The organism is Streptomyces sp. NPDC052701 (assembly GCF_040678355.1).
Classification (GTDB): Bacteria; Actinomycetota; Actinomycetes; order Streptomycetales; family Streptomycetaceae; genus Streptomyces.
Window position 1 is genome coordinate 353,212 of sequence record NZ_JBFATO010000001.1, and the last position, 115,077, is coordinate 468,288.

A 115,077-nucleotide genomic window follows, 5' to 3' on the forward strand; every position below is an offset into this window, starting at 1 on the left:
TAACCCCCGGGCCCCCGGTCACGCCACGCGGTTCGCGGACCGCGCGCGACGGACGCCCGCGTCCGAGCCGGCCGTCAGGCGCCGAGGGCGTCGCCGACGGTGGGGTAGCACTCGATGACCTCGTCGAGGCCGACGAGCTGCATCGTGCGCAGCACGGACGTGGTCGGGCCGGCCAGCCGGAGCCAGCCCTGCGCGTCGCGGACGGCGTTGTGGGCGGCGATGAGGATGTTGATGCCGCTGGAGTCCATGAACGTCACACCGCTGAGGTCCACCACGATCCGCGGCGCGCCCGCGCCGTCGTGCGGGGTGAGCGCCCGGTGCAGGGGGTCGCCGGTGTGGTGGTCGATCTCGCCGTGCACGGCGATGACGCTGATGCCGTCCGCGGGTGTGCGGGTGATCGTCAGTCTGTCCTGCCCTGCGGTGCCGCTGGTCTCTGCCACACGTTCCTCAACAACGCTCGGTGAATCTCTGGCCAATGCATGTGTCCGGAAGACTGCCCCGGATCTTACGGGTGATCCACCTGAATGGTCTCGGGAACCCGGAGCACAGGAGGCGTGCACTGGGCAAAGAGGGGTATGCGCGGGCGTATGAACGGGGTAGTCAAGGAGATCCGGATGAAGCCGGTTCCCTCGGAGGAGGGCGGCATGGTGCCGGATCCCGATCCTGCGCGGATGACGGTCGCTCTCGACGGTGACGGGGGGTGCATCGCCCGCGCCCGTCATCTCGGAGCCGAGTTCCTCGGCCGGGTGCAGGCCGAACTCGGGATTCCCGTGTCGGCGCGGGCGATGGACGTCACACAGCTGGTGGTCAGCGAACTGGTCACCAACGCCCGAAAGTACGCTCCGGGCCCGGTGACGCTCGACCTGCGCGTCGTGGGCGTGACGGTGGAGGTGACGGTCTGGGACAGCGACCCGGTGCTGCCGGTGGCCCGCGCCGCAGACCCGGGCCGGGTGGGCCAGCACGGGCTGGAGATCGTGATGGCCGTCGCGCAGGGCTTCGAGGCGCGGCGGGAACCGGTCGGCAAGAGCATCACCGTCCGCATCGCCCTCCTGGACGACCCCGACGGCGGCATGGCGGGCCTGCACACCGGCTGAACCCCGGCGCTCCCCGGCCCCGTACCCGGCGTGCGCCGGGCGCCACGGCCGGGCGCTGCGGGCGGGTGCCCCCGTGCGCGTCCGCTCGCCGTCCGTCCGGACGCCGGCCCGTTTGACCGGCGGGGGAGAGGGCACTCCGCGGTGACGGGCAGACGGAAAGCGGAAGGCGGGAGACGGGTATGGCAGTGCGCCACTGTCTGATCAAGACCAGTCCGCGGACGGTGTGGGCCGTCCTCGCCGACGGCAGCCGTTACGCGGACTGGGTGGTGGGCACCGCGAAGTCGCGTCCCGTGCGCGGGCAGTGGCCGCAGACGGGCGCGGCGATCAGCTACGAGGTCCGGCTGGGGCCCGCCCGGCTCACCAACGAGACGGTCGTACGCCGCTGCGAAGAGGGGAGCGCGCTGGAGCTCGAGGCGAAGGCCGGCCCGCTGGGCACCGCGCGGATCGCCCTCGAACTGCGCCCCTGGGGCGACCACTGCCTGGTGCTCGTGGACGAGCACCCCCTGCAGGGAACGGGCAGCCGGCTGCACAACGTGGGCACGGAGGTCCTCATCCAGCTGCGGCACCGCGCCATGCTCGCCCGCCTCACCCGGGTCTGCGAGGCCGAGGCCGAAGCGCAGTCCGGGACACGGCCCGGCGAGTCCGCCGGCGGAGCGCACACGGGGGTGGGCACGCCGGGGGCCCGGCATGCCTGACGCCGTGGTGATCGGGGCCGGACCCAACGGACTCGTGGCCGCGAACCTGCTGTCGGACGCCGGCTGGAGCGTGACGGTCCTGGAGGAACAGCAGGAGCCCGGCGGAGCCGTACGCCACGACAGGGGCGTCGACCCCGCGTTCGTCAACGACCTCTTCAGCTCCTTCTACCCGCTCGCCGCCGCCTCCCCGGTCCTGGCCGGACTGCGCCTGCAGGACCACGGGCTGCGGTGGAGCCACGCCCCCCACGTCCTGGCCCATCCGCTGGGCGACGGCAGGTGCGCCGTCCTGGACCGCAGGATCGACGCGACGGCGGACTCCCTGGACGCCTTCGCGCCCGGGGACGGCGCGGCCTGGCGCCGCCTGCACGACGTCTGGCAGCGCCTGCGCCCCGATCTACTGGACGCCCTGTTCACCCCTTTCCCACCGGTGCGGGCCGGGGCCCGCCTCGCCGTCCGCCTGCGGGCCGCGGGAGGGCTGCGCCTGGCCCGCAGCCTGCTGCTGCCGGTGCGGCGGATGGGGGAGGAGGAGTTCCGGGGCGAGGGCGGCAGGCTCCTGCTCGCCGGGAACGCGCTCCACGCCGACCTGGCCCCGGAGGCCGCGGGCAGCGGAGGCTTCGGCTGGCTGATGTCGATGCTCGGCCAGACGTACGGTTTTCCCGTGCCGGTCGGCGGCTCCGGTGCCCTCACCGAGGCCCTCACGCGCCGGCTGCTGGCCCGCGGCGGCACGCTGCGCTGCGGACAGCGGGCCGGCCGGATCATCGTCCGCGGCGGCCGGGCCGTGGGCGTGCGCACCGCCGACGGCGAAGCGGTCGAGGCCCGGCGGGCGGTGCTCGCGGACGTGTCCGTGCCCGCGCTGTACGGCGAGCTCGTCCCCGCGGAGCACCTCCCCGGCCAGTTGCTGGAGGACCTGCGGCGCTTCCAGTGGGACTTCGCCACGTTCAAGGTGGACTGGGCCCTGGACGGGCCGGTGCCCTGGCGGGCCGAGCAGGCCGCGCGAGCCGGCACCGTGCACCTCGCGGACGGCGTCGACGAGCTCACCCGGTTCGCGGCCCAGATCGCCATGGGCCGGGTCCCCGACCGTCCCTTCGCGCTGTTCGGCCAGATGACGACCGCCGACCCTTCCCGCTCCCCGGCGGGCACCGAGTCCGCCTGGGCCTACACGCACCTGCCCCTCGACGTCCGCTCCGACGCGGGGGAGGAGGGTCTGACGGGCACCTGGGACACCAAGGAACAGGAGATCATGGCCGACCGCGTGGAGCGCCAGGTCGAACGGTTCGCCCCCGGCTTCCGTTCCCTGATCCGCGCCCGGCGCGTCCTCGCCCCGCCGACCCTGGAGTCGCTCGACGCGAATCTGCACCAAGGCGCCATCAACGGCGGCACCACCGCCCTCCACCAGCAGCTCCTCTTCCGCCCGGTACCCGGCACCGGGCGCCCGGAGACACCCGTCGCCGGGCTGTACCTGGCGTCGGCCGGCGCGCACCCGGGCGGCGGCGTGCACGGCGCCCCGGGCGCCAACGCCGCACACGCCGCGCTGCGCCGGCGTCTGCCACCGGGCGGGGCCCGGGCGCAGCGCCTGCTGGCCCGCCGCGACCGCACCGGCAGGAAGCGCTGACCGGACCGCCGGCGCCGGCCCGCCCTCGCCGGGCCCCCGCCGGCCCCCTCACCGGCGCAGGCGCGCGGACCGTCCGCCCGTGCCCGGCGCGCGCCGGGCGACCCGCATCCCCACAGCCGGAGGCAAGACGATGGATTCCCACGACGGCGGCCCCGACCGGGCCCATCAGCGGCCCGAGGGCGTCAGTGACAAGACGGTCGAGGCCCTCGGATCGCTGTCGAAGGCGATGGAGACGACCGAGCGGGCCCGGGGCCACCTCTACAGCTTCCACCAGCTGACCGGAACCGCGGACCTCGAACTGGACCGGGCGGCGGCCCTGCTGCGCGAGGCCGGGCACCCGGAGTGGGCCGAGAGGGTGCAAACCCAGGTCACGGGCCGCAACGTCATCCCCGGCCACTGGACGTTCCAGATCGTCGAGGCCTACGACGACACCTACTACCACCCCTTCAAGGAGCTGGAACGCGCCGCCGTCGCGGAACTCGCCGGAGGACGCGGCCACCTGTACGAGGCGGAGCTGAAGGAAGCCCGCCGCACGGCCGGCCACCCCGACCACACCGCGCGTCCCGACGTCACCCCCGCGCGCGGCACCGGCGCGCCGGGGCACGGCGACCGGCCCGCGGCCCGCGCCCGGCCCGGGACGCCGCCGTCCTGACCCGCATCCGGGCCCGGGCCGCGAGGGAACCCGCAGGAGGGGGGAACCCGGACGGGAGCCCGCCCGGCACCGGGACGAGGGGAACCGCCCATGACCGACGGCCCGCTTGTGAACCGCACCGTCGTGGTGACCGGAGCCGCCCGCGGGGTGGGCGCCGCCCTGGCCCGCGACCTGGCACGCCGCGGCACCCGGCTGGCCCTGCTCGGCCACGAGGGGGCCCGCCTGGAGGAGGTGGCGCGCTCCTTGCCGGCCCCGTCGCTGACGTACGAGGTCGACATCACCGACGAGGAGGGACTGCGCCGGGCCGCGCGGGCGGTCCGCGCGCGGCTGGGCCCCGCCTCGGCCGTCGTGGCGAACGCGGGGATCGCGGAGGGCGGCCCCTTCGCCCTGACGGCCGCGGACCGCTGGCGCCGCGTGATCGACGTCAACCTGACCGGGAGCGCCCAGACGGCCCGGGTCTTCCTGCCGGACCTGAGGGAGACGGCCGGGTACTACCTCCAGATCGCCTCGCTGGCGTCCCTGGGCGCCTCCCCCATGATGAGCGCCTACTGCGCCTCCAAGGCGGGCGTGGAGGCCTTCGCCCACGCGCTGCGGGCCGAGGAGGCCCACCACCGGGTGGCCGTGGGCATCGCCTACCTGAACTGGGTGGACACCGACATGATCCGCGACGCCGACCGGCACGCGGTCCTGCGGGAACTGCGCGCCCACATGCCGCTTCCCGCCCGGCGCGTGCATCCGGCGGACCTGGTCGCCGCCCGGCTGGCACGGGCGGTGGAGCACCGCCGCACCGCCGTGTACGTGCCCGCCTGGCTGCGCCTGGTGCAGGTGACGCGCGCGGCGCTGCCGCCCGTGGTGCTGCGGGTGTCGCGCCGCAGACTGCCCCTGCTGGAGGCGGGGGAGCCGTTCCGGGCCACCGGCCTGCTCGGCGCCGGCGGACAGGCCGACCAAGTCGCCGCGCGGGCGCCGCGGCCGGGCGCCTGAGCGGGCGCCCGGCCCGGCTCAGCGTCCGGCCCGGCTCAGCGCCCGGCCGGGCCGCCGGTTCCCGCGGCCGTCCCCCAGAACTCGCGCAGTGCGGCGGCGAGGGCCTCGGGCGCCTCCTCGGCCATGTGGTGGCCCGACTCGACAGGACCGCCGACCAGCCGGCCGCCCGCCCAGTCGCGCCACACGCCCAGCACGTCGCCGTACAGGTCGGCCATGTCGTCCCGCGTGGCCCACAGCACCTGCAGGGGACAGCCGAAGCGCCGGCCGGCCCGCCGGTCGGCGTCGTCGTGCTCCCGGTCGACGCCCAGGCCGGCCCGGTAGTCCTCGCACATGGCGTGCACGGTGTCCGGGTCGTGGATGGCGCGCCGGTAGTCCTCGTACGCCTCGGCACCCATCTGCTCGGGCGTCGCCCGGTACCAGGCGTCGGGGTCCGCGCTGATGATCCTCTCGGCGGGCTTGTCGGTCTGCCCCAGGAAGAACCAGTGCCACCAGCTCGCGGCGAACCGCGCGTCGCAGCGGCGCAGCGCCTCCCCGATGGGGACGGCGTCCAGCACGCTCAGGGCCGAGACCGCCGCCGGGTGGTCCAGGGCCAGACGGGCGGCCACGTACGCGCCCCGGTCGTGGCCGACGACGGCGAACCGCTCGTGCCCCAGGCCGTGCATCACCGCCAGGCAGTCCGCGGCCATGGCCCGCTTGGAGTACGGGCGGTGCGCGGGGTCGGTCGGCGGTTTCGAGGAGCGGCCGTACCCCCGCAGGTCGGGGCAGACGACCGTGTGGCCGGCGGCGACCAGCAGCGGGGCGACGCGGTGCCAGGTCGCGTGCGTGCGCGGATGGCCGTGCAGCAGCAGCACCGCCGGACCGCCGCCGCCGTGGCGCACGCGGAGCCGGGCCCCGTCCCCCTCGCGGTACGTCAGCTCGAAGCCCTCGAACATGCAACCCCCTGCGTCTCGGTGTCGTCGCCCGCCTGCCCCCGATCACCCCGCCCATGCGGCCGCCCCTCGTCCGGCCCGTCCGGCCCGTCCGGCCCGTCCGGCCCGTCCGGCGCGGCGTGCGTCAGCCCGTCAGATGGCGCTGGATCCAGTCGGCGGCGGTCCGGCGGAACAGGCGGCGGTTGTCGGCGCGCTGGAAGTCGTGGCCCTCGTGGCGCAGGACGAGGAGTTCCGCCTCCAGACCGCGCTCCCTGGCCGCGCGCACGAACTGTTCGGACTCGCCCGGCGGCACATTGGTGTCGTGCTCGCCGTGCACGGCCAGCACCGGGGCGCGCAGGGCGTCGATCCGGCTCATCGGCGACAGCGCGCGCAGCAGGTCCCGGTCCTGTTCCGGGTGCCCGTACTTGTGGGCCGCCGACTGGGCGATCCACGGCTCGGTGCCGGCGAAGAAGGTCGTCAGGTCCGACATGCCGCAGACCGCCACACCGGTGCGGAAGAGGTCCGGGTGCCACACCAGGGAGGCCATCGTCAGGTAACCGCCGTACGAGCGGCCCATGACGGCCAGCCGCTGGGGGTCGGCCAGCCCGGCGAGGATCGCGTGGGCCGCGCAGTCGGCGACGTCGTCGATGGCGGCGAACCGTCCCTTGCCGAGGTCCGCGTCGACGAAGGAGCGGCCGTGGCCGGACGAGCCGCGCACGTCGGGGGCGAAGACGTCCAGTCCCCGGCCCAGCAGTTCGTGGTACAGGGGGTCGAAGACCGGGCGTTCCTGCTCCTCCGGGCCGCCGTGCAGGTGGATGACGCAGGGCGCGGGTTCGCCGGGCGAGCGGCCCGGCGCGCGGTAGTACCAGCCCCCGAGAGCGAGCCCGTCCCGGGCGACGGGGCGCATCGGCACGGGCCGTACGGGCGGGCGGCCCCCGGGGGTCGCGTCCTCGTCGCGGGAGGACCACGGGGTGCGCAGGGCCGTGCCCCGGGGCAGCCACCACACGCCGGGCCGGCGCTGCGACCCGGACAGGGCCACGACCGGGCTGTCGGGGTCGGCGGTGGGGACGACGCGGGTGGCCACCTCGTGGGGGAGCGGCACGGCGCGGGGGGAGCGGAACGCGGCGGAGGGCGGCGCGGGCTCCGCCGCAGCCTCGTCCGGCGCGGAACCGGCCGCGGGGGCGGTGTCCAGCGCGGCGATCTGCAGTTCGCTGACGCCGCGGACGTTCCAGACCAGGACGGCGCCGCGTCCGGCGCGGTCCAGGGCCAGCAGCTCCAGCCCGCAGTCCGCGCGTTCGGCGGCGACGGTGAGCCCCGTCCGACGTCCCCGCGGGTCGAGCCGGACCGCGTACAGGGCGGCGTACTCCCGGTCGTGGTCGCTGCGCAGCCACAGCGTCCGCCCGTCCGGCGCGAATCCGCCGATCCAGGGGTCGCCGTCGGCGACCGGCACCGAGCAGGTGGTCCGCAGGTCCCGGGTGCGCACGACGAGGGCCTCGCGGCGGCCGCGCGGTCCCCTGCGCAGCAGGGCGAGACGGCCGTCGTGGCTGAGGTCGCACACCCGCAGCGTGGCGGCTCCGCGCTCACCGGCCAGGAACACCGGCGCGGACACGCCCTCGGGGTCGACGAGATAGGCGGACAGCGTCAGGGGCACCGGCTCGTCGAGGGCCCCCCGGTCGCCGCCCGCGGCGGCGAGGGCGTCCCCGGCGCCGGTGTACGGCCGCGGCACCGCGCCGGGCGGCGGACCGCCCAGCAGCACGGCCCGGCCGTCCCGCGCGGCCCAGCCGGGCGGGTGGACCGCGGCGGGCATCCCGGCGTCGGCGCGTACGGGCGCGGCCTGCGGATCGCCCTGCTCGGGGCCGGCGGACGGCTCGGCGACGGTCACCGCCAGGGCCGATCCGTCGTGCCGCCAGCACCCCAGGTGGGCGGAGCTGCCCGGCTCGGCACCGGCCAGGATGCGCCGCCCGGTGCCGTCGGGGCGCACGCACAGGACCCGGGTGAGCTCCCCGCCGCCCGGGGCGGTGGTGTAGGCGATCCACCGGCCGTCCGGCGACCAGGACACCTCGGTGACCGGGTCCGGGTCGGAGTCCAGCAGCTGCGCGCCGCCGCCGTCGACCGGCCCCGTCCACAGCTGGGGCACGCCGCCCCGGTCGCAGATGAAGGCGACGTGCCGGCCGCTGGGGTCCACGGAGGGGTACCAGCAGCCGTGGGCGGTCAGGACGTGGGGCGTGTCGGGGTGGGCCGCCGCGGTGTCCGGCAGCGGCCACAGGGCGGGCGCGGGCAGCGGGGCCCGGGACGGGGGGCCCGCCGCCCCGGTGTCCTCGGCCCGGCTCGCCGTGTCCCACGCGAGGGCGGTGATCCCCGGGGCGCCGGGGCGCGGGAGCGGCACGGAGTCCGCCCCCGCGGCCCCGGGCGCCACGGGCGGCCGTTCGTCCGCGAGGGGCGCCGGCGAGGGCGCCCGGGCGTCCGCGGTGTCCGGTCGGAAGGGCGCGGGCGGGCGCGGGGCCCGCCCGTCGGTCAGCTGATCCCGTGCGTCTGCAGCCATATCTCCAGCAAAGCTACCTGCCACAGGGTGTTCGCTCCCCGGTGGGTGCGATGCGTGTTGGGCGCCGAGAGCAGCTCGGTGACGTACTCCTGGCGGAAGACGCCGCGGCCCTTCGCCTCGGGCGCGGTGAGCGCGTCGCGGACCCGCTCCAGCACCGGGCCGGCCATGTGCTTGATCGCCGGAACCGGGAAGTAGCCCTTGGGTCGGTCGACGACCTCCCGCGGCAGCACCTTGCGCCCGGCGGCCTTCAGCACGCCCTTGCCGCCGTCGGCGAGCTTGAGCTCGGGCGGGCAGGCGGCGGCCAGTTCGACCAGCTCGTGGTCGAGGAAGGGCACCCGGGCCTCCAGGCCCCAGTCCATGGTCATGTTGTCCACGCGCTTGACCGGGTCGTCGACCATCATCACGTGCGTGTCCAGCCGCAGCTCGGCGTCGAGCGCGGTGTCGGCGCCCGGGGCCGCCAGGTGCGCGCGCACGAAGTCGCCGGACGCGTCGTGGCCGGGCAGCAGCCCCGGCTCCAGGATGCGGGCGAGGTCGGCGTGCGACCGGTCGAAGTAGGTGTCGATGTACGCCTCGGCGGCGCGCCGGCGCGGCACGTTCGCCATGGCCGGGTACCAGTGGTAGCCCGCGAACACCTCGTCGGCGCCCTGGCCGCTCTGGACGACCTTGACCTCCTTGGCGACCTGCTCGGACAGCAGGTGGAAGGCGACCACGTCGTGGCTCATCATGGGCTCGCTCATGGCCGCGACCGCCCCGTCCAGCGCGCGCGAGACCCGGTCGGAGGGCACCATCAGCTGGTGGTGGTCGGTGTCGAAGTGCCGCGCCACCAGGTCGGAGTAGCGGAACTCGTCCCCCTCCTCGTCGCCTTCCGACTCGAAGCCGACGCTGAACGTGGCCAGGTCCTGCTGCCCCTCCTGGGCCAGCAGGGCCACGATGAGGCTGGAGTCCAGACCGCCCGACAGCAGCACGCCGACCGGCACGTCGGCGACCATGCGGCGGCGCACCGCGGTGCGCAGCGCCTCCAGCACGGCGTCCGTCCAGTCCTCGGCGCCCAGACCGGCGTACTCGGGCCGCCGGGTGTAGGAGGGCTGCCAGTAGCAGTGGTCGCGGTGGGTGCCGTCCGGTTCGATCACGCGGACCGTGGCCGGCGGGAGCTTGCGCACGCCGTTGAGGACGGTCCGCGGCGCGGCCACGGTGGCGTGCCAGCTGAAGTACTGGTGCAGCGCGACCGGGTCCAGCGAGGTGTCCACGCCGCCGGCCGCCAGCAGCGCCGGCAGCGACGAGGCGAACCGGAGCCGTCCAGGCGACTCGGCCAGGTACAGCGGCTTGATGCCGAGCCGGTCGCGGGCCATGACCACCCGCCCGGTGTCCTGCTCGACGACGACGAAGGCGAACATGCCGTAGAAGCGGTCGACGCAGGCCGTGCCCCACTCCTGGTAGGCCTTGAGCACCACCTCGGTGTCGGAGTCCGAGAAGAAGTGGTGTCCGAGTCCGCGCAGCTCCTCGCGCAGTTCCCGGTAGTTGTAGACGCAGCCGTTGAAGACGCCGGCCACGCGGCCGCGGGGGTCGGCCATCGGCTGGGCGCCGCTGTCCGACAGGTCGATGATCTTCAGCCGGCGGTGGCCGAGCGCGACCGGGCCCTGGGACCACAGCCCGCGGCCGTCGGGGCCCCTGGGCGCGAGCCGGTCGGTCATGCGCTCGACCGCCGCCATGTCCGGCCGACCGCCGTCGAAGCGGATCTCGCCGCTGAGGCCGCACATCAGAGGGCCCTCCTTCCGGCGGTGTCCTCCAGGGACGTGGACCGGCGCCGGGCGGTGGCCCCGCGGGGATCGAGGGGGGACGGGGAGGTGGGAGACATGATGGTGGACTCTCCTTGTTCTGGTTCACGATGCCGGGCGTCGGCCCGTCCGGCCGGGCCCGGGGCGTCCGGGGCCGCGGGCCGCTCGGCCGGGGTGCCGCCGACGCGGGAGGGGGCGAAAGGGCGGGCAGCCATCGCGGTCAGCCGACCGCGCCCCCGGCCGCTGCGCTGCGCAGGTACGACAGGGGCCCGCCGGAGGCCACCGGGGCGGCGGCCGGCCGGGTGGCCGGGGTCCTGCGGCGTACGGCCCGCCCGCCGCGCGTCTCGGCCACCATCAGGTCGACGCTGGCGAGCAGGTCCTCGGCCGCCGCCGCGCGCCGCAGCCGGTGGGCGGCGCTCCCGGCGGACAGGGCCTGCTCCAGCAGCCCGTGCACGGTGTCCCAGTCGCCGGACGCCTCCAGGGCCGGACGCAGCCGGTCCCGCATCCCGCGCAGCACCTCGGCGGCCGGCGCGGCCCGCCGGGTCCCCGGGTCCACCAGGTGCCCCTCCAGGCCGGAGCGGGCGGCGCGCCAGGTGGCGGCGCGCAGCCAGTCGTGACGGCCGTCGCACACCGGGCCGTCCCGGTCCGCCAGCCGTTCGCACGCCTCGCGCACCAGCGCCCGGAAGAGGCCGGCGACCAGCACCACCGTCTCCACCCGGGGGCAGGCGTCGCAGATGCGCAGCTCCAGGGTGCGCTGGTGGGCCGACGGCCGTACGTCGTGGTAGACCATGCCGGCGTCGCTGATGACGCCCGAGCCGATCAGCTCCTCGACGGCCGCGTCGTACTCCGCCGCGCCGGCGTGGCAGCCGGCCGGGCCGGCGGTGGGCCAGCGCTGCCACAGCATGGTGCGCCAGCTGGCGTACCCGGTGTCCGCGCCCAGCCAGAACGGCGAGCTGGCCGACAGGGCCAGCAGCGGCGGCAGCCAGGGGGAGACGAGGCACATCGCGCGCACCGCGGTGTCCCGGTCGGGCACGTCGACGTGCACCTGGGCGCTGCAGATGAGCTGCTCGTCGGCGACCTTGCGGTACTCGTCGGCCATGTGCCGGTAGCGGGCGTCGGCGGTGACGTCCCGCGGGGTGAGGCGGGCCAGCGGTACGGTGCCGGCCGCCACGACGGCCAGCCCCAGCGAGGACGCCGCGGTGTCCAGCCGGCGCCGGGCCCCGGCCAGGTCGGCGTAGAGATCGTCGAGGCTGTCGTGCACCTGGCTGTTGCTCTCCACGACCGACTGCTGGAGCTCGGTCGTGAAACCGGGTCTGTCCAGCCGGTCGAGCACGGCGCGGGCCCTTGGCACCAGACGCCCGCTCTCCACGTCCAGCACATGGAATTCTTCCTCTGCCCCGATACGCACCGTCACGGTTTCTCCCCTTGCCGTGTCATCCGGCCGGCCGCCGTCACCCACGGCCCCTGTGGCCGGAGCGGAGGCCGATCCGCGCATGTCGAGTGCCCTGATCCGGCCCGGACAAGCCCGTGAACTGCATCATGTGCCGCAGGGGTCTCATGTGAGCGGTCGTCGTCCGTGTCTCCGGAGGGTTCTCGAAGGCGCTTTCCCGCTCGTTCAGCCGCGGACCGGGCCACCCGGGCCCTCGCACGGTGCCCGCCGGCCGGGCACAGCCAGTGACACGGCGGAACGCCGGTGACCCCCTGCCGCCCGTCCGCTCGGCGGGCCGGGCGCCCTGGACGCGCGTCACCCGGGACGCTCGCCGTCGGCCGCGCGGACGCTCCTGCGAGCCGCCCGCGCGGCCGGACCGCGCGGTGGTGCGCGGGCGGCGTGGCACGGCCGGGCCGGCCGCGCGGAAACCGCGACGGCCCGACCGGTAGGCCGCACGCGCGGCGGGTACTCGGCGAGCTCCCCGCGGTGCACGCCGAGGGAGCCGGGCCGCCGCCGCAGCCCGGGGTGACGCAGCTCCGGGCGGGCCGTCGGCCGGCGCGCACCCTCGGGAGCGACGGGCCGGCCCGGCCCGTCGCGCGAAGAACGAGCAGCCCCACCCGTCAGGAGCACGAAATGTCCGACCACGACGAGCAGGACATGAGCCACCCGCTGGAACAGGTCACCGGGGAGCGGGACGTCCACCCGGAGGAGGACGACAGCCGGCAGCAGGACGAGCAGGCCGCGACGAGCGGTGACGACAACGGGCCCCAGGCCGACGACACCACGTCCGGGGAGACGCCGTGACACTGTCCATCGCCGAGCAGAGCACCGCCGACCTCGGAGGCGAGGGCAGCATCCTGCTGCGGCAACGCCGCGACCACGCCGAACTCGACCGGCTGATGAACGCCTACCTCGCCGCCGACGCCTCCGACCCGTACCGCGAGCGGCTGTGGCAGGACATCGTCCAGCTGGTCTTCAGCCATGCCTTCGCCGAGGAGACCGTGCTGTGGCCCGTGCTGCGGCGCGTCTCCCCGGCGGGTGAGGAACTCACCACCCAGGTGGAGCAGGAGCACCAGGCCATCAACGAGCTGATCGCCAAGGTGGAGAAGGCGGACCGGGACGATCCCCGGCGAGCGGAGTGGGTGGACGAGGCCTTCGGCCTCATCCGCGAGGACATCCGCGATGAGGAGGACGAACTGCTGCCCCGCCTCCGCGACGCCCTGGGCGACCGGCAGCTGCGCCGGATCGGTGCCACCTGGGAGGCCGTACGCCGTACCGCCCCCACCCATCCCCACCCGGCCGTGCCCCGCCGTCCTCCCGGCAACGCGGTGCTGGGCATCCCGCTGAGCGGGTTCGACCGGCTGCGCGACCTGTCACCGGTGCGCAGTCCGTCCGCCCGCCGCGCCGGGGTGGCCGCGGGCGCGCTGGCACTCGCGGCGGGCGCCGTCGCCCTCCTGTGGCGCGCTCTGCGGCGCGCCTTCCGGAGCTGACGGGCGGCCGGGCCGCCGCGCCTCCCACGGCCGGGCCGCCCGGCGCCCGGCCGAACGCGCCGGGACGGCTGGCGCGGTTGCCCGCGTCCGCTCCGGCAGCGCGGCGGTGACGGCCGGGTGCGCACGCGGAAACGCGCACGCACCCGGCACCGTCGCCGGCCGACCGCTCCGTCCGGCCGGGCCGTGCCCGGGCCGCCGACCGACGTCGGCCCGGCGTGGTCACGGCTGACGTACCGGCGTGGTCACGGCTGACGTATCGGCGCGGTGACATGGCTGGCGGGTACCCGGCCGGCCGCGGTCCACGACGGCGCCAGACCCAGGCCCGGCCCGACAGGCACCTTCACGGTCACGGCCGCCGATACGCGCACGGCCCCGCGGGTACCCAGGGAGCGCCGCGGGCGCGGCCTCCCGCGCGCCCGCACCGAGTACGCGAGTGTCGAAGGAGCCGGCCATGGGGCACAAGGGGTCAGAACCGGAGCGGAGCCGGGCGACGCGCCTGCGCGACATCGCCGCGGACGTCTTCGGCTGGGACACCCTCCTGCCCGAGCAGCTCACCGCCATGGAATGGGTGCTGGAGGGCGAGGACACCCTCGTCGTGATGCCGACCGGGTCCGGCAAGTCCGCCGTCTACCAGGTGCCGGCCCTGATGCTGCCCGGGCCGGTCGTGGTGGTGTCCCCGCTGCTGGCGCTCCAGCGCGACCAGATCGCCGGGCTGCCGGACGGCGACCGCGCGCCGGGTGCCGTGGCGGTCAACTCCGACCTCGGCGCGGCGAAGACGGAGGAGGCCTGGGAGGCGGTGCGCCGGGGCGAGGCCCGTCTGCTGTACCTGTCGCCGGAGCAACTGGCCAAGGACGAGGTGGTGGAGCGGCTCGCCGATGCGCGTCCGGCACTGTTCGTGGTGGACGAGGCGCAGTGCGTGTCCTCCTGGGGCCACGACTTCCGGCCCGACTACCTGCGCCTGGAGCAGGCCGTGCGCCGGGTGGGCAGGCCACCGGTCCTGGCCCTGACGGCGACGGCCGCCTCACCGGTGCGCAGGGAGATCGCCGAGCGGCTGGGCATGAACGGGCCGCGGCTGATGGTGACCGGCTTCGACCGGCCCAACATCAGGCTGGAGGTGCGCCGCTTCCTGGACGAGGACGACCGGCGCCGAGCGGTGGTCGAGCGGGCCGCCGCCGAGCCCAAGCCCGGCATCGTCTACGCCGCGACCCGCAAGGACAGCGAGTACTACGCCGGGGAACTGGCCTCGCTGGGACTGGCCGCCGAGTGCTACCACGCCGGACTGCGGGCCGCCGAGCGCGCCCGCGTCCACGACGCGTTCCTCTCGGGCGCTGCGGACGTGGTGGTGGCGACCTCGGCGTTCGGCATGGGCATCGACAAGGAGGACGTACGGTTCGTCCTGCACGCCTCGCTGCCGGGTTCCCTGGACGCCTACCACCAGGAGACGGGCCGCTGCGGCCGGGACGGGCGTCCGGCCCTGGCCGTACTGCACTACCGGTCCGAGGACACCGGGATGCAGACCTACTTCGCCGGCCGTGCCCCCGGCCGCGACGTCCTGTCCGACGTGGCCCGCGCCGTCCACGACCGCCGCGAGGACCCGGCCGACCTGGAGGAGCTGCGCCGGGACACGGGCCTGTCCAGGAACCGGGTCACCGCCGCGGTGAACCTCCTGGAGGAGGCCGACGCCGTGGCGACGGGGGAGGAGGGCGAGGTGCGCCCGGCCGCCGGCGTCTCCCCCGGCCGGGCGGCCGAACAGGCCGCGCAGGAGGCGGAGGCGCACCGCCGGGCCGACCGGACGCGGGTGGAGATGGCGCGGGCCTACGCCGAGGCGACCGGCTGCCGGCGGCGCTTCCTGCTCGGCTATTTCGGCGAGGACCACCCGGCACCGTGCGGGAACTGCGACGTGTGCGACGAGGAGTCCGCCGGGAGCGGGCACGAGTCCGCCGGGAGCGGGCACGACGAGCGGCCCGCCCACCCCGCGGCGGCCGACTACCCCGTCGGGACCGAGGTCCGGCACGAACAGTGGGGCGAGGGCACGGTCCTGAGCGAGGACGCGGACCGCATCACCGTGTTCTTCGGCCGGGCCGGCTACCGCACGCTGGCCCTGGAGGCGGTGGCCGAACGCGACGACCTGCTCACGGTGCTGCACAGGCCGGGCGAGGACCGGCCGATTCCCTGAGGGGCCCCGCCCGCCCCGCCCCGCGGCGAGGCGCGGTACCGGCCCGCTCGAGGGACGCGGGTGCGTGCGGAGGGTGCCGTCGGGCCGTGTGACGACGCGCGGACGTACCGGCCGGCGAGGAGCGAAGGGGCGGGCGCCGGTGCGAGGCCGGCCCGCCGGTCGCGGTGCCGGATCCGGGACGGGTGGGGTGGCCGGACGGTTCGGCGCCGACCGCGCGGCCACCGGCCCGGGAGGCGGTCCCGAGGCCGGTCCGTACGACCGGAGAACCCCGGCGGACACGCGCGTGCGGCGAGGCGGCGAAGCGGGCTGCGGGACCGCCACGCGGCCGTGAGCGGCGGCGGGGCCGGTCCGGCCCCGGCCCGGTGCCGGGACGGCCCGTGGCCGCCGCGCGGTCCCGCGCCGCACCCGGTCGCCGTGCAGGGGCCGACGGTCAGCCGGCCGGCGACAGGGGCAGCTCGGCGGTCACCCGCTTGCCGCCGTCCACGGGAGCGACCAGTATCCGCTCGCACAGGGCGGCGACCAGCAGCAGTCCGTGACCGCCGACCCGGCGGACGTCCCTCGGCTGCGGCTGCGGGAGCCGGGCGGAGGTGTCCCAGACCGTGACACGCAGCAGGTCGGCGGCGGACGGCAGCTCCAGCAGCAGCCCGCACGGGCCGGGAGCGTGCCGCACCGCGTTGGTGATCAGTTCGCTGACCACCATCTGCGCGTCCTGGCTGACCTGCTGTCCGGGCGGGTGCCCGGCGCGGTCCAGGAACGCGCACACCGCGTGGCGCGCGTCGGCGATGCGGAGCGCGCCGGCGTCCCAGCTGGCGCTGTAGCGCAGTGCCGTACCGCCGGGGGGCCGGTCCTCCTCCATCGCCTGGGTCGAGGGCGAGATGACCATGTGGTGGGGGCCTTTACGTGTGAGGGGTGGTGTGTCTGCTCGCGCACACGGAGCGTCGTGCCGCTTCCTGGTCGGTTACCGGTTACCGGTTACCCGTTGTCGCCCGGGACATGGGAGCGACGGCGGGGTCCACGGCGTTCGGCCCGGGCCGGTCGCGCCGTTCACCCCGTGCGCCGTTCGAACGCCGCGGCGCGGGAGTCGGTGATCGTGAAGTGCTCCAGAGTGCCGCTGAGCGTGAGGAGACGGACGACACCGCGTTGCAGAGGCCCCAGCAGCACGAAGGCGCGGGCGCTGTCGCGATGGCGCCGCTCCGCGTCGAGCAGGGCGTTGAGCAGCCCGCTGTCCCCGAACGTCACCCCCGACAGATCCACCACGGTGGTGGGCAGGGCGACCTCGTCGGCCTGCTCCCAGGCAGCCCGCAGCAGGTCGCACTCGTCGTAGTCGACGTCACCACGGACCGTGATCTCCAGGACACGGTCGTGGTGCGTGACCCGTACGGTCGTCTCGGAACCCGATTGCATGCCGTCATCCTGACATTGCGTGTGCGGCGCGGGTGAGGCGCTCCCCCGGTCGGTGCGCGGCGGCCCGGGCGGGAGGGGCGGCCGTTTCCGTCCCGGGGCGGTGCCGTCACCGCGTCAGGTGACCCCGGCGCCGGTGACGTCCTCGTCCTGGTCCTGGTCCTGGTCCTGGTCCGCCGCGCGGTCGTCGCCGGCGGCGGTGAGATGGTCCAGGACGTCGGTCAGGCGCAGTACGCGCTCCAGCACCTCGGGCCGGTTGTCCAGGTGCAGGACGGCCCGGGCGGCGCTGGTGCGGCGGTGGACCATCAGCAGGGCGGACAGGCCCATGGAGTCGATCCGCACCAGCTCGCGGAAGTCCAGCCGCACGTGCCGCGGCCGCGGCTCGCAGGCGAGGTGCCCGGTGACGGTGTCGACCAGGTCGCCGCTGGTGTCGTAGTCCAGGTCGCCCGCCACGCGCACGGTCAGCACGGGCGGCTCGAGGGCGACGGTCAGACGGAATTCGGTGGAGGGATGCTCGGTCATTCCTGGGTGTCGGGTCCGGGGACGGGGGAGAGGGGCCGGCCACCGAGGACGGCGATGCCCTGGTGGAGGAAGGCCAGGCTGCGCGGGAAGTCGCGCAGCTGCCCGGCGAGGATGTCCAGGCCGGTCGTCAGGGAGTGCGGGGGGACCTCCCGGGCTTCGAGGATGCCGGCGGTCCAGGTCACGAACGAGGTGAACACCTCGCAGTCGTCGACGTACAGCGCCGTGGCGAGGAAGTCGACGATGTGGGCGAGGTCCTCCGCCGTGCGTTCCCGCTGGGCGGGGCGGTAGGCGCGCAGGGGCGGGAAACGGTTCTCCAGGTCCGCCAGGGTCTGCTTGACCAACTGGCCGCGCGACTGCACGGCCATCGTGTACTCCTGGTCGGCCAGGTGCGGCAGGTCGTCCACCACCTGCCGGGCCGTGGTGGCCGGCCGCGGCAGACCGGCGTCCAGTACGGCGGCGGCCCCGCGCGCGTCCGGTGCCCACCGGTCGGCGCCCAGGGCGAACGCGAAGCGGCCGTCCCGGCCGAAGGCCCCGCCTCCGGCCAGGACGGGGACACCGACGGCCTGGCAGGCGGTGATGGCCGCGTGCGCGGCCGGCAGATGGGTGGGCAGGGAGGCGGACAGCAGGACCGCGTCGGGGTTCGTGCGGTGCAGGTGCGCGATCAGGTGCGGGGTGGGCGTCTGGGCACCGAGGTAGTCGACCTGGTGGCCCCGCAGCCGCAGCACCTCGGCGACCAGCCGGGCGGGGAAGGCGTGCCACTCGCCGTCGACGCAGCTCACCGTGGCCCGTCCCCGTCCCCGTCCCCGGCGCGGGCGCAGGCGCCCGTCCGTCCCGGGGCGGTGGACCAGGGTGGTGACGATCCGCTCGTTGACGGCGGTGGCCGCGTGTTCCTGGGCGACGGTGATCCGGGCGGCCGCCCACTCGGTGCCGACCTTCCGCTGCACGGCCGCGACGACGTCGACCAGCAGGTCCTCCTCGTCCCAGCCGGCGCGCAGACCGTCGTGGAGGACGTCGGCGGCGGCGAGTTCGTCGCCGTCGGCCACTGCCGCCCAGAGCCTGTCGCGCAGCGCGGACGCCGACGCGGGCGGGTCGCTCACCCGTTCCTCCTCCTCGTGTGCTTTCCGGGGAAGCCGTCGCCGGCCTGCCCGCGGACGACGGTCAGCGGACCGCTCCTGGGCGAGCTGATGGCGACGGTGGCCATGTCGTCGTGGGCGCCCGGGCCCAGCCACTGCGCGGCCAGCATCTGCACGCGTTCCACGACCGCCTCGGCGGGCAGGCCCGCGCACTCCGTCAGGGCCTGCCGCAGCCGGTGCTCGCCGAACAGCTCGTCGCCCAGCGGGCCGCCGCGGGCCTCGGTGATGCCGTCGGTGTACAGCAGGCACGTCTCGCCGGCCGACAGCACCGTCTGCGAGGTGTGGACCTTCACCGTCGGCAGCGCGCCGATCAGGGTGCCGCGGGTGGGGGACTCCTCCACCCCGCCGTCGTTGCGGACGATGAGCGGCGGCAGGTGCCCGGCGCTGGTCAGCCTGAGCTGCACGCGTCCGCCGCGGCGTCGTACGGAGGCCAGCACCAGGGTGGCGAAGCGGGTGTGGTGGGAGGACAGCAGCGCGCCGTTGAGCAGGCGCAGCACCCGGCCGTGGTCGGCGGCCAGCGGCAGCAGGGCCTGCAGCGTGTTGCGGATCTTCCCGGTGAGGACGGCCGCCTCCAGCCCCTTGCCCGCCACGTCGCCCAGGACGACGAGCGTCTCCTGGGAGGGGTCCGGTCCCGGGTGGACGTCGTAGAAGTCGCCGCCGACCCGCTCGTGGTCCTTGGCCGGGCGGTAGCCGCCGGCGAACTCGACCCCGTGCACGCTGTGCAGCGCGGGCGGCAGCAGTTCCTGCATGAGCGTGGTGGTGATCGCGGACTGCTCGCTGTAGAGGCGGGCCGCGGACAGGGCGGCCCCCGCGCGGGCGGCGAACAGCCGGGCGAACACCTCCTCGCCCGGGGTGAACGCCTGCTCGGTGCCGGACCGCAGCAGGACCAGCGCGCCGGCGGGCACGCCGTGCCCGGGCAGCGGTGTGACGGTCACGGACCCCACCGGCTGGGTGAAGCCCGGGGGGACCACCCAGTCCGGGATGTCCGCGGGGTTGATCCACCGGGCCGGTACGGGCGGGAACCCCTGCAGGGCCTCGGCGAGCCCCGGGACCGTACGGGGATCGACCTGGCGGATCTCCTGGACGACGGGTCCGCCGCGCCGCGCGTAGGTCAACGGGTGGCGCCGCCCCTGTGGCGGGGCGACGAGCACGGCGGCTTCGGCGAGGTGCTCGGCGGCCATCCGGGCGGCCACCTCCGTGCAGCGCGGCACGTTCAACGAGGACAGCAGGGTGCCGGAGATCTCGGAGAGGATCTCCGACCGTTCCCGGACGCTGCGCAGGGCCGTCTCGGCCAGGCGCCGGCCGGTGTCGTCGACGAGCCACCACACCACGTCACCCCCGGCGGACGGGGTGGGGTGCGCTTCGAAGAAGCGCTCGCCGATCGTCCCGGCGAGCGGCTCGGCGGACGTCTCGTACGTCCCTTCCCCGATGCGCCGGTGGGCGTCGGCGAGCCAGGACGGGACCCGGTCGCGCAGCCGGTCACCGCCGGAGGTCTCCGGCAGCACCAGTCTGGCGGCGCGGTTGAGGTGGACGACGGATCCGTCCCGGCCGGCCACCAGGACGGGCTGGGGAGCGTCGAGCCATGTCGTGCCGATGCCGGCGTCGGCTTCGGTTCCGGGGGGATCGGTGGAGGAGCCTCGGGTAGAGATCACAAGCGGGGGCACGCGGGATGCGCACCCCACCACCTCTCTGCTGTGGGCAACAGTTGCACTTCGGCAACAGTCCCGCATCCGTGTCGGCGAAGCAACCCGTCAGGGCGGCGGGTTCCCGCGGGCACCGGGTGGAGGGGCCCTCCGCGGCCTGCGGGCGGACGCGTGGGCCCTGTGAGGCGGCGGCGCCCGGCCCGCACGGGGCGGGCCCCTCGTACGGGGCGGACCGGACGGGCACGGCACGGAACTCGACCGGCACGGCACAGAAGCTGACCGGTACGACACAGGGCCTGACCGGCACGGGAGCGGGGTTCGGCCGGCGTGCGGCGGGGCGGCGCCTGTCCGTCTCCGCGATCGGTCACCGCCACGCCCACCCCACCGCCACGACGATCCGGGCAGCCCCGTCCGGCGCCCGCGGAGCTCTTCCCCGGCCCGGGCGCCTGCCCCGGAACCGGGCGGGCAAGCCCCCGTCCGCCTCCGGAAGAAGTGAGATACGCCATGCGGTCGGACCGGCGCCGCGGCCTCCCCTTCCGCGCCGGTGCGCCCGGGTGGGCCGCAGGAGGGGGTGCGTCAGGCCGGCCCCGGTCGAGGCGGGCTCCGCCGGCCCACGCGCTCGGCCTCCGACGGCGGTGCGTACGGTCCCGAGTCACCGCGCCGGATGTCCCGGCGGTCGGCGGTCACCGGTCCCGGTCGACGTGCCGGTGCCCGGAGTCCGCTGTCCCGGCGGCCGGCGGTCACCGGTTTCCGTCGAGGTGCCGGTGCCCGTGGTCCGCCGAGTGCTCCGGCGTGCCGGGCCCGCGGAAGCAGGCGATGACGGTCTTGCCGTGGGGGCAGGGCCGGGACTCCCACGTGTCGGCCAGGGCGTCGACGAGGAACATGCCGCGCCCGCCGACGCGTTCCGTGCTGGGGGCGCGCGGCGCGGGCAGGTCGGGGGAGCCGTCGTGCACGGCGATGTGCAGGCAGCGGTTGTCCCACGCCATGATGAGCTGGGCGCTGCTGTGGGCGTGGGTGTGCGCGTTGGTGACCAGTTCCGAGACGGTCAGCAGGACGGCGTCCACCGTCTCCGGGGCGGTGGTGGTCCAGCCCAGCGACGCCAGGTGCTCGCGTGCCCAGTCCCGTGCCGCTTTGACTTCGCTGTCGAGCGGCAGCGAACGCGCCCAGCCCACGGCGCGCAGTGACGATCGTTCCACGGTGGTCCTCCCTGTTCCGGCTGGCGGTTCCGTGCGCCTACCCGCGGGCGGCGGGCGGACGCGGCGGTTCACACGAACCGGGTAGCCGACAAGGGCGGCGTATATCCCCCGATTTCGTGCGCGGTGGGCGGACCCGCACTGCGGCGGTCCGCTCCCGCGCGCCGCCGTCGTCGTCGGGACACGAGCGGGACCGTGGCCGTGGCCGGCTGCAACTCCCCCGCGCGGGAGGTGCGTTCATCTCCCCGCCGGGGGCATCCGCATGGCGCGGACACCGCACGAACCGACCCGACCGAAAGGAGTCACACCGTGTTGGCCATCGTCTCCGCGGTCCTGTTCTTCATCGCGTTCCTCATCAACGCGGCGGAGATCTCGACCAACGACACCTTCACGTCCACGAACATCATGCTGATCGGCCTGGCCGTCCTCGCGCTGCACCTCGCGGGCGTCGGCGGCGGCTGGTCGCCGCGCGGCCGCAGACGCTGAGGCCGGCCGCACGCCGGGGTGCGCGCGGCGGCGGGCGCACCCCGGCGGGCCGGCGGGCCGGGACGACCCGGCCGGAGGGGGTTCCGACGGCGGACCGGGCCGCGGGGCGGGACACCCCGGCCGGCCTCCGCCGGTTCGCACCGGTCGCGCACCGTCGTCACGACGGGCAGGGCAGGCCCTCCCGGAGGCGGCGGCCGAGGCGGTGCAGCCCGCGTCGAGCGTGGCTCTTGACCGTCCCGAGGGGCCAGCCGGTCACCTGGGATATCTGCGTCTGGGTGAGGTCGTCGTAGAAGGCGAGGCTGACGACCCGGCGCTGCGCCTCGGGCAGCTTCTCCAACTCGCGTCCGACGAACACCCGGTCGAGCACGGCGTTCGGCTCCGACGTCTGCCGCCGGGTGTCCAGTACGAGCAGGGACCCGGCCTCCGCGACGAGTTCCCCGCGGCGCGTGCGGGCGGCCAGCGCGTCGACGACCTTGCGCCGGGTGATGCCCATGAGCCAGGCGGACAGCGTGCCGCGTCCGGGGTCGTAGCGGGCCCTGCCCCGCCAGGCGGCCAGGAAGACGTTCTGGGTGACGTCCTCGGCCTCGCCGGCGTCGCCCAGCGAGCGGCGCGCGACGGTGTGGACCAGGGGACTCCACGCCCGGTAGACGTCGGCCAGGGCCGCCTCGTCGCCGGCGGCGAAACGGGCGGCCAGGTCGGCGGCCGCCTCGGCGGCCGGGTCACCGGTGCCGCGGGCCGGCTCCGGCGGCGGGGCCGTCGGACGGCCGGCACCGGAGCGGATGGTCTGCCGTACGGTCATGGCGGCCACTCCTCGGTCGGGACGAGCTCTGCGCGGGGGACCGCCGTGACGGTCCGTGCCGCGGTTCCCCTCACCGTCCGGCGAATCGATGCAGCAGGGCAACTCGCATCGACATTGCATCGTTTCCCTCCGGAGGCCGTCGTCCTCCACCCCGTGTGCCGGTCACGGCGCGGGGTGCGGAACGCGGTGCCCGAGAGGGCGGGAGCCGCAATTCCTTTGCGGAAATTGCGTTAGTCTTGCGCTTATGACGCGACGACTTGCTCAGGTGGCTAAGAAGGTGGGGGTCAGCGAGGCGACGGTCAGCCGTGTCCTCAACGGCAAGCCCGGTGTCTCCGAGGCGACCCGGCAGTCCGTCCTCACCGCTCTGGACGTCCTGGGCTACGAGCGGCCCACCCAGCTGCGCGGGGAGCGCGCCCGGCTCGTCGGCCTGGTGCTGCCTGAGCTGCAGAACCCGATCTTCCCGGCGTTCGCGGAGGTCATCGGGAGCACGCTCGCCCAGCAGGGGCTGACGCCCGTCCTGTGCACCCAGACCAAGGGCGGCGTCTCCGAGGCCGACTACGTGGAGCTGCTGCTGCAGCAGCAGGTCTCCGGCGTCGTCTTCGCCGGCGGCCTGTTCGCGCAGGCCGACGCGCCGCACGACCACTACCGGCGGCTGGCCGAGCGGAACATCCCCGTCGTGCTCATCAACGCGTCCATCGACGGGCTGGACTTCCCCTGCGTCTCCTGCGACGACGCCGTCGCCGTCGAACAGGCGTGGCGCCACCTCGCCTCCCTGGGGCACGAGCGGATCGGGCTGGTCCTGGGCCCGGGCGACCACGTCCCCTCGCGCCGCAAGCTGGAGGCCGCCCGGGCGGTGGCGGAGGCCGAGGGCGGCGGGCTGCCGGAAGAGTTCGTCGCGCGCTCGATCTTCTCGCTCGAAGGAGGGCAGGCCGCGGCCGCCCGCCTCCTGGAGCGCGGGGTCACCGGCATCGTGTGCGCGAGCGACCCGCTGGCCCTCGGCGTCATCCGGGCCGCCCGCAGGCGCGGGCTCTCCGTCCCCTCGGACGTGTCGGTCGTCGGGTTCGACGACTCCGCCTTCATGAACTGCACCGAGCCGCCGCTGTCCACCGTCCGCCAGCCCATCGAGGCGATGGGCCGCGCCGCGGTCGAGCTGCTGTGCGCCCAGATCCAGGGCACGCGGTCCCACCACGGCGAGCTCCTGTTCGAGCCCGAACTCGTCCTGCGCGGCTCGACCGCGCCGCCGTCGGCCGGCTGATCCCGCCCGCCCCCGCGTCCCGCCTTCACCACTTCCTCCCGAGCCGGCACCGGTACCGAGGACACCGCCCCGGGCGGTGCCGGTGCCGTTACCGGCCTTTTCGCCGACGGCTCCCGGTGCCGCTTCCCGGCTTCCGGGGCACGGGACCCGTCCGCGTCCGCGTCCCCGCCCCCGCGTCCTTGGCCCCGCGTCCTTGGCCCGCGCGGACCTGCGGCGCACCGGGCGAGCCTGCCCGGCCCGTTGACAAAGCAGTGGTCCGGTAGAAACCTGTGACGTCGGTGACGCAAAAGATTGACTGAATAGCTCAAAAGTTCAGACAGGGTCGCCGTCCATTGCCGAAGTCATGCCGGGTTCCCGGCGAGTGTCCTTCCCGTCCGCTCCGTGCACCGGCCGCCGACACGCTCCGCCCACCTGTCCGCCGCCGGGCTCCGGAAGACCGGGGACGGGGCGCCCGCCGTGCCCGGATCGTGGAAAGGGCACCATGAGAGGGACACGTCGGAGCCGGTGGCTGCCGGTCGCCATGTTGATATCCGGGCTGATCGCCCTCGGGCCGCCGCCCGCCGCCGCGCACGCGGCGGAAGAACCCGCCCGGGGCGCCGCCGCGGCGGAGGATCCCGACCTTGCTCTCGGCCGGCCGGCGAGAGCCGGCGGCGCGCACAGCGCCTACCCGGCCGGCAACGTCACCGACGGGAGCCAGCAGTCGTACTGGGAAGGCCCCGCGGGACAGTTTCCCCAGTGGGTCCAGGTCGACCTCGGGGCCGGGGTCCGCGTCGACCGCGTGGTGCTGAAGCTGCCCACCACCTGGGAGGCGCGCACGCAGAAGCTGAGCGTGCTGGGCAGTGCCGACGGCGACGCCTTCGGCACGCTGGCCGCCCCGGCCGACCTGAGCTTCACCCCGTCCCGGGCGAACACCGTGAGCATCGGTCTCGCCGGGGCCGCGGCCCGCTACGTCCGCGTGCAGGTGAGCTCCAACTCCGGCTGGAACGCGGCCCAGTTGTCCGGGCTCGAGGTCTACGGCGCGGGCGGCACGGCCGACCCGCCCGTCGAGGGCGCCGACCTGGCGCGCAACAAGCCGATCGAGGCCACGTCGACGACGCAGAACTACGTCGCCGGCAACGCCAACGACGACGACGTCGGCACCTACTGGGAGTCCTCGGGATTCCCGGCGAGCCTGACGGTCGGACTCGGCGCCAACGCCGACGTCGAGGCCGTGGTGGTGAAGCTGAACCCCGACCGGGCGTGGGGGCCGCGCACCCAGTCCCTGCAGGTGCTCGGCCGTGAGCAGTCCGCGACGGGCTTCACCTCGGTCAAGGCGCGCGCCGACCACGCCTTCAGCCCGTCCGCCGGACAGAACACCGTCAGGATCCCCGTCACGGGCCGCTACGCGGACATCCGGCTGACCTTCTTCTCCAACACCGGCGCGCCCGGCGCCCAGGTCGCCGAACTCCAGGTCCTCGGCACGGCCGCACCCAACCCCGACCTCACCGTCACCGGCCTGACCTGGTCACCGGCCGACCCGTCGGAGACGGACACCGTGACGGTCGACGCCACGGTCCGCAACGCCGGCACCGCGGCCGCGCCCGCCACCACGGTGAACGTCAGCGTCGAGGGAACCGTGGCCGGCTCCGCCCCCGTCGGCGCCCTGCAGGCCGGAGCGTCCGCGACCGTCCCCGTCACCGTGGGCAAGCGTCCGACGGGCTCGTACACCGTCTCGGCCGTCGTCGACCCGGCCGGCACCGTCACCGAACAGGACGACAGCAACAACAGCCGTACGGCCTCGGCGAAGCTGGTCGTCCGCCAGAGCCCGGGGCCCGACCTGCGCGTCACCGCCATCACCGCCGACCCGGCCGCTCCCGCCGTCGGCGCGCCGGTGTCCTTCACGGTCACCGTGCACAACCGCGGCACCACCGGCGTCCCCGCGGGGACGGTCACCCGCCTCGCCGTGGGGGACACCACCCTCGACGGCACCACCGGCGCGCTCGCCGCCGGCGGGAGCGCCGCCGTCGCCGTCCCCGGCACCTGGAAGGCCACCGGCGGCGGCGCCACCCTCACCGCCACGGCCGACGCCACCGGCACGGTCACCGAGACCGACGAGAACAACAACGTCTTCGCGCGCTCCCTCGTCGTGGGACGCGGCGCGGCGGTGCCCTACACCGAGTACGAGGCGGAGGACGCCCGCTACCAGGGCGACCTGCTCACCGCCGACCGCAAGCGCACCTTCGGCCACACCAACTTCGCCACCGAGTCCTCCGGACGCCGGTCCGTGCGCCTGGACTCCACCGGCGACCACGTCGAGTTCACCTCCACCCACGCCGCCAACAGCATCGTCGTGCGCAACTCCGTCCCGGACGCGCCGGGCGGCGGCGGCATCGAGACGACCCTCAGCCTCTACGTCGACGGCACCTTCCGCCAGAAGCTGACGCTGTCCTCCAGGCACAGCTGGCTGTACGGCAACACCGACAGCCCCGAAGGGCTCACCAACTCCCCGCAGGCCGACGCCCGGCGGCTGTTCGACGAGTCCCACGCGCTGCTGCCGCGGACGTACCCGCCGGGTACGAGGTTCAGGCTCCAGCGCGACGACGACGACAGGGCGGCCTTCCACATCGTCGACCTGATCGACCTGGAGCAGGTGGCGCCGCCGTCGGACAAGCCGGCCGGGTGCGTCTCGATCACCGAGTACGGCGCGGTGCCCAACGACGGCATCGACGACACGGACGCGATCCAGCGCGCCGTCACCGCCGACCAGAAGGGCGACATCCCGTGCGTCTGGATCCCCGCGGGCCGGTGGCGGCAGGAGCAGAAGATCCTGACGGACGATCCGCTGAACCGGGGCGAGTTCAACCAGGTGGGCATCCGTGACGTGACCGTCCGCGGCGCGGGCATGTGGCACTCCCAGCTGTACACCCTGACCCCGCCGCACCAGGCGGGCGGCATCAACCACCCGCACGAGGGCAACTTCGGCTTCGACATCGACGACAACACCCGGATCTCCGACATCGCGATCTTCGGATCCGGCACCATCCGCGGCGGCGACGGCAACGCCGAGGGCGGCGTCGGCCTCAACGGGCGGTTCGGCAAGGGCACGAAGATCAGCAACGTCTGGATCGAGCACGCCAACGTCGGCGTCTGGGTCGGGCGCGATCACTCGAACATCCCGGAGCTGTGGAACCCCGGCGACGGCCTGGAGTTCACCGGGATGCGCGTCCGCAACACCTACGCCGACGGCATCAACTTCGCCAACGGCACCCGCAACTCGACCGTGTTCGACTCCTCGTTCCGCAACACCGGTGACGACGCGCTCGCGGTCTGGGCGAGCCGCTACGTCAAGGACCCCTCGGTGGACGTCGGCCACGACAACCACTTCCGCAACAACACGGTGCAACTGCCCTGGCGCGCCAACGGCATCGCGATCTACGGCGGGTACGGCAACACCGTCGAGAGCAACATCGTCTCCGACACCATGAACTACCCGGGCATCATGCTGGCCACCGACCACGACCCGCTGCCCTTCTCCGGGCAGACCCTGATCGCCGACAACGCCCTCCACCGCACCGGCGGGGCGTTCTGGGGGGAGGCGCAGGAGTTCGGCGCCATCACCCTGTTCGCCGCCGGGGCCGACATCCCCGGCGTCACGATCAGGGACACCGACATCCACGACTCCACCTACGACGGCATCCAGTTCAAGGGCGGTGGCGGCGCGGTGCCGGGGGCCCAGATCGAGGACGTCCGCATCGAGGGGTCCGTCAACGGCTCCGGCATCCTCGCCCAGGGCGGAGCGCGCGGCAGCGCCACGCTCACGAACGTGACGATCTCCGGCTCCGCCGAGGGCGACGTCGTGATCGAACCCGGTTCGCCGTTCGTCGTCCACAGAGCGGGCTGACGCCCTCCGCGCCACGGCGGCCCACCCACCGGGTGGGCCGCCCGCGTCCGCGCAGGTGCGGACCCGGTTCGCCGGCCCCGATCCCTCCTGCCGGGACCAGGGACGGCCCGACCGTCCCCGGCGGGTCCCTGCGGCCGGGCCTCCTCGGGCCTCCGGCTCGAGGAGGCCCGTGCAAGCCGCTTGCGACGGCTTGCACCGGCCTTGCGTCACTTCCCTCCGGCCCACCGACGGCCCTCCGGGCTTCCGACGCCCTCCGCACCGGCCTCCGCCACGGCCGAACGCCCCCCGGCCCTCACCGACCCGCTGCCGCGGCCCGGTGCGTCCGTCCTCTCGGCCTGTCCCTTCCCTGCGCGGTGGTACGCAGGGCGCCCGCTCCGCACTGTCAAACAATTACGAAATCAGCGCGATATATTGCGCTGACTTGTTGGTGGTGGTTGAGTGTGCGGCGCCCCACACCGCACCGGCGGTGGGATCACTTCCACGTTCATGCCCGAAGGGGACCACCCATGAGAAGAGCCCGGTTCCGCCGTACCCGCCGCACCGGCGCGGTCGCCCTCGCCTCCGCCCTCACGCTGACCGTGCTCGCCGCCTGCGGCACGAGCAGCAGCGACGACGGCAGCGGCGGTTCCGAGGGCGGCGGGTCCTCCGACCCGGCCGCGCCGCTGGACCGGGCGACGAAGGTGACCATCACCATCGACTGCATGCCCCCCGCGGCGAAGGCGGCCGAACTCAGGCAGTGGAAGGAGGACGTCGCCGAGTTCAACAAGACCTACCCGAACGTCACCGTCGAGGGCCGCTCCACGCCCGGCCAGTGCCTGGAGCCGCCGCGGTTCACCGCGATGCTGAAGGCCAAGTCGCAACCCGACGTCTTCTACACGTACTTCACCGACCTGCCCCAGGTGCTCGACCACGACGGCGCCGAGGACATCACGGCCTACGTCAACGACAGGACCGTGCCGCTGCTGAAGGACATCGACCCGAACGTCCTCGCCTCGCTCAAGCACGACGGCAGGCTCTACGGCCTGCCCACCAGCAACTACACGATGGGCCTGCTCATCAACCGCAGGCTCTTCGAGCGGGCCGGCCTCGACCCCGACGCGCCGCCGCGCACCTGGGAGGAGGTCCGCGCCGCGGCCGAGAAGATCGCCGGTCTCGGCAAGGGCATCGCCGGATTCGGCGAGTACAGCGCGGGCAACACCGGCGGCTGGCACTTCACCGCGCACCTGTACAGCATCGGCGGCGACGTGGTGGACGCCGGCGGCAGGAAGGCGGCGTTCGACGACGAGCTCGGCAGGAAGGTCGCGCGCACCCTCCACGCCATGCGCTGGGAGGACGACAGCATGGGCAGGACCCAACTGCTCAAGTGGGGCGACCTGCAGAAGCAGATCGCCACCGACAAGCTCGGGATGTTCCTCGCCGCCCCCGACGACATCGCCTACATGGTCCAGCAACTGGGCGCCGAGTACGAGAACTTCGGCATGGGCCCGATACCCGGGGAGAAGAACACCCTGGCCGGCGGCAACAACTACATGATCAAGAAGGGCATCTCACCGGACAAGATCAAGGCCGCCGTCGCCTGGCTGAACTTCAAGAACCTCACCGTCGGCAAGGGCCAGTTCGACTGGGCCCGCGCCAAGGCGGACAAGCTCCCGGTCGGTGTCCCGCAGCCCAACTTCTGGCTCGGCGAGTCGAAGAAGAGGGACGACGCGGCCCGCGTGAAGCACGCCACCATGCCGGTCGCCAACTTCAAGACGTTCATGGACAACCCGGTGCCGGGCAAGGCCGAGCCGCCGAAGGCCCAGGAGGTCTACAAGGTCCTCGACAACGTGATGTCCGCCCTCCTCACCAACGAGGACGCCGACATCGACAAGCTGCTCGCCACGGCCGCGGCACAGGTCGACCAGGTCCTCGCCAACCGGTGACCGGCCCCGGGCGGGGACGGGCCCACCGGTCCGCCCCGCCCTGAGCGCCGCGCCCGCACGGAACGGACCGCGAGCACCCGCGGGCCCGCGGCACAGCAACCCGGCAGACCAGTTCAAGGAGCCACGATGTCGGCCCCCAGCCTGACCCCGAGCACGGCGGACCCCGTCCGCCCCTCCCCGCCGCGCGAAGCCGGTCCCGTACCGCCCGGTGGCCGGTTCGCCAGGAGCCTGCGGCGCAACCTCACCGCACACGGCTTCCTCATCGGCGCGGTCGTCTGCTTCGCGCTGTTCTCCTGGTATCCGATGATCAGGGAGTTCCTCCTCGCCTTCCAGAAGACCGAGGGAGGGGAGGTCACCTGGGTCGGCCTGGACAACCTGACCACCGTCATCGACGACCCGGCGTTCTGGCAGGCGTGGCGCAACACGCTCCTGTACACCGTGCTGGCGCTGCTCCTGGGCTTCGCGGTGCCGTTCGTCGTCGCGCTCGTCATCAACGAGTTCCGCCACGGCCGGGGATACCTCCGGCTGCTGGTCTACCTGCCGGTGATGCTGCCCCCGGTCGCCTCGGTCCTGCTCTTCAAATACCTCTACGACCCCGGGTACGGCCTGCTCAACGAGGTGTTCCGCTTCCTGCACCTGCCCGAACAGCAGTGGCTGCAGGACCCGGACCTGTCGATGCTCTCCATCGTCATCGCCTCGACGTGGATGAACATGGGCGGCGCCACCCTCATCTACCTCGCCGCGCTGCAGGGCATCCCCGGCGAGCTGTACGAGGCGGCCGAACTCGACGGCGCCGGACTGTTCCGCAAGATCTGGCACGTCACCGTCCCGCAGACCCGGCTGATCCTGTCGCTGATGCTGCTCATGCAGATCATCGCGACCATGCAGGTCTTCGTCGAGCCGTTCCTGCTCACCGGCGGCGCCGGCCCGGAGGGGTCCACGACCACGGTCGTGTACCTCATCTACCAGTACGCCTTCAACTTCAACAACTACGGCGCCGCGGCGGCGCTCGGCCTGCTCCTGCTCGTACTGCTCGCCGGGTTCTCGGCGGCGTACGTCAGGCTCAGCCGCGCCGGCCACGAGTAGACGGGGGAGACCGGCATGTCCACACGCACACTCATCTCACCGGCCCAGCTCGCCAGGCCCCGCGGCAAGGCCCTGTACCGGACCGTCCTCGCCGTGGTCGTCGGGGGGTTCACCCTGGTGTTCCTCGGCCCGCTGTACTGGATGGTCTCCAGCGGCTTCAAGGACGCCCAGGAAGTGATCCGGACGCCCCCGACACCGGTGCCGGAATCCTTCGCACCGGGCAACTACTCCCGGGCCTGGGAGGTCATGGACCTGTCCACCCTGCTGTTCAACACCCTGTACTACGCGCTCGGCGCGCTCGCCTTCCAGCTCGTCCTGGACGTCGCCGCCGCCTACTCGCTGTCCAAGCTGCGCCCGGTGCTCGGCAGGGCGATCCTCGGCATGATGCTCGCGACCCTCATGATCCCCGCGACGGTGCTGCTCGTACCCCAGTACCTGACCGTGCTGGACGTGCCGATCGTGGAGCGCAACCTGCTGAACACGCCCTGGGCGATCTGGCTGCCCTCCGTCACCAACGCCTTCAACATCTTCCTGCTGAAGCGGTTCTTCGACTCCATCCCGAAGGAGCTCCTCGACGCCGCGGCGATCGACGGCGCCTCACCGCTGCGGATTCTGTGGTCGATCGTGCTGCCGGTCTCCCGGCCGATCCTCGGCGTGGTGTCGATCTTCGCGGTCGTCGGGGTCTGGAAGGACTTCCTCTGGCCGATGCTCACCCTGCCCGACCCGGCGAAGCAGACCCTCAACGTCGGCATCTACTCCCTGTCCAACGGCGTCCCCGTGAACGTCCTGATCGCGGCGCTGACGATCGCCTCGCTGCCGACGCTGGTGATCTTCCTGATCTTCCAGCGGAACATCATGAGCGGCCTCACCGCCGGCGGCCTCAAGGGCTGACCGGGCACCCCGCCCACCCGCCCGCCCCGCCACCCGCCCCGCCTCCCCGCAAGCCCTCGCCGCCGGCCCGTCCGACGCCCCGCGTCCGGACCGGACCGGCGGCGGGGGATCCACCCTGCCCGCGAAAGGACCGTTACGTGGCAGCCCCTCACGCACCCCGCACCGACGACTGGTGGCGCGACGCCGTCATCTACCAGGTGTACCCGCGCAGCTTCGCCGACGGCGACGGCGACGGCACCGGGGACCTCGCGGGAGCCCGGGCGAGACTGCCCTACCTCGCCGAACTCGGCGTCGACGCCGTGTGGTTCACCCCCTGGTACGCCTCCCCGATGATCGACGGCGGCTACGACGTGGCCGACTACCGCACCGTCGACCCCGCCTTCGGCACGCTCGCCGAGGCCGAGAAGCTCATCGCGGAGGCCGCCGGGCTCGGCATCCGGGTCATCGTCGACATCGTCCCCAACCACGTCTCCGACCAGCACCCCTGGTTCCGCGCCGCGCTCGCGGCCGGCCCCGGCAGCCCCGAGCGGGAGCTGTTCCACTTCCGCCCCGGCCGCGGCGAGCACGGCGAACTCCCTCCCAACAACTGGCCGTCGCAGTTCTCCGGGGAGACCTGGACCCGGGTGCCCGACGGCGAGTGGTACCTGCACCTGTTCACCCCCCAGCAGCCCGACCTGAACTGGGCGCACCCGGCCGTCCGGCAGGAACACGAGGACATCCTCCGGTTCTGGTTCGAACGCGGGGTGGCGGGCGTGCGGATCGACTCCGCCGCCCTGCTCGTCAAGGACCCCGAGCTCGCCGACTTCGAGGAGGGCGCCGGCCCGCACCCGTACATCGACCAGGACGGACTGCACGACATCTACCGCTCCTGGCGGACGGTCGCCGACGAGTACGGGGCCGTGTTCGTGGGGGAGGTGTGGCTGCCGGACGCCGAGCGCTTCGCCCGCTACCTCCGCCCCGACGAACTGCACACGGCGTTCAACTTCACCTTCCTGACCTGCCCCTGGGACGCGGACCGGCTGCGCCGCGCCATCGACGACACCCTCGCCGAACACGCCCCCGTCGAAGCCCCGGCCACCTGGGTGCTGTGCAACCACGACGTGACCCGCACCGTGACCCGGTACGGTCGCGAGGACACCGGCTTCGACTTCGCCACCAAGGCCTTCGGCACCCCCACCGACCTGGAACTGGGCACCCGCCGGGCCCGCGCCGCCGCCCTGCTCACCCTCGCCCTGCCCGGCTCGGTCTACCTGTACCAGGGCGAGGAACTGGGCCTGCCGGAAGCCGAGGTGCCCCGCGACCGCATCCAGGACCCCATGCACTTCCGCTCCGGCGGCACCGACCCCGGACGCGACGGCTGCCGCGTCCCCCTGCCCTGGAACGCCGACGCCCCGTGGTGCGGCTTCGGTTCGGTGACCGAGCCCTGGCTGCCCCAGCCGGAGGGCTGGAGCGGCTACGCCGCCGACCGGCAGAGCACCGACCCGGGGTCGATGCTCCGCCTGTACCGGGAGGCCCTGACGCTGCGCCGCCGCGAGCCGGGCTTCGGCGACGGGCCCCTGACCTGGCTGCCGGCCGCGGACGGCGTCCTCGCCTTCGCCCGCGCCCACGGCCTGGTCTGCGTCGTCAACCTCTCCGGCCGTCCCGCCGCCCTTCCCCCGTACGAACGGCTGCTGCTGGCCAGCGGCCCGCTCGGCGCCGGAGGGCGGCTGCCGCAGGACACGGCGGTGTGGCTGCGCACCTGACCGCGCACCCCTCCCGCGCAGCCCCGGCCACGCCTCGCCGGGGCGACCGGGGCGACCGGGGCGACGAGGAGGAACCCGGGGACGGGCGGGGTCCGCCCGGGAGGCTCAGGGGGCGATCGGCAGCTGCCGCTTGTGCGCGGTGAGCCGGTAGCGCTGGACGATGGCGGTGAAGGCCCGCTCGTCGACCGGCTCGCCCTCCAGGAAGTCGTCGATCTCGTCGTAGGTGACGCCGAGCGCCTCCTCGTCGGGCCTGCCCGGGTTGAGGGTCTCCAGGTCGGCGGTCGGGGTCTTGTGCACCAGCGCGTCCGGCGCGCCCAGTTCCCGGGCCACGGCCCGGACGCGCCGCTTGGTCAGGCCGGTGAGCGGCACCACGTCGGCCGCGCCGTCGCCGAACTTGGTGAAGAAGCCGGAGACCGCCTCGGCGGCGTGGTCGGTGCCCACCACCAGACCGTCGTGCGCGCCCGCCACCGCGTACTGCGCGACCATGCGCTGCCGGGCCTTGATGTTGCCGTGCACGAAGTCCTGGTGGTGCGCGTCGCGGAACACCGTGCCGCCCGCCAGCACCGCCTCCAGCGCGGCGTCGCTCGCGGCCTTCACGTCCACGGTCAGAATCCGGTCGGGGCGGATGAACTCCAGCGCCAGCCGCGCGTCCTTCTCGTCGGCCTGGGCGCCGTAGGGCAGCCGCATCGCGAAGAACGTCGCCTCCCGCCCCGCGGCACGCACCCGCTCGACGGCGAGCTGGCACAGCCGGCCGGCGGTCGTGGAGTCCACCCCGCCGCTGATGCCCAGCACCAGCGAGCGCAGCCCCGTGGAGGTCAGCTGCCCGGCGAGGAAGGCCACCCGGCGCTCGATCTCCTGCCGTACGTCGAAGGACGTGCTCACCCGCAGGTCCCGGGCGATCTCGCGCTGCACGGCTATGGGCGTCAGGTCGGTCACGGTTGCTCTCCAGAGGGTTCGGGGGAGTGAGGGTCGAGCGTGTGCCGCCGGCAGCGGTGGCGTGCCGGTGACGGACATGACCAGAGAGTAGAGCGCGGTGCCGGCGGTGCCTCCGCCCGGGCCCGTCCGGGCGGGTCGCCGTCAAAAGGAGGGGAGGCGCGCGGCGGCGCACCACAGCCGCCGGCCCGCGGCGGCGGGGGCGGCCGAGACGGGGGGACCGGACGGGGGAGAGGGGGCGCCGGGCCCTCGATCCACCGTGTCCACGGTCCGCCGTGTCCACGGTCCGCGGTGTCCACGATCCGGGACACGGCGGACGCACTCGCGGCCGGAGCCGGAGCCGGAGCTAGAGCCGGAGCCGGCGTCGGCGTCGCCGGGAGCGGGGCGGCGCGGCCCGGTCCGGTCACCGGCTGTCCGGCGACCGGCGGGCGGTGACCGTGGGAGCCACGGGAGCGCGCCGCCCGTCCGGTCCGCCGGGAAGGGCCTCAAGGAGGTGCCTCAGAGGGTGTCTCAGGGAGTGAGGAGCCGGTGCAGGGCCACGCGCGCCAGCGGGGCGTAGGCGGCCAGGGCGAGCGCCGGGCCCTGCATCCTGAGCCGGGTCTCGGTCCCGTCCCCGTGCGGCAGGACGTCGTGGGTCAGCCGCATCCGCAGCGGTCCCCACCGCACCCGCCACGTCCAGCTGCGCCGTTCCTCGTCGACCGACTCGACGAGGAACGCGGCGGTCACCCCGAAGAAGGACCGGATCGTGCCCCGCGTCCCGGGCGCGATGCGCTCGGTCCGTGCCCGCACCCGGACGATCTGCGGCGACCAGGTGGGCCACTCGCGACAGGAGGTGTAGCGGAACCACACGGTGTCGGGGCGGGCGCGGCCGACGGCCCGCAGCGTCAGCTCGGCCACAGCCGGGATCCGTGCGGCCGTACGGGCACGCCGTACCGCCTGATCACCGGACCTGGTCCCGCAGGAACTCGGTCAGGGCCTTGCCCGGGCGGAAGGAGGCCGTGCCGTCGGCGGTGTGGAAGCTTCCGAAGCTGCCCAGGACGACCGCCTCGCCGCTGCGCAGCGCCCGGGCGATCGCCCCGGGGTGTTCCACGGTGCCGAAGACGGCGTCCAGTACCCGCTCGGCGGCTTCCGGCGAGAGCCGTCCCTCCCCGTCCCCGCCCGCTTCGCCGGCGATCGTCTCGATCAACTGCGCCTTGTCCATGAGCCGTCCCCGTTCCCGTTCGGTCGGAAGGAACCCGTGGCACCAGGATCATGGGGCTCCGCCCCCGGCGCACGTCGGAGGGGCCCGGTCCCCCGTCTCCCGCCGGGACCCGTCCCCCTGGGGACGGGTCCCGGCGGTCGGCCGGCCGCTAGCCGGTGCCGGTGCCGGTGCCGGTGCCGGTGCCGCCCGTCGGGCTCCCCGTGGGGGAGGAGCGCAGGTCGTCGAACGTCTGGGTCTTCAGCGCGAGGTTCTCGTCCTGGGCGCTGCCCCAGGCGTACACGACCGTGTGGGTGCCCTCGGCGAGGTTCAGGTCGGCGGGGCCGACGGCCACGGTGTCCGTGCCCGCCAGGACCACGTCGGCCCGCACGGTCCCGGCCGTCACCTCGCCCTTGGCCTCGTCGGGGTTGGTCAGGTCCTTGAACACCGGGGTGCCGCCCGCCCGTACGTCGACCGGGGGCGCCGCGGCGACGTGACGGACGGTCAGCCGGGCCTTGCCCGCCGCCGGCTTCGACAGGTCGTTGACGTAGGCGTCCAGCGTGGGCGTGCCGTTCTCGTCGAGGTGGGCCACCACGGTGGCGTCGGCACCCGCGGGCACCTCGACCTTCTTCTGGACGGCCGGTTCGCCGTCGGGTCCCTCGCCGTCCTCGAAGACCTGGATGTCGTACGAGCCGGCGTCCAGCTGCCGGGGATCGGTCAGGTCGCCCGGCTTGAAGTCGGGTACCAGTTCCCGGCCGTCGGCGTAGACGTCGACCGTGAGCCCCGGCACCGCGTGCAGCACGCTGACCGTGGCCGTGTCGGAGTCCGCGGCCGGGGGCCGGGCGAGAGCCGGGGTCGCACCGGCGACCGCCAGAGCGGTGACCGCGCCCACGCCGGCCGTGATCAGAGCAGTCCGTGACGTCATGACGATTGCCTCCTGCATGCGTTTCCGTGGAGCTGTGGGAAGGCATTCGACCGGGAAGGCCAAGACGGTTTCACTTTTAACCAAAAAGTTCGTCATATCGTCAGATACAGGGTATCGAACATCGGGTGCCCGTGGTCGGGTTCCGGCTGTCGGCCGCCGGGGGGGGGGAGCGGTCGGCCGGGCCGAGGGGACGCGCGTCCGCCTCCGCCGCCGCCTCATCACGGCCCGTCCGCGTCGCCCGGCTCCTCCAGGGCCCGGTCCAGGGGCGCCACCATTCCGGCCGCCTCGCGCAGCCCGCGCGGGCGCAGCAGGCCCGGCTCGGTGCGGACGCCCCAGCCGGGGCCGCCGAGCAGCACCGGACTGTGCCTGCGGGCACCGCGGACGCCCCACCGGATGTCCGCGACGTGACGGGCCAGGGGCAGCCCGGCGGTCGACCGGGTCTGCGACCACAGCACCACCGCGACGGGCCCGGTGCGCTGCACCGTGGCGATCAGGGCCTCGGCGGGAACGGCGCCGCCCAGCATGACGACGGGCAGGCCGCGGTCCGCCAGGACCGCGCTCAACGCCTCCAGGGGCAGGGTGTGCTGCTCGCCGGGCAGACAGGACACCACGACGGGGGAGGCGTGCGCCGTCCGGCCGCGCAGGACCGAGCCGACGTAGGAGTGCCGCAGCGCCGCGGAGACGTGCCAGGACAGGAGGTGCTCGACCTCCACGTACCGGTCTCCCGCCGACTCCCACTTGCGGCCGACCGCGCGCAGCGTGGGCACCAGCACCTCCTCCCAGGCGGTGGTCAGACCGTGCGTGGTGATGGCGGCGGTCAGCAGCTCCTGCACGGCGACGGCGTCCATCCGCACCGCCGCGCGAGCCAGGCCCCGGCACTCCCGCCGGACGTCCCCGAGGGGCAGACCGCTCCCGGAGTGCGAGGCCCGGGCCGGTGACGGCCCGACGGGCGCGGCGGGCGGCGGACCGTGGTGCCGGGCGGCCGGCGCGGCCCCGGCGGCGGGGCCGCGGCCCGCGGCGTTCTCCCGCGCGGCCCGGGCGGCCTCGGCCGGCGGGACGCCCGCCGCCGTCAGACGGCACATCTCCCGCACCATCGCGACATCGTCCGGCGTCCAGCGCCGGTGGCGCCCCCGGGTCCGCGTCGCCGGGCCCAGCCCGTAGCGGCGGTCCCAGGAACGCAGCGTCGTGGGAGAGATTCCGAGCTTGCGGGCCAGGAGACCGGTCGTCACCCCCGCCTCGGCCGAGGACTCCCGGGCCACGTCCATCACGCGTTTCGTACGAACGCGTCAGGCGCAAGGGGCGCGGTGCGGCGGGGGCCCGGCGAGGGCGCCGCGGGGTCGACGGCGGGTCGGGTCATGGCACGGGGCCGTCCTGTTCGTGGTGGTACGGGGGCGGCCGGGCGGGCCCGGGCGCATCCTCTCTTCGCCGGCGGGACGGGCCGCGGATGCGGCGGGCGCCGACCGGATGCGGTGACCGGCGTGACCCCGCACCCCCTCGGGCCCGATCGGCCGGCGCGCCCGGCCTGCCGGAGGCCGTCTTCCGGGCCGGCGCCGGCGTCGGGGCCGCACCCGGCGGAGGCGTCGGCGACGCCGGGCGCGGGACCGGTGCTCCCGGCCGGTGTCCCCGGTCGCTCACAGACGCTCGTTCGCGACGTCGTCCTCGTCCGGTTCGGGCCCGGTGCGCGGGTTGTGCTTCGCCCGGAGTCTGCGGAGCCGGTCCAGGCGGGAGATGACGGGCGAGGCGGTGACCCCGTGCAGGACGACGGAGGCGAGGACGGTGAAGGCCACCACGGCCCACAGCTCCTCGGCCGGGACGTGGAACGCTTCGGTGCCGAGCGCGTAGGACAGGTAGAACAGCGAGCCGATGCCGCGGATGCCGAAGAAGGCGGTCACCAGGCGTTCGCGGGGGCCGGCCGCCGAGCCGAGCTGGGCGGCCCAGCCGGTCAGGGGACGGATGACGGTCAGCAGGAGCAGGCCGACGAGCGCCCCCTGCCAGGTCAGGGCGGACAGGGAGCCCTGCGCGAGGTAGGCGCCGAGCAGGAAGAGCAACCCGGCGGTGAGGAGCCGCTCCACCTGTTCGACGAAGTCGTGCAGCACCGTGTGGTAGCCGTGGGCGCGTTCGGCGGCGCGGATCCGGCAGGCGGTGACGAACACGGCCAGGAAACCGTAGCCGTGGACGAGTTCGGTCAGACCGTAGGAGAGGAACGTGGCGCCCAGCGCCACGAAGCCCTCCCCGTGTTCGGACAGCCTCATGGCCTGCCACCCGGCGCGGAAGAACAGCCAGCCGAGCAGCGCGCCCACGGCGAGGCCGCCGGCCACGCCGACGGCGCACTTGTAGAGCAGGTCGACCAGCAGCCAGTGCCCGATCCAGCTGCCGGACAGGCCCGTGCCCGCCGCCGCGGCCAGTGCCACCGCCGCGGCGACCAGGGGGAAGGCCAGCCCGTCGTTGAGCCCGGCCTCGCTGGTCAGCGCGAACCGCACCTCGTCCTCGTCGTGCTCGGAGTCGGTCGGCGCCCCGACCCGGACCTCCGAGGCGAGGACCGGGTCGGTGGGCGCCAGCACGGCCGCGAGCAGCAGCGCGGCGGCCGGCGGCCAGTCCAGCACCCCCCAGGCGAGGAGGGCCGTCACCGCGACGGTCAGCGGCATGGTGATGCCGATCAGCCGCCAGGAGGCACCCCACCGGCGACGGCCGAACGGCCGGTTCAGGGCGAGTCCCGCGCCCATCAGCGAGATGACGACGCAGATCTCCGTGAGGTGCTCGACCCACACGCGGTCGCCGACCGGGTCGATGTTCGGCACCGGTGTGGGCAGCAGCTGGAAGGCGCCACCGCAGGCCAGGAAGACGAGCGGCACCGACAGCGGCCGTCCGGCCACCAGACGGGGCACCACCGCCGCCGCGAGCGCGCCCGCCCCGAGCAGAGCGAAGAGAAAATCAGCCGAAATCATCGCTGACGTGTGCCCACCGCCGCTCGACAGTACGCAGGCCGTCCGGCGGGGAACGGCGCCGACCGCCGAGGACGCCCGCCCGGGCGTCCGCCGGGGGACCGGCGCCGCCGAGCCCGGACCGGGAAGACCGCGCCGTGCCCCCTCCCGGCCGGGCGGCCCCGTCCCGGCCGGCACCGGCCGCCGCTCCTGGCCCTGTGGCAGGATTTCCCCGTGACCAGCACACCCGCCGCGGACCAGCGCCTGCGCGACCTGGCACGGCTGCGGCGGGTCCGGGACCGGATCGACCGCGAGTACGCGCAGCCGCTGGACGTGGAGGCGCTGGCGCGCGCCGTGCACATGTCCGCCGGGCACCTCAGCCGTCAGTTCCGGCTGGCCTACGGGGAGTCGCCGTACAGCTACCTGATGACGCGGCGCATCGAGCGCGCGGCGGCGCTGCTGCGCCGGGGCGACCTCAGCGTCACCGAGGTCTGCTTCGCGGTCGGCTGCTCGTCGCTGGGCACCTTCAGCACCCGTTTCACCGAGCTGATCGGTGTGCCTCCCAGCGTCTACCGCAGCCGGGCTGCGCACGCGACGGCGGGGATGCCGCCGTGCGTGGCGAAACAGGTCACCAGACCGGTCAGGAATCGAGAAGCGCCGGGCGACGGAGCGCGGCTAGCGTGACCGCCATGGATCTGACCATTCACACGAGTGTTCTCCCGCACGACGATCCGGACGCGTCGCTGGCCTTCTACCGGGACGTGCTGGGTTTTGAAGTGCGCGGTGACGTCGGGCAGGGCCGGATGCGCTGGATCACGGTGGGGCCGGCCGGCCAGCCCGACACCTCCCTGCTGCTGGCGCCGCCGGCCGCCGATCCGGGGATCACCGAGGAGGAGCGCCGTACCGTCGCCGAGATGATGGCCAAGGGCACCTACGGGTGGATCCTGCTGGCCACCCGGGACCTGGACGGCACGTTCGAGCGGGTGCAGGCCGCCGACGCGGAGGTCGTCCAGGAGCCGGTCGAGCAGCCGTACGGCATCCGGGACTGCGCCTTCCGCGACCCGGCGGGCAACCTGGTCCGCATCCGGGAACTGCGCTGAACCGCCCGGCGATCACCGCCCCGCCCCGCGCGGCCGGCTCCGGCCGAGGGGACCGGGGAGACCGAGGAGACCGAGGAGATGGAGAGACGATGAGCCCGGCCCCGAGGACGGACACGAGGCCGCCCGCCCCGCACGTCGCCGACAGCCACGACCTGATCCGCGTGCACGGCGCCCGCGAGAACAACCTCAAGGACGTCAGCATCGAGATCCCGAAGCGCCGGCTGACGGTGTTCACCGGCGTCTCCGGCTCGGGCAAGAGCTCACTGGTGTTCGACACGATCGCCGCGGAGTCGCAGCGGCTGATCAACGAGACCTACAGCGCCTTCGTACAGGGCTTCATGCCGACCCTGGCGCGGCCCGAGGTCGACGTCCTCGAAGGACTCACGACCGCGATCGTCGTCGACCAGCAGCGGATGGGGACCGACCCCCGCTCCACGGTCGGCACCGCCACCGACGCCAACGCGATGCTGCGCATCCTCTTCAGCCGGCTCGGCGAGCCGCACATCGGTCCGCCCAGCGCCTACGCCTTCAACGTCCCCTCGGTCCGGGCGAGCGGCGCGATCACCGTCGAGCGCGGTGCCAAGAAGGCGGTGAAGGCGACCTACACCCGCACCGGCGGCATGTGCACACGCTGCGAAGGCCGCGGCTCGGTCTCCGACATCGACCTGTCCCAGCTGTACGACGACAGCAAGTCGCTCGACGAGGGCGCGCTCACCGTCCCCGGCTACAGCATGGACGGCTGGTACGGCCGCATCTTCCGCGGCTGCGGCTTCTTCGACCCGGGCAAGCCGATCCGCGAATACACCGACAAGGAGCTGCACGACCTGCTCCACAAGGAGCCGACCAAGATCAGGATCGACGGGATCAACCTGACGTACGAGGGCCTGATCCCGAAGATCCGCAAGTCGTTCCTGTCCAAGGAGGTCGACGCGCTGCAGCCGCACGTCCGCGCCTTCGTGGAGCGGGCGATGACGTTCACCACCTGCCCCGAGTGCGAGGGCACCCGGCTCAGCGAGGCGGCCCGGTCGTCGAAGATCAAGGGCCTGAGCATCGCCGACGCCTGCGCGATGCAGATCAGCGACCTGGCCAAGTGGGTCCGGGGACTGGACGAGCCGTCGGTGGCGCCGCTGCTCACCGCGCTGCAGCACACCCTCGACTCGTTCGTGGAGATCGGCCTCGGCTACCTGTCGCTGGAGAGGCCGTCGGGCACGCTGTCGGGCGGCGAGGCGCAGCGCGTCAAGATGATCCGCCACCTTGGCTCCTCGCTCACCGACACCACCTACGTCTTCGACGAGCCCACCACCGGCCTGCACCCCCACGACGTCCAGCGGATGAACGACCTGCTGCTGCGGCTGCGGGACAAGGGCAACACGGTGCTCGTCGTGGAGCACAAGCCGGAGACGATCGCGATCGCCGACCACGTCGTCGACCTCGGGCCCGGCGCCGGCGCGGCGGGCGGCACCGTCTGCTTCGAGGGCACCGTCGAGGGGCTGCGGACCAGCGGCACCGTCACCGGCCGCCATCTCGGGGACCGGGCCGCCCTCAAGGAGACGGTGCGCAAGCCCACCGGCACGCTGGAGATCCGCGGCGCCAGGACGAACAACCTGCGCGACGTGGACGTCGACATCCCGCTCGGGGTGCTCGTCGTCGTCACCGGCGTCGCCGGGTCCGGCAAGAGCTCGCTCGTGCACGGGTCGCTGCCCGCCGGCGCGGACGTGGTGTCGATCGACCAGGGCGCGATCCGCGGCTCACGGCGCAGCAACCCGGCGACGTACACCGGACTGCTCGACCCGATCCGCAAGGCGTTCGCGAAGGCGGGCGGCGTGAAGCCGTCGCTGTTCAGCGCCAACTCCGAGGGCGCCTGCCCCACCTGCAAGGGCGCCGGCGTCATCTACACCGACCTGGCGATGATGGCCGGCGTCGCCACCACCTGTGAGGACTGCCAGGGGAAGCGGTTCGAGGCATCGGTGCTGGACCACCGCCTCGGCGGGCGCGACATCAGTGAGGTGCTGGCGATGTCGGTGACCGAGGCCGAGGAGTTCTTCGGCGCCGGCGAGGCGCACACGCCGGCCGCGCACCGCATCCTCGGCCGGCTCGCCGACGTCGGGCTCGGCTACCTCACCCTCGGCCAGCCGCTCACCACGCTGTCCGGCGGCGAGCGGCAGCGGCTCAAACTGGCCACGCACATGACCGGGAAGGGCGGCGACCGGCTGGTCTACGTGCTCGACGAGCCAACCGCCGGCCTGCATCTCGCCGACGTCGAGCAGTTGCTCGGCCTGCTCGACCGGCTCGTCGACTCCGGCAGGTCGGTCATCGTCGTCGAGCACCACCAGGCCGTCATGGCACACGCCGACTGGATCGTCGATCTCGGCCCCGGCGCCGGACACGACGGCGGCCGGATCGTCTTCGAGGGCACGCCCGCCGACCTCGTCGCCGCCCGCTCCACCCTCACCGGCGAGCACCTCGCGGCCTACGTCGGTGCCTGAGCGGGACCCACGCGGACACCGTGGGACGAGTCCCCGGCCCGTTCGGACCCCTCCCGCCCACCCGCGGTCCGCGACCGGCCGGCCCGCGGTCCGGGCGGGCCGGCGGCAGGCCGGTGGTCCCGGCGACGAGCACGCCGTACGGTCCGCGGGCACGTACCACCCGGGCACGGGAACCGTGGGCGCCGGAGGCGGCCGGCGCCCCCACGTGCCCGGTGCGACGGAGGCCCGGGGCACCGGCGGCGCCCCGCCGATGGCGCCGGACCGTCAGGAGGGGAACCACCACCGGGCCCCGCGCCGGCCCTCCCACCCCGCTCGGCGAGCCCTCGCCGGACGCGCCGCGGGACGCACCGCCGACAGCGACAGCACGGCCTTCGACAGCTCCGGAACCGGCCCGCAGGACCCGCACCCGGGCCCGGCCCCTCCCAGGAAGACGGACATCCCCCTGTGAACACCCCCGACAGCGCCGCCCCGCCGGCCGCCGCCCCCACGCCCCGCACCCGGACCCTGGCCGACCCGGACACCCCGTTCGCCGTCGTCGACCTCCACCGGACGCGGCGCAACATCGAACGCCTGCGGGCCAGGGCCGACCGGCTCGGCGTCACCCTGCGCCCCCACGTCAAGACGGCCAAGAGCCTGGACGTCGCCGCCCTCCTGCACGACGGCGCGCCGCCCTGCCCCGTCACCGTCTCCACGCTCGCCGAGGCCGAGGCGTTCGCCGACGGCGGCTACACCGACATCACCTACGCCGTCGGCATCGACCCCCACAAGCTCCCGCGCGTCATCGCGCTGCTGCGCCGCGGCGTCACCGTGCGCCTCCTGCTGGACAGCGCCGAGCAGGCGGCTTCCGTCGCGGAGGCCTCCCGCCGGGCCGGCCTCCCCCTTCCCACCCAGATCGAGATCGACTGCGACGGCCACCGCGGGGGCATCAGGCCCGACGCCCCCGCGCTCACCGGGATCGGCCGCGTCCTGCACGACGCGGGCTGCCTGGACGGCGTGCTGACCCACGCCGGCGAGTCCTACTTCGCCTACTCCGCGCAGGAGCGGCGCCTGGCGGCGGAGAACGAGCGCGACGCCGCCGTCACCGCGGCCGGACGGCTGCGCGCGGCCGGCCTGCCCGCGCACACCGTCAGCGTGGGCTCCACCCCCACCGCCCACGCCGCCGAGGACCTCACCGGGGTCACCGAACTGCGCGCCGGGAACTACGTCTTCTTTGACCTGGTGATGGCCGGCCTCGGCGTCTGCCGGGTCGAGGACCTCGCCCTGTCGGTCGTCGTCACCGTCATCGGCCACCGCCCCGAGCACGGGTGGATCGTCACCGACGGCGGCTGGATGGCCCTGTCCCGCGACCGCGGCACCGCCGTCCAGGCCCAGGACCAGGGCTACGGCCTGGTCACCGACCTGGACGGCGAGCTCATCCCGGGGCTGGTGATGACGGCCGCGAGCCAGGAGCACGGCACCCTCACCGCCCGCGACGGCGCCGGCCTGCCCGACCTGCCCGTCGGCACCCGGCTGCGCGTCCTGCCCAACCACGCGTGCGCCACCGCGGCCCAGCACCGCGGCTACCACGTCGTCGACGGCGCCCGCGCCCCCCGTGCCGCCCCCCGCACGGCCCCGGTGATCCAGGACCACTGGGAGCGCGTCACCGGCTGGTGACCGGCCGGAGGGAAGCGGGGCGGGTCACCGTGCGGAGCGCGGAGCGCGGCACCCGCTCAGCCCTCGGCCGCCTTCACGACGGCCAGGTCCTCACCGGTGAGCTCCGCGATGCGGTGCGCCGGCACACCGGCGGCGAGCGCGCGCGTGAGCAGGGCGTCCCGGCCGTCCGCACAGGAGCGGTAGGCCAGCAGTTGCTCCTCCATCTCGGCGATGCTCGGGGGCGCCGTCCGGTTGCGTACCCGGCTCAGTTCCTCGTCGCCGAGGGGAACGGGCAGGCGCTCGGCGTCCTCCGGGATCGCCGGCGTCTCCTCGGGCGGCAGCAGGCGCAGCCGCGGAGAGGTCGCCGTCACGTCCTGCGCGGCGAGCCAGGCCTGGACGGCCGGCGTCTCCATGCACGCCAGTTCGCCCACGGCCGCCGGGGGCACACCCAGCACCGCGGTTTCGCTGTCCATCAGGACCAGGTAGGCGTCGTCGGTCATTCTCGGTTCCTCACAGTGGAGCGAAAGCGCTGTTGGCGGCCTTGTACCCCGTACAAGCGGACTCACCGCCACGGACGGGTGGACTCACCGCCACGGACGGGTGGACTCACCGTCACGGGTGGGTGGACTCACCGTCACGGGTGGGCGGACTCACCGCCACGGGTGGGCACAAGGCCGCCGGCCCGGTCGGCCGGGCGGACGCGGCCGGCTCCCGGGCCGGCCCGCCCGTTCGCCCGCACCCGTCGGCCGAGGGGGCACCGCACCGCGTCGACCCCCCCGTGCAGGCCGTGCCCGAGGACCGCACCGGGGCGTGCGAGACGGCCGCACGCCTCGGGCGACGGCGGGGACCGAGACCGGTTCGCGGCCCGCAGCGGAAAGCGGACGGCCGGCTCCGAGCACACCGTCCCGGCGCGGCACGCCGGCGCGGCACGCCGGCGCCGCCCGCGCCCCGCCCGCGCGCCGGACCGGCGGGCAGGCCGGCGTCCCGACCCGGGTACCGGCGCCGGTGTTCCACGGCCGCCGGGCCGGTGCCGCCCGGAGCGCGGGCGGGGCGGCCGGCCCGTCACGCCCCGGCGTGGATGTGCGCGGCCCACAGCAGGGGAGCGTGCGGGTACCGGTCCCGAAGCGTCCTGACGGCCGCGTGCAGCGCGGCCGCCGGCGGCAGGCCCGGCCCGCCGTCCGCCGGCAGACGGGCGTAGAACTCCTCGGCGAGGTCCGCCGCGACCCGGTCCTCCACGTTCCACAGCGTCCCGATCACATGGGGGTATCCGGCGACCTGGAGGGCGGCGGTGATGTGCACCGACTCGTCGGGGACCCGCGGCGTGCGCGTCGTCTCGCACGCCGAGAGGTAGGCCAGCTCCGCCGGGACCGTACGGGTGCCGCGCAGCCGGGACAGGTCCGCGACCGTCAGGGGCCGGTCCTGGTGGCCGTGCACCAGCAGCCGGCTGCGCGACGGGTCGGCGGCGTCGGTCAGCCCGTGGCACGCGAAGTGCACGTGGGAGGCCCGCCCCAGCTCCCGCAGCACCGCGTCCCGGTCGGCCCGGTCACCGGCGAGGACGCCGGCGCCCGGGAACCTCCGCGCCACCGCGGCGGCCTCCCGCTCCGCCTCCGGCAGCTCCGCGGCGCCCGGCACCCGCGGCGCGGACACCACCAGGGCCCGCACCTCGCGGTCCGCGCGCCGCGCCTCCTGACGCCGGGCGTGGTCCAGGGCCCGGATCGTCGGCGTGTACGACGAGACGACCCGGTCCATGACGGTGCGCCGACGCGGGCCGTCGGGCTCCGCGTGGTGTCCCGCGGCGTGCAGCGGAAGCAGGGCGAACACGCCGACCGGGATCCACCAGACGCGCGGCCGGCCGGCCCCGGGCGCCGGGACCGCCGTGAGGCCGAGCCGCTCCAGGACCGGACCGGTCACCCGGTCCCACAGCCACTGCAGCTCCTCGTCGGCCTTGCGCTGGAGCTCCCGCAGGGTGCGCAGGGCGACGGACCCGTGGGACATCAGGTGGGTGAGGCCGCGGAAGACCAGGGCGTGGACGGTGACGTCGTTCATGTTCAGCCCCAGCCCCACGGCCCTGACCCGTTCGGACGTGACGATCAGGGCCGCGGCCTCTCCCAGCTCCGAGGTGTAGAGCATGACGACGGGCCCTTCGGCGGCGTGCCCGCGCAGCTCTCCCGCGGTCGGGGGAAGCAGGAAGCGGTCCAGCCCGGGCAGGGAGCGGATCCGCGCGACCCACGCGTCGAACTCCTCGGCCGCCTCGGGCGCGTACGCCATCGGCCCGTCGGCGCGCCGGAGCCACCCGGGCAGCGTCGCGTGCCGGGCCGCCGCCTCCGCCTCGCTCGCGGCCATGCGCTCGCGCAGCTCGAGGAACTCCTCGGCCAGCCCCGCGTCGTGCGCCCGCAGGGCCTCCACGTCGTCACGGACGTCGAGCAACTGCCCGAGCAGCACGCCCCGTCCCTGTTCCAGCAGTTCGACGGCGCGCTCGGCGCGCCCGAACCCCGCGGCGATGCCGGCCGCGGCCGGGGCCAGCGACGCGTACCGGCCCAGCGTGCGCAGGGTGCTGCCCGGCGCGGCGTAACGCGGTGTCAGCCTGGGCAGTAGCACCTCCACGGCGTGCTCGAGGACCCGCCCCGCCTCCTGCCAGTCGCCCGTCGCCGCGTGCGCCGTGCCGAGCCGGATCGCCGCCGACAGCAGGCCCTCGGTGTTCCACGGCTCCGTCCGCGCCGCCTTTGCGGCCCGGCGGGCGACGGCGGCGAACTCCGGGACCACCGAGGGATCGAGCGTCTTGCGGTAACGCAGCATCAGCGCCTGGGCGAGGCGGTCCAGGGCGTAGGGCCGGGGGTCGGCGTCGACGGCGGCACGGCAGTGGACGAGCGACTGGTCGAGGTCGGTGAGGTCGTCGCCGTGGTCCCGTCCGTAGCGCCGGAGCAGGAGGTCCCCCAGGACCAGGTGCCCGCTCGGCGAGGCCGGGCGGCGGCAGTGGGCGATGGCCTCGTCCAGCGTCTCGGGGCGGTCGTCCAGCCTGTACAGGCTCCCGAGGGCCTGCGCCAGCAGAACGCGCCGGCTGTCGCCCCGGGGATCGTCCGCGGCGGTGAGGTCGACGGCCCGGCGGAAGTGGGTGACCGCTTCCCGGACCATGGCGACGTCGTTGCCCGCGCCTCCCACGAAGGACAGGGCCTCGCCGAGCCCGACCAGGAACTCGGGACGGTGCGGGTCGGCCGCGACCGCCCGGCGCGCGCACGCCACGCCTTCCTCCAGGTCCGCGAGGCGCAGTTCGCGCAGCCACCCCGAGGCCAGGCCCGCCAGGTGGGCCAGGCCCAGGTTGTGCCAGCAGGCGCCCTGCAGGGAGAGGTCCGCGGTGCCGGCCGCCAGGCCGTCGCGGTAGCAGGCCATGGCCTCCTCCAGCGCCTCGGCGTCCTGCCGTCGCAGTGCCTTGCGGTGCAGCGCCTTGCCCAGGTTGAGCAGGTGCCGGACACGCTCCCCGGCGTCCGGCTGCGCGACGGCACGGCGGTGCGCGGCGATCGCCGCCTCCAGGTCCTCCTCCCGGCCGGACGCCTCGTAGCGCTCCAGCAGCGCCGCGCCGAGGGCGTCCTGGACGTCGGGATCGCCGGGGTCCGCGGCCAGGGCGACCCGCAGGACACCGAGCATCTCCTCCAGGTCCTCCGCCCGGCCCTCGCGTTCGTACCGCAGGCGCAGCCGGGCGGCCAGGTTCCACAGCCGGCCGGCGCGCACCGGCGAGCCGGCCGGGGTGAGGGCGACGACCTGGCGCTGGACCGTGATGGCCTCGTCCAGCAGCGCCCGGCCGCCCCGGGCGCGGTACAGCCGGTGCAGGGCGACGCTCAGGTTGTTCAGGACCGGCAGCCGGCCCGGGTGGTCGCCGTGCGAGGCGAGCCCGGCCGCCCGGCGCAGATGCTCCACCGCGGTGGAGAGCGCCCCGGCCGGGTGCTCCTGGTGCTGTGCCCACTCCTGCAGGTCGTTGCCGAGGGTGTTGAGCACACCGATCGCGTTGGGGTCGTCGGCGGGCAGCGTCCGCGCCGCGCGCTCCAGCCAGGTGAGGGACTCGCGCAGCACCGCGGGATCCCCCGTGTGGGCGTAGCGCGCGGACAGGGCCGAGCCGATGCAGGCCAGATGGGTCCCGTGGTGCGGCGTTCCGGGCGGGGCGACGCGCAGACCGCGGTGGAAGGCGGCCAGCGCCAGGTCCAGCGTGCCGAGCCGCCGGTCCGTCTCGTACCGCAGGGTGTACGCGGTGCCCAGCACGCCGAGCGCCTCGGCCAGGGCGGGGTGGCCGTCGGGCGCGGCGGACGTGACCGCGGTCAGCAGCCGGACGGCGAGGTCCAGCGCGTCGGGATCACCGGCGGCGTGGAAGCGCCCCAGCGCCTCCGACGCCCGTAACAGCCCGGCCGTCAGCGGGTCCTCACGTCTCGTCATGGCCGTATCCTCATGGGCGTTATTGTCGTCGGCGGATTCTCACGGGGGAATACGGTGACCGGACCGGACACCGCGTACACCACGGTGCGTGCGCGCCTCGCGCGCGTCTGCGCCGATCTCGACGACCTCCTCGCGCTGGTGCCCCGCGGCGCCGTCGACCGGGTCCTCGCGACGGCCCGTGAACTGACCGCCGAGCCAGCCCGGGTGGCGGCGGTCCACAGCGCGCTGGACGAGCTGGAGGAGCACGTCCGGCGGGCGGGGGTGGCCGGCTGGTCCACGCACCGCGGCCCCCGCCCGGACGCCCTGCCCGGCCTGGGCGACGGCCGGGCGATCGAGGAGGTCTGCGTGTGCCCGCGATCCCTGTGCGCCCGTGTGGACGACGCCGCGGCCGATCCCGGCGGTGACCCGCTCTGCCAGGTGTGGAACGCCCGTATGCCCAGGGTCCGGCTGGACCGATGACCGCCTTCCTCACCGCGCTCGGCACCAAACTCGCGGACCGCTGGATCACCCTTCTGCTGCTGCCCGGTCTGCTGTACGTCGCCGTGGCCACCGCCGCCGTCGGGGTCCTGGACCACGGCCGGTGGCACGACGTCACCCTGCTCCAGGACCGGATCGACCGGGCCGCCGCCTCCCCGGCCTCGCACAGCGCCGGATCGATCCTCCTGGCGGCGGCGGCCGTGCTCACCGTCTCGGCCGGGACCGGACTGCTCGCCCAGGCACTCGGCCGCGTCACCGAGTGGTGCTGGATGGGCTCCTGGGGCCCGCGGGCGGGGCGGCCGGGCCACGCGCTGACCGCGTGGCGCCACCGCCGCTGGAGCGCCGCCGCGCACCGCCACCGCGCGGCGCTCCGGGAGAAGGCACGGGGGCGCCTGTACCCGCAGCAGCCGCCCGGCGGCGCGGGCGGGCCGGGCGCCGCCCCGGTCCCCGAGCCGGACACCGAGGCGCTCAACGCGGCCCGCAACCGCATCGCGCTCGCCGAGCCGCGCCGGCCCACCTGGATGGGCGACAGGATGCTGGCCGCCGCCACCAGGGTCCGCGACCGGTACGACCTCGACCTCGCCTCCGCCTGGCCGCGGCTGTGGCTGGTCGTGCCGGAGGAGACGCGCGGCCGGCTCGCCTCCGCCCGCGCCGACCTGGCCTCCTGCGCCCGGCTGGCCGGCTGGGGCGCCCTGTACCTGCCGCTCGCCCTGTGGTGGTGGCCCGCCGCGCTCATCGCGGTGTCCTCCGCCGCGACCGCCTGGTGGCTCGGCCGGGAGCGCACCGCGCGGCTCGCCGACCTCGTCGAGGCGACCGCCGACGTGCACGGCAGGGACCTGGCGGCCTCGCTCGGCCTGGAATGTCCCGGCCCGCTGACGCCCGAGGTGGGCGAGGCGGTCACGCGCGCCCTGCGCAAGGGCGTGTGACACCGCCGCTCCCGCGCGCCGTGAGGACCGCCCCGGCCGCCCCGGTGCGGAGTGCACTTCGGCCGAAAACCTGGCCGGAAGTCGCCCTCCTCGAAGAGGATCCGCCCTTCACGGGTATGTCTCGTCCACGCGCCCGCGCAGCGAGGGGTGGGGGGAGCTGGCCCGGTGACACGGTGGCGCCTGGGAACCGGACGGCGGGAGCCGAGGAGCGCCCGGCGGCAGGTGGTGCGTCTGCTGCGGGCCCAGGGACGGTACGGGCCCGAACTGCGCGAGGTGCTGCCCGCGCTGGCCGGGGTGGTCCTCGTGGCGTGCGCGGCGGTCGCCGGCCTCGCGGTGGCCTACCGCGCCCTCGGCGTGGGCGTGCCGCTGGCCGTGCTGGCCCTCGTGGCCGTCGTCGTGCCGGTGGTGGCCGGGCGCCGCCGGCCCCTGGTCCGGCGGCGCCTCGGGTACTACACGCCGCAGGAGCTCGCCGAGCTGGACGTCGACGGCCTGGCGCTGGCCGTGTGCCGCATGCTGCGCCGGGACGGCTGGACCGTGCGGCGGGAGGCCGGCGGCGGTGTCCGGCCGCGGGTGCGGGCGCGCCACGGCCACGGGCACCGGCTGGAGGTGGTGTTCCGTCCGGTCGCCGAGCCGCTGCCGGACGAGGACCCGCCGCTTCCCCCGGCGCGCCGGGCGGGGGCCGGGCCGCCGCTGCGGCTGATCGTGCACCGCGGCACCTTCAGCCACCGGGACCGGCAGTGGGCGCGCACCAGGGACGGCACCCGTCTGATGGACGGCGCCCTGCTGAGGCGTTGGGCGTACGGCACTCCGCTGCACCGGTTGATCGACCTCCGCTGAGCGGCGGACGGCACCTCGGACGGACGTACGACACACGGGGGAGCGGTGCCCCGCGCAGCGGGACGCGGGAACCCCCTCCGTCACCGTGGGCACAGCGGCACCAGCGGCACCGCCCGAGGTCCACGGCGGACCGGTCCCCGGCCGGGAAGTCCCACGGAAAACCCTCCGCGTGGCCAGGGGCCCGCATAGCGTGCGATGACCCGAACCCCCCACCTGCCTGCGGTCCGTGACCGCCGGGTCCCCGCCCCGCTAGGAGATTTGGGATGTCCCACGACAGCTCGGAGTCACCCCCGGTCCGACGACCCGGCGGACGGGTCCCCGCCCCCGTCCCGCTCCCGCCGGTGCCGGGTCCGCCGGCCGGTGGACGCCCGGGCGGCGGGGCCCGTCCGCGTACGTGGTCCGGGCACCACCGCGCGCTGCGCGTCCTGCGGCGCGCCTGCCGGTGGCAGCGGCGGGTGGCCACGCTCGCCGCCCTCGGGTACTTCGCCGTCTTCCTCACGCTCACGGTCCAGGCCCCTTCCCTCATGGCCCGCCCCGCCCCCGGCGGTCTTCCCACCGGTCTGCTGCTCGCCCTGGCGCAGATCCCCGTCACCTGGCTGGCCGTGGTCCTGTTCGAGTGCACGGCGCGCCGGTACGTCGATCCCCTGGCCCGCACGGTCGGCCGGTACGCGCGTGCGGCCGACGGTGACGGGGAGCCGCGGGGATGACGGACCTCGGCGGCTCCGCGCAGTCCTGGTCCCTCGTCGCCTTCTGCAGCGTCGTCACCGTCACGCTGCTGCTGTGCGTGGTGACCGGCCCCGGCCGCGACGACCTGGAGGAGTTCTACACCGGCTACCGTTCCCTGTCGCCGCTGCGCAACGGCCTGGCCGTCGCCGGCGACTACATCTCCGCCGCGACCGTGCTCACCATCGGCGGCGTCATCGCGCTGTGCGGCTACGACGGCGTCGTACTGGCCCTCAGCACGCTGCTGTCCCTGCTGCTGCTGATGTTCCTGCTCGCCGAACCCCTGCACCACACCGGCCGGTTCACCGTGGGCGACGCGCTGGGCCGGCGCATGCCCGGGCGGGCCGTGCGCGTCACCGCGTGCGCGGTGACCGTGCTGTCGCTGGTGCCGATGATGATCGTGCAACTGGCGGGCGTGGGGCAGCTGCTGGCGTTCGTCCTGGGCTTCTCCGGCAGCGCCATGAAGACGGGGTGTGTCGTCGGCGCGGGAACCCTGATGATCGGTTACGCCGCCCTGGGCGGGATGAAGGGCACCGCGCTGATCCAGATCCTCAAGACGGTGCTCCTCCTGGGCTCCGGGCTGGTGGTCGCCGTGCTCGTCCTGCACGCCTTCGGCTGGCACCCCGGTGCGATGGTCGACGCGGCCGCGCGGCGCAGCGGGGCGGGCGAGGCGTTCCTGCGGTACGGGCTGCAGTTCGCGGACGGGCCGTACCCCGGGCCGGACATGATCAGCACACAGGTCGCCATCGTGCTGGGCGGCGCCTGCCTGCCGCACGTCACCATGCGCATGTACACCGCGGGCAGCGCCCGCCAGGTCCGGCGCACGATGTCCTGGGCGGTGTCGTCGGTGGCCCTGTTCACGCTGGTGATGACCGTCATCGGCATCGGCGCCACGGCGCTCGTGGGCCGGGCGGGGATCACCGCCGCCGATCCGCGCGGCAGCACGGCGTACCTGCTGGGCGCGCGGGCCGCGTTCGGCCCGGAGGTGTCCCGTACCGAGAGCCTGCTGTTCAGCACGGTCACCGCGGCGATCTTCCTCACCCTCCTCGCGTCCGTCGCCGGCATGACGCTCGCCTGCGCGAACTCGCTGGCGCACGACGTCGCCGCCTCCCGCCGCAAGGGCATGCCACCGCTGCGGGAGATGACCCTCGCGCGGCTCTGCGCGCTGGTCGTCGGGGTGCCGGTGGTCCTGCTGGCCGCCCTCGCCCAGCACCGCAGCCTCCAGCCGCTGGCGACGCTCTCGTTCTGCACGGGCGCCTCGGCCATCGCCCCCGCCCTGGTCTACTCGCTCTTCTGGCGGCGCTTCAGCCGCACCGGCCTGCTGTGCACGCTGGCCGGCGGTTCGGCCGCCGTCCTGGTCCTGATGTCGGGCACCCGGCTGGTCTCCGGGTCGCCGGTCGCGGCCTTCCCGGAGGCCGACTTCGCCTGGTTCCCGTTCACGACGACCGCGCTGGTGTCGGTGCCGCTGGGCTTCGCCTTCGGCTGGCTGGGCACCGTCCTGGGCGGCCGCCGCGGCGCGCGGCGCGAACGGAACCGGTACGCGGCCGTCGAGCCCCTGATCCTCGCCGGACCCCCGCGGCGCCGTCCGGGCCGGAGCCCGGACGGCCCGTGACCGGCCGTGCCGCGCGGCCGTGTCCGCCGCCGGTGCGCCGGGCCGGGAGGCCGTGCCGGGCGGCGCCCGCCCCTTCCCGCCGCAGAAGGCGGGATGTCTCCGGGGACGGGAGGCGACGGCCTGCCGGGACTCCCTGGCGCGGTGGTGCCCCGCCGGCCCGGAGGAGCCGCGTCCACCGGGGCGGTCCGCCCGGCGGAGCCGGACCCCGCGGCGACGCCTCGCGCCTCCCGCTCACGCCCCGTCCCGCGGCGCCGCCGGAGCGATCCGCGAGATCAGGTCCTCGGCCAGGGCCCTGATGGACCAGGGTCCTGATGGACCAGGGCCCTGATCGACCAGGGTCCTGATCTCGTCGCGGATCGGGCGGACGGCCTCGACGCCCCGGCCCGCCGGGCGACGTCCCGGCCGTCGCGGTGACCCGTCGGCGCACGGCCGCGGAGATACAGCGCACCAGATGCATCCGGACGCGGGGCCGCCGCGGAAGACATCTACAGGGGCCTCCGCCTTGTGACCCCCCGAGCCGGGGCGGAGGTCCCGCCCCCGCGCCGTGGGTCCCGTACGCGGCCCGGCGGCTCCCTCAGGCGCTGCGCGGTGCTTTCCCGCCGGGCGTCTTCTCCGCGCTCCTCCCGGCCGCGCCCCTCTTCGCCGGTGCCTTCCCGTGCGCCGCGGTCTCCTTCTCCGGCAGCCGGTGCACCTCGGCGTCCTCACCGCGCGAGGCCCGGGCCCTGGCGACGGACTCCCGGAGCGCGGCCATCAGGTCGACGACCCTGCCCGGCCGGGTCTGCGGCTCCGGCGCGGCGGGCGGCTCACGGCGCTCCCGCTTGGCCTCGATGATCCGGGCGACGGCCTCGGTGTACTCGTCGCGGAACTCGTCGCCTTCGAGGCCGTCGCGGGTCATGGTCTCCATGAGGGCGAGCGCGCCCTCGATCTCGTCCTCGCTCACCTCGACCGGCGGCGGGAGCAGCCGGGAGGGGTCGCGGATCTCGTCGGGCCAGCGCATCGCGTGCAGCACGATCACGTCGTCGCGCACCCGCAGCAGCCCCAGCCGCTCCCGGCCGCTCCACGCGTACTTCGCGACCGCCACCTTCGACGAGCGGGACAGGGCCTGCACCAGCAGCTTGTACGGCTTGTGCGCGACCTGCCCGGCCGGCCGCAGGTAGTAGCCCTCCCCGATCCGGATCGGGTCGACGGACTCCAGCGGCACGAACGCCTCGATCTCGATCGCTTTCGCCGTGGGCAGCGGCAGGCCGCGCAGGTCCTCCTCCGAGAGGGGGACGATCTGCGTCCTGGTCAGCTCGTAGCCCTTGCCGATCTCCTCGTTCGCGACCTCGCGGTCCTCGACCTCGCAGTACTTGCGCACCCGCACACGTCCCATGTCCCGCAGGTGGTACTGGTGGAAACGGATGCTGTGGTCCTCGGTGGCGTCGAACACGTCGACCGGCACGGTGACGAGACCGAACGAGACGGCACCTGACCAGACGGTCCGGGGCATGGCAGACCTCCGCAGTAGCCCCGAGCACCCCTCAGGGTACGAGTGCGGCACCGGCACCGCACACGCTCCCGGCCCGGCCGCCCCGCCGGGCCGGGAGCGGGGGACCGGCCCCGTGGGCGCGGGTACGGGGCCGTGCCCTGCCGTCGCGGGCCGGGGGAGCGCCGACATGACCGGGGCAGCCGTGCGATGGGAGAGTGGTTCCATGTGCGGTCGATACGTATCCACCCGACGCCCCGAGGACCTGGCGCGGCTCTTCCACGTCACCGACTGGCGTGCCGAGGAGACCCTCGCGCCGAACTGGAACGTCGCGCCGACCCAGAACGTGTGGGCCGTCCTGGAGCGCGCCCCGCGCGACGCTCAGGACAGCGGGCCGGTCGAACGTGAACTGCGGCCGCTGCGCTGGGGCCTGGTGCCCTCGTGGGCGAAGGACGTGAAGGCCGGCGCGCGGATGATCAACGCGCGGGTGGAGACCCTGCGGGAGAAGCCCGCCTACCGCCGCGCCTTCGTCAAGCGCCGCTGCCTGCTGCCGGCCGACGGTTTCTACGAGTGGCAGCAGGCCGAGGACCCCGCCACGGGCAGGACCCGCAAGCAGCCGTACTTCATCCACCCGGAGGACGGCCGTGCGATGGCGTTCGCCGGGCTGTACGAGTACTGGCGCGATCCCGAGGTCGAGCACGACGACGACCCGGCCGCCTGGCTGATGACCTGCACCATCATCACCACCGAGGCCACCGACGCGGCCGGCCGCGTCCACCCGCGCATGCCGCTCGCGCTCACCCCCGACCACTACGACGCCTGGCTCGACCCCCACCACCAGGACCCCGACGAGCTGCGCGCACTGCTCGGCCGGCCCGCCGACGGCCGCCTGGACGCCCGTCCGGTCTCCACGGCCGTCAACAACGTCCGCAACAACGGGCCCCAGCTCCTCGACCAAGTGGCCTCCTGAGAGCCGTGCACCTTCCTGGCGGCCACGGTGGAGGTGTGGCCGGCGACCTGCCGGGCCTGCCGTTCCGCCGGGGCGGCCCGGCGGCGGGGCGGGCCCGGGGCCGGCTCGGTGCGAGGAGCGGGGGACGGCAGGCGGCGGTGGGCGACGGCAGTGCGCCGAGGTCTGCCGGACGTGTGGCCGCTCGTCCGGCGGCCTCGGCTGCCGCACCCGCGAGGAGCACCCGTCAGCAGGGAGAAGGCCTCCATCGTGCACCGGGACGGGGACGGCCGTGTGTTCCCGGCCCCCCGCTCCCCGACCCGGACGGCCCCGGCGGGACCACGGCGATTCATCTTCCTCCTCTTCGCCCGGCGCCGTGTGCGCCGGCGGTACCCGCGCGCGGTGCCGTGCGGCCTCGTCGTCCCCGCCGGGAGCCGGACCGGCTGCCAGCCGCAGGGGGAGTGCCCCGTCCGGTGCCCGCTCAGCGGCGGAAAGACGGGCGCGGGGGCGTCTAGGCTCTGCGCATGGAGCAACGAGAGGTCATGCAGCGGACCGTCGGCATCCTCACCGAGGCGCTCGGGATGCGGCGCCGCCTTCGGGAGGACCCAGGCGCCGACGTGACACAGAGCGGAGCGATCGCGACGCTGCTGGAGGAGATGCTGCCCCACATCCAGCTGCCCGCCGACGCCAGCGCCCGCGAAGCCGCCGACATCGTCGCCGGGAAGCTGGGGCCGGCCATCGTGCAGATCACCTCGGCGCTCGCGTTCGCCTTCGTACAGCTGGCCGAGGTGCACGACGAGGGCCGCACGGACGTCTCCGCGGCGGACGTCCTGCGCTCCATCTCCCTGCACTTCGAGAGGAGCAAGGGGGCGTAGGCGCACGGTGCCCGGGGCGGTGCCGGCCGGCGGTCCGGCGACGGGAACGACGGACCCGCCCCCCCCCGCACCGCTCCCGGCCCGGGAGGGAACCGGATGCGCCGCTCCCCGGCCCGAAGGACCCTGCGGACGCTGAACCCCGACCCGCTATGAGCCCCGTGTATACGCGGGGCGTATACCTAGTGTGTATAGTCCTCGGCATGTCCATCGGTCACACTCTCCTGGGACTCCTGGAGTCCGGCCCGCGGCACGGTTACGACCTGAAGCGGGCCTTCGACGAGAAGTTCGGTCACGACCGGCCGCTGCACTACGGCCAGGTCTACTCCACGATGTCCCGCCTGCTGCGCAACGGCCTGGTCGAGGTCGACGGCATCGAGGCCGGCGACGGCCCCGAACGCAAGCGCTACGCCATCACCGAGGCCGGCGTCACCGACGTCGAGCGCTGGCTGGCCACACCGGAAAAGCCCGAGCCGTACCTGCAGTCGACCCTGTACACCAAGGTCGTCCTGGCGCTGCTCACACGCCGCGACGCCGCCGACATCCTCGACACCCAGCGCGCCGAGCACCTGCGCGGCATGCGCCTGCTCACCGAACGCAAACGCAAGGGCGACCTGGCCGACCAGCTCATCTGCGACCACGCCCTGTTCCACCTGGAGGCCGACCTGCGCTGGCTGGAACTGACCGCCGCACGCCTGGACAAGCTGCGCACGGCGGTGACCGCATGACCCCCGCCGGCACCCTGCTCGCCGCCCGCGACCTGCGCAAGGCCTACGGGCCGACCACCGCACTGGACGGCGCCGACTTCTCCATCCACCCCGGTGAGGTCGTCGCCGTGATGGGCCCCTCCGGCTCGGGCAAGTCCACGCTGCTGCACTGCCTGGCCGGGATCGTCACCCCCGACTCCGGCACCATCACCTACGCCGGACGCGAGCTGTCGGCCCTGCGCGACGCCGAGCGCAGCGCGCTGCGCCGCTCGCAGTTCGGCTTCGTCTTCCAGTTCGGCCAGCTGGTGCCGGAGCTGACCTGTGTGGAGAACGTCGCCCTGCCGCTGCGCCTGAACGGCACCCCCCGCAAACAGGCCGAGCGGGCCGCCCTGGGCTGGCTGGAGCGGCTGGAGGTCGACGACGTGCGCGCCAAGCGCCCCGGGGAGGTCTCCGGCGGCCAGGGCCAGCGCGTCGCCGTCGCCCGCGCCCTGGTCACCGACCCGCGCGTGCTCTTCGCCGACGAACCCACCGGCGCCCTGGACTCCCTCAACGGCGAACGCGTGATGGAACTGCTCACCGAAGCAGCCCGCTCCACCGGCACCGCCGTCGTCCTGGTCACCCACGAGGCACGGGTGGCCGCCTACTCCGACCGCGAGATCGTCGTACGCGACGGACGCTCCCGCGACATGGAGCGCGCCGTATGAGCGACCGCCCCACCCCCGGCACCACTTGGGCCGAGGACATCGCGATGGGGGCCAGGTTCTCCGTCATGGGCGGCCGGGAGGGCTGGATCCGCACGGTCCTGACCGCCGTCGGCGTCGGCCTCGGCGTGGCGCTGCTGCTGTTCACCACCGCCGTGCCGGGCGCGATCGACGCCCGCAGCGCGCGCGAGGACGACCGCAGCACCTATGTGACCGCCGAGAAGGCCACCGACCGCACCCTGCTCGTCTCCCAGGCCGACAGCACCTACCGGGACAAGAACGTCTACGGCCGGCTGGTGCGTCCCGAGGGGTCCGAGCCGCCCGTTCCGCCCGGCCTGTCCAGGATCCCCGCGCCCGGTGAGATGGTGGTCTCGCCCGCGCTCGCCGCCCTGCTCGACACTCCCGAGGGCGAACGGCTGCTTCGGCCCCGCCTGCCCTACCGGCAGGTCGGCACCATCGCCGAAGCGGGACTGCTCGGCCCCGGCGAGCTGGCCTACTGGGCCGGCTACGACGGGCTCCGGGGCGGCCAGGACTTCGTGCTGCGGATCGAGGACTTCGGCGACCCCCAGCCCGCCGAGCCCTGGGATCCCGTACTGCTGCTGCTCGTCCTGGTCGTCTTCGTGGTCCTGCTGCTGCCGGTGACCGTGTTCATCGCCGCGGCCGTCCGCTTCGGCGGCGAGCGCCGCGACCGGCGGCTGGCCGCGCTCCGGCTGGTCGGCGCGGACACGGCGGCGACCCGCAGGATCGCGGCGGGCGAGGCGCTCGGCGGCGCGCTGCTCGGTGTCCTCGTCGGCCTGGTGCTGTTCTTCGCGGGACGGCAGGTGGCCGCGGACTTCCCGATGGTGGAGACGCGCATGTACCCGGCCGACATCGCGCTCAGCCCGGCACTGGCCCTCCTGGTGGTGATCGCGGTGCCGCTGGCCTCGGTCGCGGTGACCCTGCTCGCGATGCGCGCGGTGGTGATCGAGCCGCTGGGAGTGGTCCGTACGGCCAGGCCCGCGCGGCGCCGGCTGTGGTGGCGGCTGCTGATGCCGCTTGCGGGCCTGGCCCTGCTGGCCCCGCTGATCGGGCGGGGCGACCACGAGGACTTCAACCAGTGGCAGGTCACCGGTGGCGTGGTGCTGCTGCTGGTCGGCGTGACCGCGCTGCTGCCCTGGCTGGTGGAGGCCGCGGTGACCCGGCTCGGCGCCGGGCCGGTGGCCTGGCAGCTGGCCGTGCGGCGGCTCCAGCTGAGCAGCGGCATCGCGGTGCGCCCGGTCAACGGGATCGCGGTGGCCGTGGCCGGGGCCATTGCCCTGCAGTCGTTGTTCGCCGGCATCGAGGACGGCTACACCAAGCGGACCGGAGCCGATCTGGACCGGGCGCAGATGCAGGTGCTGGCGCCTTCCCAGGTGCCGTACGCGGACATGCCCGCCCTCACCGAGCGGATCGGCTCGGCGCAGGGGGTGAGGCGGGCCACCACGCTGGGCAGCACCACGCTGGGGGACAAGCCCCGGGACGCCGTCGCCTTCTACTCGGTGACGATCGGCGACTGCGCTTCCCTGCGCGAGGTCGCCCGGCTGGACTCGTGCGCCGACGGAGACGTCTTCCTGCTGCCGCCCGACCCCCAGTACCCCGAGGAGACGCCCGAGCCGGGTCGGAAGGTCTACATCGACCCGCCCGGCGAAGGCGACCCGGGCGCGCCGGCGGTCGGCTGGACCCTGCCGGCACGGATCGAGCAGGTCGCCTCCCGGCCGGACCCCACCGGTGCGCGGCGCGGCGGCCTCGTCGTCACCCCGGGCGCACTGCCCGACGGCGCGCTGAGGAGCGTCCGCTCCACCACCTTCGTCACGCTGGACCCCGCCGTGCCGGACGCCCGGGAGCACGTGCGCAACGCGGTGGCCCGGGCCCATGTGATGCTGGTGCCGATGTCCCTGACGGAGTTCCAGGTGAACAACCGGTTCGCGTCGGTCGAACGGGGCCTGATGATCGGCTCGGCCGCCGTGCTGCTGCTGATCGGGGCGAGCCTGTTCGTCTCCCAGATGGAACAACTGCGCGAACGCAGGAAACTGCTCGCCTCCCTGGTCGCCTTCGGCACGCGCCGGCGCACCCTGGGCCTGTCGGTGCTGTGGCAGACCGCCGTGCCGATCGCACTCGGCCTCGCCTTGGCCTGCACCACGGGCCTGGCACTGGGCGCGGTCCTGCTCCGCATGGTCGACCGTCCGGTCGGCTTCGACTGGGCGGCGGTGGCGGCGATGACCGGCATCGGCGCGGGAGTGGTCCTGCTGGTCACCCTCCTCAGCCTGCCGCCGCTGTGGCGCATGATGCGCCCAGAGGGCCTGCGCACGGAGTGACCCGGTCCGCCGGAGGGGGGAGCCGCCCCGGGCGGCTCCCCCCTCCGCGTGGACACCGTGCCCGAACGCCGCCGGGGCGACGGGGGCGGGACCACGGCCCGGCAGCCGCCCGGCACGGCGCGAGCGCCGTCACCTGCAGCCACCGCACCTGCAACCACCGCACCCGGCGCCACCGCCGCAGCGGCACACCGCCCGAGGCGCCACCCCGGCTCCGGTCGTGAACGCACGACCGGAGCACGGCCTCCTCCACGGCCCCGGGCCGCCGGCCGCACCGCACCGGCCACCGTCCCCTTTCAACCGTCCCCTTTCAGGCGACCGCCCGAGCCGCTCGGACGCCCTCGGCCGTCACACGCGGTGGCCGCACCACAGGACCTGAGCCCGAGACGGGAGTTCGACGACAGGACCTAGCCCAGCTCGCTCGCCCCGGGCCCGCCACTCGTCTCCGGTCCGTTCGCGCCCGGCCCGTTCGCCCTCGGCCCGTTCGTGTCCGCCGCCCCGGCCCGCCGTACGGCGGCGACCGCCGCGAGCGCCGTCCCGACGCCGAGCACCGCCAGTCCGCGCCACCACACCTGGGCCTCGATCTGTGTGGCGAGCACGAGGCAGGAAGCGGCGCCCAGCACGGGAAGCGCAGTGGGGACACGGAAGTGGTCGGCCGTGCCGGGATCGCCGCGCAGGACGAGAACCGCGACGTTGACCATGAGGAAGACGACGAGCAGCAGCAGGACCAGGGTGGAGGCCAGGGTGGCGACGTTGCCGGTGAGCGCCAGCAGCATCGCCAGCGCGGTCGTGACCGCGATCGCGGCCCACGGCGTGCGGCGGCCGGGCAGCACCCTGGTCAGCGCGGAGGGCAGCAGCCCGTCACGGGCCATCCCGAAGGCGAGCCGCGAGGACATGATGCCGGTGAGCAGCGCGCCGTTGGCGACGGCGACGAGCGCGACGGCACTGAACAGGCGGGGCGGCACGCCGCCCGCCTCCTCGACGACTTCGAGCAGCGGCCCGCTCGACGCCGCCAGCCGTTCGGTCGGTACGGCCGCGGACGCGGCGAGACCCACCAGCACGTAGACGGCACCGGCGGTGGCCAGCGCCCCGAACAGGGCACGCGGGTACGAGCGCCGCGGGTCGCGGGTCTCCTCCGCCACGTTCACGGACGTCTCGAAGCCGACGAACGAGTAGTACGCCAGCACCGCGCCGCCCAGGACGGCGGCGGCGGCGCCCTTGTGCGGGGTGCCGAGCTGCGTGAGCCGGCCGAGGTCGCCGTCGCCGCGCAGCAGCAGCCACGCGCCGAGCACGACGATGACGACGAGCCCGCCGACCTCGACGACCGTGGCGGCCACGTTGGCGCGGGTGGACTCCTTGATGCCCCGGGCGTTGACCAGTGCGAGCAGCAGGAGGAACACCACGGCGACGGGCGCCACGGGCAGGGTGACGAAGGCCGACAGGTAGTCGCCGGCGAATCCGCGGGCGAGCGCGGCGACGGAGACGACACCGGCCGCCAGCATGCAGAACCCCGCGACGAATCCGGCGAACGGTCCGAACGCGCGGGTGGCGTAGTGGGAGGCTCCGCCCGCCCTGGGGTACTTCGTGGCCAGTTCGACGTAGGAGGCCGCGGTCAGCAGCGCCAGCAGCAGCGCGACGAGCAGGGGCACCCAGACCGCTCCGCCCGCGTCCGCGGCCACCTGCCCCACCAGGACGTACACCCCGGCGCCCAGGACGTCGCCCAGGATGAAGAAGTAGAGCAGCGGAGTGGTGAGGGCCCTCTTGAGGGCCGGGCCGGACGCGGCGCCCGGCTGTTCCTTGACGGTCGGCATGATCCCTCATGTCCCCCGTGCGGCGGGATGCAAGCCGGGATTCGGCCGAGTGGACACCGCGAGCGCTCTCCCGCCCCCGCCCCCGGCCCCGGGGCGCCGTACCCGGTCGTGCGGCCGGCTGCAGGCCGCACGGTCGTTCATCGTCGTAGCAGGGATCGTAAAGTAATAGTCCCTGGCCGTATTCACCCCTATACTCGGGGCGATGGAGCCGACGACGATCAGGCGTGCCGTCGCACAGGACGCGGAGCGCCTCACCACACTGGTCCGGCAGTCCGGCGCCTACCGGGGGAAGTACGCCTCGATCATCTCCGGTTACCGGGTCACCGCCGACTACATCGCCCGGCACCGGGTCTTCGTGGCCTCCGGCGCGGCGGGGCGGCTGCTGGGTTTCTACGCCCTGGTGGTGGAGCCACCGGAACTGGACCTGGCGTTCGTGGCCGACGACGCGCAGGGAAGGGGCATCGGCCGGCTCCTCGTGGAGCACATGATCGGCCAGGCCAGGGAGGCCGGCCTGACCGACGTGCGTGTGGTCTCCCATCCCCCGGCCGAGGAGTTCTACCGGCGCCTGGGGGCCGAGCGGGTGGGGACGGTCGCCCCGTCGCCGCCGAAGGTCACCTGGGAACGCCCCGAGCTGCGGTTCACCACCCTCTGACGAGGCGCGGCCGCGCACCCGGCCCGGCCGCCCCCGGGCATTGCACGGACACCGGCCCGATCGCGGGGGAGACCTCGGCCCGGCGTCGTTCCGCGCACCCTGAATCCATCCGCCGCTCCGCTCAGGAGGCACTTTCATGGTCGTCGTCCCGGCTCGCCGTGTGGCGCTCCTCGGGGGAGGCTTCTCCACGGACGAGGACGGGCTGCTGGACGACTGGCTGCTCGCCCACGCGAGGAGCGCCCCCGGCCCAAGGTGTGCTTCGTTCCCACGGCCAGCGGAGACGCCCCCGCGTACATCGAGCGGTTCCTCCACGCGTTCCGGTCACGCGACTGCGAGCCCTCCGTCCTGCCGCTGTTCCGGCGCGAGGCCGACGACGACGCCCTGCGCACGTTCCTGCTCTCGCAGGACGTGGTGTACGTCGGCGGCGGCAACACGGCGAACCTGCTGGCGGTCTGGCGCGCACACGGAGTGGACCGGCTGCTGCGCGAGGCCTGCCACCGCGGGACGCTGCTGGGCGGGATCAGCGCCGGGGCCAACTGCTGGGCCGAAGCCTCGCACACCGACTCCTTCGGCCCGCTGACGTTCCTGCGGGCCGGGCTGGGCCTCCTGCCGGGTTCGGTGTGCCCGCACTACGACAGCGAACCGGGCCGCCGCCCCTCCTACCGGGAAGCGGTGGCCACCGGCGGGCTGCCCGCCGGATGGGCGTTGGAGGACGGTGTGGGCGCCCTCTTCACGGACGGACGCCTCCAGGAGGCGGTGACCAGGACTTCGGGGGCCCGCCTGTACCGGGTGGAACCGGCGGGGGAGGGCAGGGCCGTTGAGCGAGCGGTGCCGTGCCGCCCGCTCGGCGAGGCGGCGTGATCTGCCGCTCGTCCCCTTCCGGACGAGGACTCCCGGCGAAGCGGTCCTCGAAGGCGGCCGGACCGCTTCGGGGCCGGCGACCCGCACGGAGACCGGGGGTTCCGGCCGCCGGGTTCAGCCGGCGGCCGAGCCGGCGCGCCCGGAACCCGGCGGATCCCCGTCCGGCGGGTGGGACGCGGTCACGCGTTCGCTCGGGCCTCCCCGGCCCGGGCCTTGCGGGCGAGCAGGTGGACCTCCTGGAACTGCCGTCGGTCGGTGGGCTGGGGCTCGCGGACCATCCGGGCCACCTCGGCCAGCCCGGACTCGCGCAGCATCGCGGCGAGGTGATCGGGCCACCACCGGTAGGCCGGCGCGACCGTGTGATCGAAGACCTGCGCCGGGTGGGACGGGTCGTCGCTTGCCGAGAAGCCGATCAGGAGGTGGCCGCCGGGTGCCAGCACACGATGGAACTCCCCCAGGATGACAGGGACTTCCTGCGGCGGGGTGTGGATGATGGACCACCGTGAGAGTACGCCGCCCAGCACGCCGTCGGCGATGTCCAGCGCGGCCATCGAGCCCACGTCGAACCGCAGGCCCGGATAGGCCTGCCGAGCCGACTCGATCATCGCGGGAGAGGCGTCGACACCGAACGCCGACAGGCCCAGCCCGTCCAGATGAGCGGTGACATGGCCGGGCCCGCACCCCAGGTCCGCGACCCGGCCGTCCCCGCCCGCACGTACGAGCTCGGCGAAGGCACCCAGGACCGCGCGGTCCAGGGGGCTGTCACGCAGCGTGTCGCGGAACAGCTGCGCATAGGTGAGGGCGACGGCGTCGTAAGCCTCGCGGGTGGCACCGAGGACATCGTGTTCGACCATGCTCGCGACAGTAGCTCCCGGCCGCGGGGCGAGCCCGGAGAATCACGATCTTCCCTCCCGCCCGTTCGCCCTGGCCGTCGGCGGTTCGGCGGAGCAGGCGTGTCCGCGCCTGCGGGGGTTTCGCGGGAGCGGACGCGGGGCCCGGGGGAGGCTTCGCACAGTCGGAGCGCCGTGGGACGTCGCGTCTCTCCTGTCCGGCGGCCCGCGGCGTTCCTCCCGGGGCCGGCCGGCCGAACGCCCCCGCCGGGTGGTCACCGCCGGCAGGCCCGGATCAGGGCGGCGAGGACTCCTGCCGGGTCGTGCAGGGGGCGGGCTCCGTCGGTGACGACGCGGCGTGTGCCAGGGTCGACGGGGTCGGTCCGTGCCCACTGCGCGGACCCGATGCCGATCTCAACCTCCCGGCCCGAGGCCGTGGCGTGGCGTCGCTCCGTGAGGGGACCCCACGCCCGAGTGCGCAGGAGTTCGCCGAGGGCGAGCTCGTCGGCCCAGGCGGTGCCGGAGTACGGGGCCGGGTCCGTCGTGAGCAGGACGAGGTCGATGTCGGAGTCGGGACGCGCGGCGTCGCGGGCGTACGAACCGACCAGGAGCAGACCGACGACGTCCTGGCGGCCCGCGGCCCAGCGGGTGACGCGGTCGATGATCTCCTGTGCTTCGGCGGCCCGTTCCCGTGAGATCCCGGCCCGGTTCGCCGACGGTCCGACGCGGTGTGTCATACGGGCTCCCGGATCCCTGGACAACGGCGGCTGGTCCCGGCCGCGGCCCGCTGCCGTTCCACGGCGACGGCGATGCCGAGGGCGCGGGCGGGGCCCCGACCGGGCGGTTCGGACACAGGGGCCGTCCCCGGACGGCGCGGGCGGCCGGTTCGCGCCGGGCACCACAGCGTACGCGCCGTTCCGCCTCGCGCGAGCGTGTTCCAGCCGCGTGCGCTCTTCAAGGGCCCCGGGGGCGGGTGCCGCGCGAGTCCGCCCGGAGGGACACGGGCAGCGCCGTTCGCGGTGCCCGGAGCGGGCCCCGGCCGACGTCGCGACGGCCGGGGCAGGGGAGCGCCTCCTCCGGATGCCGGCCGGGACCGCCTCCCGCACAATGGTCGAGGAAGCATGGTGTTCCCGTGGTGGTGAGCGGTGCCCGACAGAACGAGGCAGTCGAGTGACTCCGACGACACACGCCCACGGCATCGACCAGCCGCCGGGGAACGTCGTGGCCGTGCTCGTGCTGGACGGGGACGGTGTCGTCCTGCGCTGCACCGGCGCCGTGCCGGCCCTGACCGGCTGTCCCCCCGCGGAGCTGCACGGGCGGCGCATCACGGAGCTCGCCGCCGAACCGGACGCCTGGACCGGGGCGCTCGGCGCCGCGGCACGGCAGGAGCGCCGGACGCTGCGGACGTCCCTGGTACGCCGGGACGGTGCGACGGTCGAGGTGGACGCCGAGGTGCTGCCCCTGCCCGCCGACGGCCGGACCCGCTTCGCGGTGTGCGTGGCGCCCGCGGGTCCGGCCCGGTCCGCGACGGGGGACGAGTCGCTGGTCCGCGCGCTGTTCAGCCAGGACCACATCGGACTGATCATCCACGGGGCTGATCTGCGCATCACCCGGGCCAACCTCGACCCGCGCCTGTTCGGCCTGCCCCGCGCCCCGCACGCCGAGAACCCGGCCGACCTGCGGCTCACCGACATCCTCGTACCGCAGGACGCCGCCGCGATCGAGGCGCGGCTGCGGCGGGTCCTGGACACCGGCGAGTCGCTGATCGCCTGGGAGCACCCGGCCCGGCCCCTGGTCGCCCCGGCACGGGAACGGGTGCTGTCCCTGTCGGCCTTCCGGTTCCACGACGCCCGCGACCGGGTGGCCGGCGTGGCGGTGATGTTCACCGACATCACCGAGAATCACACGGCCCGCCGGCGGCTCGCCCTGCTCTACGCGGCCGCCACCCGCCTGGGCCGCACGCTGGACGTGACCCGCAACGCCGACGAACTGACCGGCATCCTCGTGCCCGACTTCGCCGACCTCGCCAGCGTGGACCTCTCCGACACGGTCTCTCCGGGGCGTGGGTCCGGCAGGTTCCTGCCCGGCACCCGGCTGCGCCGCATCGCCACCGCGCCGGGGGACGGCGCCTGGCCCGCGGACATCTACCAGCGCGGTGACACCGTCCGCGCCAGGGAAGCGGAGAGCCGGGCCCTCTGCGAGGGGCGGACCGTCCTCGTGCCCGACCTGGCCGCCTGGGCCGGGGAACTGGACATCGACGAGGAGCGGCGCCGGCTGCTGCTGCCCGCGACCGCGACGTCCGCCCTGTTCGTTCCGCTGCACGAGCGGGGCACCGTGCTGGGGGTCCTGGGGCTGTGGCGCACCGGGGACCGGGCGCCCTTCGCCGGAAGCGACGTCCCCCTGATCGAGGAGATCGCCTCACGGGCCGCGCTGAGCCTGGAGAACGCGCGCCGCTACGCCACCGAGCTGCGCACCGTGGAAACCCTGCAGCGCAGTCTCCTTCCCCCCTCCGGGGTGGCACTGAGCGCGGCCGAGTCCTCCGGGATCTACGTGCCCGCCGGCAGCGCGTCGGGGATCGGGGGGTGCTGGTACGACGTCATCGAGCTGTCGGCCACCCGGGTGGCCTTCGTGATCGGTGACGTGGCCGGACACGGGCTGAGCGCGACGGCCACCATGGGCCGGCTGCGTACGGCCGTGCAGACCCTGTCCGATCTCGACCTCCCGCCGGAGGAGCTGCTCACGCACCTGGACGACCTCGTGGTGCGCCTGGGGGCCACCGAGCCGCAGTCCCAGGACGGCGGTGTGCTCGGCTCGACCTGCCTGTACTGCGTGTACGACCCGGTCACCGGCCACTGCGTCATGGCCAGCGCCGGCCACCCGCCGCCCGTCCTGATCACGCCGGACGGGCGGCACACACGCGTGCGCCTCACACCGGGCCCCGCGCTCGGCGCCGGGAACATGCCCTTCGAACCCCTGGAACTGGCGCTCGAACCGGGCAGTGTGCTGGGGCTCTACACGAAGGAGCTGGCACGCGACGGCGCCAGGAGAAGGGTGCTGCACGAGCGCATGGCGGCCGCCGTGGCCTCCGGCAGCCCTCCCGCCGAGATCGGCAGCGCCGCGCTCGAGCAGGCCCTGACCGGCCCCCCGGCCGACGACGTCGCCCTCCTCGTGGCCCGCGTACGCCCCCTGCCCGGGAACACCACCACCGCCTGGCAGTTGAAGGCCGACCCCAGCGTCGTGGGGGAGGCCCGCCGGCTGATCACCACCCAGCTCGCCGACTGGGACCTGGAGGAGTACGCCTTCACGACCGAACTGATCGTCAGCGAGCTGCTCACCAACGCGATCCGGTACGCCAAACCCCCCGTCCGGCTGCGGCTGATCAACGACAAGAACCTGATCTGCGAGGTGTCCGACGCGAGCCAGACCCAGCCGCGGCTGCGCCGCGCCCGGCTGATGGACGAAGGCGGGCGCGGCCTGTTCCTCATCGCCCAGCTCGCGCACCGCTGGGGCAGCCGCTACACGTGTTCCGGCAAGACCATCTGGACCGAGCAGCAGCTGATCTCGTAGCCCGTCGGCGCGGAGGAGCCCCGGCCCGGGCGAGCCCGCGAGCGTCGTGATCGCTCGGACCGTGCGAGAGCCGGCCACGGCTCCGGTGCCCGGGCTGTACCGGCTTCAGGACACGGGCACCCTCCGGCAGGAGGAGGGGACGGGCCGGCCGGGCCGCGGCGTGTCACGGCGCGCCGGCCGTGGTCACGGGCGTGGCCGGTGGATACGCAGCACGTCCTGGGCGTGGCTCATGGTGAAACCGCCGGCGCGGTCGGCGAAGTGGCGGCGGACGTAGTCGGCGACCGCCTCCCGCGACACGGGTTCCCCGCCCGGGCCGGGGGAGGGCACATTCAGGTGGAAGGCGGCGACCGCCACGACTTCGTCGAGGTCGGTGCCGGTGTACCGGGCGGGGACGGACTCCAGGGCCAGGGCGCGGGCCGGGACGTTCCCCGTCGTCGTGAGCTCGTCGGCCAGCTCCCTCAGGTCGAAGCGGTTGCCGGTGAAGTGCCGCACCATCCGCATGCAGGCGTCGTCGGGGTTCTGCAGGACGATCAGGAGGGTGCCGCCCGGTTCGACCCAGTCCAGGACGCGCAGCACCGTCGGGGCCCACTGGGCGCGCGGTACGTAGTACAGGACGTGGGAGAGCAGAGCCAGGTCGGCGCTCACACCCGGCTGCGCCCGCAGTACGGGATCGGCCAGGACGAGGGCGTGGGGGCACGCGCGCTCGAGCACGCGGCGCATGTGCTCGCTGGGCTCGATGCACACCGTGCGTTCGAAGAACCGGCTCAGGTGGCACGCGGTGGTTCCGTCGCCGGCGCCGACGTCGAGCAGGACACGCCGGACCGGCATCCGGCGCACCACGTCGTCGAGGTAGGCGTGGGTCCGGGCCTTCTCGTCGCTGCCGGCCAGGAAACGGGCCAGGGCATCGCCGTACGCCTCGTCCTCGCATCGCAGCCCTCCGGTGGGGACGGTGTCCCGCGGCGTCATCGCAAGCCCCTTTCACCGGCACGGATCCGCGCCGGGTTCCGATGTCCCCCTCCGGTCACGAACAGGTACAAGGTGGCACACCATGCCCGTCGCGCATCGTGGTCGACGCGCCCGGGACCGCGTTCTTCAGCCCGGATCGGTCCCCGGGCGGCGCCGGACCGGAGCCGCTCGTGCGGGTGCCGGCCCCGTGCCGGCCCCGGTGCGGCGCGGCCCGCGCCGTGTCCGTCCGGAGGGACGGGGTGGCGCAGCGTGTGCCGGCGGCGTCGCGCAGGGCGCTGGCCAGGGCTGGAGCGGCGGGGGTGAAAGGGTTCCCGCCCGAGGGCTCGGGGCCGCGTTCGGCAGCCGTGGGCCGAGGGAGGCGGATCCCGGTGCGGGGGACGTCGTGCGGGTGCGGGACGGTCGTGTTCCGGGGGCGGGCCCGGGCCGCTGCGCGGCGCGTGCCCGCCCCCGGACGTCACCCGGGTGCCACCCGCGCACGGCGGTGGCGACGACCGGTCAGACGCCCGCGACGCTCTGGATCCAGGAGCGGTACGCCGTCACGTTCGTGTACGCGGTCGTGGTCTGGCGGTCGCTGGTGGAGGCGACGCCGACCTGCGCGCCGTTGGCCATCATCGGGCCGCCCGAGTCCCCGCCGGCCGTGATGCCGTCGCCCCGGCGGGCGCAGATGGCCGAGCCGTTGTAGGCGTCGCGGCAGCCGCCGGTCACGATGACGTTGGCGACCTTCAGGTAACGGGACTGGCAGTTGGCCTCCGAGCCGCACTGGGACGTCGCTCCCCAGCCGTACACCTGGACGGTCTGGTTCACCGACACCGATCCCGGCTGGCCCAGGCGTGCGTACGTGCCGGCCACGGAGCGGTCGAGCCTGACCAGCGACAGGTCGGAGGACGCGTGGTTGTGGACGCTGACGCCGTTGGCCACCGTGCCGCCGGTGGTCTGGTCGAGGCTGCCGATGCGGAACGACAGCCCGCCGCCGGAGACGCAGTGCTTGGCGGTGAGGATCCAGGTCGGGGCGATGATCGAGGCGCTGCAGGTCTGCCGTCCGTTGGAGAACAGACGGGCCGCCCAGGGGGCGTTGCTCGCGAGGCCTCCGCCGATGATCGGCTGGACCGCGGTGTCGCGTGCGACCGCGGGTGCGCCGGGCGGAGCGGACGCCTGTGCCGCGGCTGCGGGGGCGAGTCCTAACAGGGAGAGGGCCGCGGCCGCGACGGCGGGAGCCCATCTGGTCATTCGCACGTTCGTCTCCATTGTGTGGGGTTGAAGTGTCCTCGGCGAGGACGGCGCCGCACGGGTATGCGGCGGTGCGAGCACGCGCGACCCGGATGAGGGTGGCGCGTACATGTCATTTCGGCTGAGGTGAATGTGGCAGACGGGTCGTCGGCCACGCAAGAGGTTGAAATGAAGAACCTGGCCGGCCGTGCTCGCCCGGAACCCGCTCGCCGGCAAGTCCCCGGGCCGGCCCGCGCGGTCGTGGCCGCCGACCGGTGGGAGGAGTCCGCGAGGGGCGCCCGGACGGCCTGCGCGCGTGAAACCCCGCGAGGATTCCGGCCGGGTTTTCCGCGGAGACTCGGAGCTGTGCGCGTCGACGGTCATGCGGGGGAACCGAAAGCCGACATTTCGCGGTCCGGACCGTGCGGGGCCGTGAACTCGCCTGCCTCATGGGTGGGTGTCGGTGCTCCGGGCCCGACCCGTGCCGGAGCGGCGCGCCGTCGCCGCCGGCTTCGCCCGGTGGGCGACTCCGGCCACGTGCGGGGCACCGAGGACGGACCCGCGCGACGGCGACCCGGGCGAGGGGGTCCCCGGGGAAGCGCTCGCCCCGGGACGAAGTCCGTGCGCACACGGGTGGGGCGGGTGCGCGCCGCCGACCCCGCCACGAGGGCGGACCGGGCACGCCGGCCGCGAACTCCGCCGCACCGCGTCGGAGTCGCTCCACCGGCCGTCGCCCGGACCGGGTCCCCGCCGGACCGGGACCCGTGCCGCTCGCGTCCTCGGAGAACACCGCGGACGCCTACGAGCAGCCGTTCGCCGCGGCCCCTACATCGTCAGCGCCCTTTCCGGTCCCATGACCACGACCGGCCTCTTGTCCGGGTCCAAGGCCCGCAACAACGAACGCATGTGGTCCTTGTGCAGGGAGATGCAGGCGTTGGTCGGCCCGTCGTGGTCCACGTGGACCCACACCCCGCCGCCCTTGTCCTCACCCAGCGGCCGCGTCGTGTCCAGCGGGGTGGTGCCGGGTACGCGGTTGTAGTCGACGGCGACCACGTAGTCGAACGCCCCTTCCAGCGGTTCGCCCAGGTGGCCGGTGCCGGAGACCGAGAACTCCGGGTCGTGGTCGTAGGCCAGCCGGGTTCCCGGGTCGGGCAGGCGGCCCCCGGCGTCACTGAGACCGAAGACACCGATGGGCGTGCGCAGGTCGCCCGCGCGATGGTCGTCGCTCCAGCCGCGCAGGCCGTTGTGGGCGGGCCAGGGGCCGGCGACGACACGCCAGCCGTGGGAAGGGCTGCGCTCGTAGAGCACCGCCACCGCGCGCGCCGTGTCCTCCGCCGTGCCCCTGACCACCAGAGCCTGCCGGGCCGCGGCGGGGACACGTGCCCGCATGACCGGTCCCAGTCCGGGAACGGCACGGACGGACGAGCCCGGGGGAGCGGGGTGCGCGGATCTAGGCGGCGGCGCGGTTCTGCCGGGCGCCGGTGTGCCGTCGGAGGCGGTGCCCTGTGGCTGCTGCCCGCAGCCGGCGCCCAGGACGCCCGCGCACACCACGGCGCCGATGAGGACCAAGGGCCTGTTGATGGTCATGTCCATCTCCGTATCCGTCTCCGATTCCCTGCGCGGACTACTCATTGGTTGACCACTGCGGAATCGTTTCTTCCGTCCCCTCGCACACCTCCCCCGTACGGCGCAGGCGCGGAGGTGTCCCGGAAGGCACGGGACGGACGCGGGAGGCGGTCCCCACCGGCAGGGGCACACCGCCGGTGGAGGTGCTGCTCGCCGGACGGAGCACCGCCGGCGCGCCCCCGCCCGTGGGGGAGGGGCGGAAGAAGCCCGTCCGGCACCGCTTCGGGTTTCCCCGGCGTGGACGGGCTCCGGGTGTCCGCCCGCCGCGGCGATGCCCGGCACCGGTCCGGCCCGGGCGCGTCGCCGGGTGCCGGTCCTCCGGCGCCGCCGCGACCGCCCCCGGACGGCGGCTGATGCCGAAGGACGCGCCGGGCCGGCGGAGTGAAGGACCGTCACCGCGCCCCTACGACGACTCGCGCACCACCAACTCCGTGGGAAGCGTCAACTGCTTCCGGGACGGGGCCGCCCCCGTGATCTCGTCGAGCAGGATCCGGGCCATCGTCCGCCCCAGTTCCTCGACCGGCTGCCGGACCGTGGTCAGCGGCGGGTTGGTGTGGCGGGCGAGGACGGAGTCCTCGAAACCGACGACGGCCACGTCGCCCGGCACCTGCCGCCCCTGGCGGCGCAGTTCGGTCAGGGCACTGACGGCCATGAGGTCGGACGCGGCGAAGACGGCATCCAGGTCCGGCGCACGTTCAAGAAGCGAACGCATCGCCCGGCGCCCGCCCTCCTCCGTGAAGTCCCCGCCCTCGACCAGGGATTCGTCCGCCGGCACCCCGGCCTCGCGGTGGGCGGCGCGCCAGCCGTCGAGCCGGCTGCGGCCGACGTCCATGTCGAGCGCCCCGGTGATGGTGGCGATCCGGCTCCGGCCCCTCTCCAGCAGGTGCCGGACGGCCGCGGCGGCGCCCCCCGCGTTGTCGGAGTCGACGTAGCTCAGCCGCTCCCGCTCGTCGCGGCGGCCCGCCAGCACCGTGGGCAGCCCCATCTCCTCCAGCATGCCCGGCAGCCGGTCGTGGGCGTGGACCGAGACCAGCAGCACACCGTCGACCCGGCGGGTCGCCACCGACGCGGTCAACTGGTCCCGCTCGAACCGGTCCCGGACGAGCATCAGCTGCAGCTGGGTCCGGGTCTCGGCGAGCGCGCCGCTCACGCCGCGGATCAGGGCGGCGAAGAAGGGCTCCGAACCGAGCCGGCTCTCCGACTCGGGGATCACCAGGGCCACCGCGTTGGTGCGGTTGGTCACCAGGCCGCGGGCGACCGAGTTGGGGACGTAGTTCAGCTCCTTGATCGCCGCGAGGACCCTGGCCCGCGCGTCGGCGCTGACGAGTTCCGAGCCGTTGATGACGCGGGACACCGTCGTCCGCCCCACCCCGGCACGGGCGGCGACTGTCTTGATCGTGGGACGGCGGTCCCCTGTCATGTGCTCCTCCCGGCGGCAACCGCGACGGCACCGGCCGCGGACTCGACCAGCGGCAATTGTGGCAGACGCCACGGTGGGGACAGCACCCTCCCCGGGCCCGCGAAGCGGGCGCAGGGCCCCTGGAACGGCAACGAATTGTTTTCAAGTTATTGACATACGTGTTCGCGGCCATGAGTCTTCCTGTGACCGGTGGGCACGTTCCCACCTCTTCATTGGGCACGTTCCCACCCTGAGGTGGGTACGTGCCCATCAAGATCATCAACGTCTTACCCGTCGCGGAACTCACCGCTCCGGTGCGCCGGCGCCGTCGCTTGGAGGAAGAACCATGGGCACTGTTCACAGGCCATCGCGTACACGGGCGCGCACGAGAGCGGCCGCGGTCCTCGCGGCCGCCGGTGCGCTCTGCCTCGTCGTCGGCTGCGCAGGCGGCGACGACTCGGTGACGGGCGGCGGCAAGAAGGACGGCAAGACCGTCATCACCATGGGCATGTACGGGGTGATGGGCTTCAAGGAGACGGGCCTGCTGGAGCAGTACGAGAAGGAGAACCCGGACGTCGACATCCAGGCCGAGGTGGCCGGTGACGAGCAGACGTACTACACCGCCCTGCAGACCAGGCTCGCCGCCGGCAAGGGCCTGAAGGACATCCAGGGCATCGAGATCGGCCGGGCCAAGGAGATCGTCGACACCCAGGCCGGCAAGTTCGCGGACTTCTCCGACGTGCCGGGCACCGACCACTTCCTGCCCTGGAAGCAGTCCCAGATCACCACCGAGGACGGCAAGGTGCTGGGCCTGGGCACCGACATCGGCCCGATGGCCGTCTGCTACCGCAAGGACTACTTCGAGAAGGCCGGCCTGCCCACCGACCGCGACGAGGTGGCCGAGCTGTGGGAGGGCGACTGGAAGAAGTACGTCGAGGTCGGCCGCACGTTCAAGGAGAACTTCAAGGGCGGTGACGTGGCGTACATGGACGCGGCCAGCGGCCTGTTCAACGCCATGGTCTACGGCTACCCGGAGCAGTACTACAACGCCGACGGCGACCTGATCTACGATAGGAACCCGGCCGTCAAGGAGGCCTGGAGCCTGGCCGCCGACGCCGCCGAGGACGGGCTGACCGCCAAGCTGCGCCAGTTCCAGCCCGGTTGGGACCCCGGTCTCGCCAACGGCACGTTCGCCACGGCCGTCTGCCCGGCCTGGATGCTCGGCCACATCGGTGAGAAGGCCGGCGCCGCCAACAAGGGCAAGTGGGACGTCGCCAAGGCCCCCAAGGGCGCCAACTGGGGCGGCTCCTTCCTCGGCGTCGTGGAGAAGAGCCCGGTGAAGGAGGAGGCCAAGAAGCTGGTCGCCTGGCTGACCGCGCCCGAGCAGCAGGCCCACATCTTCGAGAAGCAGGGCAGCGTCCCGTCCTCGCGGGAGGCGCTGGAGAGCGCCGAGGTCAAGAAGGTCACCTCCGAGTACTTCGGCAACGCCCCGATCGGCGAGATCTTCGGCGCGGCCGCCCGGGAGATCCCGGACAAGCAGGTCCTGGGCCGCAAGGACGGCACGATCAAGGACACCTTCTCCCAGGGCCTGACCCTGATCGAGCAGCAGGGCGCCTCCCGCGACGAGGCGTGGAAGACCACCGCGGAGCGCATCGAGAAGGCGGTCGGCTGACCCCGCGGCTCCTCCGGCCGCCCGGGCCGCCGGCACACGCACCGGCGGCCCGGGCGGCCCGGCTCAACCGTCTGCTCTCAGGAAGGAAGTCCGGTGGCCACCTCCACCACCAAGGCCCAGACCCACGGGGGGCGCCGGGGGCCCTCCCCGGAGCCGGGCGGCGCCGGCCGGCGGCGCGGCGCGCTGCTGCACCGGCTCGACGTCAAGGGCGCGCCGTACGCGTTCGTCGCCCCGTTCTTCGTCGTGTTCGCCGCCTTCAGCTTCTACCCCCTCGTCTACACCTCCTGGATCTCCCTGCACCGGGTGGAACTGGCCACCCTCGACGTCATGGAGTGGGTGGCGTTCGACAACTACGTCGAGCTGTGGAACGACGACCGCTTCTGGAACGCGCTGCTCAACACCATCACCATCGGCGTCATCTCCACGGTGCCGCAGCTGATGATGGCGCTCGGCCTGGCCCACCTGCTCAACTACCGGGCGCGCGGTTCGCTGTTCTTCCGCGTCGCCTCGCTCGTGCCCTACGCCACCTCCGTCGGCGCCGCCGCCCTCGTCTTCACCATGCTCTTCGAACGCGACTTCGGAATGATCAACTGGGCGCTCGGCGCGGTCGGCCTGGACCCGGTGAACTGGGAGGCCGACAAGTGGCCCGCCCAGCTCGCCATCTCCACCATCGTCATCTGGCGCTGGACCGGCTACAACGCGCTGCTCTACCTGGCCGCGATGCAGGCCATCCCCGCCGACCGGTACGAGGCCGCCGCCATCGACGGCGCCTCCCGCTGGAAGCAGTTCACCCACGTCACCATCCCGGGGATCCGCTCCACCATCGTCTTCACCATCGTGCTCTCCACCATCGGCGCCACCCAGCTCTTCGGCGAGCCGCTGATCTTCGGCCAGGGCCCCAACGGCGTGACCGGCGGCGCGGACAACCAGTACCAGACGCTGGGCCTGCTGCTGTACGAGGAGGGCTGGAAGAACTACCAGATGGGCCGCTCGGCGACCGTCGCCTGGGCGATGTTCCTGCTGCTCGTCCTCGTCTTCGTCGCGCAGCGCCTGATCAAGCGCCTGCGTTCCCGTACGTCCTGACCAGGAGTCCGCAATGACCACCGAAAGCCTCCCGGTCCGGACGGACGCCCCGGCCCGGACCCGCCCGAGGAAGACCGCCGCCCGCGGTGGCCGCCGGCTGCTGGGCCGGCGCGCGGGCCGCCAGCACCACGCGGGCCCGCTCGCCTACGTCCTGCTCACGCTCACGGCGATCCTGTCGATCTTCCCGCTGTACTGGACGATGGTGGCGGCCTCGACCGACAACACCCGCGTCAGCCAGACACCGCCGCCGTTCCTGCCCGGCCCGAACCTGTTCGACAACCTCGCCCGCGCCTGGGACGAGGCGGCGATGGGCAAGGCCATGATCAACAGCACGATCGTGGCCGGCGTCATCGCCCTGTCCACGGTGTTCTTCGCGACGCTGGCCGGGTTCGCCTTCGCCAAGCTGCGGTTCAAGGGCCGCAACATCCTGCTCATGCTGGTGATCGGCACCATGATGGTGCCGCCGCAGCTCGGCGTCGTGCCGCTGTTCATGATGATGTCCGAGCTGGGCTGGTCGCAGCAGCTGCCCGCCGTCATCTTCCCCACCCTGGTGAGCGCGGTCGGCGTCTTCTTCATGCGCCAGTACCTGGGGGAGGCGCTGCCGGACGAGCTGGTCGAGGCCGGCCGGGTGGACGGCGCGCACTCGCTGCGGATCTTCTGGAGCATCGTGCTGCCCGTCGCCCGCCCCGCGATGGCGGTCCTGTTCATGATCACGTTCGTGCACGCCTGGAACGACTTCTTCTGGCCGTTCGTGGTGCTCGACATGACCAACCCGACGGTCCCCGTCGCCCTCACCCAGCTCAGCGCCGGCTACATCCGCGACCAGTCCCTGATCATGGCGGGCGCGCTCCTCGGCACCCTGCCGCTGCTGGCGATGTTCGTCGTCTTCGGCCGGCAGATCGTCAGCGGCATCATGGCCGGCGCCGTGAAGGGCTGACCCGCCCGGTTCCCCACCTCCACCGACCCACCCCACCCCGAAAGGACCCCCGTGGTCACCGCAGCACAGCAGCAGACCGCGCCCGCCCCCGACGCCCCCCGCACCTTCCCGGAGGGCTTCCTGTGGGGCACCGCGACCGCCTCGTACCAGATCGAGGGGGCCGCCGCCGAGGACGGCCGCACACCGTCCATCTGGGACACCTACGCCCGCACCCCGGGCCGGGTCCGCAACGGCGACACCGGCGACATCGCCACCGACCACTACCACCGCTGGCGCGAGGACGTCGCCCTCATGGCCGAACTCGGCGTCGGCGCCTACCGCTTCTCCCTGGCCTGGCCGCGCATCCAGCCCACCGGCCGCGGGCCCGCCGTACAGAAGGGACTGGACTTCTACCGGCGTCTCGTCGACGAACTGCTGGACAAGGGCATCCAGCCCGTCGCCACCCTCTACCACTGGGACCTGCCGCAGGAACTGGAGGACGCGGGCGGCTGGCCGGAGCGCGCCACCGCCGAGCGGTTCGCCGAGTACGCCGCCCTGGCCGCCGACGCCCTGGGCGACCGGGTGAAGACCTGGACCACCCTCAACGAGCCCTGGTGCAGCGCCTTCCTCGGCTACGGCTCCGGCGTGCACGCCCCCGGCCGCACCGACCCGGTCGCCGCGCTGCGCGCCGCCCACCACCTCAACCTGGCCCACGGCCTGGCCGTCCAGGCGCTGCGCGACCGCGTCCCCGCCGACGCCCGGTGCTCGGTCACCCTCAACATCCACCACGTGCGCCCGCTCACGGCGACCGAGGCGGACACCGACGCGGCCCGCCGCATCGACGCCCTGGCCAACCGGGTCTTCACCGGCCCGATGCTGCGCGGCGCCTACCCGGAGGACCTCCTCAAGGACACCGCCACCCTGACCGACTGGTCCTTCGTGCGCGACGGCGACCTGGCCACGGCCCACCGGCCGCTGGACTTCCTGGGCGTCAACTACTACTCGCCCACCCTCGTCTCCCTGGCCGGCGGCAGCGGCACCCACACCTCCGACGGGCACGGCCAGAGCACGCACAGCCCGTGGCCGGGCGCCGACGAGGTCGCCTTCCACCAGCCCCCGGGCGACACCACCGCGATGGGCTGGGCCATCGACCCGAGCGGCCTGTACGAGCTGCTGATGCGACTGGCCTCCGACTTCCCCCGGCTGCCGCTGGTCATCACCGAGAACGGCGCCGCGTTCCACGACTACGCCGACCCCGAGGGCAACGTCAACGACCCGGAGCGGATCGCCTACGTGCGCGGCCACCTGGCCGCCGTGCACCGGGCCATCGAGGACGGCGCGGACGTACGGGGCTACTTCCTGTGGTCCCTGCTGGACAACTTCGAGTGGGCGCACGGCTACAGCAAGCGCTTCGGCGCCGTCTACGTGGACTACCCGACCGGCACCCGCATCCCCAAGGCCAGCGCCCGCTGGTACTCCCGGGTGGCCCGCACCGGAGTCCTGCCCGGCGCCTGACCCCGGCCCGGTGCGGCACCACACCGCCCGCCCCGCGCGGTGCCGCACCGCAAGTCCGCCCTCCGGCGCCCGGACCACCGGGCGCCGGAGGGCGGGCCCGTCCCCGTCGGCCGGGCCCTCACTCTCCCGGGTAGCGCACTCCGATCCGCTCCCGCACCGCGTCCAGGGTGTCCATCACCGCGAGGGTGCGCTCCGGCGGCATCAGCGGTGACGCCGTCAGGCCGGCCCGCAGGCAGCGCATCACCTCCCGCGCCTGGTGTCCGTACCCGTTGCCCTCCTGCGGCGGGGCGGTGAAGGTCTGCGGTTCGCGGCCGTCGCGGTGCAGGACGAAGGAACGGGGGTTGAAGAAGTCCGCCGGCACCTCGATGCGGCCGGCGGTGCCGTACACCGCCGCCCGGTGCTCGTCACGGGCGAGCAGCGAGCACGACAGGACGGCCATGGCCCCGTCGGCGTAACCGAGCAGGACGCCCGTCTGCTCGTCGACGCCCTGCGGCGACAGGCGCGCGTGGGCGGTGACGGTGTCGGGAGCGCCGAGGATCAGGTGGGCGAAGGAGACCGGGTAGGTGCCCAGGTCCAGCAGGGCGCCGCCGCCGGCCGCCGGGTCCCACAGCCGGTGCTCCGGGGGCGCCGTCACCCGTTCCCCGAAGGAGGCGTGGACGGCGCGGACCCGGCCGACGGCACCGTCGGCCACGAGTTCCGCGATGCGGAGCACGGTGGGGTTGACGCAGGTCCACATCGCTTCCATGACGAACAGGCCGCGTTCGCCGGCGAGTTCGGTCAGGGCACGGGCCTGGCGCCCGCTGAGCGCGAACGGCTTCTCGCACAGCACCGGCTTGCCGGCCTCCAGGCAGGCCCTCGCGGCGGCCACGTGGTGGGCGTGCGGGGTGGCCACGTACACGACGTCGACCTCGGGGTCGGCGGCCAGTTCCGGCCAGCTGCCGTGGGCGCGGGGGATGCCGAACCGCGTCGCGAACCGCTGCGCGGCGTCCGCCGACCGGGACCCGACCGCGGTGACCCGCGCGTCCGGTATCCGCAGCAGATCCTCGGTGAAGGCGGCGGCCATCCCTCCGGTCGCCAGGACACCCCAGCGGACGGGCTGTTCACTCACGTGCTTCTCCTGCTCGGCGGTGCTCACGGGACTCCCCGCACTCTATGGGTACGTTCCCATCGGGTGGGCGGGGGGTCCAGGATCCGGTCCGGAGCCCGGTCCGGGCAGGCCTGCCGCGCCCTGCCGTGACCCGGGCGGCGCGGTCCGCGCGGCCACCGCCCGGGCGGACGCCGCGCGGACCACGGGAAGCCGGAGACGATGCGGCGCGCACCGGAGGACGTGCCGCTCACGGCCTCCGGCGGCCTTAGCCCCTGCGCCTGCGCCGACGCGGTGAGGGCTCGTCCACCGGCCGCCGCCTCCACGGCGACCCCGCCCGTCCGGCGTCCGTCCCGGCACCGCGATGCCGTGCCCCCCGCCCATGGAGACGGCTGGTCAGTGCTGCGGAGGCCGGCCGGGCGCCGTTCGGCTTCTGGCCGGCCGCCGCACGGGAACCGGCCGCCCCGTCCGCCGAGCGGTGCGGCCGACGACGCGTCTACGGCGTGAAGCAGTGCCACGACGCGGGGCGGGAGCCGCGGCCGCCCGGGGACGGGCGGGGACGGCGTCCGCGGTCCGGCACGGTCGTTCCGGAGCCGATGAGCGACACCGACACTTCCCGGCGCGATTACGGGGTACACGGTAAGAGCAGCACTACTCCGCATCGGAGGCGGACATGCTCCTTCTCGGCATCATCCTGCTTGTCGTCGGATTCGTCACCGGCATATCGATCCTGTGGACGATCGGACTCATCCTGGCCGTCATCGGCGCGATCCTGTGGATCATGGGCTCCATGGGGCACGCGGTCGCCGGCCGCCGACACTATTGGTGACCTGCCTCCACAGGCAGGACCGCACCGTCATCCGCACACGGCGACGCACGAACCCGTGTCCAGCCGTGTGCGGAACGGGCACCTTCCCGCATCCATCGCGCAGAGGCCGGCGTAAGCCGGTCTCTGCGCGGCACTCCCGCCATCCCGCGTCTTCGCGCGGGATGGCCCCATATACGGCCATGAGGCCGAGCGACGCGGGACGCGGCGGACGAGCCGGGCGCCGCCCAGGCCGGCGCCGGAGCCGGTGGTGGCCTCGCCGGGGCTGGAACCTCGCTTCGCGCACGTTCGGGGGCCACCGTGACGACCGGCGTGACGCGCGTGCACGCGGGTCCATGAGCCGCGACTCGCCCGTGTCGCTTCCTCCGCGGCACGCCCACGGACGTGGCCCCCGTTCCGCCGCACAGGCGAACGGGTCGCCGACCGGCAAGCCATCTCGACTCACAGCATGGAAGATGGCACCGTGAGTGCGAATGAAACGGGCTGAAACCGGACAAGCCGAAAGATCGGTGCGCTGGAAGCTCATGCTGGCCAGCACCACCATGCTCTTCGTCGAGCTGGCCCTGATCAGATGGGCGGGCGCCAACGTCGTCCACCTCAGTTACTTCTCGAACTTCATCCTGCTGGGATCGTTCCTCGGCATCGGCATCGGGTTCCTGATCCCCGCCGCGCGCGGACAGTGGCTCAAGCGCTGGACACCGGTCCCGCTCGCGCTGCTCGTCGTCCTGGTGCGCGAGTATCCGGTGCAGGTGCGCCAGAGCAGCGGCCAGGTCATCTACTTCACCGCCGTGAAGACCACCGGCCTGCCCGAATGGGTGACGCTGCCGGCCATCTTCCTGCTGACCGCGGTGATCATGGCCGGCATCGGCAAGATCACCGCCGACCTCTTCCGCCGGCTGCCCTCGCTCGACGCCTACCGCTACGACCTGCTCGGCAGCCTCACCGGTTCGGCGTCCTTCGCCGTGCTCTCCTGGCTGCGCGCCCCGTCCGTGGTGTGGGGAGCGTTCGCCGCCGTGGCCCTGCTGGTCCTCGGCGGACGGCGCCACACCCTGCTGTACGGCATTCCCCTCACGGTGATGGTCGCCGCGCTGTTCGTGGAGACGACGACGGCCGGCATCTCCTGGTCGCCCTACTACAAGATCCAGCTCAGAGCCTCGTCGTCCACGACCCGGACGTACCACATCTCCGCCAACGGCGTCCCGCACCAGAGCACCGCACCGCTCCCGGTGCTGATGCGGGAGGGCTCGCCCTACCGGCAGGCGTACGACCGAACGCCCCGCAACCCGCACAAGCGCGTGCTGGTCATCGGAGCCGGCAACGGCAACGACGTCGCCGTCGCACTGGCGCACGGAGCGGAACGCGTGGACGCGGTCGAGATCGACCCCCGGCTGCAGCAGATCGGCGCGCAACTGCACCCCGCGAAGCCGTACGACGACCCCCGGGTGCACGTCCACATCGACGACGGACGGGCCTTCCTGGAGCGGACGGACACCAGGTACGACCTCATCGTCCTGGCGCTGCCGGACTCGCTCACGCTGGTGGCCGGCGCGAGCAACCTGCGTCTGGAGAGCTATCTGTTCACCCGGCAGGCGTTCGAGGCCGCGCGCGATCACCTGGCGCCGGACGGCGCGTTCGCCATGTACAACTACTACCGGAAGGACTGGCTGGTCGACCGCTTCGCGGGCACCCTCGACGACCTCTACGGCCACGCCCCCTGCATGACGACGTTCAACAGGAGCGCGGCCGTGCTGGTGGCCGGGATGACACCCGCCGACCAGTCCTGCGAGCAGACCTGGCGGCCCAGCGGCGCGGTCCCGGCGGCCGCCAGCGACGACCACCCCTTCCCCTACCTGCTGCACCGGAGCATCCCCACGCTGTACCTGGGAGCGCTGGGCGCGATCCTGCTGGTGACGCTGCTGTCGGTGCGCCTGGCCGGGGTGCGTGTCCGGAGCACGTTCCGCTACACCGACATGTTCCTGCTGGGCGCGGCCTTCATGCTGCTGGAAACGAAGAACGTGATCGGCTTCGCGCTGTACTTCGGCACGACCTGGCTGGTCAACGCCCTGGTCTTCATCGGCGTCCTGCTCGCCGTCTTCGCGGCGGTCGAAGTCCGGCGCAGACTGCGGCGGGTCAACCAGCCGCTGCTGCAGCTCCTGCTCTTCGCCTCCCTCGCCGTGGCCTGGCTCGTCCCGGCGGAGGCCGTGCTCTCGCTGCCGTTCGCCGGACGGCTCGCCGCCGCGATCGCCCTGGCCTTCGCCCCCATCTTCTGCGCCAACCTCATCTTCTCGGACCGCCTCGCGCTCGCCCCGGACCCGACATCCGCGTTCGGCGCGAATCTGCTGGGCGCGCTGACCGGGGGCGCACTCGAGTACCTGGCCCTGGTGACGGGCTATCAGACACTGCTGCTGGTCGTCGCCGCGCTGTACCTGGGCGCCTGCGTCGCCATGCGCGTCACCGGGCGCGGGCCGGGGGCGGGGGTGACGCGGGCGCCGGACGAGAAGATGGGGCTCAGCACTTAGGCTCCGTTCGTCGGACTCCCGCCGTCCGCCCGGAGGGCGGGCCCCGCGGCGTCAGGAGCTCGTGAGGACGACGAGTCGCCGGGTCGCCCGGGTCATCGCGACATAGCGGTCGACCCCTCCTTCGACGCCCGTGCCGAACTCCTCCGGGTCGACGAGGACGACCAGGTCGAACTCGAGCCCCTTCGCCAGCTCCGGGGTCAGCGACCGGACGCGGGACGTCGCCGGGAACGCGGGATCGCCGATGACGCAGGCGATCCCGTCGGCATGCGCGGCCAGCCAGGTGTCGAGGACCGAGCTCAGGTCCGCGACGGATCCGTACGTGACGGGCACGCCGCTGCTGCGGATGGAGGTGGGCACGTTGGCGTCCGGGAGCACGGCCCGGATGACCGGCTCGGCCTCCGCCATGATCTCCCGCGGCGTCCGGTAGTTGACGCTCAGGGAGGCCAGGGTGATCCGGTCGAACCCGACCCGCTCCAGCCGTTCCTGCCACGACTCGGTGAACCCGTGCCTGGCCTGGGCGCGATCCCCGACGACGGTGAAGCTGCGGGAGGGGCACCGCAGCAGCAGCATCTGCCACTCCGCGTCGGTCAGCTCCTGAGCCTCGTCCACGACGACGTGCGCGAACGGGCCGGCGAGCAGGTCCGGGTCGGCGGTGGGCAGTTCTGACTCGTCGACGAGGCTGACCTGGGCGTCCTCGCCGCGCAACATCCTCACCAGGCCTTCGCCGTCGTCACCGTCGGCGCCGGAGTCGGCCACGGCCGCGATCAGGTTGTCGACGACCTGTGCCATGCGTTCGCGCTGGGCGGCGATGACGGCCTCGTGCCGGCGCCTGCGCCGGGCCGCCTCCGGGTCGCCGAGCCGCTGCCGTGCCGCGTCCAGGAGCGGCAGGTCGGACACCGTCCAGGCATGGGCGTTCGCGCGCTGGAGCTTTCGGACGTCGTCGCGGCCGAGCCAGGGAGCGCACATCCGCAGGTAGGCGGGTACCGACCACAGGTCTCCCACGAGGTCGGCCGCTTCGAGCAGCGGCCACGCGCGGTTGAAGGCCGTGAGCAGCTCCCTGTTCCGCCGCAGGGACCTGCGGAGCAGGCCGGCCGGGACGTCGCCCTCGTGCTTGTCCACCAGGATCGTGAGCAGTTCCTCCCAGACCTGGTCGCGCGCCTCGTTGTGCGGGGTGCCGGGCTCCGCCGCCTCGAACGCCGCGGCCCAGTCGTCGGCGCTCAGCCGGATGTCGGACCAGTGGGTCGTGACCGTCATCCCCTCGGTGGGCGGCTCCTCGTAGAACCTGACGGCCGTCTCGATCGCCCTCACCAGGTCCGCGGACGACTTCAGGCGGGCCACCTCCGGATCGGTCTCGGCGGTTGCCGCGGCTCCCTCGGCGACGAGGTCCCGCAGGGTGCAGGTCTGCACGCCCTCCTCCCCGAGGCTGGGGAGGACGTCGGCGACGTAGGCCAGGTAGGGCCGGTGCGGACCGACGAACAGCACGCCGCCCCGGCGGTGACCGAGACGGGGGTCGGAGTGGAGGAGGTAGGCGGAGCGGTGCAGGGCGACGACGGTCTTGCCCGTGCCCGGACCGCCGTCGACGACGAGGGCGCCGCGGGACCCCGCGCGGATGATGGCGTCCTGGTCGGCCTGGATGGTGCCGAGTACGTCGCGCATCCGTGGCGACCGGTTGCCGCCCAGGCTGGCGATGAAGGCGGACTGGTCGTCGAGCGCGGCGTGCCCGGCGAACCCGTCCGGGGTGAACACCTCGTCCCAGTAGTCGCTGATCCGGCCGCGGGTCCAGCGGTACCTGCGGCGGCTCGCCAGCCCCATCGGGTGGGCGTGGGTGGCCCCGAAGAACGGCTCGGCCGCGGGGGAGCGCCAGTCGACCAGCAGCCGGCGCCCCGTGCTGTCGGTGAGGCCGAGCCGCCCGACGTACACGGGCTCGGGGTCGTCCGCGCCGACCATGCGTCCCAGGCACAGGTCCAGGCCGAAACGGCGCAGGGCGCGCAGGCGAGCGGTCAGCCGGTGGATCTCCGTGTCCCGGTCCATCGCCTGCCGGCCGATGCCGCCGGGCGTCCTGCGCAGCGCGTCGAGACGGTCGGACACCTCGGCGATCGACTGCTCGAGGCACTCCGCGAGGGCCGCGAAGTGCTGCTCGTCACCGGCGATCAGCGCCGGGTCGGCCTTGGAGGAGAGGCGGTCGGGAAGGTCGAAAACACTGGTCGTCGAGGGGTTCACGTCATCAGCTCCGATCTGGGGCCGCTTGCGGCCGTTGCGCGCGGCGAGGCGTCCGGACCGGCGCGACGGACCCGGGGCCACGGCGGGCGACGCTCCGCCGCCGTGGGCCCCTTGGCCGTGGTCGGTCCGGACCGCCGGGGTGTGCAGGTTTTCGTGTTCCGGGACCTGGCCCGCCGATCCCGCGCGGTTCACGCGGACACGCGCGGCCTTTCCCGCCCGGTTCACGCGGACACGTGGGGCCTTTCCCGCCGGACCGCGTCGAGCAGCAGCTTCGCGGCCACCGCCGCCCCGTCGGTGCGGATCGTGCCGACCACCGCCCGCGCCCGTGCGCGGGTCCCGGGAGCCAGGGCTCTCCCGAGCGCGGCCGACAGGGACTCGACGGTCGGGACCGGACCGTCGTGTGCCGCGCCGATGCCCAGGCCGGCCACCCGGCCGGCCCAGTACGGCTGGTCCACCGCCTGGGGCACCACCACCTGGGGCACGCCGGCCCGGGCGGCCGTCGTCGTGGTGCCCGCGCCGCCGTGGTGCACGACGGCGGCCACCCGGCCGAACAGCGCCCGGTGGTCGACCTCGCCGACGAAGAGGCAGTCGTCCCGGTCGTCGACCGGGCCCAGGCCGGCCCAGCCGCGGGCCACGACCGCGCGGCGGCCCTGCGCACGGACCGCATCGACGACCACCCGGGCGAGGTCCCCCGACGCGCGCAGGGGCATGCTGCCGAAGCCCACGTACACCGGTGGCGCTCCGGCCTCCAGGAACGCCGCCAGATCGGCCGGGAGGGGGCGCTCGTCCGGCGGGATCCACGCGCCGGTCTGCACGACGTCGAGGTCCGCCGGCTCCCGCCACGGGTCCAGGACCGGGTCCGTCGCCAGCCACGGCCGGTCGCCGACGACGTAGGAGCGGACGTCGTCCACCGGCGGCAGGCCGATCGACGCCCGGTTGGTGTTGAGCGCCGCACCGAACAGCGCGTCGATGTTCCGGGCGTCCAGGTCCCACAGCACCCGGTTGTCGGTCACCTCCGGCGGGAACGGCCGGCCCGGATACGCCAGCGGCGGGCGGTGCGGCGACGGCAGGGTGAGCTGCTGGAAGGTCACGGACACGGCGCGGACGCCCAGTTTCTCGGCCACCGACAGCGCACCGGCCGCGGCCGGCAGCACACCGGTCGCCACCAGCGCGTCGCACCCCTCGGCCGCCGCGGTGACCGCGTCGAACTGGCCGGCGATCAGCTCGGCCGCGCGCCGGGGCAGGTCCGCCGCCGTCGGCGGCGGACCGGTCGTCAGCGCGCGCGCCGACGGGCCGACCGGCACCAGCGGCACGCCCACGTCGGCCAGCCGCTGCGCGAAGTCCTCGTCCGGCGGCGCGCACACCCGCACCTTTGCGTCCAGTGCCCTCAACCGTGCCGCGAGCCCCACCAGCGGTTCGACGTCCCCGCGTGACCCGTAGGTCGACAGCACCACACGCACTACGCACTCCCGTTTTCGCAGGTCCTGGCCTTGGCGGGCAATTCTGCGGCACGGCCGGGGCCTTGCCGCAAGCCCCCCGGTGCGCTATATGTTGAGAGTGGAAAGGAGTGGGTGACCTCCTTTCCTTTTCCTTTTGCCTTCTCCTTTCGCCGTTTCCTCTCGCCGTCCGCCGCGGACGGACCGGTCCCTCGCGAAGCGGCGGCACGGACGCCCCGCCGGTGCGGAAGGCCGCCGGGCAGAGGCGACTGCCGCAGGCGGGCCGCGTGGACCACCGCGGACGCGCTTCCGTACGAGGCCCGCACCACCGACGGCGCCTTCCCCGGGGACCAGCCGCCGCCCCGGCCCGGGAGGAGTTCTTCGCACCGGAGATGAACCGAACACCGGTCGCGGCCGTGTTCCTGAGCACCCGACCGGCCGGTACCGCAGGGACCGGCGAAAGGAGAGGTGCGTCCCGTGCCCACCGACCACGCTTGCCGCACGGCCGCCGAGCGGGCCGCGCACTGCCTCGACCCCGTGCGCTCGGTGCTGGTGCCCGCCGGCCACACCGAGTCGTCCCCCGCCGAGGTCATGCCCGTCGTCCTGCGGAACTACCTGGGCGCGGGCGCGCGGCCGCCCGCCCCGGGGGCGTCGGCCGGCAGGCGTCCGGCCCCGGTGGGCATCGCGACGGGCGCGGCCGTCCTGCACATGTGCCTCGACGGCCTCTGCGCGGAGATGACCGGCGCGCTGGCGGCCTGGCACACGGATCTCGGCCGCCGGCTGCGCGAGATGCTGGCCGAATCGCGCCCGGCCGACACCTGGCAGGCCCTCGCGGATCTGAAACTCCGCGCCCAGGAGGTCCTGACCGGTGTGGCCGACCACGGCCGGTCCGACCCGGTGGGACCGCGGTTGCTCATCGCCCGGTTCGCCCTGCTGGAGGACGCCGTCTCCGGTGCGCTGCGGCGGATGGCCGTACCGGCCGAGACGGCCGGCGTGTGCGCGGGCGCGCTCGCCGCCGCGGCCGGCTCGCTCTTCGGACTGGCCCTGACCAGGCCCTAGGGGCGAAGGTGTGGCGGGCCGGCCGTTCTGACCGGGAGCGGGCGGCACCCGCGTCCTCCCGGCCCCCGCTCGGCCCCGCTCGGTGGGCGCGGCGCCGGACAGCGCCGGCCGGCGGCGTCCGCGGTGGGCGCGCCTCGTTCCCCGTCACGGGGCCGAACGGGCGGGTGACCGGTGCCGCCGGTCCCCGAGGAGTGAGATGAGCCGCGCGGGGACGGAGTGGCCGGCATGCCGCCGGGCCGGTGTCACGGCTCGCGTATCAGCCGGCGGGCTCCCACGGTGATGCCCGCCAGGGCGGCGGTCGTCGCGAGCCTGCGCAGGGCGGTGCGCCGGCGCCCGCCCCAGCCGCCGTGCGCCGCGCCCGTGCCGGGCGCGGGGACGTGCAGGTTGCCCTGGTTCGCCGGGGCCGGTTCCTCGCGGGACAGGTGTGCCTTGTCGACCTGCCGCCCCATCAGGCGTTCGGTCAGTCCCGGGGCCATCCGCGACTGCATCACCAGGGAGCGGCCCATGGGGCCGGCCACCACTTCCCGGCGCGGGCGCCGCACCAGGTCCACGATGGTGCGGGCCACCCGTTCGGGCGAGTACACCGGCGGCATGGCCACCACCTTGCGCCCGGTGTAGTTGGCCGCGTGCTCGAAGAAGGGGGTGTCGATGGTGGCGGGCAGCACCGTGCAGACGTGGATGTCCTTCGCGCCCTCCAGCCGCAGCTCCTGGCGCAGGCTGGTGTCGAGGGCCCGGACGGCGTGCTTCGACATGCCGTAGGCGTGGTTGTACGGCTGGCTCACCACCCCGACGATCGAGGAGACGTCGATCAGCGTGCCGTGGCCCTGTTCCCGCATGACCCGGAGGGCGGCGCGGGCACCGTGGACGTACCCCATGACGTTGACGTCCAGAACTTTGCGGAAGTCCTGCAGCGGAATCTCCCGGAAGGGGCCGAAGACGGCCACGGCGGCGGCGTTGACCCAGACGTCCAGCCGGCCGAACCGCTCCACCGCCTGCTCGGCGAGACTCTCCACCGCGGCGGCGTCGGTGACGTCGGTCGGTACGGCGAGGACCCGGGCGCCGCGATGCCGCTCACAGTCCCGCGCCGCCTCCGCGAGCGCCTCCGGCCGGCGCGCCGCCAGGACCACCGCGCAGCCCTTGCGGGCGAACGCCTCGGCCGTGGCCCGCCCGATACCGCTGGACGCCCCGGTCACCACCACCACACGGTCGCGTACCCGCATATCGTGGCCTCCTCGAACCGTCTCGAACGAACAGTGCATCCTTCTCGACGGAGCGGCGAGTACCCTGCGCCGGCGGGAACAGACCGGGCCGACGCCATCGGCGGCCGGGGCAGCGGCCGTGGCGGCCGGGCGGCGACCGCCCTTCGCGCCGGCCCGGCGGTGTCCGGTTCCCGGGCCGGCGCGAAGGGCGGGCCCGGGAACCGCACCGGCGAGCGGCTCAGTCCTTGCCGACGACGACCACTTCGTCCCGGAGGGTCCAGCGGCGCCGCTCGGTCTTGGCCGGGTTGATGCACAGGCCGTGGCCGGGGCTTCTCGACGAGTCGGCGTGGTCCCGGTAGCCGATGGCGCACTCACCCCGGCGGCGTGCCGCCGCCACCACCGTGGCGAAGGGCGTCTCGTGGTCCAGCCGGACGTAGTCGGCGGCCGGCCGCAGGTGGATCCCGTTGCCCTCGGCGGAGAACAGTTCCTCGAACACCGCCGCCAGGTGCCGGTTCTGGGAGATCTGCGCCATCAGCAGGCCGATGAGCTTGCCACTGATGATCACGTCGGCTCCGGGACCGATGGGGGCCAGCGCCCGGTTGCGGTCGTCGATCAGTTCGGTGACCACCGGCAGTTCCCGCCTGGTGACCTGCTCCAGCTGGTGCAGAAGCAGGAGGGTGACGAGCGTGCGGTTGTCCGGCTCGTCCGGCGGTTGCCCGGGAGCGGGGTCCTGGCCGAGCACGATGACACTGTCGTACGCGTCGATGTCCAGGCGCCGCAGGGTCTCGGGACGGGTGACGTCCCCCTGGTGCAGCGTCAGGGTCAACCCGGTGCCGGCCTGCGTGTCGGCGTCGCCGACCTGCCGGACGGTGGCCTCGCCCCCGTCCGCCACCACGTCGACGGCCGAACCGGGCCGCGCGCAGCGGCGCAACTGGTCGACTATGAGCGGCGCCCGGCGGTTCCAGCCCAGCAGGAGCACCCGCTCCGGCCGTGCGGGGGCCGGCGGCCCGGACACCACCGCCGCCTCCTCGACCAGCCCGGCGCAGTCGTCCAGCCAGGTGGTGTCGTCGTCGCGGGAGATGACGATCAGCAGGTCCCCCCGGCGGATCGGCTCGTGCGGCGGCGGATTGAGCAGCGGGGTCTCCCCGCGCATGAGTCCGACGACGCTCGACGTCGTGTAGGACAGCAGCGCGTCGCCGAACGGACGGCCGGCCAGGGCCGGCTCCGGGACGAGGTAGAACTCGTCCCCGGCGAAGTCGAGGAGTTCTTGGTGGACCAGGGAGAGCCCGGGGCGGCGGGCGGCCTGGACGATCAGCCGGGCGGTGACGGTGTCGCTCTCCAGGACGACGCCGCCCGGTCCCGCGGCGAGGGAGGCGGCCAGCCGGTACCGGTCGTCCCGGACGGCGGCGACCACGGGCGGACGGGCCGCCGGGCCGGGCAGCGCGGCCCGCAGGGCCAGGAGCGTCCTGACCACTTCCGCGTCCGCGTCCGGTTCGTCGCGGGGCAGGACCAGGACGGCGCCGGCCGCGCCCGGGTTGGTCAAGGAGAGCAGGGCGGGGTCGGTGGTGGGGCCGCTGCGGCAGATCAGCCGCGTACGGCCGAAGGAGCCCACCTTCGTGCCGAGGGCCTCCTCCATGGCGGTCTTGTCCCGGTCGGCCAGCACGGCCACCGCCGCCCGCCGCTGGTTGGCGTTGGCGGCCACCAGTTCGCCCACCACGGTGAAGACCTGCTCCGACCAGCCCAGCACCACGGCGTGGCCTTGCTCCAGCACGGTGGAACGGCCCCGCCGCAACGCGGTGAGCCGCTCCGTCAGCGCCGTCGTGACCAGCCCGACGAGGGTGGACACGTACAGCAGGGCGATCAGTGCGAGCAGCACCGACATCAGCACCCGCGGCGGAGCGCCCGTCGCGCCGCCCAGGCGCAGTGTCTCGCCGGTGAGGTGCCACACCGCCGCCAGTCTGTCCGTCATGGACGCCGGGGCGTCCGGGTCGGTCCACACCAGCGCCGCGCTCACCGGCACGACGACGGCCAGGCACAGCAGGGCCAGCCAGCCGACGAGAGCGGAGGCGCCGCGGGCCAGCGTGCTGTCGAACCAATAGCGGGCTCGTTCACCGAGCGGAGTGCGCCGCTGGGTCACCCTTCCCCCTCTGCTGTGCCGTGCTCGCGGTACGGCCCGTCCCCGTACACGCGGTGCGCTTGATGACGCCCGGTCCGGGGCGCGGGCCCGGACGCGCCCCTGGCAGTGTGCTGGCCCGGCCACCGCGTGCGGACGGGGTTCGCCGTGCGTTCACACCTTCGGGGAACGCCCGAGCCGTCCGCGTCCGGGCGCCGGCCGGCCGTGACGTCAGGTTTGGCGCGGTTCTCGCTCCTTCGGGTCAACGCGGAGGCGAAGTCTCGCCGCCCCGCCACGGCTGCCACTACAAAGTCCGCCATGACTGAAGATCGCGCAGTGATGCGCTCAGGCGGCGGCATGTCCCGGCGGAGCTTCGCGGCCGCGGCCGGCACGGCCACGGCCGCCACGGCCCTGACGGGCGGTGCCGCCGCGGCCCTGCCCGCCCCGGCCGCCCCGCCCGCCCCGGGCGAAGCCCCTCGCGCCGACTACGAACGGTGCCTGGCCGTCGCCCGGGCACTGCTCGTACTGGACTCCGACGACCGGCCCCTCGTCCCGCGCTACCAGCGCGTCCTGGAGGAAGGCCTGCCCGCTCAGCGGCGGGCCCGCCCCAAGGAGGTCCTGGTCGTCGGCGCAGGACCGGCCGGCCTGGTGGCGGCCTGGCTGCTGAAGCGGGCGGGCCACCGGGTGACGGTGCTGGAGGCCAACGGCAACCGTGCGGGCGGGCGCATCAAGACCTTCCGGCGCGGCGGCCACGAAGACGCGAAGCAGCCCTTCGCCGACCCCCGCCAGTACGCCGAGGCCGGCGCGATGCGCATCCCCGGCAGCCATCCCCTGGTGATGGGGCTGATCGACCGGTTCGAGCTGAAGAAGCGGCGTTTCCACTACGTTGACGTGGACGGCGAGGGCCGTCCCGCCAACCGCACCTGGATCCACGTCAACGGCATCCGCGTGCGCCGCGCCGACTACGCCCGCGCCCCCCGGCGCGTCAACCGGTCCTTCGGCGTGCCCCGTGCCCACTGGGACACCCCCGCCGCCGCCATCCTGCGCGCCGCGCTGGACCCGGTGCGCGACGAGTTCAGCCACGTCGGCGGCGACGGCAGGCGGGTCGACAAGCCGCTCCCGGAGCGGCTGAAGGGCTGGGCCCGCGTGGTGCAGAGGTTCGGCGACTGGTCGATGTTCCGCTTCCTCACCGAGCACGCCGGCCTCGACGAGCGGACCATCGACCTGATCGGCACCCTGGAGAACCTCACCTCACGCCTGCCCCTGTCCTTCATCCACAGCTTCATCGGCTCCTCCCTGATCAGCCCCGACACCCCCTTCTACGAGCTGGAGGGCGGTACGGCGGTGCTGCCGGACGCCCTGCTGGCACGCGTCCGCAAGGAGGTGCGGTTCGACCGCCGTGTGACCCGCATCGAGTACCACCATCCCGACCGGCCCTCCTCCGACACCGAGCACGTCGGGAGCAAGGGCCCGCACGTCTGGGTGGACACCGTGTCCGAGGGACGCGGCGGCCCCGTCGTACGCGAGCAGTTCACCGCGGACGTCGCGGTGGTCACTGTGCCGTTCTCCGGACTGCGGCACGTACAGGTCGCCCCGCCCATGTCGTACGGCAAGCGCCGCGCCGTCTGCGAACTCCACTACGACAGCGCCACCAAGGTGCTGCTGGAGTTCAGCCGCCGCTGGTGGGAGTTCGACGAGGGCGACTGGAAGCGGGAGCTGGGCCGTATCGACCCGGGACTGTACGACGCCTACCGCACCGGCCGTGCCGCCGCCGACGGCAGTCTGCTGGGTGCGCACCCCTCCGTACCCGGCGGTCACATCACCGAGGGGCAGCGCACCCACTACGCCGCCAACCGGGCGGTCGCGCGGGACCAGCCGGAGGCGGTCGACGTCGTGGGCGGCGGCTCGGTCTCGGACAACGCCAACCGCTTCATGTTCCACCCCTCCCACCCGGTGGCGGGCAGCGCGGGCGGTGTGGTGCTCGCCTCCTACAGCTGGGCGGACGACGCGCTGCGCTGGGACTCCCTGGACGAGGAGGCCCGGTATCCGCACGCCCTGTGCGGCCTCCAGCAGGTCTACGGCCAGCGGATCGAGGTCTTCTACACCGGTGCCGGCCGCACGCAGAGCTGGCTGCGCGACCCGTACGCCTACGGCGAGGCGTCGGTGCTCCTGCCCGGCCAGCACACGGAGCTGCTGCCCGCCATCCCGGCGCCCGAGGGGCCGCTGCACTTCGCCGGGGACCACACCTCGGTCAAGCCGGCCTGGATCGAGGGAGCCGTGGAGTCCGCGGTGCGCGCGGCGCTGGAGGTCCACATGACGTGAGCGGCGCCGTCGTGGTGGCCGCCGGCGTGCGGCGGGCCGTTGCCGCCGCGCGCCGCACGCCGGCGGCCACCCGTCCCCTCGCACGGCCGCCCTCCCCTCGCACGGCACCCGCGCCCGCGCACCGGCCCGCCCGGGCGTCCGTCCCCGCGCGGGTGTCCGTCCCCGCGCGGGTGTCCGTCCCCGCGCGTCGTCGGGCCCGTCACGGGGCGGCCGTCGTCGTCATCCGCCCGCCCGCGGGTCCTGTCCCGGGCGTTCGGCCGGGGCGATGTCCGCGGAGTCGGGCGCGGCCGCCTCGATGCGGAAGTCCTCCACGGTCCCCTCGGCCGCCCGCAGCGGGGACGGGAGGATCACCGGACCCGGCCGGGTGCCGAGGACCTGCCGCACGCTGTCGGCCGGCGGATCCCGGCGCGGGACAAAGGCGTCGAGGGCCGCCGGGCGCCCGGCGCACGGCTGTGCGGCCGGCCCGGGCAGCGCCCGCCCGGCGTGCCGGGACGCGGCGCGCCGGGCCCGCACGGCCGGCCGCAGCAGGGGAAGGCGCGTGCGGGGACGGAGCGCAGCCCGGGGGCGTTCGTCACCGGAGTGGAGCATGGCGGCTTTCGCACGGCGATACGGTGGTGGGGCACGGCGCCGCCCGGCAGGCCGTCCGAAAGGCAAGGTGATCGACATGTGCGGCACATCCGCCTCCCCGGGCCGCGACCCCGCCTCGAGTCGTCATGCCAGCGTGGTCTTCTCCACCGACCAGGAGTGGGCCGGTCATCTCGTGGCCTTCGTCCGGGCGGGGCTGGAGCAGGGCGAACAGGTGCAGTACTTCGCGGACACCACCGACCCCGACCGCGTACTGCGCACCCTCGACGACGGGGACGTCGACACCGCGTCCGCCGTGCGGCGCGGACAGTTGATCGTGACGACCGCCGCGCAGACCTACCTCGCCGGTCCGCGCTTCGACCCGGACGCGATGATCGGCCTGTGGGAGGAGGCCGTCGAAACGGCTCTGGCGCGCGGCCATCCCGGACTGCGGGCGATCGGTGAGATGAGCTGGTGCGCCCGGGAGACGGCCGGCGCCGACCGTCTGCTGGAGTACGAACTCCGCATCCACCAGGAGGTCTTCGAGCGGCTGCCCCTGACGGCCTGGTGCTTCTACGACGACCGCCTGCTGCCCCGCGACGATCTCGCGGTGCTGGTGGGCGCGCACCCGACGCGGCTGGGCGCGGCCGTTCCCGCCGACGGCGGGACGGGCCTGCGCGTGACGCCCACGACGGACTTCCCGGGCTTCCGGTTGTCCGGGCCGGCCGGGTACGAGAGCCGTCGCGTCACCGCCTCCGTGGCGGCCGCCCTGCCCGGTTCCCGGGCGGCACAGGTGACGCTGGACCTGTCGGATCTGCAGTTCATGGACGTCGACGCGCTGACCGCTCTCGCCCGCGCGGCGGCGGGGCGGAACCTCGACACGCCCGTACGACTGCTCGACCCCCCGCCCTCGCTGAAGAGGATGCTGGAGCTGTTCCCGGAGCTGGGGAGCGCACTGGAGGTCGTCGGCCGATGACGACACAGGACCGGCCGGTGCATCCGGCCCGACAGCGGACCGGCTTTTTCCACCCCGCCTTCTTCTACGCGACGGAGGAGGAGTACCTGGACGGCGTGGGAGCGTTCGTCCGCGCCGGCGCGGCGCAGGGCCGGCCCCTGCTGGTCGCCGTGCCCGGCCCGAGACTGCGGCTGCTGCAGGACGCGCTGGGCTCCGAGCGGAAGGAGATCACCTGGGTCGACATGCGGCAGGCGGGACGTAACCCGGGGCGCATTCTGTCGATGCTGCAGGAGTTCGCCGACCGCCACGGCGACCGGTACCCGTCGATCGTCGGCGAACCCATATGGATCGGGCGCACCCCGGCGGAAACGCTGGAGGCCACCCGCCACGAGGCGTTGATCAACCTCGCCTTCGCGCAGCGGCACGCCGCCATCCTGTGCCCCTACGACGCCGCGTTGCCCGAGGGCGTGCTGGCGTACGCCCGCCGGACGCATCCGGTGGTGGGCGACGGCGGCGGCTACCGGCCGAGTCCGCAGCACGCCGATCCCCGCGAGGTCTGCCGTGACTGCGACACACCGCTGCCCGAACCGGACGACGCGATGGTCGTGCACTTCGGCGAGGCGGAACTCGCACACGCGCGGGAGACGGCCGACCGGTGGGCGGGAGCGGCGGGCCTGTCCCCGAAGCGACGCACCGACTGGCTCCTGGCCGTCAGCGAGGCGGTCAGCAACTCGGTGCGGCACGGCGGAGGACGGGGAGCGCTGCGGCTGTGGCGGGCGGGAGACCGCCTCGTCGCGGAGATAAAGGACCGCGGCCGGCTGGCCGACCCGCTCACCGGACGCCGCCGCCCCGATCCCCTGTCGCCGTCAGGGGGCCGCGGAGTGTGGATGATGCACCAGCTGTCGGACCTGGTGGAGATCCGTGATGTGCCCGACGGACTCGTGGTGCGCCTGCACATGGAGATCGAGTAGAACCCGCCCGACGCGGCGGGCCGCGCGCACCGGGGCCCTCGTGAGGCCCTCGTCCCGGTGGTACCCGCGCGATGGGACGTGGGGCGGCCGCCCGCTCCGGGCGCCGCCCCGCCTCATCGCTTCCGTTCAGCGCCGGACGATGTTCTGAGCCTGCGGTCCCTTCTGTCCCTGCCCGATGTCGAAGGTGACGTGCTCGCCCTCGGTCAGCTCACGGAAGCCGCTGCCCTGGATCTCGGAGTAGTGGGCGAAGACGTCGGGTCCGCCACCGTCCTGGGAGATGAAGCCGAAGCCCTTTTCGGAGTTGAACCACTTAACGGTACCGCCGGCCATATCGTCGATCTTTCGTTCATGCCCGGGAACAGCCCTGCCCGGGCATGCTCCAGCTCCCGCGACGGCGGGAGCCATCAGCCGTTCTACCCCGCATTGCTCTGCTTATCCGACCGGACGCGCCCGCTCACCCGATCGCAGGAGCCGGCTCGCACAGGGGGAGAGGCGGCGGGCGGCTCGGGCGTCACCCGCACGGCCGCCGCAGGACGCCGCCCCGCCCGCGCCGTGCTCCAATTGCAGCATCCTCCACACCTCACCGGAGGGAGCCGAGCATGCACGAAATGTGGTGCGGTCCAGACACCTCAGGGCAACGCGTCTGGCACATCCTGACCACCGACAAGACCGGCACCCTGTGCGGGGCGGAGAGGCAGGAGGATCCCCGCCGCCAGGATCCGACGGACAAGCACTGCCTCCCCTGCATGACGACCTTCCAGGCCGTCGTGCAGACCCGCTAGCCTCCTAACCCCCCCACTTGTCCGGTCCGCCGCCTCGCCACTCGATCAGCCGCGACCGGACGACGTCCGTCTCGTCCCAGTCCTGCAGGGTGGCTTCCTGCAGGAACCGGGCGACGTCCCGCACGCCGTAGGCCCGGCCGAGGATCTCCCCGCCGACCCGCACACGCCGGCCGCCGTCCTCGTCGGGCGGGTAGACGACGACGCGAGCAGCCATGCGTCCAGGGTGCGGTGCGGGCCGCCCGCGCGCATGCGGGGCGGCCGGAGCGGACGCCGCGGGCACGGCCCGGGTCAGAGGCCGGCCGTGCTCCCGGGAAGGAAGGTGAAGACCTGGTCGAGGCCGACGACGGCGAGGACCCGCAGGAGGTTGGGGGGTACGGCGGCCAGGGCGATGCCCGCGCCGGCGGCCAGGGCGTGCTGGCGGGCGGCGAGGAGGGCGGTGATGCCGGTGGAGTCGCAGAACTCGAGACCGGACAGGTCGACGACCAGGCACTGACCCGGGCTCAGCGGGAGGCCGCCGACCTCCTGGCGCAGGGCGCCGGCCTGGTCGTAGTCGAGTTCGCCGGCCACGTGCAGGACGGGGCCGGCGGCGGTGTCGCGGTGGGTGATGTTCAGCGGGCTCATCGCGGGCGGTTCGTTGCCGGGCGGACGGGGGAGGGGGTGGCGGGGACGCCGAGGGCGAGCAGGGCGGTGTCGTCGTCCAGGCCGTCGCCGAAGCTCTCCAGCAGTCCGGTCAGTGCGGTGATCACCTGGCGGGGCGGGGCGGGGGCGCGGTCGGTGGCGAAGGCGTACAGGGCGTCCTCGCCGTACAGGTCGCCGCGGCCGGGGCCGGTGCGGGCCTCGGTGAGGCCGTCGGTGTAGAGCAGCAGCGTGTCGCCGGGGGCGAGGGTGGCCTGCGCGGTGCCGACCGGGGCGGAGGGCAGGACGCCGACGAGCATGCCGCCGGGGGTGGGCAGGAATTCGGCGTGGCCCTCGGCCCGCAGAAGGAGCGCCGGGGGGTGGCCGCCGGAAGCCAGGCGGACGGTCATGTGCCCGTGGTCGGCACCGGGCTCGACGGTCCCGAAGATGCACGTGCAGTAGCGGGGGTTGCCACTGGCGGTGTACCGCTCGTGCAGCACGGCGTTCAGCGTGGTCAGGGCCGCGGCGGGGTCGGGGTCGTGGTGGGCGGCGGCACGCAGGGTGTAGCGGGTCAGCGAGGTGAGGGAGGCGGCCTCGGGCCCCTTGCCGCACACGTCACCGAGGAAGAACGCCCACCGGTCGCCGCCGACGGAGAACAGGTCGTAGAAGTCTCCGCCGAGCCGGTCGGGAGAGGCCGTGTGGTAGTGGACGGCCGTCTCCAGCCCCGGCACGGCGGGCAGCGACGTGGGCACGAGGGACTGCTGCAGCACGGCGAGCGCGTCGGCCAGCCGGGCCCGGTCGGTCTCGGCCTGCCGGCGGGCCTCCTCCGCCTCCAGGCGCGCCCGCTCGGCCTCGGCGCGTGCCTGCTCGGCCTCCTGACGGCGGCGCAGGAGCTCCTCCTCGTAGGCGCGCCGGTCGGAGGCGTCGAAGACGGTGGTGCGGATCAGCAGCGGCTCGCCCTCCGTGCTGTGCTTGACCACGGAGGAGACCAGCACCGGCAGCCGGCCGCCGCTTCGGACCTTCATCTCCAGGGCGATGCCGCGCAGCTCGCCCTGCATGCGGAGCAGCGGCGCGAAGTGCGTCTCGTGGTACAGCTTGCCGCCGACGGTCAGCAGATCGGGGAAGCGCTTGCGGCCCACCGTGCTCTCGCGCTCGAGGCCGAGCCAGTTCAGCAACGTCGTGTTGATCTTGGCGATGGTGCCGTCCATCATCGTGGACAGGTAACCGCAGGGTGCCGATTCGTACAGGTCTTCCGCGCTGTCCTCCAGCAACGCGGTGAAGGCGGCGTTCGTGCTTGCCTCGTCCCCGGTGTCGGCCGGCTCCGGCACGCCGCCCGTGCGGCACATCACCGCCGTGAGTCCAGGAAGGCGAGGATCGCCTCGGTGGTGGCCTCCGGCGCGCTCAGCTGCGGGCAGTGCCCGGTGGCGTCGAGGGTGACCAGGCGGGAGGAGGGAATCGCGGCGTGGACGTAGGCGCCGACCTCGCGGGGTGCGATGGCGTCCTGGGAGCACTCCAGCACCAGGGTCGGCACGGTCACGCTCTTCAGGTCCGCGCGGCTGTCGGTCAGGAAGGTGGTGCGGGCGAAGACGCGGGCGATGTCGGGGTCGGTGGCGCAGAAGCTGTTGGTCAGCTCCTGGCCCAGCTCCGGCCGCTCCGGATTGCCCATGATCACCGGGGCCATGGCGGACGACCAGCCCAGGTAGTTCGCCTCCAGGGAGGCCAGCAGCTCGTCGATGTCCTCCGCGGTGAAGCCTCCGCGGTAGCCGTCGTCGTCGATGTAGCAGGGCGAGGGGGCCACCATCACCAGCGCCCCGATCCGCTCCGGCGCGGCCTCCGCGGCCAGCACCCCGACCATGGCGCTGACCGAGTGCCCCACGAACACCGCCTGCCGGAGGTCCAGCTCCTCGCAGACCTCGACGACGTCCCGGGCGTAGCCGTGGAGCGAGGAGTACCGTTCCTCGCTCCACGCGGACAGGTCGGATCCGCCCGAGCCGACGTAGTCGAACAGCACCACCCGGTACCGCTCCGCCAGCGCCGGCACGACCAGGCGCCACATGTTCTGGTCGCAGCCGAACCCGTGGGCCAAGACCACCACCGGTGCGTCGGCCGGGCCGGTCACTGTCACGTTGTTCCTGCGGCGGATGTCCATACCGGCCATCCTCTCACCCCGTCCGACGCGGACCGGGAGCGGTCCCGGCCACCTCGCCGCGCCGCCGACGGCCCCCGGACGGACCGCTGCTCCGAGCCCGTCCGCACGGCGGTGCCGACAGCGTCCCCGCCGCCCCGGCGCACGCCATGACCGGCGGACGGCCCGCCCACCCGGACACGGCCTTCCCGGTCCTCCCCTCCGGGCCGCGGCCGGGCCGAGCGCGTCCGCCTGCGGCCCCCGGCCGGTCCGCCACGGACGGCCACCGGCCGGGCCACCCGCCCCGGCTGGGCGAGTGAAACGCCGACAGCGGGTACTCGCCGGGCATGATCAGGCGCGCGTTGTGGCAGGGACTGGCCGCCGGTACGGCCGGGGGCCTCGCGATGACCCTCGGGGAGAAGATCGAGCAGGCCGTCACGGGCCGGCCCGACTCCCATGTGCCCGCCCGGGTCCTCCAGCGGCTGACCGGCCTGCCCGAACGCCCCGGCAGACAGCCGCTGCCGGTCAACTGGGCCATGCACTACGGCCAGGCCGCCCTCCTCGGCGTACTGCGGTCGGTCATGGCCCAGGCCGGGCTGCGCGGGCCGGTCGCCTCCGCCAAGTTCACCGTCGTCCGCCTCACCAGCGACCAGATCCTCGAGAACGCGACCGGTGTCGGCGCCCCGCCCCAGACCTGGCCCCGCAAGGAACTCGTCGTGGACGTCCTGCACAAGACCGTCTACGCCTTCGTCGCCGGTGCCGTCGCCGACGCCCTCGCCGCCCGCGGCGGCCTCGGCCCCGGGCAGCGTCACGCCGCCCTCCGCCCCGGCCGCCGCGCCGGTGTCGGGCCCCTTCCCCGCAAGGCCGCCCCCGGCCGTTGACCGGGAGCCGCCGGCGCGAAGCGGCGGCACGCCTCCTCACCCCGTGCGGCGAGATCGCCGGTCCACCGGCGCTCCTCCCGCGCGCGGGCGGTCATCGGCCCGCTCACCAGGGGCAGGGCCCTGCCCCCAGGGGCAGGGCCCTGCCGTGAAAGCGCGAAAGGGGACCGGAGGGAGGTTTGGGCGGGCTGGGACGCGGGACTTGCCTCGTTGTTGTTACCCGGAGGGTGCCCAGGGGCGGTGCGGGTCGCCGTAGGCCGTTCCACGAGCCGGCCGGCCCCCGTCGGATCGCGGGCCGACCCTCCACTCACCCGCCGGCCCGGACGGTCCGCCCGTGCCGGCAGGGGCGACGTAGAAAGGACGTCCGCATGTCCGAGGAGAAGACGGAGGCGAAGGCGCCCCAGCACCAGGCGCTGCCGTTGCCGGACTACGACCATCTTCCGCTGGGCAGTCTCCAGCACCGCGTCCGGACGCTCGACGAGGCGGGGCTGCGCGCGGTGCTCGCCTACGAGGAGGCGCACGGCAACCGGCTTCCCGTCCTGCAGGTGCTCCGGACCCGGCTCGAGGAACTGCGGGAGGGAGCGGAGCCGTCGGGTGGTTCGCCCCTCGCGCCCGCTCCCGAGCACGCGCCTGCGGCCGACACCGGCTCCGCGGTCTCGCCCGTCACGTCGGGACCGGCGATGAATCCGCCCTCCCACGGGGCGCCCGAGAATCCCGCTCAGCCCCGTTCCACCGGCTGACGCCTCGCCGGTCCCCGCGACCGGGCCGCTCCCTCACCCCGTTCACAAGGGGTGGGCGGACCGGTCCGGGCGACGGCCGGCGGGGAGACCGGGCACGGGCCGGCGCAGACGCGCGCCGGCCGGAGACCGCGCGCACGGGCGCGGAGGGGTGACCGGCGGGCCGGGCAGGGCGCATAGTGGCAGGAGCGGCCGTCACCTCCGTGACCCTCGGGACGCGGGCCGCCGGCCCCGCCGGGGACACGCCTCCGTCCGGAGTCCGGCCTCCCCGGCGGCACATCCGATGCCCCGGGCCTCACCGCCCGGAAGGAAGTCCCCTCGTGACCGACCCGTCGCCCGGCCTGCCGGACGTGACCTCCCTGCTCCTGAGCACCGAATCCCTCGAACAGTTCCTGCACGCCCTCACGGAGAGCGCGCTGACGCTGACGCCGACCGCGCACGGGGCGGGCATCACCCTGGAGCGGCAGCACCGGCCGCTGACCGTGGCCAGCGCCGGAGCCAACGCCTGCGACCTCGACGAAGCGCAGTACGGGCAGGACGACGGCCCCTGCCTCCAGGCGCTGCGCAAGGGCGAGGAAGTCATGGTCTGCGACATGCTGGCCGAGCAGCGCTGGGGGTCCTACCCGGCCTACGCCGCCTCCTTCGGGACGCACTCCTCCGTGTCGCTGCCGATCGCCGCCCACACCCACACCGCCGGCGCGCTCAACCTGTACTTCCCCGAACCGCACGGCTTCGCCCACGTCGATCTCGACAGCCTGCGCATGCTGGCCGCCCAGGCCACCGGTGCCGTCGCCGTGGCCCAGCGCATCGCCGACACCCGGCAGTACGCCGCCGACCTGCAGACGGCGATGGAGTCCCGCAGCGTCATCGACCAGGCCATCGGCGTCATCATGGGCCAGCAGCGCTGCCCCGCCCACGAAGCCTTCGACCTTCTGCGCAGAGCCTCCCAGCGCCGCAACGTCAAGCTCCGCGACCTGTGCACCGAACTGATCACCAGCATCGGCGGGTCCCCTCCCCCGGGGAACGGGACCCTGCGTCCTCGCCCCTGAGCGCAGTGCCCCCCGCCGACGGGACCGTGCGGCGCGCACCGCGCGTGCGTCCCGTGCTCCCGCCGCTGCGGGACGGGAGGGGACGGGGCGGCAGCCGGTGCCGGCGGTGTCGCCGGGCTCGTGAGGGCGGGTGCCGTTTCCCGGGCGGGCCGGGGTGAGGCGGGGTGGCGGCGCGCGGAGGACCGTCGGCGGAACCGCCCGCGGTCGCCGCGGGCGGACCCGGTGGTCGCCTTCGCGCCCCGGGCCCGACGGCGCCCCCGGAGCTGTTCGCGCCCCCGGACCCGTCGGCGCCCCCGGACCTGTTTGCGCCCCCGGACTTGACGGCGCCCCAGGACCCGACCGGACCGTCCGGGGGTCCCCGGGCGGTCGTGCGTACCGGCGGAGGGCGCGGTTCCGATTCGGTGGCGTCCGCCGCGTGTCCGGCGCCGCACGCCGGGCACTCGGCCCGCCACGGGGGACGAATCCCAGGAAGAGGGAAGAAACAGGAGAAAGCATGCACCTGTCATTCCTGCAGCCGCTCTTCGATCGACGCGGACCGTGGGCGACCGTGTATTTCGATCCCGCTCACAACGACGAGACGGGGGCCAAGCAGCGCGAGCTGTCCGTACGGCAGGTCTGCCGGACGCTGGAGGAGGAAGGCGCCGACGCGGCGACCGTCGAGGCGTTGCGCGTCGCCCTGACGGCCGTCACGCCCGCGGAGGACCCCGCCGGCCGGGTCTTCTTCGCCACCGGAGGGGAAGTGGTGCTCAGCCACCGTCTCTCCCGGCCGCCGCAGGGCCAGATCGCCTCCTGGGCTCCGCTGCCCCGTCTGACGCCTCTGCTGGAACTGTCCGGCCAGGACCCCGTCTGCCTCGTGGCGTACATCGACCGGACCGGCGCCGACTTCCAGCTCCGCGGCGCGGCCGGCCCGCAGGACGCCGGGCACGTCGAGGGGGAACGGCATCCGGTTCACCGTACGGGCTCGGCCCAGTGGAACGAGCGGCACTTCCAGCTCAAGGTCGAGAACACCTGGGAGCGCAACGCCGGCGAGATCGCCGAAGCGCTCGCCTCGGCGTACGAGGAGTCCGGAGCCGACCTGGTCGTCCTGGTGGGTGACCCCCGGGAACGGCCCGCCGTGCACGAGAGGCTCCCCGAGGCCGTCCGCGAGGTCACGGTCGAGACGGAGCACGGCGGCCGCGCCGCCGGTTCCGAGTCCTCCGCGCTGGAGGAGGCCATCGAGGAGGCCCGGCGGCAGCACAGGCGCCGCCGCGTCGAGGAGGTCCTCGACCGCTTCCGCGCCGGACGGGTGGGAACCGACCGGCCGACGGACGCGGTGGAGGGACTCCCGGCCCTGGTGGAGGCCGCTCGGGAGCACCGCATCGAGACGCTGCTCGTCCGGCCCGACGGGCCGGAGCTGACCCGTGAGACATGGGTGGGCGACGAGCCCGAACAGGTGGCGGTGCGCCGCGCCGAGGTGCAGACCCTGGGCGGGAGCGACCCGGTCCCGGTGCGGGCCGACGACGCGTTGCTCCGGGTGGCGGCGGTCACGGCCGCCGACGTACTGATCGTTCCTCCCTCGGACGAGGAGGGCCCGGACCTTCCGACGGGAGGCCTCGGCGCGCTGCTGCGCTGGACGTACGAGCCGGCTCCCGCGTGACGGGCGTGCCCGGCGCACGCGCAGGACGCCGGGCGGGGGAGTGAGGCGCCGCCGGCCCGCTCCCGGCGAAGCCGCCGCGGACGCGGAAGCCCCGACCGGCTCGGGGGAGGGCCGGCCGGGGCGGTCGGGGGCGGGTGCGGAGGGCGGTCGCCTCGCGGCCAGCGGCTCCGTGGAGTTTCAGCCGAGCGATCTTCCCCACGGGCGAGGGGTGGGGCCCGGGGGCACTGTCCCCTCCGCACCCGCGCACAGTTGAACCATAAACTAAGAGGTTCTCTTTCCGCGCGGGATGTGAACCGCGCCACGGCGGCTCCCGGCCCCGGACCGGTCCTCAGTCCGCCGTGCGCAAAAGGGCGTCGCCCCAGTCCGCGTGGTCGAAGTCGACGCCGTCGCCGCCGTCGGAGACGCGCAGCGTGAGCCGTCGCACGCCGGTGACGTCCACGTCCAGGGCCACGGCGGGGCCGGAACCGGTCAGCACGTCGGTGCGGGCCAGCGTCCGCCCGTCGCCGATCACCTCGAAGGCGACCGTGCCCGCCCCGCCGGCCTCGTCGTCGACGCCCACCCGCGCGGTGAACCTCTCGTACCCGCCGGAGACGTCGAGCGAGACCTCGGACTCGGCGTGCACCCCGAGGCCCCTGTCGTACGCGGTTCCGCGGATGCGCAGCGGCCCTCCGTCACCGCGGCCGCTCTCGCCGTTCGACGTGTCGCGCTCCACCGGACCCCAGCCGTTGCGTTCGGCGGCGAAGGCCAGGTCGCTGACGTAGTCCACACCCGGCGGCGACACGAAGACGCGCAGCGTCCTGTCCGAGCGCAGGCGCGGCGCGGTGGCCGCGGCGCCGGGGACGGCGTACCGGGCGCTCACCACGACGTCGCCGTACCCGTGGGCCGCGTCCTGCGGGATCCGCACCCGCCAGCGCGTGCCGAGCGGCCGTCCCGTCGGCAGTTCGCCCGCCTCGGCACCCGCCCCGTCGACCGTCCACCCCTTCGGCACGGTCACCCCCAGCGTGACGTCCTCGACGGGACCGAACTCCTCGACGAGGTAGCGGGCGTCGACCTCCACCACGGTGCCGGGGTCGGCCTGGGACCTGTCCGCACGCGCCGTCAGGACGGTCAGCGGGAGGCGCCGCACCGGCTCGTCGCACGTCGTGCGTCCCGGCCCGTCCCGGCAGACGAGCCCGGCGAACCCGCCGCCCTCGGCCACCGGGATCTCGAGCACGTCCCCGCGGCGGGCGACCCGGCTGTCACGGACGAGCCCGTCCTGCCCGTCGCGGACGGTCTCCACCCGCCAGCGCCCTTCCGGAAGGAAGTCCAGGGCGATCCGCCGCGTGGCCGGGCCGTCGGCGAAGACCCCGCCCAGGAACCAGCGGTCCGCGTGCCGCCGCGCGAACGCCGCCCCGTCCCCGGGACCGCCGGACAGCAGGCGCGTCTCGTCCCAGACGGTGGGCACCTGCTCCAGGAAACGTTCCAGCTGCGGTCGTTCCCGGTAGGTCTCGACCGAGCCGGCGTAGTGCTGGAGGCCCGACTCGTAGACCACGGACAGCGCGAGTTCGGCGGCGTCGGTGAGGTTGCGCCGCCCGAACTGCAGGCCCATGGGGGTGTAGTCCATGGAGCCGACGACATTGCGCGTGTACGGCAACGTGGCGATGTCCTCACGCGCCACGTCGCCCTGTTCGGCCCCGTAGACCGCTTCCATCGTCATCACGTGCGGCCAGGTGCGCTGGATGCCGTGCGGAAGGGTCGAGCCGTGGAAGTTGACGAGCAGCCGGTGCTCGGCGGTGGCCCGGAGGACCTCGTCGTACCAGCGCAGGCGCGCCTGGGAGTCGGAGTCCATGAAGTCGATCTTCAGCCCGGCGGCACCCCACCCCCGGACCCGGGACAGGGTCTCCTCGCGCTCGGCGGCGGTGTCGAGATCGGTCCAGTGCATCCACAGCAGGATCTTCACGCCGCGGCGCTGGGCGTACTCGATGAGCCGGGGCATCCAGTCGGTGGTCTTCCAGCCGTCGTCGACCAGCGTGTACTCCCAGCCGTGGGCGGCGCTGTAGTCGACGAAGCGCTTCTGCGTGTCCAGGTCGCGCTGGGCAGCCGCGAATCCGGCCAGCCAGGACCAGGCGACGCGGCCCGGGCGGATCCACGAGGTGTCGCCGATACGGGAGCGGGGAGCCAGATCGTCGACGAGGGTCGACTCGGCGACCGTGGCCGGATCACCGATGATCGCCGTGCGCCACGGCGTCGCGAGGGGGCCGGGCGCGGTGATCCGCGGGTCGGCGAGTTCGACGCCGTACGAGGCGCTCCCCTCCCGGTGCGCCAGGCGGCTGCCGGCGTAACGCCCGTCGACGTCCGACTCCGTGAGCAGGACGAGGTCGTCACCGACCTCGAAGAGCGAGGGATAGCCGTACTCACCGGACTCGGCCCCCGCGGCGGTGGTCTCCGTGTGGGGCCGTTCGTAGTTGACGGTGTACCGCTTGAGCCAGGCGCGCGAGGAGTCCGGGAGCCGGAAGGCCGACGCCTCCCGCAGGACGGCCACCTCCCGGCGCTCCGGCAGGACGTAGCGGTAGGCGACGCCGTCCTGCGCGACCCGCACCACGACGTCGAGCCGGGCGCCCCCCTCGCCGGTGAAGGACAGGGTGGTCTGCGTCATCCGTGCCGAGCGCTCGCGCTGTTTGCCGGTGGTGGTCCTGTAGTGCTCGGTGACCTGCCGGGTCAGGCTCCCGGCCGGCCGCAGCCCGGACGTCAGGTCGGCCGCCTCGGTCACGATGCCCAGGGGAGCGGGCTGGAGGAGCGTGACGGAGCCGCGGCGCACCGAGAGGGAGAGGGTGCCGTCGGAGCCGTCGAGGTCGACCGTGGCCGTCAGCCGGTCCTCCGGTGCGGTGCCGGGCCGGGTGACCGGCCATCTTCTGTCCTGTCCCGCCTGCCGTCCGGCCGCATCGGCCGCCGGTGCCGGCGACACCGCGGCGGCCAGGACGCCCAGTACGGTGATCAACAGCAGCAGGACTTTTCGCATTGCGCGCGGATCTGGAGTCGGCATGGTCCTCCGCCCGTGTCTGACAACGTTGTCCAGCTGCTTACCGCCTGTGGCCGGGCCCGTAAAGGCCCCGCGCACGACTCGCCCCGCGACGGCCGCGGCGAGGGGCGAGTACGAGACAGCGCGACGTGGTCCGCGGCAGAGCGCCGGCCCGTCCGTCCACACGGCCGGAGGCGCGGTCCGCCGCCGCCCGGAGCCGATGCCGCCGGGACGGCGGTGCGCCGGTGCCCCCGCCCGTCCGCCCTGGTGCGCCCGCCCTTCGGGGACGAGGGGATCGTCGTGCGCAAGGGCGCGGGGCCGCCGGGCACGCCGGGCACGGGCGCGCCGGGCGGGTGCGGCGCCCCGGACAGCCCTTCGGAAACCGTGCTGTCGTGCCGCCCGGCCCGGCGCGCCATGTGGTTCGGACCGGAACGCCGAACCGTCCCCCTCCTCGCCAAGGAGGACCGTGCGCCCGGGGCGGCAGCCGGCCCGGCCGTCCGCCGGGACGTCCGTCCCCACCGCACGTGGAGCGGCCCCGCCCGCGGCCGCGGTGCACGGACGGCCCGGGTTCCACGGCCGCGGCGACCGGCGGCGGCCCGCGCGCCGCCCGCCTCCGGCCCGGAGCGGGCGGCGCGTCCGTGGCCGCGGGGAACGCCGCATGGGCCTCCGCCCGAGGCCGCTCCTGACCGGAACCCACCGACGGCGGCGGCCATGAGGCGCTCCTGACCGGAACTCGCCGACGGCGGCGGCCATGAGGCGCTCCTGACCGGAACTCGCCGACGGCGGTGGCCATGAGGCCGGGAGCGCTCGAATCGGCGGGACGGGAAGCGCTCGAAACGGCGGGAAGGGGGTAAGCGGAAGGGGCCCGATCCCCTCGTACGAAAGGCGCATCTGTTCCATGGCCGAGACCCGAGACGTCGTCGAGCTCATTCTCCAGGACCACCGGCGGATGGAGGACCTCTTCCGCCAGATGCGAAGCGTCGAAGCCGACCGGGCGGCCGCGCTGCGGGAGTTCGCGGACCTGCTGATCGCGCACGCGCTGGCCGAGGAGTCCGAGGTCTACCCCGCCCTCAAGCGGTACAAGAACATCGACGACGAAGAGGTCGAGCACGGCGAGCACGAGCACGACGAGGGCAACCAGGCCCTCCTGGACCTCCTGGAGGTGGAGGAGATCGGCTCCGAGGAGTGGGACTCGAAGCTGGAGGCGCTCGTGGAGGCCGTCACCCACCACGCCGACGAGGAGGAGCGCACCATCCTCAACGGAGCGCGGGAGAACGTGGCGATGCGGCGGCGGGAGGAGCTGGGCGCGGCCTTCCTGGAGGAGCGTGAGCGCCAGCTGAAGTCCGGCTGCGGCTCCGTGGACAACGTGCGCCGGATCGTCCGGTCCTGACCCGCGCCCGTCCCGTGGGCCGCCCGCGCCGCCGCACCGCGCCGCCGCCCCGGTGAGCGGGAGGGCCCGGGGTGCTCCCGCGCACCTCCGGGCCCCGGGGCCGGGCACCCGGTCGAGGGGCCCGCCCGGACTTCGGCCGTGCGAGCGGCCGGGACGCGGCGTCAGATGGTCATCGACTCCTGGAGCCAGCGGCTGATCCGGTACGGCACCCACCAGGCGAGCGGACCGACGTCGAGGACGAGTTTCTCGCCGCGGAAGTCCTCCAGGACGGCGGCCGGCACGGAGTCCGCCGGCGCCCCGTACGCCAGGCGCTCGATCGTGCGCTCGTACTCCGGTTCGTCGGCGGTGAAGCGGCGCAGCTCCCCCCAGCGGCGGTCCCGGATCTGCACGAAGCCGGGCCCCTTGCGCCACAGGCACTTGCACAGGTAGTGCCCCCGCCGCCAGGCGCGCAGGGCCTCGCCGGACCCGGCGAGGCCCTCGACGCGCCGGGGCGGCTGCAGGTGGCTGAGGACCTGCCAGTCGTCCGCGGCCGCCGCCGGGTCGAGGCGGAGGTCCCACTCGACCAGGACGGCCCGCGCGGTCAGGTCCCGCACCAGGCTCAGCGCGGCCACCACCCCGGCGGCCCGCCCGGGGCCCGTGCCGCCCGCGAGGTCGACGGTCCCGGGCAGCCGTACGCGCCGGGCACCGAGCCGCCAGAGCCGTTCGCTCTCGCCCTCCAGCGGGCCGGACAGGGCGAGTTCGCCCAGGAACATGCCGGGCAGCTCGCAGGCGGCGGGGTCGTAGTCGCGCCAGGCGAGGACGGCGGGCGGGCTCAGGGTGGTGCTCATGGATGTGCTCCTCCTCGGGACGCGGTCATGCGCGGACGGGCTCGGCGGCGGGCTCGGCGGGCGCGGGCTCCGCCGCGTGGGCGTGGCGCATGAAGTCCAGCCGCAGCAGGTCCTCGTTGACGGCGGCCGGGGCGATGTGGACGTACTGCCCGCCGTCGGTGAAGACCAGCCCGAGAGCGGTCCAGGAGTCCAGGAGCCGCTGCACGCCGGCCTCGTCACGGGCGGCCCCGGGCGCCTTGCGCGCGGCCTTGCGGGTGAGGGCGGCAGTGGTGTGCGGCTGGTCGAGGAGGCGGAAGGCGGCCTGCTCGAAGGGGTCGGTGAGCTCCATCGTCCGCCAGTCGAAGGCGCGGCGCCGGGAGACCAGGACGATCCGGTCGCTCAGGTCGGCATGGGTCAGCCGGGCGTCGGCGTGGTGCTTCTTCCAGGCGGCCAGCGCGTCGTTGAGCGCGGTGACGGTCGGCTCGCCGATGCCTCGCTCCGGTGCCTCGAAGACGTACGCGAGGTCGTACAGCTCCTCCTCCGGCAGGTCGTAGGTGAAGCGGTAGTGCTCCTCGGGCCGCAGGCCGGTGAAGCCGAGTTCGGGCCGCTCGAAGTACGGGCTGAAGCGCTCGATGGCGATCCGGGCCGACAGGTCGACCGGCGGGTCGAGGTGTTCCAGCGCCGGTATCTGGGCGATCACCGGTTCGTAGTCCTGGGCCCTCTCGCCGGGGAAGCCGTGGAGGTAGTTCCAGGCGACGGACAGGCCGGTCTCGGCGCCGTCGCGGAGCATCCGCACGTTCTGGCAGCCGCTGACGCCCTTGTCCATCAGGTCCAGGACCCGGTGGTTGAGCGATTCGATACCGGGCTGGACGTAGATCATCCCCGCCTCGGCGAGGGTACGGAGCTGGGCGCGGCGCATGTTGGCCTTGATCTCGATGTGCAGCCGCAGGTCGTACCCGCTGTCGATGATCCGGGGCAGCACGGTCGTCAGATAGCCCATGTCGAGGATGTTGTCGACGACGTACATGTCCAGGACCCGGTGGCGGCGCGCCAGTTCGACGATCTCCTCGTAGAAGGTGTCCGGGCTCTTGGAACGGAACTCCATGAACGAGCCGTTGAGCCCGCAGAAGGTGCAGTGGTGCTTCTCGCCCCACCAGCAGCCGCGGGCGCCCTCGACGACCAGTTTGGGCTCGACCCAGTTGCGGGCGACGGAGGCGGCCAGGCGCTCGAAGTAGCCGCTGTAGTCGGGCGGCAGGATCGCGGCGGGCGGCAGCGGGCGGGCGGCCATGGGGTTGGCGCGGCTCTCCCCGCCGGGGCCCCGGTGGCACAGGCCGGGCACTTCGCGGAGGTCCGAGCCGTCGGCGAGCGCGGTGAGCAGCTGCGGGAAGGCGGCCTCGCCCTCTCCCCGCACGACGTGGTCGACGAAGGGGAAGTTGCGGTGCACGGCGGCGCCCTGCGCCCCGTCGCAGTTGGCCCCGCCCATGACGGTGACGATGTGCGGGGCGAGCCGCTTGACGTGCCGGGCGGCGGCGAGCGCCGCGGTGTTCTGCTGGAAGGTGGAGGTGAACCCGACGACGTCGGGCGCCTGCGCGACGATCCGCCGCGCGATCTCGTCGACGAACTCCGGGACCACCCGGTGCAGCGCACGCGTCATGGCCATGCGCGACTTCTTGAGTTTCCCGCGCATCACCGCGGTGAACTCCTCCTCGCGCCAGTGCGGGTCGTCGTGGAGGGCGGAGGAGAACACCCAGTCGCCGCAGCCCATGAAGTAGGACGACAGGGCGTAGTACTCGTAGTCGTCGCCGGTGAACTCGGTACGCGCGGTGATCCAGTCGGTGAATTCGAGATTGGCGTGCAGGACCTCGGCCTCGGCGCCGGGCACACGCTCGTCCACGCTCCGTTTGAGGATTCCCAGCGCGAGGGACGGGAGGTCGATGGGCGACCAGGGCATGTTGACCAGCAGGACACGCATGTCGGCTCCTCGGGGATGGGGGACCGGCCGGCCCGGCGGTGCATCACCGGGCCGGCCGGCGGGGATCAGTCCTCGTCCGTGTCCTCGGCGTTGCGGAACGGGACGGTGACCGTGATGCCGACGCTCGGCTTGCGGTTCTCCTCGTCACCCGCGAGCGGGTCGTTGTGGATGATGTCCTTCTGCATGGGGCCTTCTCCTCTCCGTGGTGCGTTCGGCGGTGCGGTGCTCCCCGCTCCGGGCGGAGCGGGGCGTCTGGGGGCGGCGTGCCGGGCCGCGCAGTTCCCGGTCGAGGAAGACCACGGCCCGGCGCAGCACGGTGACGTGGTCGTGGCCGTCGTAGCCGTCGTGGCCGGAGTCGAGCCACAGCGATTCGTGCCGGACCCCGGCGGCGCGCAGCGCGGCGAGGTAGCCGCGGACCTGGCCGGGGGGACATTTGGCGTCGTGGGTGGCGGCGGCCACCAGCAGCGGGGCGCGGACCGCGGCGGCGTAGTGGATCGGTGAGCTGCGCGCGTACCGCTCGGGGACCTCGTCGGGCGTGCCGCCGAACAGCCGCTCGTCCAGGGCGCGCAGGGCCGGGGTGGTGGTGCGGTGGGCGGCCGCGCAGTCGGCGACCGGTTTGACCGCGACCCCCGCCTGCCACAGGCCGGGGCGGGTGCCGAGGGCGAGCAGGACGAGGTAGCCGCCCCAGGAGGTGCCCCACAGCCCCACGGCGTCCGCGCGGATCAGCCCGCGGGCGACGAGGTCGGCCCGGACCGAGGCCAGGTCCTCGACCTGGGTGAGGCCCACTCCCCGGCCGAAGGCGCGCCGCCAGCGCGGCCCGTACCCGGTGGAGCCGCGGTAGTTGACGCGGACGACGGCGAAACCGGAGGCGACCAGGGAGTGCACGACGCCGTCGTAGGCGTCGCGGTCGTGGTCGGCGGGCCCGCCGTGCACCAGGAACACCGCGGGGAGCGGGCCGCGCGGTGCGTCGGGCAGGCTGAGCAGGGTGTGCACGGGCCCGTCCGGTCCGGGTGTCCACACGTCCCGGTGGGTGCCGGGGACCCGGCCGGCGACGGTGGGCAGCACGGGCAGGGCGGTGCCGCGCGTGGAGCGCAGCCGGGGCGGGTGGCCGGTGGCCGTCCAGAGGTAGTGGAGGTCGCCCCCGGGCCGGGTGGCCGCGTCCAGGAGGGTGCCCGGCGGGGTCGGGACGGGGACGAGGGTGCGTGCGGCGAGGTCGGCGCGGTGCAGGGCGGAGCGCCCGTGGCGGTCCTGGCGCACCAGGACGGAGCGGCCGTCCCCGTCCCAGCGGGCGGTGATCTCGGTGTCGAAGGCGCACCACTCGTGGGTGCTCAGTCCGGTGCCGGGCCGCCAGGTCGCCAGGACGTAGCGGTCCTCGCACTCGCGCACGAGGAGGAGTTCCCCGTCGTCGCCGGCGGGGGAGAAGCCCAGGGACCACAGCCGGCCGGTGTCGCCGCCGTCGGGCAGGACGGCCCGTACGGCTCCCTCGCCGGTGAGGACGGTGACGGCGCCGGCACCGGCGAGGGCGAGCAGCCGGCCCCCGGGCGTGATGCCGGTGAGCGTGGCGTGGCCGTCGGTCCGGGCCACCGTGCGGGCCGCGCCGCCGCGCGGGCCCACGTGGACGGTGGTGGCGTGCCCGTCCCCGAGCGCGACGGCGACGGTGGCGCGGTCGCTCACCGCGAGGCCCCGGGGGAGCCCGGGCGGGACGTCCGTCAGCCCGGGCCGGTCGGGGCCGCCGGTGAAGGGCTGGAACCGCCAGTGTCCCGAACCGTGTTCGTCCTCGTCGAACCACCACACGTGCGCGTCCCGGTCGATGGCGCCGTGCAGGGTGCCCCGGGGGCGCCGGGTGACCTGCCGGGCGCGGCGGGCGGCGGCGTCCCAGGTGAACACCTCGCAACGGCCATCGGCGTCGGCGGTGAAGACCATCTTGGCCGGGTCGGCGGCGCACACCTCCGGCAGGGCGGCCCGGTACACCTGGTAGCCGCCGGTCATCCGGCCGCCCCCGCCGCGAGGGCACCGCGCACCGGGCGCCGGGAGGTGTGGACCGCGAGGACGGCCAGGGCCGCACCGCAGACGGCCGCGGGCGCGGCGGTGGAGACCCGGTCGGCGAGGGCGCCGGCGAGGACGGGGGCCAGGGCGGCGGCACCCGTGGCCGCGGTGGCCAGGACCGCACCGGTGCGGGCCTGGAGCGCGGGCGCGGTGGTCTGCAGGGCCCGGGCCTGGAGCACCACGGAGGCGAGCGGCATCAGCAGGCACACCAGAGCGAACAGCAGCCCGTACGCCCACGCTCCCGTGACGGTGGCGAGCGCGACGGCGAGGGGGACGAGCAGCCAGGTCACGCCGGTCACGACCCGCGAGCCGCCGAAACGTTTCGCCACCCGGGGTGCGGCCAGCGCCCCGGCCAGGCCGGCGGCGCCCGAGAAGGCCAGGACCACACCCAGCACGGCGCCGCCGTGGCCGGCGCGCTGGAGGGTGAAGACGGCTCCGTAGTACAGCGCCACCACGACGACGTTGACGGTGGCGCTCCACACCAGGACCAGCCGCAGCAGCGGGGAGGAACGCACCAGCCGCAGCCCGGCCGCGCCCTCCCGCAGCAGTCCCTCGCCGCGCTCCCGCGGCGCCGGCGCGCCGAGGTCCGCGCGCATGGCCCGCACGCACAGGGCGCTGACGACGTAGGAGAGGGCGTCGGCGAGGAACGGAAGCGCGCGGGCGGCCTGGTAGAGGAGACCGCCCAGCGCCGGGCCGACGACCAGCGCGCCCTGGTCGGCGGCGGTGAGCCGGGCGATCGCCCGGGGCTGCTCGGGCCCCGGGCAGATCAGCGCGACCGTCCCGCGCCCCGCCGCCTCGAAGCAGGCGGTCGCCAACCGCTCGACCAGGAGGGCGGCGAGGATCAGCCCCAGGGGCGGCCTGCCGGTGGCCAGGGCCAGGGCCACGCAGCCCATGGCGAGCGCGGAGACGGACGCGGAGGCGAGCATCACGCGCTTGCGCGCGCCCCGGTCGGCGGGGACGGCGACGAGCGGGCCGAGGAGGAGCCCGACGGCGGTGGAGACACCGGCGACCAGGCCGACGGCCTGGGCCGAGTGGCCCAGTCCCAGGAGGAGCAGGGGGAGCACGGCGCCGGAGGCCTGGCTGCCGACCCCGTCGGCGGCGCTGGCCCCCCACAGGAGCCGGAAGTCACGTGATCCCGCCCGGTGGTGGGACGGTCGTGCGGTCGACACTGGCCGTTCCACGGAGCACCTCACCGATTTGGCGAAACCGTGCGGGAAGTGTGGGGGAGGTGAAACGACCGGGAGCTTAATCACGCCCGAACAGGCGCCACAAGGGCCCTTCACGGATGGCCGGATCCGTGCAGCGAGGCGCCGGGGAGGGCGCGGCCGGCCGTCCGGGGAAATGGGGGTGATCGTTCCGCCGGCGGGAAGAGAAGGACCCCCTTTCTCCAGGGGAAACGCGGGACGGCGCCTGCCTCCCGGCCGGGGGAACCGGACGGACGGGTGCCGGCGGGAGACAGGTCGTCCGTGGCGCGGGGGCGCCGTTGCGGGACACCTTCGGCCGAGAACGTTCGCCGCGACCGGACGCCACCGGTGAACCTCCGGTCCGGGAGAGCGGCACCGCGGTGCCTCCCCGCGCTCCTCGGAGCCCCGTGCCCCCGGCCCGGCCGGGCTCCGCGAGGGGAGAGGGCCGCGGGGCGGGTTCCGCCACGCGGAGCCCGCCGCTTCACGCCCGGCCGGATGCGCGCCCTGCCCGGTGCCGCCGATCGCCCGGGCTCCGGCTGCCGCACCTTCGCGGAGACGGCCCGGAGCCCGGGCGGTGAGCGCTTCGCGGACGGACTCACCGACCGGGCAAGGCGATCCGGATCGCAGCGACGCAACGCCGGGCCGTTCGCGCGGGCGGCGCCCCGGTCCGGCTCCGCCGTGCCGGCGATTCGGCCGTGTCGGCGATTCGGCCGGGCCGGACGCCGTGAACGCGCGTACGCCCGCGGCTTCCCCGCCGCGGGCGCGTGTACGGCCGTCGGCTTCTGCTCCGCGAACGCGCGTACGGCCGTCGGCTCCCCCGCCGCGAACGCGCGTACGGCCGTCGGCTTCCCCGCCGTGGACGACCCGCGAGACCCGCGAGACCCGCGAGACCCGCGGGACCCGCAGGCCCGGCCCCCGGACACCGTATCCGCCCGTTCATGTCCGGAATGCAGTGCGTGCGCGCGTATTGGGGGAGTGCCCGGCGGCG

91 protein-coding genes and 1 pseudogene are annotated in these 115,077 nt (G+C 74.5%); 48 read left to right on the forward strand and 44 right to left on the reverse strand.

Features of this window, described 5'->3' with window-relative positions; all coding sequences use genetic code 11:
- Positions 1–74: 74 nt before the first annotated feature.
- Positions 75–440, reverse strand: coding sequence for an STAS domain-containing protein (locus AB0L29_RS01440; protein ID WP_365822098.1), 366 nt, complete (start codon positions 438–440; stop codon positions 75–77).
- Positions 441–614: 174 nt separating this feature from the next.
- Between AB0L29_RS01440 and AB0L29_RS01445 the strand changes: the two genes are divergently transcribed.
- From AB0L29_RS01445 to AB0L29_RS01465, 5 genes are all read left to right on the forward strand, one after another.
- Complete coding sequence (locus AB0L29_RS01445; protein WP_365822100.1) at positions 615–1,094, forward strand: ATP-binding protein; 480 nt, start codon at positions 615–617, stop codon at positions 1,092–1,094.
- A gap of 179 nt (positions 1,095–1,273) precedes the next feature.
- Entirely contained in the window at positions 1,274–1,789 is a 516-nt protein-coding gene (locus AB0L29_RS01450; RefSeq protein ID WP_365822102.1) for an SRPBCC family protein, read from the forward strand.
- Positions 1,782–3,401, forward strand: a complete 1,620-nt coding sequence (locus AB0L29_RS01455) for an NAD(P)/FAD-dependent oxidoreductase (protein WP_365822104.1) — start codon at positions 1,782–1,784, stop codon at positions 3,399–3,401. Before AB0L29_RS01450 ends, AB0L29_RS01455 begins: the two co-directional genes overlap by 8 nt.
- Before the next feature lie 130 nt (positions 3,402–3,531).
- Complete coding sequence (locus tag AB0L29_RS01460) at positions 3,532–4,053, forward strand: hypothetical protein (protein ID WP_365822106.1); 522 nt, start codon at positions 3,532–3,534, stop codon at positions 4,051–4,053.
- Positions 4,054–4,143: 90 nt separating this feature from the next.
- Positions 4,144–5,034, forward strand: a complete 891-nt coding sequence (locus tag AB0L29_RS01465; RefSeq protein WP_365822108.1) for an SDR family oxidoreductase — start codon at positions 4,144–4,146, stop codon at positions 5,032–5,034.
- 35 nt (positions 5,035–5,069) lie between these two features.
- Here the strand turns inward: AB0L29_RS01465 and AB0L29_RS01470 are convergent, their stop codons facing one another.
- The 4 genes from AB0L29_RS01470 to AB0L29_RS01485 all read right to left on the reverse strand — a co-directional run bounded on the left by AB0L29_RS01470 (position 5,070) and on the right by AB0L29_RS01485 (position 11,673).
- A complete protein-coding gene (locus AB0L29_RS01470; protein WP_365822110.1) occupies positions 5,070–5,966 on the reverse strand; it encodes an alpha/beta hydrolase in 897 nt (298 codons plus the stop codon).
- Positions 5,967–6,087: 121 nt separating this feature from the next.
- Positions 6,088–8,484 (reverse strand): prolyl oligopeptidase family serine peptidase, encoded by a 2,397-nt coding sequence (locus AB0L29_RS01475; protein WP_365822112.1) that lies wholly within the window; start codon positions 8,482–8,484, stop codon positions 6,088–6,090.
- Complete coding sequence (locus AB0L29_RS01480; RefSeq protein ID WP_365822114.1) at positions 8,457–10,241, reverse strand: N-acetylglutaminylglutamine amidotransferase; 1,785 nt, start codon at positions 10,239–10,241, stop codon at positions 8,457–8,459. Before AB0L29_RS01480 ends, AB0L29_RS01475 begins: the two co-directional genes overlap by 28 nt.
- Positions 10,242–10,479: 238 nt before the next feature.
- Positions 10,480–11,673 (reverse strand): glutamate--cysteine ligase, encoded by a 1,194-nt coding sequence (locus tag AB0L29_RS01485; RefSeq protein ID WP_365822116.1) that lies wholly within the window; start codon positions 11,671–11,673, stop codon positions 10,480–10,482.
- A gap of 648 nt (positions 11,674–12,321) precedes the next feature.
- Here AB0L29_RS01485 and AB0L29_RS01490 point away from each other — a divergent pair.
- The 3 genes from AB0L29_RS01490 to AB0L29_RS01500 all read left to right on the forward strand — a co-directional run bounded on the left by AB0L29_RS01490 (position 12,322) and on the right by AB0L29_RS01500 (position 15,354).
- Entirely contained in the window at positions 12,322–12,492 is a 171-nt protein-coding gene (locus AB0L29_RS01490; protein ID WP_365822118.1) for a hypothetical protein, read from the forward strand.
- Positions 12,489–13,178, forward strand: a complete 690-nt coding sequence (locus AB0L29_RS01495; protein ID WP_365822120.1) for a hemerythrin domain-containing protein — start codon at positions 12,489–12,491, stop codon at positions 13,176–13,178. Before AB0L29_RS01490 ends, AB0L29_RS01495 begins: the two co-directional genes overlap by 4 nt.
- A 451-nt stretch (positions 13,179–13,629) precedes the next feature.
- Complete coding sequence (locus tag AB0L29_RS01500) at positions 13,630–15,354, forward strand: RecQ family ATP-dependent DNA helicase (RefSeq protein WP_365822122.1); 1,725 nt, start codon at positions 13,630–13,632, stop codon at positions 15,352–15,354.
- A 430-nt stretch (positions 15,355–15,784) separates the two neighbouring features.
- Here AB0L29_RS01500 and AB0L29_RS01505 read toward each other — a convergent pair whose 3' ends face one another.
- The 6 genes from AB0L29_RS01505 to AB0L29_RS01530 all read right to left on the reverse strand — a co-directional run bounded on the left by AB0L29_RS01505 (position 15,785) and on the right by AB0L29_RS01530 (position 21,249).
- A complete protein-coding gene (locus tag AB0L29_RS01505; protein WP_365822124.1) occupies positions 15,785–16,237 on the reverse strand; it encodes an ATP-binding protein in 453 nt (150 codons plus the stop codon).
- A gap of 161 nt (positions 16,238–16,398) precedes the next feature.
- Positions 16,399–16,758, reverse strand: a complete 360-nt coding sequence (locus tag AB0L29_RS01510; RefSeq protein WP_365822126.1) for an STAS domain-containing protein — start codon at positions 16,756–16,758, stop codon at positions 16,399–16,401.
- A gap of 114 nt (positions 16,759–16,872) precedes the next feature.
- A complete protein-coding gene (locus AB0L29_RS01515; protein WP_365822128.1) occupies positions 16,873–17,277 on the reverse strand; it encodes an STAS domain-containing protein in 405 nt (134 codons plus the stop codon).
- Positions 17,274–18,374: a cobalamin-dependent protein gene (locus tag AB0L29_RS01520; protein ID WP_365822129.1), complete on the reverse strand. Its 1,101-nt coding sequence runs from the start codon at positions 18,372–18,374 to the stop codon at positions 17,274–17,276. The genes AB0L29_RS01515 and AB0L29_RS01520 overlap by 4 nt, the downstream gene beginning before the upstream one ends.
- Entirely contained in the window at positions 18,371–20,062 is a 1,692-nt protein-coding gene (locus tag AB0L29_RS01525) for a PP2C family protein-serine/threonine phosphatase (RefSeq protein ID WP_365822131.1), read from the reverse strand. The genes AB0L29_RS01520 and AB0L29_RS01525 overlap by 4 nt, the downstream gene beginning before the upstream one ends.
- A gap of 731 nt (positions 20,063–20,793) precedes the next feature.
- Complete coding sequence (locus AB0L29_RS01530; protein ID WP_365822133.1) at positions 20,794–21,249, reverse strand: ATP-binding protein; 456 nt, start codon at positions 21,247–21,249, stop codon at positions 20,794–20,796.
- Between the two features lie 306 nt (positions 21,250–21,555).
- Between AB0L29_RS01530 and AB0L29_RS01535 the strand changes: the two genes are divergently transcribed.
- Positions 21,556–21,732, forward strand: a complete 177-nt coding sequence (locus AB0L29_RS01535; RefSeq protein ID WP_365822135.1) for a hypothetical protein — start codon at positions 21,556–21,558, stop codon at positions 21,730–21,732.
- 157 nt (positions 21,733–21,889) lie between these two features.
- Here AB0L29_RS01535 and AB0L29_RS01540 read toward each other — a convergent pair whose 3' ends face one another.
- Positions 21,890–22,531, reverse strand: coding sequence for a sigma-70 family RNA polymerase sigma factor (locus AB0L29_RS01540; protein ID WP_365822137.1), 642 nt, complete (start codon positions 22,529–22,531; stop codon positions 21,890–21,892).
- 244 nt (positions 22,532–22,775) lie between these two features.
- Here AB0L29_RS01540 and AB0L29_RS01545 point away from each other — a divergent pair, with 244 nt between their 5' ends.
- The 6 genes from AB0L29_RS01545 (at position 22,776) to AB0L29_RS01570 (ending at position 33,307) form a co-directional block, all read left to right on the forward strand.
- A complete protein-coding gene (locus AB0L29_RS01545) occupies positions 22,776–23,786 on the forward strand; it encodes a LacI family DNA-binding transcriptional regulator (protein WP_365822139.1) in 1,011 nt (336 codons plus the stop codon).
- 481 nt (positions 23,787–24,267) lie between these two features.
- Positions 24,268–27,666 carry a CARDB domain-containing protein gene (locus AB0L29_RS01550; RefSeq protein WP_365822141.1) on the forward strand — a complete coding sequence of 1,133 codons (3,399 nt, stop codon included), beginning with the start codon at positions 24,268–24,270 and terminating at the stop codon, positions 27,664–27,666.
- Positions 27,667–28,172: 506 nt separating this feature from the next.
- Positions 28,173–29,588: an extracellular solute-binding protein gene (locus AB0L29_RS01555; protein WP_365822143.1), complete on the forward strand. Its 1,416-nt coding sequence runs from the start codon at positions 28,173–28,175 to the stop codon at positions 29,586–29,588.
- 126 nt (positions 29,589–29,714) lie between these two features.
- On the forward strand, positions 29,715–30,674 hold the full coding sequence (locus AB0L29_RS01560; protein WP_365822145.1) for a sugar ABC transporter permease: 960 nt from the start codon (positions 29,715–29,717) through the stop codon (positions 30,672–30,674).
- A gap of 15 nt (positions 30,675–30,689) precedes the next feature.
- Positions 30,690–31,565: a carbohydrate ABC transporter permease gene (locus AB0L29_RS01565; RefSeq protein WP_365822147.1), complete on the forward strand. Its 876-nt coding sequence runs from the start codon at positions 30,690–30,692 to the stop codon at positions 31,563–31,565.
- A 137-nt stretch (positions 31,566–31,702) separates the two neighbouring features.
- A complete protein-coding gene (locus AB0L29_RS01570) occupies positions 31,703–33,307 on the forward strand; it encodes a glycoside hydrolase family 13 protein (RefSeq protein WP_365822149.1) in 1,605 nt (534 codons plus the stop codon).
- A gap of 105 nt (positions 33,308–33,412) precedes the next feature.
- On the opposite strand, the gene nadE is transcribed toward AB0L29_RS01570, so the two are convergent.
- From nadE to AB0L29_RS01600, 6 genes are all read right to left on the reverse strand, one after another.
- Positions 33,413–34,243: an ammonia-dependent NAD(+) synthetase gene (gene nadE, locus AB0L29_RS01575; RefSeq protein ID WP_365822151.1), complete on the reverse strand. Its 831-nt coding sequence runs from the start codon at positions 34,241–34,243 to the stop codon at positions 33,413–33,415.
- A gap of 507 nt (positions 34,244–34,750) precedes the next feature.
- A complete protein-coding gene (locus AB0L29_RS01580) occupies positions 34,751–35,137 on the reverse strand; it encodes an SRPBCC family protein (RefSeq protein WP_365822153.1) in 387 nt (128 codons plus the stop codon).
- A 43-nt stretch (positions 35,138–35,180) separates the two neighbouring features.
- Positions 35,181–35,441, reverse strand: a complete 261-nt coding sequence (locus AB0L29_RS01585; protein ID WP_365822155.1) for an HU family DNA-binding protein — start codon at positions 35,439–35,441, stop codon at positions 35,181–35,183.
- 148 nt (positions 35,442–35,589) lie between these two features.
- The gene (locus tag AB0L29_RS01590) at positions 35,590–36,342 is read right to left on the reverse strand and encodes a DUF4397 domain-containing protein (RefSeq protein ID WP_365822157.1); all 753 of its coding nucleotides are present in this window, start codon (positions 36,340–36,342) and stop codon (positions 35,590–35,592) included.
- A 218-nt stretch (positions 36,343–36,560) separates the two neighbouring features.
- Positions 36,561–37,607, reverse strand: a complete 1,047-nt coding sequence (locus AB0L29_RS01595; protein ID WP_365822158.1) for a cobalamin B12-binding domain-containing protein — start codon at positions 37,605–37,607, stop codon at positions 36,561–36,563.
- Positions 37,608–37,973: 366 nt separating this feature from the next.
- The gene (locus AB0L29_RS01600) at positions 37,974–39,287 is read right to left on the reverse strand and encodes a cation:proton antiporter (RefSeq protein WP_365822160.1); all 1,314 of its coding nucleotides are present in this window, start codon (positions 39,285–39,287) and stop codon (positions 37,974–37,976) included.
- A gap of 210 nt (positions 39,288–39,497) precedes the next feature.
- Between AB0L29_RS01600 and AB0L29_RS01605 the strand changes: the two genes are divergently transcribed.
- The 4 genes from AB0L29_RS01605 (at position 39,498) to AB0L29_RS01620 (ending at position 44,502) form a co-directional block, all read left to right on the forward strand.
- Positions 39,498–39,947 carry a helix-turn-helix transcriptional regulator gene (locus AB0L29_RS01605; RefSeq protein WP_365822162.1) on the forward strand — a complete coding sequence of 150 codons (450 nt, stop codon included), beginning with the start codon at positions 39,498–39,500 and terminating at the stop codon, positions 39,945–39,947.
- Positions 39,948–39,952: 5 nt separating this feature from the next.
- Positions 39,953–40,363, forward strand: coding sequence for a VOC family protein (locus tag AB0L29_RS01610; RefSeq protein WP_365822164.1), 411 nt, complete (start codon positions 39,953–39,955; stop codon positions 40,361–40,363).
- An 89-nt stretch (positions 40,364–40,452) separates the two neighbouring features.
- Positions 40,453–42,849 carry an excinuclease ABC subunit UvrA gene (locus tag AB0L29_RS01615; protein WP_365822166.1) on the forward strand — a complete coding sequence of 799 codons (2,397 nt, stop codon included), beginning with the start codon at positions 40,453–40,455 and terminating at the stop codon, positions 42,847–42,849.
- A gap of 444 nt (positions 42,850–43,293) precedes the next feature.
- On the forward strand, positions 43,294–44,502 hold the full coding sequence (locus tag AB0L29_RS01620; protein ID WP_365822167.1) for a DSD1 family PLP-dependent enzyme: 1,209 nt from the start codon (positions 43,294–43,296) through the stop codon (positions 44,500–44,502).
- A gap of 56 nt (positions 44,503–44,558) precedes the next feature.
- Here AB0L29_RS01620 and AB0L29_RS01625 read toward each other — a convergent pair whose 3' ends face one another.
- Both AB0L29_RS01625 and AB0L29_RS01630 read right to left on the reverse strand, forming a co-directional pair.
- A complete protein-coding gene (locus tag AB0L29_RS01625) occupies positions 44,559–44,981 on the reverse strand; it encodes a DUF6003 family protein (RefSeq protein WP_365822169.1) in 423 nt (140 codons plus the stop codon).
- Positions 44,982–45,543: 562 nt separating this feature from the next.
- Positions 45,544–48,903: a CHAT domain-containing protein gene (locus AB0L29_RS01630; protein WP_365822171.1), complete on the reverse strand. Its 3,360-nt coding sequence runs from the start codon at positions 48,901–48,903 to the stop codon at positions 45,544–45,546.
- A 54-nt stretch (positions 48,904–48,957) separates the two neighbouring features.
- On the opposite strand from AB0L29_RS01630, the gene AB0L29_RS01635 reads away from it, so the two are divergent.
- From AB0L29_RS01635 to AB0L29_RS01655, 5 genes are all read left to right on the forward strand, one after another.
- Positions 48,958–49,362, forward strand: coding sequence for a hypothetical protein (locus tag AB0L29_RS01635; protein WP_365822173.1), 405 nt, complete (start codon positions 48,958–48,960; stop codon positions 49,360–49,362).
- Complete coding sequence (locus AB0L29_RS01640; RefSeq protein WP_365822175.1) at positions 49,359–50,306, forward strand: hypothetical protein; 948 nt, start codon at positions 49,359–49,361, stop codon at positions 50,304–50,306. Before AB0L29_RS01635 ends, AB0L29_RS01640 begins: the two co-directional genes overlap by 4 nt.
- Positions 50,307–50,528: 222 nt before the next feature.
- On the forward strand, positions 50,529–51,143 hold the full coding sequence (locus AB0L29_RS01645) for a hypothetical protein (protein ID WP_365822177.1): 615 nt from the start codon (positions 50,529–50,531) through the stop codon (positions 51,141–51,143).
- A gap of 263 nt (positions 51,144–51,406) precedes the next feature.
- Positions 51,407–51,850, forward strand: a complete 444-nt coding sequence (locus tag AB0L29_RS01650; protein WP_365822179.1) for a DUF485 domain-containing protein — start codon at positions 51,407–51,409, stop codon at positions 51,848–51,850.
- Positions 51,847–53,478 carry a cation acetate symporter gene (locus AB0L29_RS01655; protein ID WP_365822180.1) on the forward strand — a complete coding sequence of 544 codons (1,632 nt, stop codon included), beginning with the start codon at positions 51,847–51,849 and terminating at the stop codon, positions 53,476–53,478. Before AB0L29_RS01650 ends, AB0L29_RS01655 begins: the two co-directional genes overlap by 4 nt.
- A 574-nt stretch (positions 53,479–54,052) precedes the next feature.
- On the opposite strand, the gene AB0L29_RS01660 is transcribed toward AB0L29_RS01655, so the two are convergent.
- Positions 54,053–54,967 (reverse strand): Ku protein, encoded by a 915-nt coding sequence (locus AB0L29_RS01660; RefSeq protein WP_365822182.1) that lies wholly within the window; start codon positions 54,965–54,967, stop codon positions 54,053–54,055.
- 202 nt (positions 54,968–55,169) lie between these two features.
- Between AB0L29_RS01660 and AB0L29_RS01665 the strand changes: the two genes are divergently transcribed.
- From AB0L29_RS01665 to AB0L29_RS01685, 5 genes are all read left to right on the forward strand, one after another.
- Positions 55,170–55,913 carry an SOS response-associated peptidase gene (locus AB0L29_RS01665; RefSeq protein ID WP_365822184.1) on the forward strand — a complete coding sequence of 248 codons (744 nt, stop codon included), beginning with the start codon at positions 55,170–55,172 and terminating at the stop codon, positions 55,911–55,913.
- Positions 55,914–56,413: 500 nt separating this feature from the next.
- Positions 56,414–56,764: a hypothetical protein gene (locus tag AB0L29_RS01670; RefSeq protein WP_365822186.1), complete on the forward strand. Its 351-nt coding sequence runs from the start codon at positions 56,414–56,416 to the stop codon at positions 56,762–56,764.
- Positions 56,765–56,964: 200 nt separating this feature from the next.
- Positions 56,965–57,489 carry a PadR family transcriptional regulator gene (locus tag AB0L29_RS01675; protein ID WP_365822188.1) on the forward strand — a complete coding sequence of 175 codons (525 nt, stop codon included), beginning with the start codon at positions 56,965–56,967 and terminating at the stop codon, positions 57,487–57,489.
- A complete protein-coding gene (locus AB0L29_RS01680) occupies positions 57,486–58,172 on the forward strand; it encodes an ABC transporter ATP-binding protein (protein ID WP_365822190.1) in 687 nt (228 codons plus the stop codon). Before AB0L29_RS01675 ends, AB0L29_RS01680 begins: the two co-directional genes overlap by 4 nt.
- Entirely contained in the window at positions 58,169–60,502 is a 2,334-nt protein-coding gene (locus tag AB0L29_RS01685; protein WP_365822192.1) for an FtsX-like permease family protein, read from the forward strand. Before AB0L29_RS01680 ends, AB0L29_RS01685 begins: the two co-directional genes overlap by 4 nt.
- 404 nt (positions 60,503–60,906) lie before the next feature.
- Here AB0L29_RS01685 and AB0L29_RS01690 read toward each other — a convergent pair whose 3' ends face one another.
- Positions 60,907–62,310, reverse strand: a complete 1,404-nt coding sequence (locus AB0L29_RS01690) for an APC family permease (protein ID WP_365822194.1) — start codon at positions 62,308–62,310, stop codon at positions 60,907–60,909.
- Positions 62,311–62,512: 202 nt separating this feature from the next.
- Here AB0L29_RS01690 and AB0L29_RS01695 point away from each other — a divergent pair, with 202 nt between their 5' ends.
- Both AB0L29_RS01695 and AB0L29_RS01700 read left to right on the forward strand, forming a co-directional pair.
- Complete coding sequence (locus tag AB0L29_RS01695) at positions 62,513–62,962, forward strand: GNAT family N-acetyltransferase (protein ID WP_365822196.1); 450 nt, start codon at positions 62,513–62,515, stop codon at positions 62,960–62,962.
- A 136-nt stretch (positions 62,963–63,098) separates the two neighbouring features.
- Positions 63,099–63,823: pseudogene (locus AB0L29_RS01700) on the forward strand (peptidase E).
- A 179-nt stretch (positions 63,824–64,002) separates the two neighbouring features.
- On the opposite strand, the gene AB0L29_RS01705 reads toward AB0L29_RS01700, so the two are convergent.
- Both AB0L29_RS01705 and AB0L29_RS01710 read right to left on the reverse strand, forming a co-directional pair.
- On the reverse strand, positions 64,003–64,677 hold the full coding sequence (locus tag AB0L29_RS01705) for a methyltransferase domain-containing protein (protein ID WP_365822198.1): 675 nt from the start codon (positions 64,675–64,677) through the stop codon (positions 64,003–64,005).
- Between the two features lie 251 nt (positions 64,678–64,928).
- Positions 64,929–65,390: a nucleotidyltransferase domain-containing protein gene (locus tag AB0L29_RS01710; RefSeq protein WP_365822200.1), complete on the reverse strand. Its 462-nt coding sequence runs from the start codon at positions 65,388–65,390 to the stop codon at positions 64,929–64,931.
- 433 nt (positions 65,391–65,823) lie between these two features.
- On the opposite strand from AB0L29_RS01710, the gene AB0L29_RS01715 reads away from it, so the two are divergent.
- Positions 65,824–68,220, forward strand: coding sequence for a SpoIIE family protein phosphatase (locus tag AB0L29_RS01715; RefSeq protein ID WP_365822202.1), 2,397 nt, complete (start codon positions 65,824–65,826; stop codon positions 68,218–68,220).
- A 183-nt stretch (positions 68,221–68,403) separates the two neighbouring features.
- On the opposite strand, the gene AB0L29_RS01720 is transcribed toward AB0L29_RS01715, so the two are convergent.
- From AB0L29_RS01720 to AB0L29_RS01735, 4 genes are all read right to left on the reverse strand, one after another.
- Complete coding sequence (locus AB0L29_RS01720; RefSeq protein WP_365822204.1) at positions 68,404–69,186, reverse strand: methyltransferase domain-containing protein; 783 nt, start codon at positions 69,184–69,186, stop codon at positions 68,404–68,406.
- Between the two features lie 495 nt (positions 69,187–69,681).
- Positions 69,682–70,419, reverse strand: a complete 738-nt coding sequence (locus AB0L29_RS01725) for a trypsin-like serine protease (protein ID WP_365822206.1) — start codon at positions 70,417–70,419, stop codon at positions 69,682–69,684.
- A gap of 798 nt (positions 70,420–71,217) precedes the next feature.
- The gene (locus AB0L29_RS01730; RefSeq protein WP_365822208.1) at positions 71,218–71,979 is read right to left on the reverse strand and encodes a hypothetical protein; all 762 of its coding nucleotides are present in this window, start codon (positions 71,977–71,979) and stop codon (positions 71,218–71,220) included.
- 442 nt (positions 71,980–72,421) lie between these two features.
- Complete coding sequence (locus tag AB0L29_RS01735) at positions 72,422–73,438, reverse strand: LacI family DNA-binding transcriptional regulator (RefSeq protein ID WP_365822210.1); 1,017 nt, start codon at positions 73,436–73,438, stop codon at positions 72,422–72,424.
- Between the two features lie 325 nt (positions 73,439–73,763).
- Between AB0L29_RS01735 and AB0L29_RS01740 the strand changes: the two genes are divergently transcribed.
- The 4 genes from AB0L29_RS01740 to AB0L29_RS01755 all read left to right on the forward strand — a co-directional run bounded on the left by AB0L29_RS01740 (position 73,764) and on the right by AB0L29_RS01755 (position 78,603).
- Positions 73,764–75,089: an ABC transporter substrate-binding protein gene (locus AB0L29_RS01740; protein WP_365822212.1), complete on the forward strand. Its 1,326-nt coding sequence runs from the start codon at positions 73,764–73,766 to the stop codon at positions 75,087–75,089.
- 93 nt (positions 75,090–75,182) lie between these two features.
- Entirely contained in the window at positions 75,183–76,172 is a 990-nt protein-coding gene (locus AB0L29_RS01745) for a sugar ABC transporter permease (RefSeq protein WP_365822214.1), read from the forward strand.
- 13 nt (positions 76,173–76,185) lie between these two features.
- Entirely contained in the window at positions 76,186–77,109 is a 924-nt protein-coding gene (locus AB0L29_RS01750) for a carbohydrate ABC transporter permease (protein WP_365822216.1), read from the forward strand.
- 51 nt (positions 77,110–77,160) lie between these two features.
- A complete protein-coding gene (locus AB0L29_RS01755; protein ID WP_365822218.1) occupies positions 77,161–78,603 on the forward strand; it encodes a GH1 family beta-glucosidase in 1,443 nt (480 codons plus the stop codon).
- Between the two features lie 118 nt (positions 78,604–78,721).
- Here the strand turns inward: AB0L29_RS01755 and AB0L29_RS01760 are convergent, their stop codons facing one another.
- Positions 78,722–79,711 (reverse strand): Gfo/Idh/MocA family oxidoreductase, encoded by a 990-nt coding sequence (locus tag AB0L29_RS01760; RefSeq protein WP_365822220.1) that lies wholly within the window; start codon positions 79,709–79,711, stop codon positions 78,722–78,724.
- Between the two features lie 649 nt (positions 79,712–80,360).
- Here AB0L29_RS01760 and AB0L29_RS01765 point away from each other — a divergent pair.
- The gene (locus AB0L29_RS01765) at positions 80,361–80,516 is read left to right on the forward strand and encodes a DUF6131 family protein (RefSeq protein ID WP_365822222.1); all 156 of its coding nucleotides are present in this window, start codon (positions 80,361–80,363) and stop codon (positions 80,514–80,516) included.
- Between the two features lie 470 nt (positions 80,517–80,986).
- Positions 80,987–83,032 carry a spermidine synthase gene (locus AB0L29_RS01770; RefSeq protein WP_365822224.1) on the forward strand — a complete coding sequence of 682 codons (2,046 nt, stop codon included), beginning with the start codon at positions 80,987–80,989 and terminating at the stop codon, positions 83,030–83,032.
- Positions 83,033–83,083: 51 nt separating this feature from the next.
- Here AB0L29_RS01770 and helR read toward each other — a convergent pair whose 3' ends face one another.
- Together helR and AB0L29_RS01780 are read right to left on the reverse strand one after the other, a co-directional pair.
- Entirely contained in the window at positions 83,084–85,252 is a 2,169-nt protein-coding gene (gene helR / locus AB0L29_RS01775) for an RNA polymerase recycling motor ATPase HelR (RefSeq protein WP_365822226.1), read from the reverse strand.
- Positions 85,253–85,473: 221 nt separating this feature from the next.
- The gene (locus AB0L29_RS01780) at positions 85,474–86,712 is read right to left on the reverse strand and encodes a glycosyltransferase (protein ID WP_365822228.1); all 1,239 of its coding nucleotides are present in this window, start codon (positions 86,710–86,712) and stop codon (positions 85,474–85,476) included.
- Between the two features lie 453 nt (positions 86,713–87,165).
- Between AB0L29_RS01780 and AB0L29_RS01785 the strand changes: the two genes are divergently transcribed.
- Complete coding sequence (locus AB0L29_RS01785; RefSeq protein ID WP_365822230.1) at positions 87,166–87,747, forward strand: hypothetical protein; 582 nt, start codon at positions 87,166–87,168, stop codon at positions 87,745–87,747.
- Between the two features lie 242 nt (positions 87,748–87,989).
- On the opposite strand, the gene AB0L29_RS01790 is transcribed toward AB0L29_RS01785, so the two are convergent.
- Together AB0L29_RS01790 and AB0L29_RS01795 are read right to left on the reverse strand one after the other, a co-directional pair.
- Positions 87,990–88,967 carry an SDR family oxidoreductase gene (locus AB0L29_RS01790; RefSeq protein WP_365822232.1) on the reverse strand — a complete coding sequence of 326 codons (978 nt, stop codon included), beginning with the start codon at positions 88,965–88,967 and terminating at the stop codon, positions 87,990–87,992.
- Between the two features lie 217 nt (positions 88,968–89,184).
- Positions 89,185–91,083, reverse strand: a complete 1,899-nt coding sequence (locus AB0L29_RS01795) for an NAD-binding lipoprotein (protein WP_365822234.1) — start codon at positions 91,081–91,083, stop codon at positions 89,185–89,187.
- Positions 91,084–91,377: 294 nt separating this feature from the next.
- Here AB0L29_RS01795 and AB0L29_RS01800 point away from each other — a divergent pair, with 294 nt between their 5' ends.
- Entirely contained in the window at positions 91,378–93,381 is a 2,004-nt protein-coding gene (locus AB0L29_RS01800; RefSeq protein ID WP_365822236.1) for an FAD-dependent oxidoreductase, read from the forward strand.
- A gap of 219 nt (positions 93,382–93,600) precedes the next feature.
- On the opposite strand, the gene AB0L29_RS01805 is transcribed toward AB0L29_RS01800, so the two are convergent.
- Positions 93,601–93,969, reverse strand: coding sequence for a hypothetical protein (locus AB0L29_RS01805; RefSeq protein ID WP_365822238.1), 369 nt, complete (start codon positions 93,967–93,969; stop codon positions 93,601–93,603).
- Positions 93,970–94,045: 76 nt separating this feature from the next.
- Between AB0L29_RS01805 and AB0L29_RS01810 the strand changes: the two genes are divergently transcribed.
- Together AB0L29_RS01810 and AB0L29_RS01815 are read left to right on the forward strand one after the other, a co-directional pair.
- On the forward strand, positions 94,046–94,921 hold the full coding sequence (locus AB0L29_RS01810; RefSeq protein ID WP_365822240.1) for an MEDS domain-containing protein: 876 nt from the start codon (positions 94,046–94,048) through the stop codon (positions 94,919–94,921).
- Positions 94,918–95,871 (forward strand): sensor histidine kinase, encoded by a 954-nt coding sequence (locus tag AB0L29_RS01815; RefSeq protein ID WP_365822242.1) that lies wholly within the window; start codon positions 94,918–94,920, stop codon positions 95,869–95,871. Before AB0L29_RS01810 ends, AB0L29_RS01815 begins: the two co-directional genes overlap by 4 nt.
- A gap of 126 nt (positions 95,872–95,997) precedes the next feature.
- On the opposite strand, the gene AB0L29_RS01820 is transcribed toward AB0L29_RS01815, so the two are convergent.
- Complete coding sequence (locus tag AB0L29_RS01820; RefSeq protein ID WP_365822244.1) at positions 95,998–96,201, reverse strand: cold-shock protein; 204 nt, start codon at positions 96,199–96,201, stop codon at positions 95,998–96,000.
- 269 nt (positions 96,202–96,470) lie between these two features.
- Here AB0L29_RS01820 and AB0L29_RS01825 point away from each other — a divergent pair, with 269 nt between their 5' ends.
- Positions 96,471–96,653: a hypothetical protein gene (locus AB0L29_RS01825; protein WP_365822246.1), complete on the forward strand. Its 183-nt coding sequence runs from the start codon at positions 96,471–96,473 to the stop codon at positions 96,651–96,653.
- 4 nt (positions 96,654–96,657) lie between these two features.
- On the opposite strand, the gene AB0L29_RS01830 is transcribed toward AB0L29_RS01825, so the two are convergent.
- The 4 genes from AB0L29_RS01830 to AB0L29_RS01845 form a co-directional block, all read right to left on the reverse strand.
- Positions 96,658–96,867, reverse strand: a complete 210-nt coding sequence (locus AB0L29_RS01830) for a hypothetical protein (protein WP_365822248.1) — start codon at positions 96,865–96,867, stop codon at positions 96,658–96,660.
- 74 nt (positions 96,868–96,941) lie between these two features.
- The gene (locus tag AB0L29_RS01835; protein WP_365822250.1) at positions 96,942–97,274 is read right to left on the reverse strand and encodes an STAS domain-containing protein; all 333 of its coding nucleotides are present in this window, start codon (positions 97,272–97,274) and stop codon (positions 96,942–96,944) included.
- Entirely contained in the window at positions 97,271–98,614 is a 1,344-nt protein-coding gene (locus AB0L29_RS01840) for a SpoIIE family protein phosphatase (protein WP_365822677.1), read from the reverse strand. Before AB0L29_RS01840 ends, AB0L29_RS01835 begins: the two co-directional genes overlap by 4 nt.
- Positions 98,614–99,417, reverse strand: coding sequence for an alpha/beta hydrolase (locus tag AB0L29_RS01845; protein WP_365822252.1), 804 nt, complete (start codon positions 99,415–99,417; stop codon positions 98,614–98,616). The genes AB0L29_RS01840 and AB0L29_RS01845 overlap by 1 nt, the downstream gene beginning before the upstream one ends.
- 323 nt (positions 99,418–99,740) lie before the next feature.
- On the opposite strand from AB0L29_RS01845, the gene AB0L29_RS01850 reads away from it, so the two are divergent.
- The 4 genes from AB0L29_RS01850 to AB0L29_RS01865 all read left to right on the forward strand — a co-directional run bounded on the left by AB0L29_RS01850 (position 99,741) and on the right by AB0L29_RS01865 (position 103,693).
- Positions 99,741–100,274, forward strand: coding sequence for a hypothetical protein (locus AB0L29_RS01850; RefSeq protein WP_365822254.1), 534 nt, complete (start codon positions 99,741–99,743; stop codon positions 100,272–100,274).
- A 365-nt stretch (positions 100,275–100,639) separates the two neighbouring features.
- A complete protein-coding gene (locus tag AB0L29_RS01855) occupies positions 100,640–101,011 on the forward strand; it encodes a hypothetical protein (protein WP_365822256.1) in 372 nt (123 codons plus the stop codon).
- A 317-nt stretch (positions 101,012–101,328) separates the two neighbouring features.
- Positions 101,329–102,057 (forward strand): GAF and ANTAR domain-containing protein, encoded by a 729-nt coding sequence (locus tag AB0L29_RS01860; protein ID WP_365822257.1) that lies wholly within the window; start codon positions 101,329–101,331, stop codon positions 102,055–102,057.
- Positions 102,058–102,550: 493 nt separating this feature from the next.
- Positions 102,551–103,693, forward strand: coding sequence for a Vms1/Ankzf1 family peptidyl-tRNA hydrolase (locus tag AB0L29_RS01865; protein WP_365822259.1), 1,143 nt, complete (start codon positions 102,551–102,553; stop codon positions 103,691–103,693).
- Between the two features lie 328 nt (positions 103,694–104,021).
- Here the strand turns inward: AB0L29_RS01865 and AB0L29_RS01870 are convergent, their stop codons facing one another.
- Complete coding sequence (locus tag AB0L29_RS01870) at positions 104,022–106,691, reverse strand: glycoside hydrolase family 97 catalytic domain-containing protein (RefSeq protein WP_365822261.1); 2,670 nt, start codon at positions 106,689–106,691, stop codon at positions 104,022–104,024.
- Between the two features lie 898 nt (positions 106,692–107,589).
- Between AB0L29_RS01870 and AB0L29_RS01875 the strand changes: the two genes are divergently transcribed.
- Positions 107,590–108,081, forward strand: coding sequence for a hemerythrin domain-containing protein (locus tag AB0L29_RS01875; protein ID WP_365822262.1), 492 nt, complete (start codon positions 107,590–107,592; stop codon positions 108,079–108,081).
- Between the two features lie 161 nt (positions 108,082–108,242).
- Here the strand turns inward: AB0L29_RS01875 and AB0L29_RS01880 are convergent, their stop codons facing one another.
- The 4 genes from AB0L29_RS01880 to AB0L29_RS01895 form a co-directional block, all read right to left on the reverse strand.
- Positions 108,243–108,908, reverse strand: coding sequence for a DUF5825 family protein (locus tag AB0L29_RS01880; RefSeq protein ID WP_365822264.1), 666 nt, complete (start codon positions 108,906–108,908; stop codon positions 108,243–108,245).
- Between the two features lie 25 nt (positions 108,909–108,933).
- Complete coding sequence (locus AB0L29_RS01885; RefSeq protein ID WP_365822266.1) at positions 108,934–110,859, reverse strand: RiPP maturation radical SAM C-methyltransferase; 1,926 nt, start codon at positions 110,857–110,859, stop codon at positions 108,934–108,936.
- Positions 110,860–111,003: 144 nt separating this feature from the next.
- A complete protein-coding gene (locus tag AB0L29_RS01890) occupies positions 111,004–112,848 on the reverse strand; it encodes an alpha/beta fold hydrolase (RefSeq protein ID WP_365822268.1) in 1,845 nt (614 codons plus the stop codon).
- On the reverse strand, positions 112,845–114,074 hold the full coding sequence (locus tag AB0L29_RS01895) for an MFS transporter (RefSeq protein WP_365822270.1): 1,230 nt from the start codon (positions 114,072–114,074) through the stop codon (positions 112,845–112,847). The genes AB0L29_RS01890 and AB0L29_RS01895 overlap by 4 nt, the downstream gene beginning before the upstream one ends.
- Positions 114,075–115,077 lie beyond the last annotated feature (1,003 nt).

What these genes read in the sequence shown, in the direction of transcription:
- AB0L29_RS01445 (WP_365822100.1), top strand. Translation starts at nt 615, where the DNA reads ATGAAGCCGGTTCCCTCGGAGGAGGGCGGCATGGTGCCGGATCCCGAT.
- AB0L29_RS01450 (WP_365822102.1), top strand. Translation starts at nt 1,274, where the DNA reads ATGGCAGTGCGCCACTGTCTGATCAAGACCAGTCCGCGGACGGTGTGG.
- AB0L29_RS01455 (WP_365822104.1), top strand. Translation starts at nt 1,782, where the DNA reads ATGCCTGACGCCGTGGTGATCGGGGCCGGACCCAACGGACTCGTGGCC.
- AB0L29_RS01460 (WP_365822106.1), top strand. Translation starts at nt 3,532, where the DNA reads ATGGATTCCCACGACGGCGGCCCCGACCGGGCCCATCAGCGGCCCGAG.
- AB0L29_RS01465 (WP_365822108.1), top strand. Translation starts at nt 4,144, where the DNA reads ATGACCGACGGCCCGCTTGTGAACCGCACCGTCGTGGTGACCGGAGCC.
- AB0L29_RS01470 (WP_365822110.1), bottom strand. Translation starts at nt 5,966, where the DNA reads ATGTTCGAGGGCTTCGAGCTGACGTACCGCGAGGGGGACGGGGCCCGG.
- AB0L29_RS01475 (WP_365822112.1), bottom strand. Translation starts at nt 8,484, where the DNA reads ATGGCTGCAGACGCACGGGATCAGCTGACCGACGGGCGGGCCCCGCGC.
- AB0L29_RS01480 (WP_365822114.1), bottom strand. Translation starts at nt 10,241, where the DNA reads ATGTGCGGCCTCAGCGGCGAGATCCGCTTCGACGGCGGTCGGCCGGAC.
- AB0L29_RS01490 (WP_365822118.1), top strand. Translation starts at nt 12,322, where the DNA reads ATGTCCGACCACGACGAGCAGGACATGAGCCACCCGCTGGAACAGGTC.
- AB0L29_RS01500 (WP_365822122.1), top strand. Translation starts at nt 13,630, where the DNA reads ATGGGGCACAAGGGGTCAGAACCGGAGCGGAGCCGGGCGACGCGCCTG.
- AB0L29_RS01505 (WP_365822124.1), bottom strand. Translation starts at nt 16,237, where the DNA reads ATGGTCATCTCGCCCTCGACCCAGGCGATGGAGGAGGACCGGCCCCCC.
- AB0L29_RS01510 (WP_365822126.1), bottom strand. Translation starts at nt 16,758, where the DNA reads ATGCAATCGGGTTCCGAGACGACCGTACGGGTCACGCACCACGACCGT.
- AB0L29_RS01515 (WP_365822128.1), bottom strand. Translation starts at nt 17,277, where the DNA reads ATGACCGAGCATCCCTCCACCGAATTCCGTCTGACCGTCGCCCTCGAG.
- AB0L29_RS01540 (WP_365822137.1), bottom strand. Translation starts at nt 22,531, where the DNA reads ATGACCGTACGGCAGACCATCCGCTCCGGTGCCGGCCGTCCGACGGCC.
- AB0L29_RS01545 (WP_365822139.1), top strand. Translation starts at nt 22,776, where the DNA reads ATGACGCGACGACTTGCTCAGGTGGCTAAGAAGGTGGGGGTCAGCGAG.
- AB0L29_RS01550 (WP_365822141.1), top strand. Translation starts at nt 24,268, where the DNA reads ATGAGAGGGACACGTCGGAGCCGGTGGCTGCCGGTCGCCATGTTGATA.
- AB0L29_RS01555 (WP_365822143.1), top strand. Translation starts at nt 28,173, where the DNA reads ATGAGAAGAGCCCGGTTCCGCCGTACCCGCCGCACCGGCGCGGTCGCC.
- AB0L29_RS01560 (WP_365822145.1), top strand. Translation starts at nt 29,715, where the DNA reads ATGTCGGCCCCCAGCCTGACCCCGAGCACGGCGGACCCCGTCCGCCCC.
- AB0L29_RS01565 (WP_365822147.1), top strand. Translation starts at nt 30,690, where the DNA reads ATGTCCACACGCACACTCATCTCACCGGCCCAGCTCGCCAGGCCCCGC.
- AB0L29_RS01585 (WP_365822155.1), bottom strand. Translation starts at nt 35,441, where the DNA reads ATGGACAAGGCGCAGTTGATCGAGACGATCGCCGGCGAAGCGGGCGGG.
- AB0L29_RS01590 (WP_365822157.1), bottom strand. Translation starts at nt 36,342, where the DNA reads ATGACGTCACGGACTGCTCTGATCACGGCCGGCGTGGGCGCGGTCACC.
- AB0L29_RS01595 (WP_365822158.1), bottom strand. Translation starts at nt 37,607, where the DNA reads ATGGACGTGGCCCGGGAGTCCTCGGCCGAGGCGGGGGTGACGACCGGT.
- AB0L29_RS01600 (WP_365822160.1), bottom strand. Translation starts at nt 39,287, where the DNA reads ATGATTTCGGCTGATTTTCTCTTCGCTCTGCTCGGGGCGGGCGCGCTC.
- AB0L29_RS01610 (WP_365822164.1), top strand. Translation starts at nt 39,953, where the DNA reads ATGGATCTGACCATTCACACGAGTGTTCTCCCGCACGACGATCCGGAC.
- AB0L29_RS01615 (WP_365822166.1), top strand. Translation starts at nt 40,453, where the DNA reads ATGAGCCCGGCCCCGAGGACGGACACGAGGCCGCCCGCCCCGCACGTC.
- AB0L29_RS01625 (WP_365822169.1), bottom strand. Translation starts at nt 44,981, where the DNA reads ATGACCGACGACGCCTACCTGGTCCTGATGGACAGCGAAACCGCGGTG.
- AB0L29_RS01630 (WP_365822171.1), bottom strand. Translation starts at nt 48,903, where the DNA reads ATGACGAGACGTGAGGACCCGCTGACGGCCGGGCTGTTACGGGCGTCG.
- AB0L29_RS01640 (WP_365822175.1), top strand. Translation starts at nt 49,359, where the DNA reads ATGACCGCCTTCCTCACCGCGCTCGGCACCAAACTCGCGGACCGCTGG.
- AB0L29_RS01650 (WP_365822179.1), top strand. Translation starts at nt 51,407, where the DNA reads ATGTCCCACGACAGCTCGGAGTCACCCCCGGTCCGACGACCCGGCGGA.
- AB0L29_RS01655 (WP_365822180.1), top strand. Translation starts at nt 51,847, where the DNA reads ATGACGGACCTCGGCGGCTCCGCGCAGTCCTGGTCCCTCGTCGCCTTC.
- AB0L29_RS01660 (WP_365822182.1), bottom strand. Translation starts at nt 54,967, where the DNA reads ATGCCCCGGACCGTCTGGTCAGGTGCCGTCTCGTTCGGTCTCGTCACC.
- AB0L29_RS01665 (WP_365822184.1), top strand. Translation starts at nt 55,170, where the DNA reads ATGTGCGGTCGATACGTATCCACCCGACGCCCCGAGGACCTGGCGCGG.
- AB0L29_RS01670 (WP_365822186.1), top strand. Translation starts at nt 56,414, where the DNA reads ATGGAGCAACGAGAGGTCATGCAGCGGACCGTCGGCATCCTCACCGAG.
- AB0L29_RS01675 (WP_365822188.1), top strand. Translation starts at nt 56,965, where the DNA reads ATGTCCATCGGTCACACTCTCCTGGGACTCCTGGAGTCCGGCCCGCGG.
- AB0L29_RS01680 (WP_365822190.1), top strand. Translation starts at nt 57,486, where the DNA reads ATGACCCCCGCCGGCACCCTGCTCGCCGCCCGCGACCTGCGCAAGGCC.
- AB0L29_RS01685 (WP_365822192.1), top strand. Translation starts at nt 58,169, where the DNA reads ATGAGCGACCGCCCCACCCCCGGCACCACTTGGGCCGAGGACATCGCG.
- AB0L29_RS01690 (WP_365822194.1), bottom strand. Translation starts at nt 62,310, where the DNA reads ATGCCGACCGTCAAGGAACAGCCGGGCGCCGCGTCCGGCCCGGCCCTC.
- AB0L29_RS01695 (WP_365822196.1), top strand. Translation starts at nt 62,513, where the DNA reads ATGGAGCCGACGACGATCAGGCGTGCCGTCGCACAGGACGCGGAGCGC.
- AB0L29_RS01705 (WP_365822198.1), bottom strand. Translation starts at nt 64,677, where the DNA reads ATGGTCGAACACGATGTCCTCGGTGCCACCCGCGAGGCTTACGACGCC.
- AB0L29_RS01710 (WP_365822200.1), bottom strand. Translation starts at nt 65,390, where the DNA reads ATGACACACCGCGTCGGACCGTCGGCGAACCGGGCCGGGATCTCACGG.
- AB0L29_RS01720 (WP_365822204.1), bottom strand. Translation starts at nt 69,186, where the DNA reads ATGACGCCGCGGGACACCGTCCCCACCGGAGGGCTGCGATGCGAGGAC.
- AB0L29_RS01730 (WP_365822208.1), bottom strand. Translation starts at nt 71,979, where the DNA reads ATGACCATCAACAGGCCCTTGGTCCTCATCGGCGCCGTGGTGTGCGCG.
- AB0L29_RS01735 (WP_365822210.1), bottom strand. Translation starts at nt 73,438, where the DNA reads ATGACAGGGGACCGCCGTCCCACGATCAAGACAGTCGCCGCCCGTGCC.
- AB0L29_RS01740 (WP_365822212.1), top strand. Translation starts at nt 73,764, where the DNA reads ATGGGCACTGTTCACAGGCCATCGCGTACACGGGCGCGCACGAGAGCG.
- AB0L29_RS01750 (WP_365822216.1), top strand. Translation starts at nt 76,186, where the DNA reads ATGACCACCGAAAGCCTCCCGGTCCGGACGGACGCCCCGGCCCGGACC.
- AB0L29_RS01765 (WP_365822222.1), top strand. Translation starts at nt 80,361, where the DNA reads ATGCTCCTTCTCGGCATCATCCTGCTTGTCGTCGGATTCGTCACCGGC.
- AB0L29_RS01770 (WP_365822224.1), top strand. Translation starts at nt 80,987, where the DNA reads ATGAAACGGGCTGAAACCGGACAAGCCGAAAGATCGGTGCGCTGGAAG.
- AB0L29_RS01790 (WP_365822232.1), bottom strand. Translation starts at nt 88,967, where the DNA reads ATGCGGGTACGCGACCGTGTGGTGGTGGTGACCGGGGCGTCCAGCGGT.
- AB0L29_RS01800 (WP_365822236.1), top strand. Translation starts at nt 91,378, where the DNA reads ATGACTGAAGATCGCGCAGTGATGCGCTCAGGCGGCGGCATGTCCCGG.
- AB0L29_RS01805 (WP_365822238.1), bottom strand. Translation starts at nt 93,969, where the DNA reads ATGCTCCACTCCGGTGACGAACGCCCCCGGGCTGCGCTCCGTCCCCGC.
- AB0L29_RS01810 (WP_365822240.1), top strand. Translation starts at nt 94,046, where the DNA reads ATGTGCGGCACATCCGCCTCCCCGGGCCGCGACCCCGCCTCGAGTCGT.
- AB0L29_RS01815 (WP_365822242.1), top strand. Translation starts at nt 94,918, where the DNA reads ATGACGACACAGGACCGGCCGGTGCATCCGGCCCGACAGCGGACCGGC.
- AB0L29_RS01820 (WP_365822244.1), bottom strand. Translation starts at nt 96,201, where the DNA reads ATGGCCGGCGGTACCGTTAAGTGGTTCAACTCCGAAAAGGGCTTCGGC.
- AB0L29_RS01825 (WP_365822246.1), top strand. Translation starts at nt 96,471, where the DNA reads ATGCACGAAATGTGGTGCGGTCCAGACACCTCAGGGCAACGCGTCTGG.
- AB0L29_RS01830 (WP_365822248.1), bottom strand. Translation starts at nt 96,867, where the DNA reads ATGGCTGCTCGCGTCGTCGTCTACCCGCCCGACGAGGACGGCGGCCGG.
- AB0L29_RS01835 (WP_365822250.1), bottom strand. Translation starts at nt 97,274, where the DNA reads ATGAGCCCGCTGAACATCACCCACCGCGACACCGCCGCCGGCCCCGTC.
- AB0L29_RS01840 (WP_365822677.1), bottom strand. Translation starts at nt 98,614, where the DNA reads ATGTGCCGCACGGGCGGCGTGCCGGAGCCGGCCGACACCGGGGACGAG.
- AB0L29_RS01845 (WP_365822252.1), bottom strand. Translation starts at nt 99,417, where the DNA reads ATGGACATCCGCCGCAGGAACAACGTGACAGTGACCGGCCCGGCCGAC.
- AB0L29_RS01850 (WP_365822254.1), top strand. Translation starts at nt 99,741, where the DNA reads ATGATCAGGCGCGCGTTGTGGCAGGGACTGGCCGCCGGTACGGCCGGG.
- AB0L29_RS01855 (WP_365822256.1), top strand. Translation starts at nt 100,640, where the DNA reads ATGTCCGAGGAGAAGACGGAGGCGAAGGCGCCCCAGCACCAGGCGCTG.
- AB0L29_RS01865 (WP_365822259.1), top strand. Translation starts at nt 102,551, where the DNA reads ATGCACCTGTCATTCCTGCAGCCGCTCTTCGATCGACGCGGACCGTGG.
- AB0L29_RS01870 (WP_365822261.1), bottom strand. Translation starts at nt 106,691, where the DNA reads ATGCGAAAAGTCCTGCTGCTGTTGATCACCGTACTGGGCGTCCTGGCC.
- AB0L29_RS01875 (WP_365822262.1), top strand. Translation starts at nt 107,590, where the DNA reads ATGGCCGAGACCCGAGACGTCGTCGAGCTCATTCTCCAGGACCACCGG.
- AB0L29_RS01880 (WP_365822264.1), bottom strand. Translation starts at nt 108,908, where the DNA reads ATGAGCACCACCCTGAGCCCGCCCGCCGTCCTCGCCTGGCGCGACTAC.
- AB0L29_RS01885 (WP_365822266.1), bottom strand. Translation starts at nt 110,859, where the DNA reads ATGCGTGTCCTGCTGGTCAACATGCCCTGGTCGCCCATCGACCTCCCG.
- AB0L29_RS01890 (WP_365822268.1), bottom strand. Translation starts at nt 112,848, where the DNA reads ATGACCGGCGGCTACCAGGTGTACCGGGCCGCCCTGCCGGAGGTGTGC.